Raw genomic sequence first — 99,114 nt, 5'->3', positions numbered from 1 at the left:
GTTCCTTTTTTTTACGTTGAATGTCAACCAGTACAGTTTGAATTTAAACATGCTTTTGGTATACTGGATAGGGTCAATTAACGCCGTTTTAGCTCAGCAGGTAGAGCACTTCCATGGTAAGGAAGAGGTCGGCAGTTCAAATCTGCTAAACGGCTTGCTGTTAGAAGATGATTGGCGTGGAATGCTTGTTTAACTGTTTTTTCTGCAACTAATCATCACATTAGGGTCCATGTTTAAGATTAAGACTTGAACGAACCAAACTTAATATGAAAAGAGGTCCACACGCTCGCATTAGATTAGCTAAGCGAGCGTGTGGACCTCTTTTGCTATCAAGAACTGGGAGGGCGAGCTTCAACCAGTATATACCCCCTGTGATTGAGCGTAACACTTCATTTTGCAGTTTTAGACCGAACGGCTTAATTATGTTAGCTGCTAGGACGTGGAAGTATGCTTGAGATTGGCTGGCCACGCGGCTTCAAATTGCTTGAATAGGGGCATTAATGATTGTCGATTGCTAACAAGATAATTGACATAGATTGGCATGTGAGCACGAGTATCGCTAATCGGGATAGCGACTCGATTGTCATCATCGGCTTGGCTATCCAGCTGGTGAGGCGCCAATGCGGTAAAGTTAGTACTGAAGTACGGAAAATCAGAGTATTTAGTGATTTCTGTAAAGGCCGTGCGTTGGGGTTGGTATAAGAATTTAGCATCTGGGATGGCCTGCTGAATAATATCTTTCCAAATACCGATTGCGCTTAGAACCACGAAGCTAATTCCCTTAAGTTCGGCGAACGTGATGCTAGGTTGGTTCGCACGGTACATGAATCGCTGTAAATGGACCACGAGATTTTCAGTACCGATGAAGCGAGATTCAATGCCGGCCGTCAGAATTTCCTGATTAGAGAAAATGAAACTTGCCTGGCGGTTAATGAGATGCTCAGTGATTTGGTCGTCGGCAATCAATGGTTGCCTTACTCGCAGCGAATTAGGTAATACCGTTTTGAGATGGGTGAGTAAGGCAAGTGGACCAGGTAGGGTGGTTTCGACGGTACGTGTGACTAAGCTTTGCTCGTAGTTTTGTATTTTGGTTACAAAAGTCCGTTGTTGTGTCAATAATTGTTCAGCTTCCTGAGCGGCTAACTGGCCAGTGGGCGTCAGTGTAATTCGATTGGGTTGACGATCAAATAAGCGAACAGCGAGCATCGTTTCCAATTTCTGCATGCCGCGAGTGATAGTTGGTTGCGTCACGTTTAATGCGGCCGCGGTCTTAGCCAGCGTGTGCTCGTGGGCGAATGTGATCAGCTCTTCTAGTAAATAATTTTCAATCATCAGGAACCTCCGTTACTAGTATGCACTATATGTATACTAGTATGAATAAGTAGTAATTTTCAAGTATTAGGTTTGCGGGTATGCTTGTTATTGTAATCAAATAGTGAAAGGTTGATGCGTGATGGTTCCAACAACGAAATTAAACAATGGTGTGGTTATGCCCCAATTGGGATTCGGCGTGTTCCAAGTCCCTGACCTGAATGAATGTGAAGCAGCGGTGACCGCGGCCTTAAAGGCTGGTTACCGTTTAATTGATACGGCAACGGCATACCAAAATGAAACCGCAGTGGGGCGGGCAATTCAAAAGAGTGGTCTTAGACGTGATGAACTCTTTGTCACTTCCAAGCTGTGGGTCTCAGAATTCACCTATGAACGTGCAAAGCAAGGTATTGATGCGTCATTACAACGTTTAGGCGTAGACTACTTGGACTTGTATCTTTTGCACCAACCTTATGGCGATGTGATGGGTGCTTGGCGTGCTTTAGAAGAGGCTTACCATGCTGGTAAGATTCGCGCAATTGGTGTTTCCAATTTTTATGCGGATCAGCTAAAGAACTTGGAACTGACCATGTCCGTGCAACCAGCTGTCAATCAAATCGAGGTCAATCCATGGTACCAGCAAGCAGACGAGGTCCGCTTTAATCAAGATGAACACGTACGGGTTGAAGCTTGGGCACCGTTTGCAGAAGGTAAGCATGCGATTTTCAGTAATCCAAGTATTCAAACTATCGCACAGGCCCATGGTAAGACGACCGGACAAGTCATCTTACGTTGGCTGTTGCAACGCGGGATTACGGTGATTCCAAAATCAGTGCATCCTGAACGTATGGCTGAGAATATCGCTGTTTTTGATTTTGAATTAACAGCTGCAGAAATGTCAGCAATGGCCGAACTTGATCAGGGCGTCAGTCAGTTCTTTGATCATCGTGATCCTGTGACAATTGAACAGATTTTTGGCGCTAGTTTACGACAATTACATGAATAAGTTAAGGAGTGATTATTAATGACAAAAACACCAACTATTACGCTAAATGATGGCCGCGCGATTCCAGCAATTGGGTTTGGCACTTTCCAGATTCCAGACGACGGTTCCACTTATCAAGCAGTCAAAGAAGCATTGGCGATTGGTTATCGACACATTGACACAGCCGTGGCCTATTTTAACGAAGACGAAGTTGGTCAAGCTATTAAGGATAGTGGGATTCCACGGGACCAAATCTGGGTGACGAGTAAACTTTGGCTCCAAGACTACGGCTTTGACGCAGCCAGTCGCGCCATCGATCGTTCGTTAACTAAGTTGCGACTAGACTATATTGACTTGTACTTAATTCATCAACCTTATGGCGATGTTCCGGGTGCATGGCAAGCAATGGAAGCAGCCCAAAAGGCCGGGAAATTAAAGTCGATCGGTGTTTCCAATATGACACCAACGTTGTGGCAAAAATTTGTGCCACAATTTGAAACGATCCCTGCAGTCAATCAGGTTGAATTTAACCCGTACTTTCAGCAACAACCCTTGCGCCAATTACTCGCGGCACAAGATGTTAAATTAGAAGCTTGGGCGCCCTTGGGTCAGGGCAATCAAGCATTATTCAAAGAACCAATCATTCAACAATTGGCTATTAAGTATCATAAGGATGCTGGTCAAATCATTCTTAGATTTGAACATCAAGAAGGCGTGATCGTCTTTCCTAAATCAGTGCACAGTGCACGGATCAAGAGTAATCGGGATATCTTCGACTTTGAATTAACTTCGACTGAGATGGCCCAATTACGAGCTTTAGATACCGGTAAAGGTCACCACGACCCAGATGCGCCAGGGGTTTCAGAACAGTTGTTGCATGCCTTTGACGTGCATGCAGATGACTAGCGGCAGAGCCGGCCAAGTCGCGGACGAACGTACCGTAGTGTAAGCTGCTTTGATTGTAACTGAAAATTAACGACGCCATGGACGCTAGAATCACTAGCGTCCATGGCGCCGTTTTTTGATTAAGGCCTTTAAAAGCCGTAACTTGAAATGGCGACGAATAAAAATCAGCTTACTAAAATGGGGCACGTTACGACTAATGCCGAATGATGAAGCTGAGGATGGCTGGTTATTAATCGCTGGCGGGAACCTCATTATTGATAATTTGCTCGTTAAAGTCAGTGAAGATGCCTAGCAGGGTCTTCACCCGTTGCGGGCCCAATTGAGTCGTCCACTGGTGAACCGTTTTGTGCATGGTGGCCATTAGTTGCTGATCTAGGTGACGGCCGGTAGCCGTTAAGGAAAGTCCTTTTTGGCGGCGATCAGTGGCATTAGCCTGTTGCTCAATGTATCGATGTTTGAGGAGGACTCCGATTTGGCGTGAGATTGCGCTGCGTGAGACATGGTGCTGATGTGCGATCTCCATTAATAATAGTGGCTGGGGGCTTTGACCTATTTCATGCATGATTAAAAAAGCGTCAAAGGTAAGATGTTGCGTGGCCAGTAGTGAATTTAAGCGAGTATTCAGGTAACGAGAGATATTGGCATAATCGGTCAAAAACATGTCGAGAGCGTCGACGGTAGCCATAAATAAGAACCTCCTTGAAGAGCGACTGCTTGGTAAATTTGGATTGACTATATTCACTAAGCATCATACCGCTAAACGTGTAAAAAGTGTAAGATTGTGAGCCGCAAATTAGTGACTGAAATTCTATGTGAACACGCATGCCTACTAGCAACGGTTGGTAATATCAAAACCACCGCTGACAGTTTTTTGCGCTGTCAGCGGTGGCGAATAGATTATCGATCAACGTTACAAAAAAGTCAGTGAGTCCGCAGGCGTAGAGCGACGATGCGGGCGCAAAGATCGGTGACGCACTAAGCGGCTTTAGTGCGATGACGACGAGCAATCATCGGCAAAATCATCCCTAAGGCAACAAAGATAATTGGCGTTAGAATATTTAAAGTCAGTTGGAAGAGCCAACTGCTAGGATTGCTAGCGTAGGAAGTCTTTGGAACCATTCCGAGGATGCAAGCAAATGCTGTAAACAGGAAGCACCAAGCACCGACCAAACGGCCAGCGACTGGGTTTTTCAGGAACTTGTAATCACTCTTGAATTCCTTTAAGTGCTTGTTGAGTAGCATGTAAGCTAGAAAGACCCACAGGTAGCGCATCGGCATTACGACCGAATTTAAGTTCAATAACCAATTAAAGAGTTCATTCATGTTTCCAATCCCTAATGCAGGAATGATAATGAGAATGCTGACCAAAACCCCAGTTAAGATGTAACCGTTGACGGGCACATCCTTCTTGTTCATTTTACTTAATTTTTTGGGAATAAATTCAGGGTCGGCATCACCAAGCAAAATCTTCAATGGCGCATCGATTGAGAACGCTAAGGCGGAGATTTGGGCAAGCACATTGGCAATTGCGTAGAGGATCAAGAACAGATTGCCCACGTGGTAGAAGGCACCTAGTCGTTGAAACGCGTAGTAAGCACCGTTGGCCATCAAATCAGCGGGAATGTGCTTGGAGTTAAACAGAATCCCCATGGCAAATGAACCCAGCAGGGCACAGATTGCGACCATACCTGCGAGCACTAACATGCCTAACGGAAACTCACGTCCCGGATTCTTGGTTTTATTAACGTACGGCGAAATCTTTTCAGATCCCCCGACCGCGAAGACTAACATTGAAACGGTCGTAAAGTAGGTAAAGTCAAACTTAGGTAAGTAGGACTTGAGTGAAAACATGTTCGGTGTCTGAACAGTCGCCTTGGTCATAAACGGTGCTGATACGGCCAAGATGATGAATAAAATCGACATGATGAACATCCCCGTACCAGCAACACTCCCGATGCGTTTCAGTGTCGTTAGTCCCAATGAAGCAATCCAGAGGAAGAATAAGAATAGCACTAAACAAATGGCTTGAACGACTAACGCAGGTGTCGTGTTGACGAAGTTCCCATTACCGCGGAACAGCCAGCTGAATGCAATTAGAATCCCTTGGGGTTTTTGTGCTAAGTACGGAATGTGCACGATCCAATAAGTCCAGGCAGCATAGTAAGCTAGGCGCTTGGTACTCGTTGCTCGAATCCAAGATGAGACGCCCCCCTCAGCATCCTTAAAGGTCGAACCCAGTTGACCCACAATCAAGGTGTAGGGAATAAAATAAATAATCATGATTAAAATCCAAGAAGTGACGACTGAAAGCCCTTGTAACGCAAAGTTATTGACAACGTTACCTAGGCCCCAGACCGCCACGAATGCAATTAAAGCAATGTTGGACCATCGAAGTTGTTTTTCGTTTTCCATGTTGAACTCCTTTGTGAGCTAAAGTATGCTTAATTGTAAGGCCAAACTGAAAGCGATGCCAGTATTAACAAGTTAATATTAAAAGCGCTTTAAATTTTAAGTCAAAAAATGAATTTTGAGTGTCAAAACAGCGAAAATTTGCTATTGTTAAGAGGAGATAAAATTTAACGGCAACGGACGCGCATTGTTCGAATGAAAATGAAAGCAGGAATGGTCTTGAAAGAAGTTACAGTTGGGGAGTTAACGTTAGCGACAGGGATGCCTAAGATTGGTGTTGTTTTAGCGGGGGCCACACGGGAGGACCTCTTGCGTAAAGCGGGGCAGATTTTAACTTCGGTGGCACAAATTGTTGTTTGGCGGTTAGATCCTTATCAGGAATTGGATAACCGTGCGGAGTTAGTCAATACAGCGGCCCAATTGCAACAAGTTTTGGGGACGATTCCATTAATTGCCATGTTTGGGCTGGCAAACGATCCAGCTGAAGTGACCGAATATTATCAAACTTATCAAACATTAGTGAATAATCGAAGCGTGGCTGGCGTGGATATTGACTTAGCCATGGTCAATCAGCCAGATTTTATGACGTTGACCAAACAGATGCGTGCCAACGAAATTCGGTTAATTGCGAGCCAGACCGTCACGACAGCAACAACTGACGATTTATTGGCGACTTATCACGAATTAGCAGCAACTGGTGCTGATGTCGTGCGGGTGACAGTGGCTGGACATGATGCACAGACGGTGTTGGCATTAATGGCGGCAACTGAGCAAGCACGGCAGCAATTAGTTGTGCCAATCGTGGCAACGGCGATGGGCAAGTTTGGTCGTTATAACAGTGTCTGTAGTCAGTTGACGGGGTCGGCAGTTGCCTTTGGACACGTCGGCCGGGTCGGTGATCAAAGTCAATTAGCAGTGAGTCAGGTCAAACAGGCGTTACAAATGTTGGCACCACTTGAAGGGGCGTGAAATCAATGCAATGGCGATCGTTTTGGCGGCATACCCGGACGATTTTTGAAACGTTAGTCATCTATTTCTTACTGATTCAAGGGCCGTATGATTTGTGGATCGGCAAGGTGGGCTATCGACTTAGTTCGTATTTAATTGATATTGTGGGTATCACGGTGCTGTTTGTCATCGTTGAGCTAGTTTATAATGCGATTCGACAAATCGTTGTGAAACGACGATCCAAATGACTCGGGGCCGAGTGACAATTATCGTATCTACTAGCTCATGATTACGCGGGGGGAGTCTTTCGATTCAAATTAGGGAAATACGCTATTAGAATGGGTAAACCAGGTCTTGAGCAGTAATATTGCTCAAGGCTTTTTTGATGGCCGGGGATTACTGGAAGACACTGGTCAGTCGCCATGGTGACAGCTGACCGGTGCATGATGCAACTGTCAGTATGGTGAACGAATAGTGGTGGTCGAATACTAAAACGACCAGAATTAATGAATCACCACGATGAAAACGATTGCAGAAATAGGGAGTTGATAATTATATTTTTGCGATAAACAAGCGGATTAATCATAATGATAACAGGTTAATTAGAATTGTGATAATCAGTTGAGCATTATGAGGGTACCATGGTATATTTAAAAATCGTAAATGATGTACTAGTTAAACACGATAATCAAATATAGTAAGAACACTTTATTTAATGAGATTAATCGTTAGGTCAGTTAGGTTGTTTTTGAAGAAATGGGGAATTACTATCAATTACCGTGAATCAGAAGTGAAATGTTATAAAATGTATAAAAGTGGCAAGATGTGGTTGTTTGCGAGCGCTTCACTATTATTGTTGAATACTCAACTGTTAACCGCACATGCGGATGAACCAACATCTGCATCGACTAGCGAAACGAGTGTCGTAGCGACTAACGGTGTGTCAATTCAAAATCAAGGTAGCAGCAATCAAACACTGGCAAGTTCGGTTTCTAAAACGGATAACGTTGTCGTGGCTAATGATGAGAACGCTTCGATTACTAATCAGACGGTAATCGATGCACAGCCAGCTACTAATGACGAGCCGCAATCCGCTGCATCAACGGCTGCGTTGAACGGGACATCTGGCGCGCCCAATAGTGAGGTAGCCGCTGATTCGATGGCAGCAGTGAACGGACTAAACACGGTAGCGCCCGCGACGAACAGTTATGAAGCATCACGGACTGACGATCTGTTCAGTAATGCCGCAGAATCGACTGTTAGTGAACAACAGCCTGAAGCGAGTGAACAGTTATTACTCGATACTGCTGACGCGTCAGAACGTAAACCCGCCGCTGACTTGCAACATGTTGAGCAGCATCAGCTGGTAGATGACCTTAAGGTGGAGTCACAGCACGTTGATACTCGTGCTGTGACTAGGGCGGATGAGGATGAAATGTCTGGTAACTTTGGCGTTGATTGGCACTTTGATGCCAGTACAGGCACGCTAACGCTGAACGGGGGAACGTTAAATAACAGTTATGGGGATAATCCTTGGCGTCGCAAGTCTTGGGCGCCGATGATCAAGTGTATCGTGATTGCTGACAAAATTGTTGCCGGTACTAACATGAATAGTCTGTTTGCGAATCTTGACAGCGTGACGCGTTACGAAGGGTTAGAAAAGATTGATACCAGTGCTGTGACCAACATGCAGTCTCTGTTCAAAGAAAATACCTCGCTAGAGCGACTGGACTTGAGTGCTTGGCAAGTCGGCAATGTGACCACAATGGTGAACATGTTTATGGGGAACTTCATGGGTACTGAACTTAAATACCTTAATCTCAGTGGCTGGGATACTCATAATGTCGCCAACATGCAAAATATGTTCCAGTTCAACGGCCAACTTCGAACTATTGACGGTTTGACTGACTGGGATACGCGCAGTGTGACGACGATGGCTAACATGTTTGCGCGCACAGGCGTCCGTCACTTGAATCTGACGAGCTTTGATTCAGCCAGCCTGGTTGAAATCGATGGTGCCTTTGCGCAGATGTCCGATTTGGAGCGTATCGAATTCGGTACGCAGTTTACCGTCGCTAAAGTCACTCAAATCAATAGTTTGTTTAATGATGATGCCAAACTAAAGGTGCTCGACTTGTCCCATTTCAATATGCAGAGTGTTGAACAAAACTGGCAAATGCTAGCTGGTTTGACAAGTTTGCAAACGTTGACACTTGGTCCGGGACTTGATTTTAGTCAACACGGCACGCAACCCTTAGTTGATTTACCGGAAGTGCCTAAGAATAGCAAATATACCGGCAAATGGGTCAACGTAGCTGATAGCTCGCAAACGTTTACGAGTGCTGAACTCCTGGCGCAATATTCGGGAAACCACGCTGACACGGCGACGTTTGTCTGGGAAACCGTCTCTGCGGCCGCGATTACCGGTAAAGACAGCACGCTCTTCTTGAATCAAAAATGGGACTGGACACAAAATATTGCGCAACTAGTTGATCAAAATGGCCAGTTAGTTGATCCAGGAGTCTTGTTCAGTACAGACCCCCAAGCGGTGACAGTTAGCGGTGAGCCTGTTGACACCAGCCGGCCAGGGTCGTATCACGTGATACTAACTTATGCGGGTCGGCAAACAAACGTGGTTGTCACGGTTGTGGCTAATCAAAGTCAACTAAATTTGCATGCGCAAGAAGTTGCGGTTGAAATTGATCCCGCAACGGGAAGCGCTGTCTGGCGCCCACGGGATAATTTTGCGAGTGCAACGGATGCAGATGGCCGTTCAGTGGAATGGCAGAACGTGACGGTGCTTGGAGAACCAGACTTAACACGGCCGGGGACATATGAGGTCGTTTATCAGTTCACTGACTTGACCGGACAGTTAGTCACGGCGACAACGACCGTCACGGTGACTGAACAAGAGGCTGACGTTGAAGACCTGACAGAAATGGTTGTTCAAGATACAACGGTGACAGTTGGCGACCACTGGCAGGCGGCAGACAACTTCGTAAGTGCCAGTGATGCGACGGGACGGCCATTAACACTAGCGGACTTAGTTGTGATTGGTGACGTTGACACGACGCAACCCGGTACTTATGAAATCACGTATCAATACACGAACGCCAATGGCCTGCAGTGGACTCAAACAGCCACCATTACGGTAGTCGAAGGTGCTGGCAATGGTGAAACGCCGTTACCGGGAGAACCAGCTGAACCGGAGTTACCGGAAGAACCAGGAACACCCGAACAGCCTGAAACCCCTGAAACCCCTGAAACCCCCGAAACACCAGGGGAACCGTCAGCGCCAGGGACACCTGATCAACCAGAACTGCCGGAAGTTCCTGAACAATCAGAACAACCGGGAACTACTGAACACCCTGATACTAGTGATCCTAGCAGTGGTTTAACGGGCGCAAACGCTGGTTCCAGCAGTCAAAGGGAGCAAGCAGACACGATAGTGCGACCAGAATTTAACGGTGGTTTAGAGAAGCAAGTGACCACGGTGTTTCGTGATAACTTGAAACTGAATACGGCTGAACGCAATGAGGACGGAATTGATGCTAAACGTTATGCTAAGGCTGATACAGCTAAACCGGAAGTGACTATGGCCCCAGTCAGCCATCCAGCGTCAGTAGCTGGTGAGCTACCGCAAACTAGCGAACAAGTTAATCGCTTCGGGTTGCTGGGACTCATGATGTTAATGGTGACTGGTTTAGCCAGCATCGTCGGCATTAAACGTCGGCAAGGTTAATTAATAAAGGAGTGAGAAATTAATGGAACAAGTGAAGAAACGGTACAAGATGTACAAGAGTGGTAAGGCGTGGTTGTTCGCTGGAATCACGCTCGTTACGTTGAACATGAATGTGGTGACGGGACGAGCAGATGAATCAACACACGTAGAAGCATTGACTGAACCGGCAGTGGCAACTTTGTCTGAAGGTAACGCTGAGCAGCAATCCCCAGTAACGGACGCCATGGATGAATCCGCAATGAGTGAACTGGTAACTGAAGCTCAACCAATTAAAGTGCAGGCCGCTGAAGAACAGTATACTGATGAGATTGTCAATCAATCTGATGATGAGCATGCGAATTCTGATCAGGTCAGTGTACCGGTCACGGATCAAGTTGACAGTGAGACCCCCGTTCCGTCAGACGAACATACTGCAACACTTGATACGCATCCGAACCAATCGACAACTGATGATTCTGAACAGCCGGTTAGTGCCGACGAGCAGTCGCAAGATATTGACACGGATAGTACTGCAAAAGTCTTGTCGTCGCAGCATAAAACGGAAACCATCAATGAGCGGGGAAGCGGTGATTTGGCTGGCGTGATTCGAAATCCAGAACGCCCACATCTCACGGATGGTTATCGCAACGATGATATGGAAGACGATGACTCGATGGCCGGCATCTGGGGTGCTGGTTACAACGCCGATGGCATTAAATGGCATTTTGACGCGGATTCTGGTGTGTTAGTGTTGGACGGTGGCGATATTTACGATTGCTATGGGGATAGTCCGTGGCAATCAAAATCGTGGGTGTTACAAATAGTTAAAGTTGTGATTTCAAAGCCAATTCGCATTATAGGTGATAGTGGGGGCTTCTTTGAAAATTTGACGAATGTTGAACACTATGAAGGGTTTGAAAAAATTGATGTTAGTTCTGCGACGGATTTAAGATATTTCTTTTCAGAAAATACGCATGTTAAGGAGCTAGATTTGAGCAGCTGGCAGGTGGGAAATGTGACTGATATGTCTTACCTGTTTTTCAATTCTCCAGGGACTAGCCAACTAACGACAATCAATATTTCAGGGTGGGACACTCGTCGAGTAAGTGAAGCGGACTACATGTTTGGTCCCAATGAAAAGTTAACTCGTATTATTGGTATCGAGAATTTGAACTTTGAAAGCCTAAAAGAAGCAGGCGGTTTGTTTATCAAAACGGGGTTGTCGGAGCTAGACTTATCCAAATGGAAGACTGATAGCCTTGACAATATGGCTGCTTGGTTTATGGACATGCACAACTTAACCAGTGTTAAATTCGGGTCTCAGTTCAAAACAGATCAGGTTACTTGGATTCATTTGCTATTTTCAGGATGTTCCAATTTAACTGAGGTGGATCTATCTGGTTTTAATTTGCATCGCGTTGAACAAAATCTCGACATGTTTGCGGGATGTGAGCGTCTACAAAAAATTACACTTGGTCCGGATACTGATTTGACGCCAGCCAAAATCGAGTCGGTTGGGCTAATGGACATTGAAGCTAATGACCAATATACCGGTTACTGGATAAATGTAGCCAATCCCCAGCAACGGTTAACTAGTGCTGAACTGATGAATCTGTATTCAGGAAAAAATACGCCGATTGGAACCTACATCTGGGAAGCAAACCAAGCAGTTATCGATGCCAACGACATTACCCTGGAAGTTGGCGATGATTGGAACTGGACGGACAGTATCGAGAGTTTAACCGACCAATTTGGTCAAAAAGTCGATGTTCAGGCCCTCTATGTGGCTAATCCCCAGGCTGTGAAACTATCGGGTGACCGAGTAAATACAAGTCAGCCGGGTACTTACCAGGTCACTTTCAAGTATGCAGGTAAGACGGTCACTGCTTTGGTGATCGTGAAAGCTGACCAGACAAGTTTGACTGTCCATGATACAGAGTTACACGCTGGTGGCACTTGGCATGCGCAGGACGGTTTTGACGGGGCGACGGATAAAGACGGTCACGCCATCGACTTTAACGATGTGACGATAACAGGTGAAGTGAACACCATGGTTCCGGGTGATTACCAGATTACTTACACGTATGGTAGTCAGACGCAGACGATTACTGTAACTGTTAAGGAAAACCAAGCCAGTTTGAACTTATATCAAAACCACGCAACGGTGCATACGGATGGGCAGGGAACCAGTACTTGGCAGCCCCAAAGCAATTTTCAGAATGCCACTGATAGTGATGGTCAAACGTTAGACTGGTCGGCCATTGAGGTCGTTGGAACGCCAGATTGGACTACAGCCGGGGACTATCGGTTGACGTATCAATTTACTGACAAGACTGGTCAGTTGGTGACGGCAACGATGACGGTAACGGTGGTTATCGAGGAGGCCGACGAACAGGCGGAATCCCAAAGCGATTTACAGATTCATGATTCAACTATTACTGTCGGTGAGTCGTGGCAACCAAGCGATAATTTAGTCTTGGCTACGGATGTTAATGGCGGTGAATTGTCGCTTGCTGACCTAGTCGTAACTGGCACGGTCGATACTAATCAAGCCGGTGTTTACCAGGTGACTTATCAGTATACGGATGCGAGTGGTCAAGTTTTCACTCGCGTGGCAACAGTCACGGTCGTTGCGGCGAGCGATGGCGATACGAATACTGAACAGCCAGGCGCTACCAATACCAATGACGATGTGAACGGCGGCTCGACTGGAAGTATCGATGGTGATGATCAAGCAGAAATACCTACGGATGATGCTGACCAGATGGAGGGTGATGCGGCTGACGTTGATGCAAATGCAGTTATTGATGACGCAACACCCGCGGTTGGCACGAATCATGGAAAGGGTGCGGATCGTAATTCTGGCATGCAAACGACGGCTAATGGGGCTAAATCAGTAGTCACTTCATGGCCACATCGGAGCCAGATGACCAACACAGCTAGTCTGCAACACGCGCAAACTATCGTTGGCGGTCATCATCAAGAATCATGGCCGACTGAATCAGCTTCGGTAGCTGTTCAGCCTGTAACGGTCAAACTCGGCACATCGGCTTTACCGCAAACTGGTGAAGCGCCAAGTCGTGCAAATGTGATGGGAACAGTGCTATTGGGGTTGACCATGTTCGGTAGTTGGCTCGGATTTCGGCGTGTGAAACGCCATTAAACAACGTGCTCGAAATCGTAAGGACTGAATAAAAGTGATTACGGTGATTGTGATTTTCGGTATCAGCGTCAGGATGATGTGTCGATAGCAGTTAATAAAAGAAACGCTTCAAGAATTAGTCATGAATTCTTGAAGCGTTTCTTTGCTATTCACTCAATCAAACTAGTCAGGTTACTGAACTTTAGCAACGAGTTGTTCAGTAAATGAATCCAGGGCTTTTACATCATCAGCTTCTGGTGCAAGGTTAACGAACACGTCCTTGGCACCCTGAGTAGCCCCAGCCTTCTTCAACGCGTTACTGAAATCGGTGACGGCGCGGCAATAATCATCATCATAGAAAGTATCGCCAGAGCCGGCACAGCCGTAAATCTTACCGGTTAAATCCAAATCCTGTAAGTCCTCGTAGAAGTCGAGTCCCTCTTCAGGGAGGGCGCCCTCATCGTAGGTGTAAGGGACGACAACACAAATATCAACATCGTTGAATTCAGTTGCGTCGGCTTGCGAGATTTCTTCTTTGGCAACATCGACCCCAAGCTTTTCAAATTTTTCAGTAATAATATCGGCAACGTCTTCGTTGTTACCGGTAATGGTAGCAAAAATAACTTTCGCAGTAGCCATATGAACTCCTCGCTTTCAAATATCTTGATAAGCCGATTATAGCAGAGTTTTAACCTTAATTTAAGGTATTGGGCAGTTATTCACAAATCCGCTTGACCAGTGGTTTCTCAGTAACCAATTCCATGCTATAATTTAACTATTAATGGTTATTTTACCGAAATTGATAAAAATTTTTGGTCGGCGCTTAACCAGGAATCTAATGTAAATTATAAATTGGCGAGGAGCGTTGGTTTTGTCTAGAAAAAATAAAAAAGAAGGATTGGGTAGACGGCTCTGGAATTCGATTACTGAGCCAATTCCCGACGATGATAGTACTGAACAAGATAATGAACAGATCCCTTTGGCCTATGATCTGAAAGACTCGGCCGCATCAAAGGCGGACGAAGCCGAAACAAAATCAACGGTCAATATTCCCCGCTCGACGGCGAATAACAGTGCCGAAAAGCAACCTGTTGACGCAGTAATTGAACCAGAAAAGGTGGCTAAAAAAGCGCGCCATTCCGGAGACAATCGCCAGGCTGTAAAACAATCGGCGGCACCCGTCAAGCATGGGGCGACTAGTGCGGTTAAGCAAAAAGGCTCGGCTGGTTCTCAGTCGTCGTCAAAGGCGGAATCCGCGCAAATAACTAAAAAGTCCGCCGCAACTAAACCGGCCTCAACAGCAAGTCAGGCGGCGCCAAAGACGGCCAGCGCGGTCTCATCACAGGCAGTAAGTGACCAGCGTTCCAAGCACGCAGCTTCGACGACAGCTAGTGCGGCTCAATCGGCACCAGCGCGGGCCGCTAAGGAAGCGTCACAAGCAACCAGCACCGCAGTGTCTGATCAGAAGCGTGTGGCTAAAACAACAGCAAGTACCAAGGTTCATCAGTCGGCGGCAACGTCGGAAGTTCCAATGACGCGGATGGCCCGGCGTGCTAGTCAGGAAGCTGCCAGTCAGGCCAAGACGCACAGTCAACAGTCTAGTGCTTCGACATCGAGTGCCGCGGCCGCCGCATCTGCGGTAGCACAATCCACGGCCCCGAAGTCCACAGCCCCCAAGTCAGCGACATCAAAGGCTGCGGTATCTCAGGCCACGGCCACAACCGCTAAGGATCCGCAAGCGACTGCTGCTAAACAGCCGAAGGTCGAAAGGCGCATCCCAGCTGATCATATTCCACCGGTTGCTCGTAAACAGCAACCGCGGATTGCGGTCAAGGGGACGGAACAAGCGGATGATGACACGCAGCCTGAGTTACCATTATCACGTGAAGAGTTGTATGGTGATCAGCAGCCCAACGGTGGCAAGCAGCCCAATAAGCCAACCATGTCACGGGTCGCTCGGCACGAAGAACAGCGGCTACCACATGATGATCAGCCGGATGACGACCGTGACTTTTCTGAGTTAGAAACGGATGAAAAGAATCCACATCTTAAGAAGCCAGCTCGGCGCTATAACTGGAAGTTGATGTTGGCTGGTGTTGCGATTCTGGTTGTTGCTGCTGGTGGAGCTTTCTTCATGTGGAACCATGGGCAAGCCACTCAAGCTGCGGCACGAACCAATGCGGAAAAGATCGTGGACCAAGTTTATACATCATCAGCCCAACGGGACTTGCGGGCGAGTGCCTCAAGCTCGACTTTGACCAAGTTGCAAAATAATATTGATAATATGAAGGATTCAAGTGAAAAGACCCGTTTGCAGAAACAGCATGATACGGCTGCTAAGATGTTGACGGTCCGGACTAGTTACCAAGATTTACGCAACGCTAAGGGGTTACTTAAGACCGACGTGACCATGGACACCATTACTAAGGGTCAGCAGCGGTTGACGACTGCTGGCTTAACGAGTAGTAAGCCGTACTTTGCTAAGAAGTATGACAAGTTGTTTACGACAACGGGAAAAACGGTTAAGAAAGTGGTCAGCTATGATGCTGATTTTCAAAAATTATATAACAAGAAAAATAAACTCAAGGCTTCGACCCCGTCAACGACAGTCGATAAAGTACTTGCAAACCTGAAAGCTTATCGCAAAAAGTCGCAGTTAGCGGCCGATGATTACCAGAAGTTGATTACGGATCGCAAGAAGTTGGCGAAAGCGAATAACGCATCGTCTTCAACCTCAAGTTCGAGCACGTATAGCTATAGTGAACCAGAATCATCGTCGAGTTCATCATATTCGACTTATAGTGAAAGTAGTGACAACAGTAGTTCGGCTTCAACGCATAGTTATAGCAACGATACGGACACGAGCTCGGCAACGTCAAGCTCAAGTACGCCTAGCTACAGTTATAGTGCAAACACCGATAGTAGCTCAACGACGAATTATGGAGATACGTCTTCAACAACGACCGGTGGCACTGCTTCTTCTACAGATGGTTATAGTACGGCAACGGGCAATAATTAATTTTTGGGGGTAACAGACCAGTAAACTTGATGATCGACTGAAAATTTAAAAACCGGCCAGCTTAATTAATTCATAATTAAGTTGGTCGGTTTTTGGTCGTTAGTGACTGATCGACTCGTGTCAATAACCTGGGAAGCGTGCAGGCAGGTGAATATCCGAGCTGATTAGCCATTAGTTCCACTAATTGTCGTCATTCAAGGAGCGACTACTAGCTAGGGCGATTGACGACCGGTTTGCGGTAACTGTCAGACATAAAAGTGATGTAAATGGGACATCAATGTTAGAATGTAAATATAAAATTAATTATAAAGTGAAAGAGGCGTGTTTTGATATGGAAATCACAATTTTTGGTAAGGGCAACATGGGGCAATCAATTGGTCATAATTTTGAAATCGCTGGGCACGAGGTCACTTATTATGGTTCCAAGGACCAAGCCACAACGCTCGGTGAAATCGTGATCATGGCGGTACCTTATCCCGCTTTAGCTGCGCTGGCTAAACAGTACGCGACTCAGTTGAAGGGCAAAATCGTCGTTGATATCACGAACCCCTTGAATTTTGACACGTGGGATGACTTGGTTGTTCCAGCTGATAGTTCGGCTGCCCAAGAATTACAGCAGCAACTACCAGATAGTCAGGTGCTCAAGGCTTTCAATACGACTTTTGCGGCGACGCTTCAGAGTGGGCAGGTCAATGGTAAGGAACCAACAACCGTGTTAGTTGCTGGTAATGACGATAGCGCCAAGCAACGCTTCACCCGCGCCTTGGCTGACAGTCCGTTAGAAGTGAAGGATGTAGGTAAGTTAAAGCGGGCCCGTGAGCTTGAAGCGATGGGGTTTATGTAAATGACATTAGCAGCCAGTGAACAAATCGGCTGGACCGGTGGCTTTGCGGTTGTTAAATAATTGGTCAACGATTAAACCCAATTAGGTTAGTTACCGATTGGCGATGCTCGGGAGTGCGACTTTCGAACATCGCTTTTTTGTTGGTATTTTGCGAGCCGTTTGTCAGCAGTAGCGTCAAACATTGTGATTTAAACCAAACTGTGGGCTAAAAAAGGGTCAGCCTAACTTACTGGCCAATCTTAGCTAATATCCGGTTGTGGATCATTACGGTTCAAGTGAATGATAGTGGTATGATAAAAGTATTGATCAAGAAATTAGAAATGGGGTAATAAGTTATGCCAATGGTATTGATGGCTCAAGCAACCAAACCTGAACAGCTGCAACAGTTACAAACCACTTATCCGGACTGGACGTTCAAGGATGCGGCGGCGGTCACGGCGGCCGATTACGACCAAATTGAAGTCATGTATGGTAATCATCCGTTATTAAAGACGATCCTAGCGCGGCCAACCAATCAGTTAAAGTTTGTACAGGTCATTTCAGCTGGCGTCGATTATTTGCCATTAAAGGCATTGCAAGCGGCCGGGGTGGTGGTTGCGAACACGAGTGGTATTCACGCCGATGCGATTAGTGAATCGGTCTTAGCCGCGATGTTAAGCGTAGTCCGGGGGTACCATGCGGCCTGGCTGAATCAGCGCGGGGCACGGCAATGGGCCTTGCCAATGACGACATCTACCTTGACCGGGCAACAGTTGTTGATATATGGCACGGGCCAAATTGGGCAATCGTTAGCGGCTAAGGCTAGTGCGTTAGGCATGCACGTGATTGGGGTCAATACGACCGGTCACCCCGCTGATCATTTTCATGAAACAGTGGCATTTACCGCGACGGCTGACGCGTTAGCAACGGCTAACTTTATTGTCAACGCTTTGCCATTAACGCCAACAACGCATCATTTGTTTAGTACTGAATTATTTCAGCAGACCAAACAGCAACCGATGTTGATTAATATTGGGCGTGGCCCGGCGGTTGATACTACAGCGTTAATGACCGCCCTGGATCATCATCAACTCAGTATGGCAGCGTTGGACGTTACTGAACCAGAGCCATTACCGACGGACCACCCGTTGTGGCAACGAGATGACGTGCTGATTACGCCACATATTTCAGGTCAAATTGCCCACTTTCGGGCGACCGTTTTTCCAATCTTTGCGGCGAACTTTGCACAGTTTGTCAAAGATGGCACGCTGGTACGTAACCAAGTGGATCTGAATCGTGGTTATTAATTGAATATATGTAACGGTAGCGGCAATGTAAAAGCCGGTTGTGACTAGGACTTAGTCACAACCGGCTTTTACTGGTTTCATAATTATGAGTCATCGTTTATGGTTGCTTGAAATTCTCTGCCGTGCGATCATTGGGACCCTGCCCAATAGCCAAAATAAAGACGGTACTAATAATCAGGACACTGCCCAGAATGTCGAGCCAACCGAAGCTGACACCGAGTAGAACCACCGCAATGATGGTTGCGGATAAAGGTTCAAAAGCGTCTAGTAGACTGACAACGGTTGGCCGGATATATTGCAAACTTTGCAAGAAGAATAGGAAAGCTAACAATGTTCCAAACAGCACAACAAAGGTCAACTTGCTGATATTAAGCATAGTCAGTGGAATATGGATTGACCAGACTGGCTGAACGATGTTAAACAAGATACCCCCTAACAACATTGACCAGGTGTTGACGGTCATTGGGTCGTACTTAGTAAGTAGTTTGGTTGGTAGCAAGGTATTCGTAGCGGACGAGACCCCCGATAAGAGTCCCCAGATCAACGCCCAGACGGAGATGACTAGGGTCTGAGGGTTGCCGTGAGTCACGAGCAAGAATGAGCCCAGTAGTGCACAAATAATTGCAAGGCCTTCTGCACGGGTCGGCAATTGCCGATGAGCGACTAGCATCCACAGAGCAATGAACACGGGTCCCATGAATTGTAGAATTGTTCCGGTCGCCGCGTTACTAGCTTCAACTGCTAAAAAGTAGGTGAACTGAACCGGCATTAGACCCAATAGTGTGTAGGCCACGATCTGTAGGAGATCGCGGGGTTGACGCCAAATCGACCACAAATCAACATGGGTCAGCAAACTGACCAGTAATAGTGCGATTCCGGCACCCAGCATGCGAATTCCCGTTAACCAAATAGAATTAATATCGGTCGTATCAAAAAGTGTTTGTGCGACGGCTCCGGAAATCCCCCAGAAGGTCGCACTGATACTAGCAAGAAAGATACCTTTGAATTCCCGACTGACTTGCACAGCAAACCGCCTCCTCAGTAAAATCAACTTAACCTCCATTGTACATGATTTTGCTGAGAAAAGGGGAATCGGTTATGCACTTGCTTGTTGACTAGCCTGTTCGGTCGCGTTCTGAGCATTTTGTTCAGTAGTGTGTTCAGTTGTGGCACTGGTTTGGCGGGTGGTTTCGGCTAAGTGAACCAGATGGGTCAGAAACGCGTGCGTTTTTGCTTGGTAATGGTACTTTTGGCCGAGCTTGACGAGGTAGCCATTGATATAGTCGACTTCAGTTGGCCGATTATGAGACATATCTTGATACATCGATGGGTAGTGGAGGGGATTAGCCACTTTGCTGACGTAGTTGACAGAGGCGAGCTCTTCCGCGCGGGTATTCAACATGGTGACACCATCACGCTCACAGACATCATAGGCTTCATCGATCAATTGACGACTCAGCTCATCAGCCCCTGGATAGGCCGCGAATTCGCCCATCGTAATTTCAAAGAGGGTACAGAGGGTGTTGACCACTGAGTTGAAGACGACTTTAGCCAGCAAGGTGCCGCGGAAGTTCGTTGTTAAATTAGGGTGGAATTGGCATTTATCTAATTCTGTCACGATTCGGTGGGTCATTTCGTCAGGGTGTTCCGTATAATTGGCGAGATTCATGGTGCCGGCGCCGCGAGCTCCAATGAAGTCGACATCACCAGGGCCGTTTAAGACCGTAGCGACTAGTGCGGTCCCAGCTAATAATTTTTCGGGTTTGAAGTAGTGTAATAATTTTTCAACGTGACCCATCCCATTCATGCAAGTGAGCACGTACTGGCGACCATTAAAAGCGTGGGCCGTCCGAGTCAAAAAATCAGCAAGTTGCATCTGTTTAGTAAATACGACCCACACGTCGGGATCATCGTGATAATCTTCGGGAGTTGAGACTTTGACGGGAACTAAGTGTCGATTCTGGTGATCGCGCGACACGTAGACGCCACCTTGACGATGAATTTGATCAACATTTGCTTGCCAAGTATCCACAAAATCAACTTGATTGCCTGCTTCTTGTAATAACACACCGTAACGTAATCCCATGGCGCCTGCGCCGAGTACTGTAAAATGCATATGTATGACCATCCTTTAAAATGATTTATTAATAAATGAAAATAAAAACGTCCGACAGACGAAGTCGTCTGCCGGACGCGAGCGCGGGTTACCACCGGTATTCATCAGCAATTTACATTACTGACCTTAAGCACATCATGAAAGATGTACCACACGTTAGTGGGTGTTAACCAGTACGGGTTACTTGATTTCACCCATACAACTCACAGTCGATATTCGTGATACCGGATTAGGTCTGCTCACACCATCTCAGACTCGCTAAGGCTAACGACCGGCAACTACTGAACTGTTCAATGCTTTTTATCATCATTTATTAATTGTTCTCTAATTTATCGGCTAGACTGGTGAATGTCAAGTAGTGAGATTGAATTCTTTGGTATATAAAGCTGATGAGGGCAAATAATGCTCTAAATAGCTTCTAAACTTAAGATTGTTTAGCCTTACGTGGTGAAAATGCGGTGGCTAGTTCGGTTTTGAAAGCGATTTCCATTATAGGAGGGAATAGCGTACAATTGGGAGTGTAAATAAGCCTTGTGCTAATTATGATTGCTAAAAAAGGCGGCGGTGCGTCATCTTTTTAATTTAAGCCCATTCAAGTCCGGCCAACCGGCTTACTCATCAGTGCGGATACGCCAATTTGCGTATTTACTGACGATGGCAGGATGGTACCGACTGATTGGCAAACCCAGCAAAAGCAGTCAAGCTGAATGTCACAGATGATCAGTTAGCTAGCACAACATATAGGTAAATACGTAGGAGGAGTTCAACTATGCCAAAATATTTAGTCTTTATGGACATTGACGGAACATTATTAACGGATCACCAATATGTCTCGGAGCGAACTCGAGCGACGATTGAACGGTTTCAGAAGCAGGACGTGTTATTTTACATCGCTACGGGGCGCATGTACGAGCTGGCGAAGATCGTTCGAGACAAAGTAAACGCTGACGTTCGTTTGGTGACGTCTAACGGGGCGGTGTTCGATGGTGCCCAGGGCCGTGAGCTAACCAAACTCGGGGGTGCTGCGGTTGAGCTTGCCTATCTGATTGCACGTCGTGATAACTTACCAATGATGTTGTTCACGCCAGACATGGCCTACTATACGGAACAAATCCCACGGTTCGTTGCTCGTAATGCGGCTAACTTTGATGCGGATGAAGTCTCGATTGGCTATGAAGAAGTGAAGAGCTTTACGCAATTAGCCACGATTGAGGACCAGATTACGAACGGCGTCATTCTCAGTCGTGAAGACATGTCACGGCTGGATTCTGCCCGCGAAAAGCTCACTAATAGTAAATTGTTGCGACTTTCATCATCGAACCCGAATAATATTGAGATGATTCCTCTGAATACGGATAAGGGGACGGCGGTCAAACAAATTCAACGTGAGCAACATGTCGATGCCGCCCACACGTTTGTCTTTGGGGATGGTTTGAATGACGTTGGGATGATGGCAGAAGCTGACTTATCGGTGGCAATGGGCAACGCCTTGCCACAAGTTAAGAAAGTTGCGAACTATGTAACTGATATGAATTATAATGATGGTTTGGCACTATTCTTAGAAAAATACTTCGCGGCCCACCCATTATCAACGACTAAGTAAGGTCAGCTTACAAGCGTATCGGTGTATCGACGAGGACAATAAGGCCATTAAAAAAGCGATTCTCACGTGTGTGGGAATCGCTTTTGTGGTATTATTAAAATTTCGCTATGACTTAAGTGGTGGTAATTGACTTTTACGTCAAATTTGGCACACTTAGTATTGAAGTGTTTTTAGGAAGTGATAACTGTTGAAAATTGAAATTTTACCGACGACTACCACGGAAATTCCATTAGCAATTTTGTCGATGAGCAATCTTGATAACCGTGAGTTGAATCCAGCAATTGAAAAACAATTAGCTGCACAAGGGCTTGCCGTTGCTCAGCCGCAGAATGCTTTGGCAGACTTGCTTCAAGTGATTCACGCGCGCCATCCAGTGCAGATCAATGCGTGGGATATGAATACGCTTGGCACTGAGCAGGTTCAGCTTCATTTAACGGCACAGGGGGCCAGTCTTTCAGCGGATGCTACCACCCCAATCAGGCCTAATTTGGATAGTAAAAGCAGTCGCATTTTAATTGTAGTTGGCGATCCAGATGCAAGTGAAGCTTCAGTGCATGCAACTGGTCAAGAATTACAACGCAAAATCAAAGCCTTTTTTGGTATTCAGGCGCGCTTGCAATTTCCGAGTTGTACCACGCAACCTGTTAGCATCGAGACAACTAGGCCCGCTTCTTAGGGGTGATATTAATGTCGATCAACTTGAATTGCCGATTTTGGTAGTCCACGCGACTAACACTTGTATTTTTCAGGAGTCGGGTGGGAAGCTCACGGGGGCTGATTTGGTATAGGAATGCACTGAGAACCAGCCCGTGAGAAACGATAAGAATATTCTTGTCATGCTGACTATCCTGAGATTCATACAAACAGATTCGTCGTAGCGCGCTACTGATTCGATCCGTGACACCGACCAAAGTCTCGGCGCCACGAGTCTGGTCGAGGGAGTTAAAGACCCATAGTAGGGTGGCGAAGCGTTCACGACTCAACATCAACTTAACAAACGTTCCAATACCCAATTGTTTTTGGACTTGCTTGACGATCCACATGTTTCTGGTATCTTCAAGCCCACCGAAGTTAAATTCGCGTAAGCCGACGTCAATCGTCGGCTTTTTTATTTCAGGATGGAGTGCGGTGATAATGCGACTCGTTTGTTGTGCTCGGCCCAAGTCACTGACGTAAGCAGCGTCGAAATGAACATCTGCTAGCATGCGGGCTAACCGTTGAGCGGAGCGCACACCGGTATGTGTGAGTTCCGAATCATAGATGCCTTGTAAACGGCCGGCCGCGTTGAGCTTGGTTTGTCCATGACGGACTAAGTATAAGTGAATCGTAGCCATCGCTAACCCTCCCATCAAATTAATTAATATAGTCCAATTGTAAAGCGTTACTCGTCATTCAACAAGTCTTTAATTGTTAATTGCCACTTTATTTTGTCGCTGATATCAAAAAGAGCTTGAGCAGCTAGCTTGTTTCGCGCCACGGTCGGTTTAATCGGCGGCGAAAGCGCATTTGAGGCTGCGAGTGGATGGCTACTAGCCTCGAATAATTGCGCATCTTCTGGTCATCGTAGCCGATTATGCTAGGTATCAAAAAATCCCCTAAAGGGTGATAGCTATTTCAGCTACCGACCTTTAGAGGCGATGGCAACGTAACGTTGCTACTGATTATTCCAATCTTCGTTCAAAACTTGCTTGTTTTCCTGCTTGAGAATCTTCATCATCTTACGACGAGCGGTGAAGAATGGAATTCCAATGTGAGCAAGGTTGCTTCGAAAACGCCAACGGTAATGGTAAGTCCGGTCCGGTACGTATTCGGAGGACTGTACGTAGTTAGCGTAACGAAAGGCAAACAACTGGTCTTCAAGAAAATCAATATCTTCGTTGAACTTGAGGTGATGCGTGGTAATAATACTGCGAATGAATGCTTTATTCCACGAAAAACCGCCAACCGTGCCAAAGTTGATGTTGGCAATCAAGTCTTTTTGGTTGTATGTTTTGGCAGGACTCGGAACGGCTAAGTAACCGTAGTGACCGCATACAACGAGCTGGGTATCGGGTGCTGACCGGTAGGCGGCTAGGAAGGTTGCCAGAAAGTCTGGTTCGACCCAATCGTCGCCATCGACAAAGCAAAGGTACTTACCCTTAGCAGCAGCCATACCGGAGTTACGAGCTGCGGAGACGCCCCGGTTATGGGCGTGAGTGATCACGTGGAACCGGTCGTCGCCTTTGATTAACGCGGCAATCTGTTCACCAGTGTCATCAGTCGAACAATCATCAACCACGAAGACTTCAAAGTCTGTCAAGGTTTGGCGTTGTAGACTAGTCAAGCAGCTATCTATAAATTTGTGCTGGTTGTAAGCTGGTACAACCACTGAAAAAAGGGGTGCTGACACGCTAATTCCTCCATCGTAAATTTGGATACTGTTACTAGTATACCCATAAATTGTGATGAAATTATAGTGAATCGTCTTTTTTTAGCCATAAATTAATTATTTGCAAGATTTGTCGTATGAAAATACAATGCAAGGTCGGGATAAACAAAGATGGTGTGAGAAAAATCTAGTAAGCCATTATTCTTATAATAGTTACAAGAATCCAAGGCCAAGTGAGTTGCGCCCTGTGCCAAATTCATTAGTTCGGCCTCTTCCTTGTTAAGATTGGTGAGTGAAAGATAATCATCACTGTTAGCAATCCCGATGCCGTAAGCTTCGTTGATGAAGTCCCAAATTGACGTATTGACAGCTTCGGTCGATAGATAGGGGACGACAGAGCGTAAGTAGTAGGCCTTTTCCAAACAATACAGTTGGTCGTGCCAGTAGCGGAGGCGAATGATACGATACAGTTCTTCGTCGACGGGAATGTTGAGTTTGCGGCTCAGGGCACTATCGCCGTGGATCGTATCAAAAGTCAGAATCTTGGAAGTTAAAGTCCGTGGGTGGACATGACTATTGAAGAGTGAGCGTGCTGACAGATTCACTACCGTTTTATGTTGAAGCTGAATATTAGTAATATAATAGCCACTGCCTTGAACCCGACGCAGGAGCCCCTGCTGGTACACCAAGTCAATCGCTTTGCGAATGGTGTTGCGGCTGGCTTGGTAACGTTCCATTAACTGGGCTTCCGTGGGGAGTTTGACGGTAAAAATGCCGTCTTGAATGGCGGCAACGAGTTTGGTTGCAATGTCACGATACATGGTGTTCACTTCTTTCGAATATTAAGTTGTTATTTAATAATTTGTGGGTACAAATCAAATAAATTGCAGATATCTGATTAATAAGGCTTGTCAAATTTGTACCCATGACTTATAATTCTAATTGTAATGAAAGCGGTTTATTAAAGCAACCGCTGTAACATATAAATTTAAAACAATCTAGGAGCGTGTTTATTATGGCTGAAAGAACAATTATGTTGGTATGTGCCGCTGGGATGTCAACGTCATTATTAGTTTCAAAGATGCAAAAGGCTGCGGAAGCAGAAGGCATTGATGCAGATATTTTTGCAACCGCTGCCAGTGACGCTGATGTGAAGTTAGCTGAAAAGAATCCTGACATTTTAATGCTTGGACCACAAGTTCGTTATATGTTAAGTGATTTCCAAAAGCGCGTTGATATTCCAGTTGAAGTTATCAACATGCAAGACTACGGCATGATGAACGGCGAAAAAGTTTTAAAGGAAGCCGAAGCATCAATTGCAAAAGCAAACTAATCATTAAATTGTAAGTGCTACCAGCCTAAGGTAGATCAATCGCGGCCGGTGGCATTTTGATTGTGATGCACACGAATAAATGCTAAAAGGATGAGGGTAAATGGCAGAAGAACAAACAAAAGAAGTTGAAGCAAGTCTCGAAACCATTATGGGTTTGATCGTTAATGGTGGTAATGCAAAGAGTTCCGCTTTCGAAGCAATTAAAGCTGCTAAGGAAGGCGACTTTGAAACCGCTGATGCCAAGTTAAAGGAAGCAGATAACTTTCTAACCGAAGCACACAATTCACAAACCTCAATGTTAACGGCGGAAGCACAAGGGGAACATACCCACGTGTCATTGTTATTAGTACATTCACAAGATCACATCATGAATGCCATCACCTTCCGCGACTTAGCTGGTGAAGTTGTAGACGTTTATCGGCGTTTAGCTGCCGATGAGGCGAAGTAGTTAATTAATTTGAGCCTAGGCAAATACCTGCTGGTGTTGGTCTGGGCTTGTTTTTTCATTCATGCCGTGGTCGCTTATAATGGCAGACAGCTTAACAACGGTGACGTGGCGGTTACACGCTTTTCGTTAGTTAAGGTAACAAAGACTGTAACTCAGGGATAGCCTGAGCAGCATTAATGGAGGGAATTAGTTCATGACAAAAGGATACAAAATGCCCAAAGATTTTCTGTGGGGTGGCGCGGTCGCGGCCCATCAATTAGAAGGCGCTTGGGATGTTGATGGCAAGGGCGTTAGCATTGCCGATGTAATGACAGCCGGACGTAACGGGGTTCCCCGTAAAGTCACGGATGGCGTCAAAGATGGTGAAATCTATCCTAATCACTGGGGCAATGATTTTTATCATCGCTATTCAGAAGATGATCGATTATTTGAAGAAATGGGCTTTAAGTGTTTCCGGACGTCAATCGCGTGGACCCGGATTTTCCCGAATGGTGACGAGAGCGAGCCTAACGAAGCTGGTTTGAAGTTTTACGATGACTTATTCGATGATTTATTATCGCATGGCATCCAACCCGTTGTGACCCTGTCACACTTTGAAATTCCATACCACTTAGTGAAGGCTTATGGTGGTTTCAGCAACCGTAAGATGATCGACTTCTTTGTTCATTTTGCGAAGACTGTCTTCAAGCGCTATCAGGATAAGGTCAAGTATTGGATGACCTTCAACGAAATCAATAACCAAACAGCTTGGAGTGATCCGCACCCATTGTTACAAAATTCCGGCCTACAACTTAGCAAGGATGACAATTGGGAACAGGCGATGTATCAAGCAGCTCATTATGAATTAGTAGCGAGTGCCCTAGCTGTGCAAGCGGGCCACGCAATCAATCCTGATTTTCAAATCGGCTGTATGGTCGCGATGTGTCCAATCTATCCACTAACAGCTAAACCAGCGGATGTGATGATGGCGGAACGGGCCATGCAAAAACGGTATTGGTTCGGGGATGTCCACTGTCTCGGTGAATATCCAAAGTGGTTACCGAAGTACTTTGAACGCAAGGGCTTCGATATGGATATTACCGCTGCTGACTTGGCAACTTTAAAGGCTGGTACGGTGGATTACGTTGGTTTCAGTTATTACATGTCATTTGTTACAAAGGGTCGTGACGGTGACAGTGATTACGATTTCAAGGAACCCGATGACTTTGTTGAGAACCCCTACGTTGAGAAGTCTGATTGGGGCTGGCAAATTGATCCAACTGGGTTGCGCTATGCGATGAACTGGATGCAAGATCGGTGGCACTTACCACAATTCATTGTTGAAAATGGCTTTGGTGCTTACGATAAGAAGGAAGCCGACGGGAGTGTACATGACGACTACCGGATCAGTTACTTCCGTGATCACATCTTGGCGATGGAACAAGCGGTCGTATTAGATGGTGTTGATCTGATTGGCTATACACCGTGGGGCTGTATTGATTTGGTCTCAGCAAGTACTGGTGAAATGGCGAAACGGTATGGATTCATTTATGTTGACGCCGATGATAATGGTCAAGGCAGTTTTGACCGTTCTAAGAAAGACTCCTTTAACTGGTTCCAACAAGTTATTGCGAGTGATGGTAAAGATTTATAGTGAAAGGATGATAATGCATGGCAACAACGAGTGGTTTACGATCTGATTTCTTATGGGGTGGGGCGGTCGCAGCCCATCAACTAGAAGGCGGCTGGCAAGCTGGTGGCAAAGGGGTCAGTGTGGCTGATGTCATGACTGCCGGTGCCAACGGTGTTCCTCGTGAAATCACGGATGGTGTGATTGCGGGTAAGAATTACCCGAACCATGAAGGCATCGACTTTTATGGTCACTATAAGGAAGATATCAAGCTATTTGCTGAGATGGGCTTCAAGTGTTTTCGGACATCGATCGCCTGGACGCGGATTTTTCCAAATGGTGATGAAGAAGAACCCAATGAAGCGGGTTTGAAGTTCTATGATGATATGTTCGATACTTGCCGGCAATATGGTATCGAACCAGTGATCACGCTGGCCCACTTTGAAATGCCGTACCACTTAGTTAAGGAATATGGTGGCTGGCGTTCGCGGAAAGTCATTGACTTTTTCGTGCACTACGCTGAAACGGTCTTCAAACGCTATAAGAACAAGGTTAAGTACTGGATGACCTTCAACGAAATTAATAATCAGACGACTTATACGAACCAATTCCTGATGGCGACGGATTCTGGTTTAGTGTTGAAGCCCGATGATCCTGACGCTGAAGCTTTGATGTATCAAGCTGCTCATTATGAAGTCGTTGCCAGTGCGCTAGCCGTTAAGATTGGCCATGCCATTAATCCCGACTTCCAGATTGGCAATATGATCAACATGACACCGATTTATCCTGCAACTGCTAAGCCACAAGATATCATGCAAGCTGAAAAGGCTATGCAGCAGCGTTATTGGTTTGCAGACGTACAATCATGGGGCTATTATCCAAATAATATGGAAGCTTACTTCAAACAGACTGGTTTCCGCCCTGATATCACGGCCGAAGACCGCCAAGTCTTGAAGGAAGGCACCGTTGATTATATTGGCTTTAGTTACTATAATTCCAACACGGTCGCCGCTCAGGATGATAACCCAAGTTACCACTTTGTCGGGACCGAAGCCGTTGATAATCCATATTTGAAGACGAGCGAATGGGACTGGCCAATCGATCCAGAAGGTTTGCGGTATTCTTTGAATTGGTTACAAGACCGCTATCACAAGCCAATGATGATTGTTGAGAATGGGTTGGGTGCCCGCGACAAAGTCGAAGCCGATGGTAGTATTCATGATCCTTATCGGATTGACTATTTACGCGCTCATATCAGTGAAATGATCAAGGCCGTTACCGAAGATGGGGTCGACTTGATTGGCTATACGCCGTGGGGGTGTATCGATTTGGTCTCAGCTGGAACTGGTCAGATGTCGAAACGTTACGGTTTTATCTACGTCGACAAGGACGATGAAGGTAACGGGACACTAGAGCGCTCGAAGAAGGATTCGTTCTACTGGTATCAAAAAGTGATTCGGACGAATGGGGCCGATTTGAAGTAGGAAACTCGTTGTGCTAGAAGACTACTGAATGATTATGCAGTTCGAACGACGATTATTAGTCAATTAATAACCACTAATTGAAGACGACGTTCAAAGTGAGTGAACTTTGAACGTCGTTTTTCGATTGCCTTATTAGCTTGTTTGATTGGCTAATCAACAATTATTGTTAATCAGTGCCTAAAGATTGTTTCTAAGTATCAAATATGGTTAAATGATGGACGAAGGCGATGTCATATTATCTAACATGAGTTGTGATTAAAAATCGTTAGATTCAGAGAAAAGCCACTAACTTAGGTTCGGTTGAAAGGGTCGGGTTGGGGGAGGCTTGTTGGCTCAGTGCGTGTTATATCGACTTATCGGCATTTGTGCTGATCGTGGTGACGTTTCAGTATGTTACCTAGTCTCGGAAGGTCGGAATAGGCTGAACGCATGCAGACGGCCATCGAAAACTGATAATTTTAACTCACGATACGTAATATGATGCAATTAAATGAAAAGGACCTGAAAGTATGGATACAACGGTAATGATTGAAGAACACCCACAGATTAAGGAATTGATGGCAAAACGACCAATTGTTTGGCAGAACCCAGATTATGGGAAGCGGGCGGACCTGCCGTTAACGCGGGCCGATATTTTTGACGCGGTCGCACGTTGGGAACGTTTCGCACCATTTTTGGCCGTTGCTTTTCCAGAAACGGCAGCTATGAATGGGATTATTGAGTCACCATTGTTACCACTTGAGCAGATGAAACCAGCATGGGAGGTTCTCAACCACCAGTCATTGGCGGGGCAGCTTTATTTAAAAGCTGATAGTCAGTTGCCGATTTCGGGTTCGATCAAGTCACGTGGTGGGATTTACGAAGTGCTCAAGTTTGCTGAACAGGTAGCCATGGCCCATACGGATTTAACGTATATGGATGATTACAGTGTCTTGGCAACGGCTAAGTATCACGAGTTATTTGCACAATACGGCGTCATCGTTGCATCGACGGGAAACTTGGCACTCAGTGTGGGCATCATGGCCGCAACGTTTGGATTTAAGACGACCGTTTATATGTCTCACGATGCTCGTCAGTGGAAGAAGGATAAACTGCGGGCAAATGGCGTCACCGTTGAGGAACTAAATACCGACTTTTCAAGTGTGATTCCGGTGGCCCGTGCCGCCGCGGCCAAGGATGACCATACGCACTTTGTTGATGATGAAGGTTCACGTGACTTATTCCTCGGGTACGCTGTTGCTGGGGTACGGTTACAACATCAATTAAAAGTACAAGGCATCAAGATGGATGCTGCGCACCCGGTCGTCGTTTATTTACCGGCCGGGGTCGGTGGCAGTCCTAGTGGCGTCGCTTTTGGCCTCAAGATGATTATGGGAGCCAATATTTACCCCGTCTTTTGTGAACCGACCCACGTGCCGTCCGTGACCTTAGGGATGATGACCAAGCTGAATGAAAAAATTGCTGTTCAAGACATTGGTTTAGATGGCCTGACTGCCGCTGATGGGTTAGCCGTTAGCCGGCCATCACGGTTGGCAGGCAAGGTGATGCAAACGCTATTACTCGGAACAGCAACATTTGAAGATGATGATTTATATCGTTATTTGACGAAGCTCGTCGATACTGAAGATGTAATGGTCGAACCATCCGCTGCAGCCGGCTTTACCGCGATCGCCCCCATCATGGCCCAATTTCCCACGCTTGCTGGCAAAGACGCCACCCACATTGTCTGGGCAACTGGCGGCGACATGATGCCGGAATCGGAGCGTCAGTTGGATTATGAGCTAGGACAAAAATTGCTGACCAAGATTAACAATCGTTAAAACATTGCTAACGCTTATATCAGTGCTGATATTTAATTAAAATGCGACATCCCAACAACGGGGTGGCGCATTTTTGTTTGCAGTGCGGTGACAAATGGGCTGGAAATAAAATGAGTGAGTGACAACTCATTTTGCTGTTGACAAACCGAGATGTACTGATTATACTAAAGCCATTAAGTGAGTGAGTATACACTCACCTCGAGAAAGAGGGTTATTAAAATGGCAACGGATTATGTCATCGCCAAGCAGGTCAGCAAGCACTTTGGTCATCAGCAAGTGCTTAATCAGATTGATTTGACACTGCCGGCTGGAATGATTTATGGCTTGATTGGGCCATCGGGAGCTGGGAAGACCACCTTGATCAAGAGTATTTTAGGGATGGAAGCTGTGGATAGTGGCACTGTTAAAGTTATGGATACGGTGATGCCCAATAGGGCGGTAATGGCACAAGTAGGGTATATGGCCCAAAGTGACGCCTTGTATGAGACACTAACGGCCCGTGAAAACCTGACCTTTTTTGGGCAATTGATGAGTGTTCCAAAAATAAAGTTAGCACAGATGATTGATTATGCAGCCGGATTAGTTGACTTGACGTCCCAATTAGACAAGCGGGTCAGTGGCTATTCGGGTGGGATGAAACGGCGCTTGTCGTTGGCAATCGCCCTGATTCAGGATCCCCAATTATTGATTTTAGATGAACCGACCGTTGGGATTGATCCAGAATTACGGCAACAAATTTGGACCGAACTAAATAAGCTCAAGGATACCGGTAAGTCGATGCTCGTGACAACGCATGTCATGGACGAAGCAGAACGGTGTGATTATCTCATGTTGATTCGGCACGGGATTGCGCTTGCTGAGGGGACACCCGCGGCACTGAAACAACAGTATGCAGTAGATACGATCGAACAGGTCTTTTTGAAAGCGGGGCGGATGCAAGATGCGAACGATGGCAATCGTTAGACGAGTTTTTAAGCAAATGTTACGTGATAAGCGTACCTTGGCGCTGATGTTTTTGGCACCACTCTTAATTATGGCGTTGATGTATTTTTTGTTTCAAAATAACACGACTCAAGTGGCGACTTTAGGTGTTCACAATGTTGATCATCAGGTGGTCAAAGCCATTAATACGAAGCATGTCGATATTCACCATTACAGTAGTAACCAGGCAAAAGCGATGATTAAGCAGCATGATTTGGATGGATATTTGACGCAAAAAGATGGCAACTTAACGATCACGTATTCTAATAGTAATCCGACCAATACGTCATTGATCAAAGCTTCTTTGCAAAGCGGACTGGTCAAATTAAAAATTCAAACGTTGGTCACGGCTACTAAAGCACAAAAAAAGGTGTTGCAAACGCAACAGGTGGCACTACAAAAGTTGACCGCGGCGCAAAAACAGGCAACGGTTAGCAAGCTAAAGACGGCCTTGGCCCAAGCACAGGCAAGTGGGAATACTGCTGCGGCGGCTAAAATTCAAAAGCAATTGAGGCAGGCTACAGCGAGTGCTGCGGCGCCAACAAATAGTCAATCACAAACGACGACCTATACCACTAGCAGTCATTATATTTATGGTAGTAGTGATTCAACGTTCTTTGAAAACTTTTTGCCAATCTTTCTCGGTTTCTTTGTCTTCTTCTTTGTGTTCTTGATTTCTGGCGTTTCACTTTTGAATGAGCGCACTACTGGAACCCTAAGCCGGCTACTTGCAACCCCAATTCGACGGAGTGAAATTATTATGGGCTATCTAATTGGTTATGGGGGCTTTGCCATCATTCAGACTGTCCTGACCGTTGTTTTTGCAATTACGGTCTTCAAGATTCACTTAGTTGGTAGTATTTGGCTGGTCTTTCTGACTAACTTATTATTAGCGTTAGTGGCTTTGACCTTGGGTATCTTTATTTCCACCTTTGCTAACTCAGAATTTCAAATGATTCAGTTTATTCCACTGATTGTTGTACCACAAATCTTTTTTGCTGGGTTGATTCCAGTCGATGGCATGGCGAGTTGGTTGCAAGCAATTGCCCACATCATGCCGTTATACTATGGTGCTAATGCGTTGACGGCTGTTGTGACAAAGGGTGCTGGGCTTGGCGATATTGGTGTCAATTTGTTAATATTAGTAGGGTTTATGGTCGTACTAACAATGTTGAATATTGTTGGAATGAAACGTTATCGGAAGGTGTGAGGATATGGAACGACCACGGATACGGGATTATTTTCAACATGATCTAAGTCAGAATGAAACGATTACACCTAAGCAACGGGCCATCCTCCAGGCAAGTCTCGATTTGTTTGCTGAAAAGGGTTTTGACCAGACTAGTACTAGTGATATTGCACAACGGGCCGGCGTTGCGGAGGGGACGGTCTATCGGCGGTATAAGACTAAGGCTGCCTTACGGGATGCCATCTTAGCACCAATTGCCGCACACATTGTGCCAATTTTAGCGAGTGATTTTTCAGAGGATGAATTACGGCAGCGTTATCCCAGTCTACAGGCATTCGTCACAGCAATTTTTACGGACCGAGTTGCATTTGCTAAAGCTAACGTGAAAGAGTTAAAGGTCATTTTTGAAATGGCAGCTTTTGACGCCGAACGACGCGAACAGATTCTTAGCCAGATTGCGCCTAAGATGGTCAAGCAGATGGGAAGTGTCATAAATCAACTAAAAGCAGATCATTTGATTGTGGATTGGCCGAATGATTTGATACTGCAAAGTTTGTTATCGCAGCTATTCGGTTACCTAGCGCGGTTAATGCTGGAATTGCCGGGAACTGAAATTGAGCGCGAACAAGCGTATTTGATTACGGTGATGACCAAAATATTGACCCCGGGTGAACATGATCAAATTACTGGTCAGTGAGCTAACTGTTACTTGTTATAAACTAAAGCCACTTCTGTACTAAGCGGTCATTTGAACGCTGATCAGAAGTGGCTTTAGTCGTTGCTACGCGTGTTCGTTTGTTAATCTGCTAGTATCGTCATTTTATTCAACAAACTAGTTTGTAACTGGCTGAGTGTGGTTGTCATGTAGACCGGGTAAAGATCTGGGTTGACGAGCCGCTGGGTTGTTCGTGGGAGCTCGGCAAGTTTAGCCTGGGTCGTTGCCTGAATGGTTGTAACCGGAATTGACGTGGTGTTGGACAAATCTACCGGCGCGAGTAAGGGCCGGGCTTCAAAATGGGTGAGTCGCTGTTGGCGGTCGACACTGAGTGGGTCACTGTTGACGACGGTTAGGCTGGTCGCATCGACGATCGTCTCGGTAGCTAGTGCAATCAAGTCAGCAAAGGCCCGCTGAGTTCCTGGTTCGTACAGACGATAGACTTGCTTATCACCAGGAATCGTTAGTTTTTCGCGACTGGCACTGACCTTGATCTTGGGGGTGCTCTGACCATTGCTCTCAGTTGCCGCAAGCTTGTAGACGCCACTTAGAACCGGTGCGGACGCGCTAGTGATGAGCTTTTCACCGATACCAAAATTATCGATCGGTGCGCCTTCGTGCAACAGCGAGGTAATGATGTGTTCATCCAATGCGTTAGAAATAGTGATTTTGGCATTGGGAAAGCCAGCCGCGTCCAATTGTGTCCGGGCAGCTTGTGATAAAGTCGTGACGTCCCCCGAATCGATTCGAATACCGACGGGTTCATGCCCAGCTGCTCGTAGCTCCTTAAAGACCGTCACCGCGTTAGGGATCCCAGAGTTAAGCACATCATAAGTATCGACTAGTAGCGCACTATTGTCAGGATATTGTTCGGCCCACTTGCGAAACGCCGTTAGTTCATCCGGGAAGGCTTCAATCCAACTGTGGGCCATGGTACCAGCAACGGGAATATCAAACAGTTTCGCAGCGAGAACGTTTGAAGTACTATTGGCGCCACCAATAATGGATGCCCGGGTGCCGTAAAGTGCGCTGTCCGGGCCTTGCGCACGGCGCGCACCGAATTCCATAATTGGACGTCCTGCCGCAGCATAACTCAGTCGACGAGCTTTAGTGGCAATCAGTGATTGATGATTGACGATATTTAAGACGAGCGTTTCAAGTAATTGCGCTTGCTCAAGTGGTCCAGTGATTGTCAATAGTGGTTCACGAGGAAAGACCGGGGTTCCTTCTGGTAGTGCCTTAATTTGGCAAGTTAACTTAAAATTTGCCAGCATGGCTAAGAAGGATTCATCCCATAGGTTAAGTTGACGGAAGTAGTCGAGGTCACTGTTGGTAAAATGAAAATCTTGTAAAGCTTCGACAACTTGCTGGAGGCCGGCCGCAATGACAAAGCTACCATTGTCAGGAACCCGGCGATAAAAAAGGTCGAAGGTGGCGTTGGTCTGAGGTAAGTCGTGATGAAATCCATTTGCCATTGAGAGTTCGTATAAGTCGGTTAATAAAGATAAATTGCGCATTGCTAATCAATCCCGTTATTAAGATTTAGGTGTCTTGACACCTATGATAAATGAACTTAGTTTATCATAATTTAGTATTTGATGAAAGCTATTCTACTGGTTTTCTGGTAGAATGATTCTATTGAAAGAGTAAGAAGGGTGAGTCATGACAGGATCAGAACGGCGTGAACAAATTCGATCAAAATTATCGCAAACGCAGGTCCCCGTAAGTGCAACAACGCTAGCGAAGCAGTTTAACGTTAGTCGTCAGACCATTGTTGGGGATATTTCATTATTGAGGGCTCACGGAACGGCCATTGTTGCTACTCTTCAAGGGTATGAATTAGAAAAAGCGGATCAGCCAACTGCTGTCCTAGTTTGCCGTCATTTTCCAAATGAAGCGATGCAGGAAATGGCCTTGATCATTCACGCAGGGGGCATAATCAAGGATGTTGAAGTCGAACACCCATTGTATGGCCGGCTCCGGGGTGAATTAGAGATTCGCTCAGTTGGTGATGTTAATCTGTTTATGGGCCGGCTCAAGAAATTACAAGGCCATTTATTATCAGAATTAACAGATGGCGTCCATAGCCATACGGTTGCTTATCAGACCCCGGAACAATTAACAGCCATCAAGGCAGCTTTACGGGATGCGGGTTATTTGTATGAAAATTAATGTCAAGACATGGTTAATATTACATTGGTAATTAATTGATATTCGTTAGTTTTATTTACGCACGATGCTGGTGATTAACCAGGATAATGTCAGTAAAAAGATGTTTGGAGATCTAGTCGGATCTTCAAACATCTTTTTTGAATAGAATAACTATTTGCCGTTGCAAAAGCGCTAGTTGTTCATAACGATTGGTCGTGATGTTGATCGTAACATTGGCTGGTATAATTCCTAGGTATTATGTCGGTCGTTAATCAATAATTTGTTTATTGGCGGTTTTATGAGGGCTCGAAGTGATAGAAGCACGGTGGTGAGCCCGTTGAAAGTCGAAAGCAACGTTTTCCATCGCAATCGGGATTGTTAATTGCCTGATGATACGTGACTCATGGCTGTTCACTATGAATGGCCTGATTTAATGGCCGCAACAGCAGTAACGTATACCCAAGTAGTAGAATTCCGTTGATGATTAGTACGAGACCGCCATGAGTGGTACTTTGAAAGATTAAAGTGAACATAAGTGTTCCGATTGGCATGATTGAGCTATTGACTGTTGTTAATGTTGCAACGACTCGGCCTAGTAATTTAGTTGGCACGGTTTGCTGCAAGTAGACCTGAAAAGTTATATTAAGAATAACAAGCGCGAAAGCCAATATTCCCATGATAAAGCTACCAAGCAGGGCATATCCAGTTGGTGATTGGGACGTCATGAACAGAACACCTAATAGCAATATTTGGCTATCAAGAATAAGTACCGGAATAATTAATTTTAAAAAGAGACGTTTCTGACCGGTTGGCGGTAGCAAAGTTAAAAGTAGACTGCCAAGTAGCATACCAATTGCGCTCCCGGTTTCAAGCACGCCAATAGGACCATTACCTGTGTGAAGCTGATCTTTTAAGATGTATGGAATTCCAATCGTAACAGCAGTATATAAGAAGTTCAGAATAACACTCAACAGAATTGTAATTTTAATCATTGTTCGCGACCGCATGTAATTTAGACCAGAATGAAATTTTGCAAACTGACTGTGCAAAGTTACTGGGGCGTGTTGTGAATTAGCGAATTGATTAGTTGCGTGATAATGAAATTTCATTGTGAGCATAATGCCAAATGAGGCGAGTGTGGCAACAATCTCTAATATAACGAAGCCAGAAAAGCCGACTAAACTGTATAACCCAACGCCTAACGCTGGTGATAGAATCGAGGAAAGAGAAATTGCACTTTGGGTTAATGAACTTAGACGTTGAATGTTGTGAGCGTTAACAAGCTCATGGGTGGCGGCAGAATAACAGGTATCATTAATATTTGTCGAAATTGCATCGATAATTAGAAAAAGAACGATTGGAATGAGTTTTGCTGTTGCCGTAAATAAGTTGATACTAGCAGCGAATAAAATTAGTGCAAGCGTGCGGGCAGTCAGGCTACCAGTGAGAACGGTTTTGTGCGGATAAGTATCAATCAGATTGCCAATTGGGACAAGGCAAAGCAAGCCAACAATTGGACTGATAATCATGTTGATACCAAAGCTAATGGCAGAGTGTGTTTCATCGAGTAACATGAGTCCAAGGCCAAAAGTGAACATTTTACCGCTTAGTGAACTAATGAAATTACTTGCGGCAGCTTTGAAGATTTGCAAGCTAGATTGATGATTACTAATGTTGATGGTTAAATCAGGTTGTTTGATGGCCATGGCGAGTTCCTTTCGGTAGTATGAATTGATTAGAAATGAAAAACGGATAATCTAATATAATTTTAATGTTTTTAATTGAATTGTCAATTTTCGCTAGACAGCACCTAGTCATGATGAAACAGGTAGCCGGTAAGTATTTGTATAGTTGGTGAAGATTCTGAATATATCTGGAAGATTAAGCATGATTGCTCAAATGAAAAAGACAGATCTTTTTGGAAAAATAGTGGTTGCTGTCATATTTAAGCAGTCGCCCATTCGAATTTAATCACATCGGATTCGAATTATGGTTGATAGTTTGTAAGTCGATATTCAAATCCAGTGCCATTCAACAGTGTGCTTTTAAACTAGTTGCTGGTTTAATTTGATGGGCGACAAGGATAATCATGAAGGCTCGTCGGTTCAAGGTAAATGACAGTTGTTTTTTAGAGATTGCAGTGTGTTCAGCAAATTCGGTTTAGGTCACGTGGTAATAGGGCATAATTTGTTTAATGTATTAGTGGGAAATGTCGTTGGCGTTGCAGTGATAGCGACAGCATGATCATGATTAACGTGATTTATTCGAATAATGACCTCACTTTCTAATAGCAATTGAAGCCTACTGCGTTGGAATATTCCTGTCGAGTAAATAACCAACGTATTTGCTAAGGTAGCTTAAACATGGAGACTAATGAGGTCCGTGATTTGAGGGCAATTCATTATTATTAAGTTGATTTGCTCACGGCTCCAGCTTAATCGACTGGTGCTAGTATCTGTTGCCATCTGATTCGTAAATGACTTAATCTATGCAAATCTCAATACCAGTCAGCGTCTGAACAAAAAGTGGGCCGCCGGAATGATTATTCTGGCGGCCCACTTTGAGTCAGTCATGCTGCTTATCTAAATTAAGCACTTAGAAGTAGTCAATAAGTGCTGGTCGTTCTTTAACTAGACTAGTGTCAAGTCGGTTGATCGCATTCACATCACCGGTGATTAATCCGTGTTGGTACGCCCGGGCTAAGCTCTGGGTGCCAAAGCAAGCAGTGGTTAATTGCTGAATCGTTAACTGAATGTCAGCCGGTCCAGTTAATTGGTCGCTAACCCGATTGAGCGTTACTTGCCCGTTGTGCCGCGTCAATGACCAGATTCCTTGATTAGCAGGGAGGGTAGCGTCACTGACTGCTAGGCGAATTGGTTGGATGTCCGTGAGAAACGGATAGCGCTTGATAAAGTCATATAAATCAACAATGCGGGCCATCATGTACGGCTGGACAGTCACTTTTAAACGGTATGGGTCGGCTAGTAGGTCCAAGCCGTTGGTCGCACTTGGGCTATCATAACTAAACGTTTCAAAGGTGGTGCCATGCTTAGTGATAAAGTTAGCCAATCGTTCGAAAGCGGTCGGCGTGCTAGTCACCCATTCTTGAATCGCAAAGTTAGTGGCCTGCCGTTCATAGATCAAATAGCCCTCGATATTGGCAGCCGCATTGCGGTAAATTGCGACCGACCAATGATGTTTGAGAGTCAGGTAATGTTGCCACCAGGCTGGTCGAATCAGACCACCACGCTGATTTTGCGGTTGTCGTGCATAAAAATCGTTGATTTGGGCCAGCCCGTCATTGCCATAGCGGGTGATCGTACCAGACCAGTCCGTCGGTTTGACACGTGGTAGGTCTGGAGCGGCCATGACTTGGTGCGCGTGGTCGAAGACGTGTTCATAGCCAAAACGACGATAGTAACCGTACGCGAAGGGGGCAAGGTAGGACAGCGTCACGTGGTTGGCTGCCATTTCTGTCAGCGCCGTCGTTAACAGCTGTCCCGCGCCACCCTGACCGGCATATTCAGGCGCACTCATCACGTCGCCAATACCATTCATCCGGTAGGTGACACCATGAAAGTTGACTGCTAGTGGCAGACTGTATAGCCCACTGACCAGTTGACCATGATCGTGACGGCCGTAGATCCAGCCATGTTGGTAGCGATCCATGAAAAATCGCCGCCGCGCGGGGGTATCGTGATTATTGAACGCGTATTGATAAAGTTGGTAGAAAGCTTCGCGGTCAGCATCGCTAGTTAAACGGTAATCAGTTGTCATTAATGCGACCCCTCCATTCGTTGAGTACTATTTGGCAGCGACAAATTTAAAGTCGGCCCACGGTTGTAACAAGTTAAGGCAAGGTAAGTCACTCTTGGTAATATGACCAACCACATTGATTCGGCCAGTATTTTCAAGATTTTGGCGTGCAATCTGCAATTCACCTTTGTATTGCCCAAACTCATCGTTATCGATCAAGACATCACCGGTATGAATGGCATCTAGGTGATGAGCAGGAAAGGCTTCGTCTTTGTAGATGACCCGGGTCTGAGAAGAACGAATGACGTAATCTGAAAAATCACCGCGATAAGTCTGTGGTTGCGCAAAGAGTACTTTTTCTTCAACTGCCGATAGATCAGCAACGGTTTCGACGTGTAGCAGTGGGTAAGGACTAAAGAACACTTCAGCAGCCGCTTTTAGTTCGGCTTCACTCGCGTAGGCGTTACCAATTAAAACGTCGTCGATCAGCCCCGTCATTTTCAAATGTTGAACTTGTGCCGCAATCGGTAACCCCCGATGATCTTCAAGGGTACATAACCCGTCTTGCATGGGCCAAGGCCCATAAGTCGCATCATTTGATGAAACAAACGCGGCGGTGTTGATGCCATACTGACGGTATTGTTCAGAAGTCTGAACAAAATAATCATAACCAAGACCAGTGTATTGTTGTGGGTAGAAGTTATGTGAGCCTAGTAAGTTATCTTTTTCAGGTGAATAATCCATAATCGTGTCAACATAGTGAGTCCCTTTGGACATGTTGACTTCAATCTTAATGCCGAATTCGTTGTGCGTCATCCGGGCTTCTTCTTGACCAGTGAATCCTAGGTCGAGGCGGACACCCCAGGCACCGAGGTCGTGGAAGAATGACAAGTCGTCATAGGACACGCCAAGTTGTTTGAAGAGGTCAGGATTGACGTCGACCATTACTTGCAAGCCTAATTGCTTCGCGTAAGTGATCACTTTTTTAAAGTTGGCAACCACTGCGGCTTGGTCCCCTTTGATTTCAAGCAGTGAAGTGAATACCCGTTGATAGCCATATTTTGCGGCTAAATCGAGGTACGCCGCATCCTTTTCAAAGGTTGATCGTTCGGGATAAACGGAAACACCGAGTTTACTCATTTAAAATTCCTCCAAATAATAATTAGTTTCTGTATTCGCTTACATTATCGCACAAATAATTGGTCCGTACCAGTAAAATAGACAATTTGTTGGTACCAATTTTTGCCTGTCACTCCACGCGGGATTATGATACGATTTGGGTATTAATAATTGGAGGTATCATGATGACATTTGAAGCTATTTTACCTGAATTAAAAGCTGGTAAGCGCGCTGTTCGGACTGGTTGGGAAGGGACCGAATTGTTCGTCGAATTACAGACGGCAACCACTTTCAACGGCGACCCGCTGAACCCGTACTTTTTAATCAAAACGGCCGATGAAGCCTATAGTATGTGGTCACCAACAGATTGTGATATTTTAGCGACGGACTGGCAGTTGGTTGACTAATGCAATTTGATGAATATCGTGGACAGACTGTCTTGGTTACTGGAGCTGCCTCCGGGATTGGCTTAGCCCAGGTCCAGAGTTTCCTAGCCCAGGGGGCTGACGTGATTGCCATTGATCGGCAACCACAGCCATCAGCGCTAGTAACGACGTCAGCCCTGCGCTATGAAATTGCTGATGTGACCGACACTAATGCGCTCGTCGCGGCGATTAAATCAGGAGTTAACGTACTCGGCAAGCCAACCGTCGTGTGCAATACGGCCGGTAAGTTAGACGGCTATCAACCAACTTTAGCAACGGATCTGAAAACGTGGCAAGATATTTTGGCGACGGATCTGACAAGCCAGTTTATCGTGACTAATGCGGTGCTACCTGCAATGTTAGCCGCACAACACGGCGTTTTCGTGAATATGGCATCGATCGCTGGACTGGTGGGTGGCGGAGGCGGCGCAGCGTATACCGCAGCCAAACACGCCATCATTGGTTATACGAAACAACTTGACTTGGACTATGCGGCTCAGGGAATTCGCGCCAACTGCATTGCGCCGGGGGCTATCGATACCCCGATGAATGCCGCTGATTTTGCTGGCGATGGTAAGATGGCGAAATGGGTTGCCAGTGAGACGCCCGCAAAACGGTGGGCCCAACCGCAGGAAGTTGCAGATCTGACGCTATTCTTAGCGAGTCAGCACGCTGATTATATTCATGGGACGGTGGTTCCAATTGATGGTGGTTGGTTAGCAAAATAGGAAGGGGACTTTGGTATGGCTTGTATTTTTTGTCAGCCGTTGCCGTATATTTTGGAGAATGACCTAGCAGCGGCCTTCTTCGATAAAAAGCCGGTGAGTCCGGGGCATTTGTTGATTATTCCGAAAGCACATTATGCCACGTATTTTGATGTGCCCACGGCGACCAGGAATGCGATGCTCGCCTTACTGACCCAAGCAAAAGCGTACCTAGATGCGCACAATCATCCGGATGGCTATAATATTGGCATTAACGTTGATCCGGCTGCGGGCCAAACCGTAATGCATTGTCATCTCCATCTGATACCGCGATATCAAGGTGACGTGCCAGACCCCGCGGGTGGCATTCGTAAGATGCTGCCGGATGGTGTACCGGATTTGAGATAGATTAAGGAGTAGTGAATGTGTATGGCAGATTTATTTGAGAAAGTTGGCCGGCGCGGTAAGGTCCTATCAACGACACCGGTGTATCATGGGCCGATTTTTGATTTGGTCAAACAAACGATTGAAACACCTGATGGATTAGAAGTAAAACGCGATTTGATTCAGCATGGGAACGCCGTCACGATTTTAGCCATCACCGCGGATGACCAAGTCGTGCTAGGTTCAGAGTACCGGGTCGGTCGCAATGCCGAGACGATTAGTTTACCTGCTGGCCTCATTAATGCGGGGGAAGATCCGTTAACGGCCGCGGCCCGTGAATTACAAGAGGAGACGGGCTACATTGCCCATGAACCACAAATTATGACGCAAATTAGCTCGTCGGAAGGTTTCACGGACGAAACGGTCAGCTTGATTTTGACTCACATTGATCCGCAAGAACATGGCGAACGGCATTTTGACGCGGACGAATACGTGAATACGCAACTTGTCCCGCTCAGTAAAGTGATTGACCTATTAAAGAATGGCCAGATTCGTTCAGCACAAGGAATTTGCGCAATAACATGGTACTTGAATTTTATTCGATAGAAGTGGGGTGCGGAATGAATTTAGATGAGAAGTTTGCGTACATGGCGACTGGTCAGCCGTATCGAGATACGGATGCAGAACTAACGGCGTTGCGTGACCAAGCAACGTTGACAACGAACGCGGTCAATGCGACTGCTGATCCAGAGACTAAAGAAACTTTATTGCGACAATTGGTTGGTTCAGCTGGTCGCAAGCCATTTGTGAATCCTAATTTTCGCGTTGAATTTGGACGGAACATTCATCTAGGGGATAACTTTTATGCCAACTATGATTGTGTGATGTTAGATGGGGCGCCAATTACGATCGGCAGTCAGGTCTTGCTGGGGCCAAAAGTTGGTCTTTACACGAGCAACCACTTGTTTGATGCAACCGAACGAATTAGGGGCGGCTGCATCGCCCGACCAATCACAATTGGTGATGGTTGTTGGCTAGCCGCTAACGTCACCGTATTACCAGGAGTGACCATTGGTGCTAACACGATTATTGGTGGTGGGAGCGTGGTAACCCACGATATTCCAGCCAACGTGATCGCGGCTGGCAACCCTTGCCAAGTTATTCGACCAATCACGGCGACTGACCGCACTGGTTATACCGGGACGCAATTCGAATTGTCATGATGAACGACAAAATACCACCTTCGTCAGGTAACAACCTGCGAAGGTTGTATTTTGTGTTCAGCGCATAAAAGTATTCTGACAGATACGTGCAGTGTTATTAGAAGATTTACCAGTCAGCAGCTTAATCGTCCTTGGCATTGTGAGTTGGTCACTCATACGGTGACTGTTCCACCGGTATCAGGGTTTAACTTTGATGCCGTTTAAAGCAGCAGCCAAATAAGCAGCCTGATCAATATTGACGATCATACCGCGTGCTGCGGCAGTATCAAGTTCGAGACGCTCGAATTGACAGGTACTTAGGTCAATATTTTTGAGGGCGGTATCGTTGAAAGCGACTTGGTCAAGGTTGGTTTCGTTAAACTTGACGGTCGTTAGTCGATTGTTCATAAAGCTGGCCCCATTCAGCCGACAGTGATCAAAGGTCACGGTTTTGAACCGCATGTCGCACAGCATGGCTAAGTCGAGCTGACAGTGGTCAAAGGCGACGTTATTGAGGGCAGCCTCGTTCAAATCGACACCGACGAGCTTACAATCTTTGAATTGAACACGTAGCCAGCTGGCTTTTTCAAACTGGCAATTAGAAAAGTCACAATTGATAAAGACGGCATCGGTCAAGTCAAGCCGTTCGAATTGACTGGCCGTAAACCGGACATTTTCGAAGTGCACGTGATCCAGCATGGGGTGATCGATGTGCTGGTGACTCACGTCTTCTTCACTAACCTGAATATAACTTAAGCTGTGGTCCTCATCTGCTAAAATATCGAAAAAAGCGCCAGTCGTTAATTCTGCTGGGATAATGCGGGGATCTTGCATGGGACACCTCGTTAGTTTGATTTTGAGTTGTTGTGCTAAAAAAGAAGCCCGTTACAGGCTTCAGTTTGGGATCAGTTGAAGTAATTTTCTAGGAAAACGGCAACCCCGTCCTCGTCATTACTCAGGGTGGCATTGGTGGTTGCAGCCTTGACCGCAGGAATCGCATTCGCCATCGCTACGCCAACTTTGGCGGCGGTTAGCATTCCTAGGTCGTTTTCTTCGTCCCCAAAGGCCATCAAGTTGTCATAGTCTTCATTAAAGTGACCGAGGAGTTGTTTCAAACCACTGGCCTTATCAGTATGCGGTGGTAAGAATTCCAACAAAGTCCGCCGGGATGGGACCACGTGGAAGAAATCGGTAATTTGACTTGGTAATTTGGCCTGGACTGTTTTAGCATCTTGACCAGCACTAACGACTTTACCGAATAGATCATCAGCAGGCAGGTCGGCAAAACGAACATTCTTAAATGGCATTAAGCCTTGCAAGAATTCTTCGTACGGTGACTTGCCTAGATCCGTAATGGAGTAGACTTGCTTCAAATCAATCACGTCTAAGTAGAAATGATCGCGCTGGGCTTGCTCAAATAAGGGTTGTAAATCTTGTTTGGTCACACTAGTACGAGCAAGGACGTCACCAGTCGTGTTTTGCTGAACGAGCCCACCATTAAAGGTAATCGCGTAGTCAGTTGGTTGGTTGAGTTCAAGTTGTTGTAAGTATGGTTGAATCGCCTTAATTGGTCGCCCAGTACACAGTACGATCCGTTTGCCGGCCGAATGCAGCTGTTTGAGAACTGCTTCAGTTCGCGGAGAAATCGTCTTCTCAGAAGTTAGTAACGTATTATCTAGGTCTAACGCAATGGTCGTAATCATCTTGGTCACACTTTCTAGTTAAGATTTAAAATTGTTTTAATGGTCGTTCCCATATCATCAACATCCGCAACCCGCTTATGGCGCACGGGCGCAGTACGGAGGGCTGTGACCGTTGCTGGAATGGGCGTTTGAATCAACTCATGTAACTGATCAACTGCGGCTAGGCCATCTACCGCACTAAGCTCACCAGTAATTGCCGTTAGGACGGCCTGTGGGAATTTATACGGACTAGCGGTTGAAACAACCACCATGGGCCGCTGATCTCTGGTTGCGGCTTGATACTGTTTGGCAACCGCCGAGGCCACGGCCGTATGTGGATCGATTGTGTAGTGATGGGCATGGTTCAGGTGATGAATTTCAGCTTGATCTTGGCTTTCAGTCACGAAGCCGGCCCAAAAATCAGCTAAGTTGGCACGCATTGCCGGTGTAATCGTATAACGGCCGGTCGTTTGCAAATCAGTCATTAGTTTAGCAGTCGCCGTGGCGTCTGATCCTGTCAAGTAGAAGAGGAGCCGTTCCAAGTTACTTGAGACTAAGATGTCCATGGACGGTGAACTCGTCAAGAAGAATTCACGGTTTTTATCATAAGTCCCGGTATTAAAGAAATCGGTGAGAACGTTATTGCGATTGGAAGCACAGATCAGTTTATGAATGGGCGTGCCCAGTTGTTTGGCATAGTAGCCAGCTAAAATATCCCCAAAGTTCCCAGTTGGAACACTAAAGTTAATCTCATCACCGTTCTTGATTTGCCCCTGCTTGATAAGTTGAGCGTAGGTGTAGACATAATAGGCCACTTGTGGGAATAAACGACCAATATTGATGGAATTAGCGCTTGAGAATTGGAACTGGTGGGTGGCTAATTCCGCGTGTAATTGGTGGTCGTTTAACAGTTTTTTAACCGTTGTTTGGGCCTCATCGAAGTTACCGTTGATCGCAACAACACTAGTATTGGCTCCGGTTTGGGTCACCATCTGCTGTTTTTGGATTGCGCTGACACCATCTTTTGGATAGAAGACGATGATGCGAGTCTGATCAACATTGGCAAACCCGGCCATGGCAGCTTTACCAGTATCGCCCGAGGTGGCCGCTAAAATAACGACTTCGGCTTGTAAATGGTTCTTTTTAACTGCCGTTGTCATCAAATGCGGTAGGATTTGAAGGGCCAAGTCTTTGAATGCAATGGTCGGTCCATGAAAAAGTTCAAGGTAATACTGCTGACCATGCTTGGTGACCGGCGCAATTTGGGGGTCATCAAACTGATCACCATAAGCCGCGTCAATGCAGGCGTGTAATTCATCAGCGGTATAATCCGTGAAGAAGAGTTTAAGGACCTCGTAAGCAACTTCTTGGTAGCTCATCGTGGCGAGCTGGTCGAAGTCAAAATTAGCGGTCGGTAGCGTTACGGGCACAAAGAGACCACCATCCGGCGTCAGGCCTTGAAGTACGGCTTGTGATGACGTCATGGTGTGACTTGCAGTTTCGCGGGTACTGCGATAAAGTGTTTTCATGGATAACGTCCTTTCAACTGATTTTGACTAAATGATACACTAAAATCGAGGCGAACGGGGACGTTTTCACCAAAATCATGAGGATAATTGACGTAAATGGTCTAGTTAATAATGTAATCGTTTACATAAAAGGAGATCTTACAATGCAACTAGCTGGAATTAGGCACCGCCCTGAAAGTGAAGATACAGCCGTCTTAGCCGCACATCAACTACAGGTACGACTACAAACTGCGCGTGACGATGTTGCCCAAGTGGAGATTTTGTTTGCCGATTCTTACTTATGGCAAGAAGGAACAACAGCGCTAGAGCGGCGGATAATGCAGCCCGGATTAGCGACGCAGGGCAACCAGTACTGGCAGACGACGCTGACCGTACCGACTAACCGGGTGGTCTATGCCTTTCTGATCACGGATACGACCGGTGCGACGGTTGGCTATGGTGAGGGTGGCTTCTTTGACGACGTTGCCACTAACTGGCAAACAGTGGGCAACTATTTTCACATGCCATATATGCACGTCAGTGATGCGGAGCTGCCACCGGCATGGGTTAAGGAGACGGTCTGGTACCAGATCTTTCCCGAACGGTTTGCAAATGGTGTGCGGCAAAATGACCCGGCTAATGTTCAACCGTGGGGTGCTGGGCGTGTTCACCGTGATTCATTTTATGGTGGGGATTTGCCCGGAATTACAGCGCATTTAGATGATTTGGCTGCACTGGGGGTCAATGGCCTGTACTTGTGTCCCATTTTCACGTCACCATCTAATCATAAGTATGATACGATCGATCATTTTGAAATCGATCCCCACTTTGGTACGAAAGCCGATTTTCAGGCGCTAGTCGATGGCGCCCATGCGCGCGGTATGCGCGTGATGTTAGACGCCGTCTTTAATCATTTTGGCGAGCAGTCACCACAGTGGCAAGATGTGATTAAAAATGGCGAGCAGTCACGGTTTGTTGATTGGTTTCATATTCATGGCTGGCCGGTGGGACGTGATCCGAAGACGAAGCGGCTTAATTATGAAACCTTTGCGACGGGAGCAGCGATGCCGAAAGTTAACACCCAGAACCCCGCGGTACAAGCTTACTTGATTGATGTGACCAAATATTGGATCGAACAATTCGGGATTGACGCTTGGCGTTTTGATGTTGCTGATGAGGTCGACCATGGTTTCTGGCGAGCGTTATGTGGTGCCTTGCGGGCAATCAAACCTGATGTGTACCTATTAGGTGAGTCTTGGCATAGTAGTCAATCGTTAGTCGGTAACGGCCAGTTTAACGCGGTTATGAATTATCCACTGACACAACCAATTCTGGCGTTGTTTAATGGTCAACTCAACCTTGAAGATTACGTTGGTAAAACCAATCTGGAATTAATGATGTATCGTCAACCTAATCAACAGGCGATGTTCAACGCGTTGGATACGCATGATACGCCACGGCTACTGACCACGTTGCATGGTCAGTTAACTAAATTTAAATCTGCACTCACGCTACTGATGCTATTGCCGGGGAGCCCGTGTATTTATTATGGAACGGAAGTGGCCATAGCCGGTGGCGCCGACCCTGACAATCGTCGGTGCATGAACTGGCAACCAGACGAGCAAGAACAACAAGTTCGACAATTTGTCACGCGTTTGATCAAGTTTCGCCGGCAACAGGCCGACTTTTTAGCAACTAGCCAATTGACATGGACGATTGATGGTCACTGCTTAATCTTAACGCGGACGGATGTTGAACAGACGATTCAAGGCCGCTTTAATTTAGGTGCACAGGCAGTCTCAACAGTAAGTGGCGTATCGCCAATCTTAACAGCGGGTATTACCGCAAATGAGATGGCACCGGGAGGCTTTGAATTAACCGTGGCTTAGTTGTGAAGTAGTGTCACAAGTCGACTGGTGGAGCGTTCTGTGTGTTTCCCAGTTGAAAGCTTCAAGACCGATAGCCGCCATTAGGACAGTCGCTTATAAAAAAACGATTCTCAATGTCTTTGAGAATCGTTTTTTTTATTAATCATGATGAAGCATGCAGCATGACAAATCAAATGTTATCACCGTAACAAACACTGAAGAGCAAGATTGTTGCCGCATTTGACAATAAAAAACGCCTAGCAACTTGCTTGGCGTTTAAAATAATCATTATTTAGCTGTCTCAGGCTTGATGCCCCGGCCTTGGATGAATTCGATGACAATCAAGACAACGTAGCAGATTAGGACGATGCCTAAGAGGTTGGTTGTCTTAACGGTGCTGGATAACCAGTAGTACTGCCAGTCTTGATTGTTGAAGACCCACCATACTAAGAGGCCGGCCAAGGCACCTAATGTATTCATAATTGCAATAAAGAAAATGTTGCCGTTTTGTTTTTGGCTGGCCCAATATGCGGAAAGGATGGCCATCCAAACACCCCAAACAATCAAGCCAACAACGACGACCCAATAAATTAGTGACGCGATCATGTGTACTCCTTCTTTCTACAAGTTAATAACTTTATTTTACCATGAATTCGATTACATTGGCACCGTTTCAGTGATTATTTTCACAATCTGCTTCTGAATGATTGTGTTGAATTTGCTGGATTACTTGTTATTTAAGGTTGGATTATTTACAATTAGAACATAATAATGTAATTGAGAAAGGGTTGGCAATCAATGACTTCTGCATGGAATTGGATTGGGATCATTGCGTGGATCATTGTTTTGGCGTTAGTCGTGTGGGTATTTCATCATATTCGCGTACGACGCATCAAGATGATCGTGGAACGTAAGCATACGTTTGAGTGGGGAAATCTTATCATTACCACCGTTGAATTAATCGTTAGTCTCGGATTACTAGTTGGCATGGGATACGTGACTTTCAATCACCAGGTCGACCTGTCAGATGCTAAGGACGTTAAGGTAACGTATCAAGTTGAACCACTGGTTTTGCGAGTTGGGACTAATGGTTCCTACTATGTCGCGGTGGATCGGGGCACGACCCAAAAACCCGTGCATATTTATAATTACTGGGTTAATGGTGCGAAATATACTGTTTCAAGTAACAAGGCGACCGTGGTGACTAATCTTTCGCAAGTTAAAGTGGCGGATGCTGGTATTCCGTGGTCACAAAAGCAGCTGGTTAAAGAAGACCGGCAGCACGAAAAAGCCTACGCAGTGAAGCTGACAGCCACTTATCAGCCGTCATTCTGGAATGGCTTAGGTGTCCATGTGGGGCATCAAGCCATGACGCGGTGGTTAATTCGTGTGCCAGCCCAGTCATTTATTAATACGACCGATGTGCAATCTAACTAAATAACAAAAAAAGTAATCGAACCTTGTGCGTTTTAGTAGCCAAGATTCGGTTTTTTTCATAGAATTATTAAAAGTTGTTAAATATTCATATTCGCATGCTTTTTTTAGGAACCTTATCATAATTCTAAGGTAAAATGTAACTGTTATATTTTTATAGGCTAATTAATTTATCTATTTAATCGTATGACTGAGAGAAGGAAAAGATTGATGATTAACGAACCAGCAATTAGTCCACTATTTGTTTGTGGTATCATTGGTGATTCGACGGCCATGGTCCTTAATAAATCCTTAACCGGGCCGTTCAAGAACCGTTATGATTTAGTAACCGCACCAGTGACGACACGGGCCACGTTGAGTGAGGCCGTTAGTCAGATTGCACAACTTCAAACAGGACTACAAACTGTTATTTCAAAGCAACTTGGGACCGTCCAGCTTACGATTCCAGCCTTAACAACATTAGAATTGCCAGCAACGTTAATTAATATTTATTATTTACTGGAACCGGTGGGGGGCCATTTGTTGCTCAAACGACCGCATTACACCGAATCAATGTCGGCGGGGGCCGCTCGAGTGCCACTTGATCAATTAAATTGGTCGAATAGTTCGCCGCGGGTCATGCAGGCCAAGCGTTTCTTACAGACCGGGGCGTTTCCTACCGCTGACCAACGAATCGATGGCTACCAGGTTTTAGAGCAAGCGCAATTTTAAAGACGTTGTTGACTTTTTAATCTTCACGTTGTAACTTAGAAGCAACGTGAAGATTAAATGTTGATGAGAAGAGTAACAATAAGTTGATGCCTAGCGAGTCAAAGTAGTGGTGTAATTTGACCATCAGCTTATTGTGAAGATGAACTCGGAGTTGGCTAATGGTTGATGCTATTAGCCCGGATTGACCACCGATAATTGGGTTGAACGTAACGAGTACGTTGCGTGAGCGACAGCAAGACTGTAATAATAGGTGGTACCGCGGAGTATAAACTTCGTCCTTAGTAAGTTAAGGACGAAGTTTTTTTGTTGAGAAAGAAGGCCTTTAAGATGGAACAAGCAGCATTTATTAAGAAGTACGCAACAACGCGCCAGCATACGGATTCATTGAAGTGGGACGCACTACAAGCTCGGTATGGCAATCCTGATTTGTTGGCAATGTGGGTCGCTGACATGGAATTCAAAGTGCCAGAACAAGTTACGCAAGCACTACAAGAACGAGTGGCGCATGGCATTTATGGTTATTCCATTACGCCTGATCGTTATTATCAAGCCTTTATCGATTGGGAACAGGCACGCCATGGTCTGACATTGAAACGCGATTGGATTCGATTTGGTAGTGGCGTGGTCAATTCGTTGTACGCGCTCGTTAATATTTTAACGCAACCAGGTGATGGCGTTTTGATTCTGACGCCCGTGTACTATCCATTTTTCAACGCGGTGCGGGATAATCATCGTCAGCTGGTCACATCTGAGTTACGCAATGATCGTGGTCACTATACGATTGACTTTGAAGATGTGGAACAGCAAATTAAGGCGAACGAGGTGCGGTTGTTCATTCAATGTTCGCCACATAATCCTGTGGGGCGGATCTGGTCTGAAGATGAAGAGACGCGGCTGTTAGCATTATGTGAACAGTATCATGTGCTTGTTATTTCAGATGAAATTCACCAGGATTTAGAAATTGATCGGACCAACCATCCGTTCAAATCGGCGTTAACGGTAGCCAATGGGCGGTTTAGTGACCGGGTGATTGTCGTCAATGCACCGTCTAAGACGTTTAATCTGGCGGCGCTTTTGAACTCACATCTAGTAATTCCTAATCCAAAATTACGGCAACGCTATGATGCACAAATCGGGCGCTTCAGCCAGACTGAGATCAGCGTCTTAGGCCAGGTTGCCGGCCAAACGGCTTATGAATCGGGTGCGGCCTGGTTAGACCAGATTTTGGCAATCGTCCGTGATAATTATCATTATTTATGCACCACCTTTGCCGCCCACGCGCCTAAGTTGGTTTTAGCCGATTTGCAGGGGACGTATTTGACGTGGCTAGATTTACGCGCGTACGTTCAGCCAGCTGCAACGAAAGCGTTTATTCAAGATCAATGTCAGCTCGCAGTTGACTTTGGTGAGTGGTTTAGTCCTGATGATCAGGGGTTTGTTCGCTTGAACCTAGCGACTAATCCGCAAAATGTGCGTGAGGCGGCTCAGCGGATCGTCACTTGTTTATCACAAATGCAAAAATAACCAAAAAATTCCGACACCGGCGTGTTGGAATTTTTTTAACGACTTTTATTGGTAACCGTGCGTCGCTTGAGCAAACGTCGTCGAGTAATCTCTCGGCGAATGAAGGAGTAAGCAATCAAGCTCAGTGCCAGTATACCAATGATGACGGCGGTTTTAACGTAACCGAATATCCAGAAAAAGACCGCAATAGCGAACGTACAGTAAACAATTAAGAACATGGAAGCCCTCCTTCAGTCAAGTGGTTGTATGAGTTGATAAAACCATTGTACCGAGAAAAAGTAGCTAACTCGTGATTGAAATTTGAATTTTCTGTTAAGGATTGCGAAATAGTTTTGAATCTCCTGGTAAATATGCTGATGTTGTAAAAGTTAATCGCGGTATCGGCGATTCAGCCGGCGTTCATTAGCGTGTGCAAGTTGGTCGGCAGTTAGCTGATAGGTGGTGGCAACTTGAAGTTTCTTCAAACCAGTTTGAATGACCCCTAGCTGAGTTTGGTCACGGGCTTGTCCCTGGAGTTTAGCAGTGATTTGCGTGAGCATGTTCAGTTCGGGTTGGAGCGTTTCGTGTACTTGTTGGTTATATTGGTGTTGACTCAGACTGTGCGTCTGCCAGCGCGTGACGCGGCTTAGTAGGGCCATTAACTGGTTGGTTAGTAGGTTCATAAGATAGTCAGTTTCTTGATTTGTAAATGTCATCAAAACGGGACCTCCGATCAATAAAGTTGGTTAACTCAAATATTAGCATGAGTAAGGATAATTTAATTACTATTTTAATAAAAAATGGTAAAAACGACTGATTATGGGTTTTAAACACAACTATGCTTGTGAAGCGTGATACATTATCAATAACTAAGTGAAGGGAGTGAATCGTCATGATTGGGCATATTACGGTAATGCAACCAGATTACGACCAAGGCATCCTGACTGATTTTCATGGCCGGCATTTTAAATTTCGGCTAACCGCAGTTTGGCCGTCAAGTGCGTTGCATATTGGCGCGGAGTTTTATTTTAGACCGCAGCTAACCGCGGCCGGTTTAGTTGCGGTAGAGTTACGGTATCAGCACCATGATGGGACTTGTTTGTCAGTTCGACCGCCGAATGAGGTCAGTCAACAAGTCATGATACGAATTGGAGAGTTAGCTTTAAATACGGATGACATTCAATACTATGCATTGACGACGGATCAGGCCGAAGTTCGCAATGGTTATGCTTCATCAGCACGTCATTTGGTGATTAAGATGCGCTGTGGTCGCCAATATATTTTTTATAATTGGGATGGGGTCAATATTGATGATGTGGTCACAAAGTTAGCGACGTTACATACGGTGCAACGCCAGTTTGGGTGAAAAATATGGTTGCTAAAATAGTAGCTAAGTTAAGTATCAGAAAAAAAGATGGGTCGGTAATTATTATGAATAAAATAAGCGTCGCAGGAATTTTCGGACATTCCTACGACGCTTGTTTTGATGTTTAAGTTGGTTCGCTTTAATGACCACGGTCCTTGAAAATAAATAGTTTACTGAAGAACCAATTGAGTAATACCACAATAATTTGATCAATTAATTTGACGATAAGGTTGTTTCCGTGCAGAACCGAAATACCGACAATCATAATCCCCTGGTCAATAAAGTAACTGAGTAGGCGGAATCCGAAGAATGATGTCATTTCAATTAAAACAGCACGGAAAGTAGGTGTTTGTGAGTCAAATACCCAAATTTTATTCGTGATATAGGCGAATAGCACTGAGATGAGCCAGGCAATCGTATTGGCTATCCAGTAGGGCCAGAATTGGTTGAAAATTCCAAAAACAATAATATTAATTAGGGTGGTTAAGCCCCCAAAGATTAAATAGGAAAGGACGCTTTGATAGCGCTGCCAGAGTTGTTTGATAAGTTGTCCCACAGATGAATACCCTCACTTTAGCTGATTATTACTAGGTACCATCCTATCATAATTAAATGGCTGCGTGTTGGATATTTTTAGTGCGATTCAAGTTGGTGGCGCTGATGATTAAAGGCTTGCTGGGCCGTGGCAAAGTTATGGTAATGTGCGTGGGACACGGTCAAGCGGCCCAGTGTAGTGGTTGCACGGATGTCTAGCCGATAGACATCGGGTCCGAGACGCAATTTGCTTAACCGGATTTGATATGAAAGGGCATCGTTGATTACAATTGTATGGCTGGCGATTAGGCCTGGTCGAATACCTAAAGAAAGCATACTATTCACCCCCAAGTGGATTAACTCCAATTGTAAGGGGTAACTGTAAATATCAGATGTCGTTGTTGTAAATATTATGTAAACCCGACACTGCTAGCCGGCGAGCTGCTGTGCATAACTGGTAGTTAGTTTATATAAATGATAACGCAACCAACGCTGATAAATGGTAAAATAGAATTAACAGATGGAAAGGGCGTGACGTCAATGGTACAAGAATATTCGAATATTTTAGTTCCCCTCGATGGCTCACAACAAGCTGAGATTGCGCTTGATAAAGCAGTTGCAGTCGCTAAACGTAATGAGGCACATATCGATGTGTTAGCAGTCATTGATCCCGGTCAGTTTGGGTATAATTTAGCTGGTTTGGCGGATGGTGATATTACGTATCAATTGGTTCAGGATTCTGAAGCTTATTTAAAAGAAACGGTTGATCAAGTCAAAAAGGATGGCTTTACGGACATTGCCTTCCACATTCGAATGGGAAGTCCGAAACCAATTATTTCACAGGACTTCGTCAAGGATCATCATAATGACTTGATCATGATGGGGGCAACCGGGTTAAATGCCGTTGAACGCGTGCTGGAAGGCTCGGTTACAACGTATGTGCAGCGTAATGCGTTGACTGATGTAATCGTGGTTAAGACGGATTTGCAAAATACGCAGGTTGAAAAGTAGCGTTAGTGGGAAAACCACTTCTCGAATGGTGTGACGTTTGTATTAACCATTAAAAAATGAAGCAGGTCGTGAAGTCAATAACTTCACGACCTGCTTCATTTTTTAGATTATCAGCTTAATTTCTGATTCTTAACTTACGGTTGAACAGATAGGCGAGACCACCGATGATACCGCAACCTACCAGCATTGTGATGAATGGCATGGTTGGGTTAAAGTAACCAGTTGTCGCTTCACCGTGGCTGGGATAACCAATAATAAATTTCAAGAAGTTTTCAAGCCCCGTGTAATTATAGTTCGATTGATTGCGAGTCATAATAATGACCATTATCCAAATAATAAGCATGCCAATGATGGGAGTGCCAATGATTAAAATCGTTTTGGCCCATTTACCAAATAACGCGAGTAAGGTCCCACAAGCGATGCCGGTAAGGCCAACGCCAATGTAGAAAATCCAGTTAAAGCATAAGCTAGCTAAAATGTTTAGCCAGACCTGATTTCCCAGCGCATGGCTATACAGCGAATAGCCCGTTCTCATCAACGCGGTGTTGGTGCTCCAGTGTAAATACGGAGCATGAATACCGTAGTAATAAATGGCATTGATGATGACAAGCAAACCACTAAGCATGAGTAATGCGAATACTCGAGCTTGAAAGTAGGTTTGTCGGGAAATCCCATTTTGGATTAAGAGCTTAAAGTTGTCATAAGTGAGTGACCCCACAATAAAGATAAGCATGAAGAAGAGTGGCCCGAGGCTTAGGCTAGCAAAATTACCAAGTGGAGAATACTGCCGAATATTACCCGTAATAACTGCAAATAGTAGCGGTAGTATTCCGAATACGACGAATAAAGCGAGTACCGACCACCCCGTCATTTTCAATTGTTCCGTTAATAAATAACGGGTGGTGTTGCGAACCTTAATTGACATGAGCGGCGGCCTCCTCCTTGGTATTAGTCAGGTTAACAAATAGTTTTTGTAGGTCCAGATGCTCGACCGTGACCGTATCAGGAATTGGTCGGTCGTTATCTAATGGCCCGTAAACGTAGTGGGCCGTAATTCCGCCAAGATGATCCTTGCCGATAATATTTAAACCATCCGTATAAGTGCTGACATCAGTTTGTGGACCAGTTACCGCGTAAGATTGCCCTAGGATGTCGGTGACATCACCATCAACAATAATATGATGATGGTCCAGCACAAAGACATGTTCAATCAAGTTCGTAATTTCTTCAATGAGATGAGTCGAAATCACGAATGTGCGGGGATGGTCACTATAGGTTTCAATCAGTTCTTGATAGAAAATTTCGCGGTGATTAGCATCCAGACCGAGGACTGGTTCATCTAAAAAGATGTATTCAGCCGGTACACATAACGCAATAATCAGTTTAAAAATTGTTCGGTAACCCGTCGATAATTTGCCAAATCGCGCGTTTAAATCGAGGCCAAAGGTTTGTGCTAGTTTTTTAGCATAAGTGTCATTAAAATCACCATAGAGTAGTGCGGTGGTTTTAAACAGTTGTTTGACCCGGGAACGCTCAGAATAGAGGTTAACTTCACTCATCAAGTAAACCTTTCCTAACGTGCGGTCGTTATCACACATGGATTCGTTGTCCATGGTGACCGTTCCGCTGTCAGCAAAGATACGATTGCTGATAATGTTCAGCAAGGTACTTTTACCAGCACCATTGCGGCCTAGCAAACCGTAAATCGTGTTTGGTTTGATCGTTAGGTTAAGATTATCCAGGACGGTTTGACCGCGAAAGGCCTGCTGGACAGCCTGAACTTGAATACTCATGATTCGGAAAACCCCCGTTCAATTAATTTAGCTAATTCATCTTGCGTAATGTGGAGCTTTTGTGCTTCAGCGACTAGTTTTTTAACGTAGTCGGTGTAGAACTGATCCCGGCGCTTTTCAACGATTCGTTGTTGTGCACCGGCGATGACAAACATCCCGACCCCACGCCGTTTTTCAATCAGTTGGGCATCAACTAGAATATTCATGCCCTTAAGCACGGTCGCAGGATTAATATGAAATTCTTTAGAAATCTCGGTTGTCGAAGGAATTTGTTCACCTTCAGCGAAGGTTTCCGTAAAGATAGCTTCTTCAATTTGGTCGGCAACCTGCAAGTAGATTGGTTCCGTGCTATTAAAGTTGAACTGCATTTTATTCACCTCATTGCAGTGATTGCCCTATTTCGTTGTGGCCTTTTGTTGCGGCTGGTGCAGTTGTCGTTCGGTACGATCGATCCGGGCAGCAATCCAACTAGAGAGTAGGAGGAGGGTGCCCAGTACGGCCAGTAGAATGTCTTGATGTTCAAAGATAATCTGGGTGGCTAAACCGAAGTTAACGCTCAGCCACAGAAGCGGCATGAGCGCCCCTAACCAGAATTGACGACGACTTGCGAGCACGTAACGGTGTAATGGTGTAATAACGATTAATAAAGCGACTAATCCAAAGTATACCATGATTTTTCCCTCCTCCGAAAGGTTATTGTAAAACGATTCGCCGATAGATGGTGATCGTAATGAGATAGTAAAGTAGGTAGAGACCGGCAAAAATCAAGAATGGTAACCAAATTCCGGTATATGGTGAGGTAACCATTATGATTTTGAACATTTGTAACCCAAACAAGACGTGTACAATACCAACGATTCCAGGAAGAATAAAGAGCACAGCAATTTCTTTGTTAATGGCACCGTTGAGCTGGCGTCTAGTGGTTCCAACTTTATCGAGCATCTTGTAACGGTGTTGATCAGCATCGGCACCAGACAGAATCTTGAACATCAGGCAACTAGCTAGCATTGCAAGAAAGGCGATTCCGAGGAACATACCCATAAATTCCAGCCCGGAGTACATGCCGTTAACCATTAGATACATCGCATAGCGACCTCCAAATTGTTCAGGGCTGGTAGTGTGAAAGTGATGTTTGGCCAGTTTGTTCAATGCAACGCGATGTTCGATAACGTTGTTGGTAGTAAACACAGTTAGTCGCTGTTCAGGCTGGGCAAGTTTCGCGTACGCCGTTTTTGATAAAAATACGGGTGTTGCGGTTGCCATGACACCACTCTGAAGCTGCATCAGTTGATAATTATCTTCTGATTTTTGTAATTTAGCCGCATTATTATGAACGGTATTAAAAGTCAGTTGATTCTTATTGCGAGTATGAATAGTCGTGAATGGTTGCCGATTGAATTCAGCAGCTTGGAAATAAACGACTTTCTTGGTTGCTTTGAAATGATAGGTCGCCGTTGTCTTGGGCTTCATCGCTGCAATTTGTGCTTTTTCAGCGGTACTAGCGTTGACCAGTCCCATATCATAAGCGTTATTAATATTAGCCATTGATGGAATTTGACTGTGAAAGCCCATTCCAACTGTAATTGCGCCGAGAGCTAGTGCGAATAGCATTGCGACAATTGACAGCATCTTAGTGTAATTACGAATTCTAAAGCTTAGCTGTGATAAGGTGAAGCCATTCAAACCACGTTGGGCAAATGAGAATCGTTTGAGTGCGACCATTAACCAGACAAAAATAGCGTTAAACAGCAGATAAGTTCCAAGAACAATTGTGACGAGCGCAATTCCAATTCCCATCAGTTGCAAAATTTTCAGGTTAGCCATTGACCAGTAACCAATTGCAATTGAAATGACACCGACGACAATTTCGATGAGTTGACGGGCTGGTTTTAGTTGTGGCCGGTTAGGTTGATCATTACTGTGTAGTAATTTCAAGGCTGGTGTCTTGGTCAGGGATAGCAGGTTGAATAAACCGGCAATTAAGAACAATCCAACGTAGAGTAACAGTGTCGCAATGGCAGCTGGCGTGTACCAGGCTGTAAAATGGTGAAGCGTCAGGCCTAGACTGTTAATCAGAATCTGGCTTACGCCGACAGTTAAGGCTGTTCCCACAAGAATGCCGACAATGGTTGCAGTGATACCGACAAGTAGTGTTTCCAGCCAAATTAATTGACCAATCTTACTTTTGCGTGCACCAACGAGCATGAAGAGCCCGTAGTCTCGCTTACGCATACTTAATAAGAATGAGTTAGCATAGCCAATGTAGACTAATGTGATGATTGTGAGTAGTACGGAACCAAATTGGAAGATGAGGCCGACCATACTAATACTCGTATTTTGTTTTAAGAAATCTTGGTTAGTGGCCAGTGCTTCAAACATATAGAAGATTGCGCTAGACATGATCAGTCCTGAAAAGAGAACGAGGTAGTCGCGCCAACGGTGTTTGAAGCCGGTCATGGCAAGTTTAGTTAACATAGTTTAAAGGACTCCTTTTACTGTTTCGGCTTACTGTTCAAATGTCCCTAGGTTGTCGAGGACTTGTTGATAAAAATCACTGCGGCTTAAATCCCCACGTTTAAGTTCTTGCCCAATCCGGCCATCTTTGATGAATAAGATTCGTTGACAGAAGCTAGCTGAAAATGGATCATGGGTCACCAGCAAGATAGAGACAGCCCGTTCTTGGTTGATTTTGGTGAACAGGTCGAGTAATTCACGCGCTGACTTAGAATCAAGGGCACCAGTTGGTTCATCACCAAATAGAATAGCGGGGTCATTGATTAAGGCTCGTGCGGCTGCCACACGTTGCTTTTGACCACCAGATAATTCATTAGGATAGTTTGATAGGAATTCTTCAATTCCCAATTGGTGTGCGACTTTTTCGACAGCTGGCTTGATCTTTTTGACTGGCGTATTTTGCAGCGACAATGGTAGGGCGATATTCTCGTAAGCAGTCATAGTTTCTAATAAGTTGAAATCTTGGAAGATAAACCCAATCTCTTTGGCCCGGAAATCAGCAAGTTGATTGCCTTTCAGATGTGTAATCGGTTGTTGATGAATAGTCACTTCACCGCTAGTTGGTTGGTCCAGTGTGGCCAGCATATTGAGCAAGGTGGTTTTCCCTGAACCAGATGCGCCCATGATTCCGACAAATTCCCCTGGTTGCACATTGAAATTAATGCCTTTTAACGCTTCGTATTGTTTGCTGCCCGCCTTACCATACGTTTTGTGCAGGTCGCTGACGGTCATGATTGGTGTGGTTGTCATTTTAAATACCTCTCTTAAGTTAGTTGGTTTGTTATTTGGTTAATTGCTTATGTAACTAACTATAAAGGCAACTAACGCGAGTGTCAATCATTATTTTCTCGCTTGATAGTCATTGGGACGTCAAACGCTGATTTATCAACGTCTAGCGAGTAGTCAATCGGTTAGCCCTGAGACTGAAATTGAGTAATAAGGTGCACTGAGGTTAGTGACTTCGTCCTGAAGGGGTAACTAACCGACGAACCGATTAACGAACTAGTTGATAAGTGAACTAATTGAGTGACTAGCACTATGTAGGCTAATAAAACGTACTGATCTGGTTGCTAGGTTTTGTAAATTGTTTGAATGGTTGATAGTTTTTTTAGTTGATATCACTTGTATGAGAATCTAAGGAAGTTGTCATGAAGAACCAGTGAGGGTGGATTGCAATTAGGCGATGGCAAGCCTAAAATAATTTTACTGTTAGATGTGCGTAGGCACGTGAAAAGATGAGGAGGAGTATTCTTGAAGAAGATTTTGGTATTACACACTGGTGGCACCATTGCGATGTCGGCTGATGAATCCGGCAATGTGACCCCCGGAGATGAAAATCCTTTAGACAATTATCAGAGTTCATTTGGCACGGATATTGAGTTAGAGACTGAGGACGTCTTTAACGTGCCGTCGCCGCACATCACCCCGGCACGGATGTTGCAGTTAAAGCAACGGATCGATAAGGCCGCACACGAAGGGGTCGATGGGGTGGTTGTGACTCACGGTACGGATACGCTAGAAGAAACGGCGTATTTTCTAGATCTTACTTTACCGAATGAGCTCCCCGTTGTGATTACCGGCGCAATGCGGTCCGCCAATGAGATTGGGTCGGATGGTCTGCATAATCTCGAAACGGCGATTCAAACGGCTAGTACACCGGATGCGGCCGAAAAAGGTGTTTTAGTGGTTATGAATGATGAAATCCACTCGGCCCGCTACGTCACTAAGACGCATACGACCAACGTGGCCACTTTTAGAACACCGACTTTTGGCCCGATTGGGTTAGTCGCTAATAAAGGCATTGTCTTTTTTGAATCATTACTACGGTCAACGGTTTGCCCGATTCAAACGGTCACAGATAATGTTTTTCTGATCAAAGCATATGCCGGGATGGGACCAGAACTATTTGACGCCATTGCGCAACCCACGACTCATGGCGTAGTCATTGAAGCGTTGGGAGCGGGGAATTTGCCGCCGGCGACGTTACCAGCTGTGCAAAAATTATTAGACATGCAGATTCCGGTTGTACTGGTTTCCCGGTGCTTCAACGGTATCGCTCAGGATGTCTATGCTTATGAAGGTGGCGGTGTTCAATTAAAACAAATGGGTGTGATTTTTTGTCAGGGATTGAATGGACAAAAAGCCCGGATTAAGTTACTGGTGGGTGTCAGTGCCGGTATGTCGACCGATGAGCTAGCTCGATTTGTAGCGACTGCCAATTCATAATCGACGTGGCGCCCCTTTGAGCCCTGCGCAACCCGTGTATGGGCTACTCGTGACACAAAATTGTTGGATAGTTTGATCGTCAGTAGTCATAGCGGACGATCAATCATAAAAAAACTGAGCCATCACTTCATCATTATGAAGGGTGGCTCAGTTTTTTATCAGCTAAAGCTAAAGATACTATTGATTGATCAGATTTTGACGAATGAGCCGGGCAACATATGCTTCGTGAAGCAGGTCACCGTGACTAATTGATTTTTGGTTAACAGTCATGGCGGTATAGCGGGTAACATTGTTCATAAATAAGTTGCCACCAGCGTTCACACTGCTGAGCGGTACGATATCGTCGTTACCCTCGCCAGTGTCACCGGCAATGTTGATGACCGCATGCAATTTCTTGAATTGGTTCTTGTGATCAAGAAGTGGTGTATAGAGCGTTTTATCAGGATGTGCAGCATCAGTACCCAAGAATGGGGTGCCAATCAACATCAAATCGTGGACTGCTAATGGTTTGGACGAGCTCAAACCTGCTAGATAGCGACTCCAGATCAGGCCACCATTTGAATAACCGAGTGCGTTGGCCGTGGTGAGATGTTGGTGACGTTGCAAATAACGAATAGCTTTGGCTAAGCCGTTCGTTTGGGTCATAATGTTCTCTGTTGAGTCCGTGCTATCTTCGAAAAAGATCACGATGAGGGCATCGTTAAGGTTGGTGTTCTCGACGCGTTTTTCTTTAAACGCCAATTTTTGGTTCGCCTTAACAGTCAGGGTGATGAGCGGATGGTGCTGTTGCTCATTAAGTGAACGGACGATGTCATCAAAGTCAGTCCGCGTGCTGCTACTACCTCCAATCATGATCAATGGCCGTTTTTGCGCAGTAATCACGTGACTGACTTTATCTTGATGGATTTGTGTTGTCAGTCCGAGACCGACGATCAATAAAAGAAATAGGCCACTTGCAATCAAGCCCCAGATTACTTTCTTAGGCATCAGCTCACCCCATTAAAATTATTTAGAAACGTTCGGCAATGATTGGCCGATCGTTTAACGGTTGAATCTTGCGGTTATTAGCGGCAAATAATTGCTGATAAGCAGCTAATTGTTGTTCACCAATCATGACAGTATCGGCACAGACATACCATTCAACGGTTTCACTTAGTGGCGGCGTCGTCAATGAGCCCAAGTAGTGATAGACAGTCCCGGTATCTGGGAGGAGCTCAGTTAAGTTGACCGGTGTTGTCAGTTCATGGCTCGTTTGGGCTGTGAACTGGTCAAGTAAGCCTTGTAAACTAGAATTAGGCTTGCCAATCCGTCCAAAAACGGCGACGACGGCGAGCTGGCCGGTAGCACTTTGATGAACGAGATGCCATTCGATTGGTGCGGCTTGCCCATCGATTAAGTGTTCTGCCGGCGTATGAAAGTGAATCTGTTGAAAGGCAAAGTCGCGGTCGTTCAAATAAGCGGCACCAATTCCACTAGCCTTCAAAGTTGTCGCTTCGCCCGTAATCGTTTTGGCTTGGTACAAGCCTCGCCAGCTGATGGCGGATAGCTGTGAAGACTGAACGTGTTGTGTTTGAATATCGATTGGTGACTGATGTTGACCACTAGTCATGGGCCAATCAGTTTGGTGTGCATAATCAAATGTCATCGAAAGATCCTCCGTTATATTATTCAGTGAATATTTTTTATTTAGTGCCAGTATGGAAATTTATGGCTAATCGGTCCAAGGTTGTGATGCTGTTTGTCAGCAAACGTGTTCTGGATTCGACGGGCCGTCGCTGGCTATGTAACTTACATTATAGCACGCGTTGATGTCGGTTGGTGTCGATGGTGCTAACGAATTATCTTGGAAATAAAGCGACTGATTCGGTGATTGGGGCACCGTTAAACTGACCGATAATGTTAGAATAGAAAATGAAAAGTTAACAGATAGGTGGTTTCAAAAATGACAAATCAACGTGTATTAACTGTACCAGGTGGCATTAATTTCCGTGAACTCGGTGGTTACTCGACTAAAGACGGTCGAAAAATCAAGTGGCATAAGGTCATTCGGACTGGTGGACTTGATCAATTAACGCCAGCCGGCCAAGCTTTGCTGGATGATTATGGCGTCCGCTACGATATTGACTTTCGTTCACCACAAGAAGTCTTAGATGCGCCAGATCGAATTCCTGCCAATGCTAAGTACGTGTACGCACCAGTGTTCAATGTGGACGAAACGCGGAATTCTGACGGTACTGACAAGATGACGGCTAACTTGGAGAAGCATCCAGATAGTGGATTCAAGCACATGCTAAAGGTCTATCAGATGGTGGCCGACGAGCAACATGCCAAGGACGAGTATCGCCGGTTCTTTGATAATCTACTTGCAAATGATCAACCCGATTCGACGTTACTATTTCACTGCACTGCGGGAAAAGATCGGACCGGAATGGGGGCGGTATACCTGTTAACCGCACTCGGAGTCGATTTTGAAACGATCAAGCAGGATTATCTCTTAACTAATCAGGCTTCGATTGGCCGGATCAATGGTGCGATGGCCGAAGCACGTGCTCAGGGCGCATCAGATGCAACGGTCGAAAGTATTCGGGCCCTCTGGTCAGTTGATGCGGCTTATTTGGACGCCGCTATGACCGAAATTAAACGACAATCGGGTAATTTAAACCACTATTTACACACTGAGCTTAAATTAACTAACAATGAAATCAATGATTTGCAACGGATTTATTTAGAATAGGAAGTGTGACGATGCGCTATCTTGCAAGCTCCAGCCATGATATTCGCACGAATCTTGCCATTGAGACTTACTTGATGGAACATGCCGATTTGACGGAACCGATTCTATACTTTTACATTAACGCCCCCTGCATCATTGTTGGCCGTTACCAAAATGTCAAGGCAGAGATTAACCAGGACTATGTTGACGCACACCACATTACATTGACGCGGCGAACTTCTGGTGGTGGAGCGGTTTATGATGACCTTGGAAATGTCAGTTTTAGTTTTATTACTAAGGACGACGGGGACGGTTTTGGTAACTTTAAGCGGTTCACAGCACCAGTTCTAAAGGCTTTACACGCGATGGGGGCCACTGGTGCGACGATGAGTGGCCGCAATGATTTATTGATTGATGGCAAGAAGTTCTCAGGAAATGCCATGCACGTTGAGAATGGCCGGATGTTCTCCCATGGAACGCTGATGTATGATGTCGACCAGACGCAAATTGCGAAAGCTCTTACGGTGCCGACCGATAAGTTGGCCTCTAAGGGTATCAAGTCGGTCCGAAGTCGAGTCACGAACTTGAAACCGTACATGGCGCCGGCTTATCAGCACTTGACGATTGAGGAATTTCGCGATACGTTGGCCCGTGAAATCCTGGGCGTGGCTGATTTGAGTCAAGCTAAGACGTATCAGTTAGATGAAACGGCACTGGCAGGGGTAGCAGCACTGAACCAACAATATTTTACCAACTGGGATTGGATTTACGGTCAGTCACCAGCGTTTACAGTTAAGCAGCGCCGGCATTTTGATGCTGGGACCGTCGAGTTTCAGTTAAACGTGGTGGCAGGGCGCATCGAAGCAGTTACGATTTATGGCGATTTCTTCGGTGCAGAACCGATTGCTCCCGTCGTTGCACGGTTGACTGGTGTGAAATATGAACGGCAGGCGATTATGACGGCGCTAGCACCGTTGGACTTAACCCATTACTTTGGTCGAATTTCCCCGGCGGATTTGATTGATTTGATCGTAGCGTCGTAGCTTTGTGAAAAAATTTGTTAAGCAGATATAATTGCGGCAACGTTGCGCGGATACTGAATTTACTTGATTGCACGGATAAGCCTAATATCAGTGAGTTCAGTTGTTTGCATAGTAAAACTGAAAGCGCTTAAAATTGTTTTGCTTTCTTTAGTGAAATCCACTACAATATAGTTATTGACTAAGAAATTATATAATATTTGACTATTTGATCATAGAAGGAGTTGTTCTCAATGCACAAATTTATCGCGATGGTTGGAACTAATTCAGATGAGTCGACCAACCGTAAGTTGTTGCAATATATGCAGTCCCACTATGCGGATCAAGCAGAGATTGAATTAATGGAAATCAAGGGTCTACCAATCTTCAATAAGCCCGAAAATCATGAAATTCCGGCACAGGCGCAAGCAATGGCGGATAAGATCGAACAAGCTGATGGTGTGATTATTAGTACACCAGAGTATGATCATTCGGCTCCCGCGGCATTACTGAATGCTCTCGAATGGTTATCATTCCATATCCAGCCCTTCGTGGACAAACCCGTCATGATTATTGGGGCCTCATACGGGGCACTCGGCACATCACGGGCTCAAGCACATCTGCGGCAAGTTTTGGATTCACCAGAATTACGGGCGCGGATCATGCCAAGTTCAGAATTTATGCTTGGTCATTCATTGCAAGCCTTTGATGACCAGGGGAATTTAACGGACCAACAGAAAGCGACGAAGCTCGATGGGTTGTTCAAGGATTTCCAAGTCTTTGTCGAAATCACGAAAAAATTAAAGAATGCCAACGCGACGACGTATGAAGAAGTTCGTGAAATGGATTGGGAAAAATTATAGAGAGGGCGACGACGATGAAATTAGTTGGAATTGCGGGTTCAATTGAAGATAAGTCTTATAATCGGTTACTGTTAAAGTTTATTGCTAATCATTTTAGTGACATGGTTGATATTGAAATTTTGGATATTCAAGATGTACCAATGTTTAATCAGAGTGATGATCAAACAGAAGGTGAAGCTGTTCAATATTTGAAACGAAAGATCATGCAGGCGGACGGGGTCATTATTGCGACACCTGAACATAATCATACAATTACTGCTGCACTTAAAAGCGTGATCGAATGGTTGTCGTTTAAAATTCACCCGATGTCAGGGAAACCCGTATTGATCGTTGGCGCTTCTTACTATGATCAAGGTTCGTCGCGGGCACAGTTGAATCTACGCCAGATTTTAGAGTCACCGGGTGTTGATGCTGTGGTCATGCCTGGTAATGAATTTTTGCTCGGCGAAGTTAAGCAGGCTTTCGATGACCAAAACAATCTGAAGGATGCTCGGACTGTCTCGTTCTTACAAGAAACGTTAGGCAAGTTTCTGAAGTTTGTCAAGATGGTCAACGCGATGGATGCGGAAGCACACGCTGATGATTGGAAGAATGAAGACCTTGAGGCTAAGGGCGAAGTTGAAACGACAATCAAGGGCGTCAACATGCATGCGGCTGATTGGGTCGAACAAGCGGCTGCCAAGACCCATGCGGCTGAGGGTGACGACTACGTTAAGCTCGATCGGGGTGTGCTGACCGTCAACCAATTAAATTGGTTCCTCAACTCGATGCCAATGGAATTGACGTATGCCGATGCCAACAACCAATTTTTATACTATAACCATCAAATGGATGGCGACAAGATGTTAGCTTCACGGACACCTGCTCAAGCCGGTAATCCACTAGCTGACTGTCATCCAAAGCGGGCCGTACCTGGTGTTAAGCGAGCGGTACACATGCTACGAACCGGTGAGACTGATCTCTTCAAGTTACCGGTACCTGGTATCCCTAATAAGTATGTGATGCACTATTATCAAGCTTTGCATGACGATAAGGGTGAGTACAAAGGTATCAACGAGTTTGTGCTCGACCTCTTACCAATCGTGAAGTATTACCTGAAGCAGACGGGCCAGATGTTAGCACCTGATCCAGATGCTAAGACGGACGCCGTTTCAGGAGCTTCATCGAAGGCGAAGGAAACGAAGCCTGATGCTGCCCCAGCGGTGGATGATGTCTCTGGCGCTTCAGCCGATACGGAAGCCGCACCAGAAGCACCAACCAAGCCTGAAGCACCTGATGTCGATAGTGTTTCCGGCGCTTCAGCAAAATAATTAGTACCTTAAAAAGTCTCGAGGAATCACTTCCTTGAGACTTTTTTTGCGTTATTTTGGTCACTTCAATCCGATCCTTTAGGAAAGCGTTCGCAAATTAAGTTGTTGATTGTTTTTAAGTTCAGCGGCAGTCAGTTTAGCCCCGCTATAAATAATCTGAGTTAGCATAAACATGCTTAGTTGCTCGTCCTACGCCGATTCCCAGTCATTGCTGTTAATTGTTGGCGCGCACCGACAAAAGTTAATGGCCCGTTTCAACGGATAGTTGTTGATAATGGTAGCAGTAAGTTTGTTATGGTGAAATTTAGATGATGACGGATTGTTCGGAAATTTCAATATTAATAATATTATCAAAATAGTCGCTTGAAATCAGTTGATAACTTTTTCCAGACACCGGAAACCTGCAAACAGTGAGGTAATTCGTACATGTTGAGGTAGCATTAATCTAATTATCAATTTCATTAACACGAACATTAAAACGTTAATTAATAGATAAAGTTAAGAAATTCGTTGACAGCGTCCCGCCTGATTGCTAAACTAATGGTGAAAACAGGGAAAGAGGGATCATGATGGCGAAAGTTGGTTTGATTATGGGGTCAATTTCTGATTGGCCAACCATGCAATTAGCGGCAGAACAGTTAACGGCACTGGGAGTCTCTTATGAGCGTCACGTTATTTCGGCCCACCGAATGCCCCAGACATTACAATCCTATGGTGAAGAAGCAGCGTCACGGGGAATTCAAGTTATTATTGCGGGTGCGGGGGGCGCTGCCCATTTACCCGGGATGCTAGCTGCCAATACACTACTCCCGGTAATTGGGGTGCCCATTAAGACCCATACGTTGAACGGAGTTGATTCGTTATTGTCAATCGTACAGATGCCAGCTGGCGTACCCGTGGCGACGATGGCGATTGGTGATGCGGGGGCTAAGAATGGTGCGCTAATGGCCGCCCAAATTATCGGTTTACGGGAACCACAAGTACAACATGCAATTGGAGAATTTCGTGCTCGTCAACGTCAGGAGGCTGAACAAAGTGAACGCCAATTTTAAGGAAGCACTCTTACCACCCGCAACGATCGGAATCGTTGGTGGCGGTCAACTCGGTCAGATGATGACGCTTAGCGCGAAGGCGATGGGCTATCGGGTAGGTGTCCTTGACCCGACACCCAAAGCACCGGCAGCCCAGGTCGCAGATTTTCAGATTGTTGCGGCTTATGATGATCAGGCGGCTTTACTTGATCTAGCGCGCCGTAGTGATGTCTTGACCTACGAGTTTGAAAACGTTGATGAGAATGCTTTGATTGCTGCGCAAGCCTATGCAAAGTTACCGCAGGGCACTGCACTCCTGCATATTACTGGAGATCGTCTTAATGAGAAGCAATTTCTTCATGATCATGGCATCCCAGTCACATCTTTCGCACCGGTGGCGGATTTACAGTCATTAAATTACGCCCTCAACCGTGTTGGTACGCCGGCAATTCTCAAAACGGCGGCAGGTGGCTACGATGGTCACGGACAAACGGATCTAGACACAGCAGTGGTGACAAAAGCCGCTAGTGCCTTATTGACACAGCCGTGCATTCTAGAGGCGCGGCAGAAATTTCGAACAGAAGTTTCCATGATGGTGACGCGTAGTGCTGCTGGTGTTGTTACGACTTTTCCGTTAGTTGAAAATCAGCATCAACATCATATCTTACACACAACGATTGCCCCAGCTAATGTTCAGCCCAGTGTTCATAGTGCGGCCCGCAAAATTGCGGTTTCGATTGCTGAATCCCTGAAACTACGCGGCGTGCTAGGAATCGAATTCTTTGTTTTACCGGATGATACTTTATTAGTCAATGAACTGGCACCACGCCCACATAATTCTGGTCACTATACGATTGAGGCCTGCAACATCTCGCAGTTTGAGGCCCATATTCGAAGTATCTGTGGCTTACCGATTCCGGCCATTACGCAGACCAGTCCGGCAGTGATGCGTAATCTGCTAGGTGATGACTTAACAGTGGCACGTCAACAGTTGGTTGAACACCCAGAATGGCATTTTCACGACTACGGTAAGGCGGCCATTAAGCCCCAGCGCAAGATGGGTCATGTCACCGTATTAAATCACGATATTGACGCAGCATTAGCGTCGGTGGCAAATTTGAAAGGGGAACAATAATAATGACGGCAGCGATTGAGAAACAAGCTTTGCTTTACACGGGTAAAGCGAAAGCGATGTATGCCACTAATGATCCTGAAATTCTATGGGTCGAATACTTAGATCAAGCAACAGCGCTAAATGGTAAGCGGAAGGTTCCCATTGACCAGAAAGGCCGATTGAATAATCGCATCGCGAGTTTGATTTTCAAAGACTTAGCCAATCACGGCATTGCCAACCATTTTATTGAGCAACCTTCAGACTATGTGCAACTTGTCCGTCGCGTGACCATGATTCCCTTGGAGACAGTTGTTCGGAATGCGGCTTCGGGTAGTTTTGAGCGTAAATTTGCCGTGCCACACTTAACCAAATTTGCAGAACCAGTACTGGAATTTTTCTATAAGAGTGATCAGCTGGATGATCCATTTATCAATGATTCACAAATCCACGCGCTAAATGTTGCAACACCGGCAATCGTGGCGGAAATTAAACGGCAGGCCTTACAGGTTAACCAGCGTTTGATGGCAATTTTTGCGGCGATGGGGGTACAGCTCGTTGATTTTAAAATCGAATTTGGGTTGACGACCACCGGTAAAGTCTTGCTGGCTGATGAAATCTCACCAGATAGTTGTCGGTTAGTCGACCTAAAGACCGGTGCATCGCTTGATAAGGATGTCTTCCGCAAGGATCTAGGCGACTTGACTAGTGTTTATCAGGAAGTATTGACGCGGCTAGCAACCGTTGAGGAGGCCTAACATGTACTTAGTTAAAATCTATGTGACTTATAAGCAATCAATTCTAGACCCCAAGGGTGAGGCGATTCATGATGCCTTACACCGACTTGGATATACGAATGTCGATGCCGTTGAATTAGGTAAGTATTTTGAGGTGAAAATTCACGCGGATGATCGGCCAGTTGCCGCTGAAATCGACGAGATGTGTGATCGCTTGTTAGCCAACGTTAATATGGAAACTTATCGTTACGAAATTACTGAGATGGAGGCTTTGTAATGATGAAATTTGCCGTACCAGTCTTTCCTGGTTCTAATTGTGATCATGACATGGTGAATGCCTTGCGCGATATTTTACACGTTACGGCTGATTTGATTCCGGCGACAGCGACCTCATTAGCAGGTTATGACGCGGTGGTGTTACCTGGTGGCTTTTCGTACGGTGATTATTTACGGAGTGGTGCGATTGCCCGCTTTGCGCCCATCATGCCGGCCGTTATTGCATTTGCTAACGCTGGTAAACCAGTCATCGGAATCTGCAATGGCTTTCAAGTCTTGACCGAAGCCGGATTATTACCTGGTGCATTGCAGGCCAATCGCTCAGCGAAGTTTATTTGTCAGGACAGCCCATTACGAATTGCCAATCATGAGACGATTTTTACCACCGCATACGGATCGACAGATCAAATTAGTTTACCGATTGCCCACGGCGAAGGCAATTATTATTGTGATGAGGCCACCTTGGCGCAATTACGTGCTAATCATCAAATCATCTTCGAATACGTCGAGAATCCAAATGGCAGCACGGCTAATATTGCTGGCATTACAAATGAAGCGGGAAATGTGCTTGGGATGATGCCCCATCCGGAACGGGCCGTGGAGATGATCTTAGGTTCCACGGACGGTCTCGGAATTTTTCAATCGGTCATTGCGAGTCAAGAGGAGGTCACCCATGCTTAAAAAGCAACCATTATCACCTACAGATGTTCGCGATTCTAAGGTCTATCGGGATTGGGGCTTAACCGATGCTGAGTATCAATTATTAACGGATAAGGTCCTTCAACGCTTACCTAACGAGACTGAAACCGGGTTGTTTTCCGGCATGTGGAGCGAACATTGCTCCTACAAGAATTCAAAACCAGTCTTGAAAAAATTTTGGACGCAGGGTGAACAGGTACTTGAAGGGCCTGGTGAAGGCGCCGGTATTATCGACATCGGTGATGGTCAGGCCGTGGTCTTTAAAGCTGAAAGTCATAATCATCCGTCTGCAGTTGAACCTTATGAGGGTGCGGCAACGGGTGTGGGTGGTATCATTCGGGACATCTTTTCGATGGGGGCCCGGCCGATTGCGCTGCTGGACAGTCTTCGCTTTGGGGAACCGACTGATGCTCATACGAAATACTTGATTTCGCAAGTAGTCGCCGGCATTGGCGGTTATGGCAACTGTATTGGAATTCCGACAATCGGTGGTGATACGGTATTTGATGCGAGTTATCAGAAGAACCCGTTGGTGAACGCCATGTGTGTTGGAATCTTGGATCAAGCTGATATTCAGAAGGGCCAAGCAACAGGAATTGGCAACGCCGTTATTTATGTCGGCGCAAAAACGGGGCGTGACGGCATTAACGGTGCGTCCTTCGCCTCTGCTGAATTTAATGACGCCAATGAAACCCAGCGTTCCGCGGTTCAAGTTGGTGATCCCTTTATGGAAAAATTATTGATGGAGGCGTGTCTCGAGGTTATTCATGATCATCGTGATGTTTTAATCGGGATTCAAGATATGGGCGCGGCGGGCCTAGTTTCCTCCTCAGCCGAAATGGCGTCCAAAGCAGGCAGTGGGTTGTCACTGAATCTTGACTTGGTACCACAACGTGAAACTGGCATGACGCCGTTTGAACTGATGCTCTCTGAATCACAGGAGCGGATGTTACTATGTGTCAAAGCTGGTGCCGAAGCAGAAATTTATCAAGTCTTTGAAAAGTACGGTCTTGATGCTGTCACAATTGGTAAAGTGACAGCCGGCCACCAGTATCAATTATTCCATCATGGTAAGTTAGTTGCAGATGTTCCCGTCGATGCACTTGCGACCAAAGCGCCGGTCTATGAACGCGAAAAGAAACGACCAACGCGCTTGAACCATCAGAGCCATCATCAATTTATGCCACGACTAGTTGATGCAACTGGCACATTGAAGAAGATGCTCCAACAGCCAACGATTGCTTCCAAAGCGTCGTTATATGGAACGTATGACTCGCAGGTCCAAACGAATACGGTCGTCAAGCCGGGTTCCGATGCGGGGGTCATACGGATTCGACATACGGATAAGGCGTTGGCGGTCACCACCGATGTTAACGGGCGATACTTATACTTAAACCCCCGTGTCGGTGGAGAAATCGCCGTTGCGGAAGCTGCTCGAAACATTGTCGCTTCCGGTGGGCAACCTTTAGGCATCACTGATTGCTTGAACTATGGTAATCCAGAGAAACCTGAACAATTTTACGATTTGGACGAATCGGCGATGGGCATCGCTCGTGCCTGCCAATTATTCAATACGCCCGTGATTTCTGGCAATGTCTCGTTGAACAATGAATCGAACGGGGAAGCCATCTATCCCACCCCAATGATTGGGATGGTCGGGTTAATTAAGCATCAGAAAGATATTACGACTAGCGATTTTAAACACGCTGGCGATGCAGTCTACGTGTTAGGTACCACAGAAGCCGATTTCAATGGTAGTGAGCTGCAAAAGATGTTGACGGGAACAATCAGTGGCGAGCTGTTTGATTTTGACCTTGTGACTGAAAATCGTAATCAGCGTCTATTGTTAACTGCGATTCAAAAAGGACTAGTTGCTAGTGCCCACGACGTTTCTGAAGGTGGCTTGATTACGACGATTGCCGAATCATGTTTTCCACAAAATATCGGGGTGGAACTGGCCAGTGACTTGCCCGCTGCCAACTTCTTTGCGGAAACGCAGTCACGATTTGTTATCTCGGTGACACCAGCACAGCAAGCCGCGTTTGAAAGTTTAATGGAACCATATGTGACCTATTTAGGACGAACAACTGCAACGGATCGGCTACACGTTCAAACTGCTGATCAGGCGTTTGATATTAAGGTTAGTTTCGCCAAACAGTTGTGGGAAGGGGCCTTACCATGCCTACTGAAGTAAGAAGTCTGAATGAAGAATGTGGCGTCTTTGGGGTTTGGGGCTCGCCGGACGCCGCCCAATTAACGTACTTTGGGCTCCATGCGTTACAACACCGGGGGCAAGAAGGAGCCGGTATCACGGCGAATGATCACGGCAAACTGCAGACGGAACACGGACTAGGGTTGTTGGCTGATGTCTTTCGGGACCCACGGCGGTTGGCACGTTTGACGGGTCAAGCTGCAGTCGGCCATGTACGTTATGCCACGGCTGGTAATCATGGATTGGAAAACATTCAACCCTTGAGTTTTAATTTTAGCGACTCACAGTTTGCACTCGCACATAACGGCAATTTGACGAACGCGGTGACACTGCGGCGACGGTTGGAACAGCATGGTGCCATTTTTCATGCTAGTTCTGATAGTGAGATTTTAATGCATCTGATTCGACGCAGCCCCGCAGCAACGTTAACGGAACAGGTTAAGGATGCTTTACGTCAAGTCCACGGAGGCTTTGCTTACTTACTACTAACGAATGATTGTTTGATTGCCGCTTTGGATCCTAACGGGTTACGACCATTAGTCGTCGGTCAGTTACCCACGGGCGGGTACGTCGTTTGTAGTGAAACTTGCGCGCTTGATACGATTGGTGCGACGTTTGTTCAAGATGTTCAGCCGGGAGAATTGTTAACGATCGATGATCATGGTTTGACGATCGACCATTATACGACTGATACACAGTTGGCGATTTGTTCAATGGAGTTTATCTACTTTGCACGTCCAGATTCTGATATTCACGGCGTCAACGTCCATTCTGCACGTAAACGAATGGGTGCTCAGCTCGCTGTTGAACAGCCCGTGGACGCCGACATTGTTGTCGGGGTACCCAATTCATCTTTATCAGCGGCGACCGGCTATGCGGAAGCGAGTGGCCTGCCTTACGAGATGGGATTAATTAAAAATCAATATTCGTCACGGACCTTTATTCAGCCGACCCAAGCATTGCGAGAACAGGGGGTTCGGATGAAGCTTTCAGCGGTCAAAGGTGTTGTCGCTGGTAAACGAGTCGTCTTAATCGATGATTCGATTGTACGTGGTACCACCAGTCGGCGGATCGTCAAATTATTGAAAGATGCGGGTGCAAAGTCAGTTCATTTACGAATTGCATCGCCACCATTACGCTATCCATGTTTTTACGGTATCGATATTCAATCGACTAATGAATTGATTGCGGCTCAGCAAACGATTCGGGAGATGTGTCAGACGTTTGGTGCGGACTCACTTGGTTTTCTCAGTGAACAGGGCGTCGTTGATGCAGTTGGCTTGTCGACCACCGAACCGTATGGTGGACTATGCATGGCCTATTTTAATGGGGATTATCCAACGGCCCTGTATGATTACCAAGCCGAGTATGATGCGGAAATTGCGCAATTACAAGCCAATCATGAAGGGGTGATCAAGTGAGCGATGCGTATAAGCGGGCTGGCGTTGATATCAACGCTGGTTACGACGTCTTAAAGACGGTCAAACAAATGAGTGGCAATCAGCAATTAGGCGCGTTTGGGGGGGCGTTTCCACTTAGTTCGGATGCAACTGCCAACGATCCCGTGTTAGTAGCGGGGACGGATGGTGTGGGGACTAAGCTCTTAGTCGCAATCGCTGCTGATCAACATACCACGATTGGAATTGACTTGGTCGCAATGTGTGTGAATGATATTTTGGCACAAGGCGCGACCCCCCAGTTCTTTTTAGATTACTTAGGTCTTGGACATACGGATCAGAAGCGGGTCAAAGCCATTTTGACTGGCGTCGTCACGGGCTGTCAGCAGGCCCATACAGCGTTGATTGGTGGCGAGACTGCGGAGATGCCCGATATGTATGGTCAGGACCATTACGACCTCGCTGGTTTTGCGGTCGGAATTGCGAACCGCGCGGACCTGTTATCACCGGCAAATGTTCGGGCTGGGGACGTCTTGATTGGGTTGCCGTCTAATGGCCTCCACTCGAATGGGTTTAGTCTAGTTCGTGATATTTTATTCAAACAACACGACTACCAATTGACCACGGTTTTTGACGAACTTGGTCATGATTTACAAACGGAACTTTTACGACCAACGACCATTTACGTTGATGCAGTTCAACCATTATTACAGCAGAAATTAGTGACGAGTATCGCCCACATTACCGGGGGCGGCTTGATTGAGAACGTCGCCAGAGCGTTACCGGCGGGCTTGAGTGCGCACCTTGAATTGGGTCAATGGCCGGCACCGCCGATTATGACGTTATTGGCCGAACTCGGTGGGCTGACTGCTATGGATCTTCGGTCGACCTTTAACTTGGGCTTGGGAATGGTTCTGATCGTTCACTCCGACCAAGTGGCAGCTGTGACGGCTAATTTGACGGCCAACGCTCAGTCCTATTATCGAGTTGGAACAGTCCAAACTGGTACGACACCCGTTGTTTTTGAGGAGGCTGAGCATGCCTAATAAAATTGCAGTATTTGCTTCGGGTAACGGCACCAACTTTGTTGCACTCCACCAAGCGATTATTGAACGACAATTACCGGTAGTGATTGGGTTACTTGTGTGTGATCAGCCGACAGCGCCGGTAATTGACAAGGCCCGGGCAGCTAACGTACCGATATTAATTGTTGATTTTCATGATTATGCGAATAAAGCGGCCGCGGAAGCAATCATTTTGACGGCCTTGCAAGCACGGCAAATTGAACTGGTATTATTGGCCGGGTACATGCGCATTATTGGTCCGACCCTCTTGAATGCGTATGCTCATAAAATCATCAATATTCACCCAGCATTGTTACCAAAGTTTCCTGGTCGTCACGGCATCGAGGATGCTTTTGCCGCTGGTGTGACTGAGACGGGCGTTACCATTCACTATATCGATGCCGGAATCGATACCGGGCAAATTATTGCCCAGCGGGTCGTTCCGGTTGCACCAGACGATACGCTAGCCAGCCTGGCGACCCGGATTCATGATTGTGAACACCAATTTTATCCAGATGTATTACAGACACTCATTAATGAAGGAGCAATTTAAGATGACAAAACGTGCGTTGTTAAGTGTTTCTGATAAGCAGGGATTAACTGATTTTGCGAAGGGCCTCGTTGCCCTTGACTATGAATTGATTTCAACGGGTGGGACCAAAAAGGCATTGGAAGCAGCTGATATTCCAGTCATCGGAATCGAAGAAGTGACCGGTTTTCCTGAAATGCTTGACGGTCGGGTCAAAACGCTCCATCCTAAGGTTCACGCCGGACTATTAGCACGACGTGACCTGCCAGCGCACATGGCGCAACTAAAAGAAGCTGGTATTCAACCGATTGACATGGTCGTGGTTAACTTGTACCCATTCAAAGCGACCATTCAACAACCAGACGTCACACAAGCTGAAGCTATTGAACAAATCGATATTGGTGGTCCGTCGATGCTGCGTTCCGCAGCTAAGAACTTTGCCGCGGTACTGCCAATTGTTGATCCTGCTGATTATGAGCAGATTCTGGCTGATTTGCAGACGGACGCGGTCACACCGGCACTCCGTCAACGGTTAGCGGCCAAAGTTTTTCAACATACTGCGGCCTATGATGCCTTGATTGCCCAATATTTAACGACTGAAGAATTTCCAGAAAAGTTGACCCTTACTTATGATAAGAAGCAGGCCCTGCGTTATGGTGAGAACAGCCATCAAAAGGCTGCCTTTTACGAAAATGCCTTACCGACGCACTTCTCGATTACGGGTGCCAAGCAAATTCATGGGAAAGAGCTTTCTTACAATAACATCAAGGATGCGGATGCCGCCTTGCGGATGGTCAGTGAATATCAACAGCCGGCCGTAGTTGCAATGAAGCACATGAATCCGTGTGGGGTTGGCTTGGGTACGACGATTGAAGCTGCTTGGGATAAAGCCTATGAAGCCGATTCGATTTCAATCTTTGGGGGAATCATTGCCTTAAATCGACCAGTCGATCTCGCAACGGCTGAGAAGATGCACGCACTCTTCTTGGAAATTATTATTGCCCCGAGTTTTGATGACGATGCCTTTGCTATTTTGGCCAAGAAGAAGAATCTGCGCTTGATGACGGTTGACTTTGAGCAAACGCACACGGCCGATAAGTTTGAAACGATTTCAGTCGGTGGGGGCTTACTACGTCAGGAGGTCGACGCGGCCTTCGAAACGCCAGCTGATTTTACCGTAGTCACCGCAACCCAACCGACACCTGCGCAGCTAAAAGCACTCGCTTTCGGCCAACAAGTTGTGAAGCACGTTAAGAGCAATGCGGTCGTTGTAACCACCGCAGATCGGACATTGGGAATCGGTTCTGGTCAGATGAATCGAATCGATTCAACTAAGATTGCCATCGGTAAGGCGATGCAACAAGCTGGCTACGAAAATGCTATCCTAGCTTCGGATGCGTTCTTCCCAATGGATGATTGCGTCGAATATGCTGCGCAGCACGGCATTCGTGCAATCGTGCAACCAGGTGGTAGTATTCGTGATAAGGATTCGATTGCCATGGCCGACCGTTATGGTATTGCGATGGTCACCACTGGTGTTCGACACTTCCGGCATTAATGAAAGGATGGGTGCGTGCATGGCAAACGTATTAGTAGTTGGTGGTGGTGGTCGCGAACATGCCATTGCCAAGGCAATGATGGCAAGTCCGCAAGTCAGTACCGTCTATTGTGCACCCGGTAATCCAGGCATGATCCGGGATGGTATTCGGACACTAGCGATTGACGAAATGGACTTTGCAGGGTTGGTCAACTTTGCACGGGCCAATACGGTTACCCTGACCTTCGTCGGACCCGAAGTACCGCTAGCCGCAGGCATTGTTGATTACTTTCAAGCAGCTGGCCTGGCTATCTTTGGCCCCAACCAAGCTGCGGCACAGTTGGAAAGTTCTAAGGTATTTGCGAAGGCCTTCATGAGTCGCCATCACATTCCGACGGCCGACTACCGGCAATTTCATGAATTGGATTCGGCACTAGCTTATAGTCATGAACAAGCGGTGCCACAAGTTATCAAAGTCGATGGGCTGGCAGCTGGTAAAGGGGTGACGGTTGCGACGAGTTATGAACAAGCCGCGGCAGCGATTAAGACGGCCTTTAAAACTAGTTCGACGGTCTTGATCGAGGACTACGTTGCTGGCTTTGAGTTTTCCCAAATGGTTTTGGTTGGTGGTGAGCACTATGCGTTATTACCGACCGCCCAAGATCATAAACGGTTACAGGACCATGACCGGGGACCGAACACGGGTGGCATGGGGGCCTATTCACCAGTACCGCAAATCACGCCCGCGGTTATCGATCAAACGATTGCGACAATTATTGAACCGACGATTGCAGGTCTCAAAGCCGATGGGTTAAGCTTTGAAGGGGTTATCTATGTTGGGGGAATCCTGACTGCGACCGGTGTTCAAGTTATTGAATATAATTTGCGACTGGGTGATCCTGAAACGCAGATCTTATTACCACAACTACAGAGTGATTTTTATCAAGTCATCGTCGACTTACTGCAACATCGGCAACCACACGCGCAGTGGCAAACGACGGCAACTTATCTTGGCGTCGTACTAGCTGCTCCCGGTTATCCGGGACCAACTGAAGCCGGTGTACCGGTTCCGACGGTTGCTGGTGCGGATTATGCTAGCGTTGCGGGTACCCCGGATCAATTGGTCAGTGCGGGTGGCCGGGTGATGATGGTTACCGCAAGTGCCCCGAGCTTGGTCGCAGCACAGCGGGCTGTTTATCAACAAATCGACCAACTCAGAGTCGGTGATCTAGTGTACCGAACTGATATTGGCGTTAAGGGGATGACAGCGTCCCACGATTAGCGCTTGACATTCGGTGAGCACCATTCTATGCTGGAAACATTACTTAAATTCGTCATAAAAGAATAATGGTTGGTGTTGGCAGTTAAAGGCTGACCCAAACGTTGAAATCGTCCTTTTTAAGCAGTAGGGGACGATTTTTATATTGGCAGAATGCAATTAATTTGGAGGCTAAACGGGCATGGAATTTGGCACATTGATGATGATGGTTAGGCACCGTGTACATGGTTGGCAAATGGCAATGCGGTCTCAAAAAGGGTTGCATCGGGGCACAACAACGCTGAATATTAATGCGGCGGGACTTAAACGGATGGAGGACGTTGCTTTTATGCATCATATTCGGAAACCGGTTGATAAGCCGCATAATCTAAATTGGTGGCACTTTAACTTTTTCTGGGGGCTACAAGGCATCACCCAATCCGGGATAGGTTCGGTACCGGCGCTCGCGTTGACCGGTAAAATCAGTGGCTTCAACCATCCTGCCGTTGCGCATTTTGAATTCATGCGCAATCAAATCAGTGGTGGAACTGTGGATAAACAAATCTTGCCCGCTCCCGAGCTGTGCTTGGCAGAACTCAAACGGCCCGATAATGCGCGCGCACTTAATCGAGTCTATCAATCAGATACGGAAATGGTGCATGACTTGGCCGCAGCCTACCACCAGATCATGAGTGACTTGTATCGAGTTGGTGCGCGGACGATTCAGCTGAATCGCCAGGGCCTCGGCAGTCAGCAAGGGCGATCAATTACTGAACTTGGCACACAGGTAAGTCGTGAGGCCGTTCGTGATTTACCTGCCGATCTCTGCGTTCAGTGGCACGTGACACATGGGACCTGTTACTCAGCGTAGTCTGGGCAGCTCCATTTGCATAGCTAAGAAAACGATCAAAAGGGATTAATATTAAAACGTGCACTTACCTGAGTCAGTTATCACTCAGGTAAGTGCACGTTTTTAGTTGGGCTGGTTGCAAGTTCTCGCACCAGTAGACCCGTTATCGATTATTGAAAGCGTTAATAGCGACACCGTTTTACTTTTTACCCTGCAATGACTGTCGCTTCGGGCTGACCCACGTTCCGGAGCCAAAGCCCAGAATGGTTTTGAGTGCAGGAATAAACGTTGCAACGACGGTGATAGGATTGATCATCCAGTAAAATAACATGTAGAGTGGGGCGAAGAACCAGTACTTTAGTTTCGCACCATGATGGTCCAACAGGAGTGCCGCTAACAGTTGCATGAACCCGGCCAATAGTTCAAAACTAACAAAGACAAATGACAACATCAAGCCGTGGTAGACTCGTTCAAAATTGCCGGTTATCAGGAAGGAACCCATCAGAATCAAAAACATCAAGGAAGTGATGACGAAGAAAAAGGACCAGATGATTGACAACGTCGAATCGACGAACATTGATAGTTGATAGCGATGAACGATTGGGTGGAAAATGAATTTCTTAATGTTCGTTAACCACACTTCCGTGCCACCCTGTGCCCAACGTTTGCGTTGATGATAAAGGTCTCGGATTGTGGTGGGGACGTTCATATGGAAGACGATGTTAGGGGCAAACCGCGGGACGGCGCCCACCATTTGGTGATCCCAGGCAATACTGATATCTTCCGTCGCGCGATTTTGTCGAAAGCCACCAACGTCAATTAGAAATTGTTTGCGGTAGAGGGTATTTGCCCCGCTATACGCGTACATAGAGTCGTTGATGGAAGTTTGACTCCGCTTGATAACACCGACGATACTAGAGAATTCAACGGTTTGAGATTTACCTAAAAGCGACGTTCGATTTTGAACATCCATATTGGCGGTGACGGCGGATGTATTCATATCGCGGTCATGGATGAAGAAATTCATATACTTTATCAGGGCGTCCTTTTCTGGAATCGTATCAGCGTCGTTGCTGAGAATATACTCACCCTGGGCAAAGTACATGCCAATATTGAAGGCGTGGGCTTTGCCCTTGTTTTTCTCAATTTCAACGGTTCGTAGCCGTGGATAGACGGACTGCAACCGTTGAATAATGGCGGCCGTCTTGTCGGTCGAACCATCGTTCATGACTAGGACCTCGTAGTTCGTATAATTGAGCTGGGTAAATAAGTATGTGATGGTTTCTTCAATCATGACTTCTTCGTTGTGCGCCGGGATCATGATGGTAATCATTGGTTGCTGTTCAGCCGGAATGTACTGCCAGTCATCATCACGCTTATTGGTCTTGATAAAGCGGTAGGATAGCGCGCCGGCGAACCAGAAAAAAGAGCCAACGATGGGGTAGAGGCATAAAATCAGGAGTGCGATGTTGATTACCGATTTAAATAAGGTTGCGGCGAATATGTGGTCAATAAAAATATTTGTCATGGCGCCCCCTGGTTAATCGTTAATATCGTCTAAATTATTTTGTTGATAAAGTTGCTGAATCTGATTAGTATCGAGATTTTGTTCTGGCTTGACCCGGTAGTGGCGGGTATGTTCACGAAATTCGGCATTGCCGAAACGGTCCGCCATGAACTGAGCGAGCAGTTGCTGCCGTTTTTTCTGATTAATGGGATTAAAGGTTGGCCACTGTTCAACGACACGTTCACGCTTACGATTCTGTATAATGGTCATGGTCACTGCAAAAAGGGATGCGAGTGCAAAGCAAAAGGCCAGTAAGATACCGATGAACTTAAATTCGAAAAGACCTTCATGGTAGTGCCAGAAACGCGGAATGTGTGGATTATAACTTGACCAAATGGAAAGGACTGTCACGGTGATGGGCACAATCACTGCGAGCCAACCCACGATACCAACGATCGTTTGGCGAATCTTGAGTCCCCAATGGCCAGTGTCAAAGTACGCATCAGAGTATAGTTGTTGCCGATTAACATCATCAGTGGTTGGTTTAGGCATCGTGGTTCTCCTTTGTGGTTGATTGCTGGGGATTGATTGGATGGCCGAATAAGTAGCCTTGGCGAATGCTGATTTGCAGTTGCTCGGCGAGCTGTTCATCGGCCTCATTTTCGATTCCCATTAGAATTAGATCAATATTGTTTTCCTTAGAGAGCTGATTCCAGAATTGGAGGTTCAGGTCCAGCCAGACGGATGGGTCTTCCTTGCGAAATGAGCGCATTGAGCATTTGAGCGTGTCGATATCTTTTAAAAGCCACTGAATGTTTTTAAGATTGGCTAGACTTGCACCGACGTTATCGATTCCAAACTGCATGCCGTAACCGCGGGCTTCACGAATTCGCCGCCGAAATAGGCGTTTATTGATACGACGTGGTTGGTATTGAGGTGTGTACTCAATTGCCAAGTGCATCGGTTCGATGTTCGCAATTGCCCAGCGAACAAAATAACGGAATTCGGGACTGATGATTTGTTCGTATTCTAAATTGATTGATAACGTAATCGCTTCATCAGGTAGCGCCTTAAAGGTATCTTCAAGCAGGAAGATCACCCGCTGAAGTGGAAGTGAGTCAAGTTGTGGTGGTAATGACCACGAACCATCAGTATTTTGTTGACGCAGGAGACATTCATAGCCGGTAGTGCGGCCACGAAAATCGACTTGTTTTTGAATAAAGTAGCGTAGATTAAAATCATCATTTTCAAGGTAATTGTTGGAACGTTTGCGGGAGTACCAATAATAAGTACCAATCGTCAGGATGAAGATGACCGCAATTGAGCCTGTCAACCACAGTAATCCTATTTCTAATTGTGCTAGACTCATCTAATATAATCTCCGTAAGAAAAACTTATGGTAACAGGAAAGACGACTAACCGTCGTAGTTGACAGTGTCAAACATTTTGACATTATAGGCCTAATTTTGCACAGTTTCAACAAAAATTATCTCTTGATAAATAGAAATGATTTTTGATTAACGTTAATCAGTCCTGTCTTATGAACGAATCACGCAACCGCACATCAACACTGTTTAGCCAACTAAACCACCAGTGATTGACGGGGTTTTAGTGGTCGCTTATAATCGATAATGACTTTGACGGATAATTTAATAAGTATAGAAGAGGGTTATCATAAAATGAAAATTGTTTTAACGGGTTCAATCGGTCGTATTAACCAGACCTTGGTACCTAAGCTGACCCATGCTGGTCATGAAGTGACGGTCATCAGTCATCAAGCAACTCGCAGTAGTTTGATAAAGGTTTTTCGCGCAACCCCTGCCATTGGTCGACTTGATGACGAAGCGTTTTTGACCAAGACGTTCATGGGCGCTGACGTGGTATACCTCATGGTAACTGGTATAGCGGCGAGTGATGATCTTTATACCGCTGCCAAACGACAAGCGGACATCTATGCCGCCGCGATCAAGGCAGCCGGCGTAAAACGAGTGGTGAATCTGAGTAGCGTGGGGGCCGACTTGGGACCAGAAGTCGGTGCACTTTACATGTATCATATTATCGAACAAACGTTAACAACCGCTTTACCAGACGTGGACTTAACGTTTATCCGCCCAACGGCAATGTACTATAATTTACTGAGCAGTGTGCCAACCGTTAAAAAGAGTCATCGAATCTACACAAATGCCAATTTGGCTGTTAAGAACGTGTGGGTTGCGCCGGTCGACGTTACAACTGTACTGATTAAGGCGCTGACCGAACCGACACCGGGGCAAACGGTGACATATGTTGCGAGTGATGAGAAAACTTATTTGGAAGTTGCTTCCGCACTGTCACAGGCTCTTAAAATGCCGGATTTGCGCGTTTCACAAGTGCCTGATGAGGTCATGCAAGATCATTTAGTGACTGCCGGAACCCCGGTCGCATTTGCACGGGAATATGTTAAAACGGTCGCTTACCAGCGTGACCACGATTTTTACGCGGATTATCGAGCACATCAACCTCGATTAGGCGATGTTAAACTTGCTGACTTTGCCCAAGTCTACGCTGAAGATTACCATAATCAACAAGTTCTTAAACACTAGTAGGCGTTAGATGCAGCCGTGCCTACTAAAAAACACCCCTGAGTTAAAGACTCAGGGGTGTTTTAGACTGCCATCATTGCTTAGCGAACCATCAGTTCTAAGCGACAAATGCAAAGTAGAGAATGAAGACGACCATCATCGTCCACATGAGGGCGTTTACTTCACGCCAACGGCCTTTGACCGTCATGGTGATTGGGTAGAAGATAAAGCCAACGGCCAAACCTTCTGAGATACTGTAAGTTAGTAGCATCATAATCATGGTGAAAAAGGCTGGGACGGCGATTTCAAACTTGGTCCAATCAATATATTGAACGTTTGATAACATTAAAATACCAACGATAATCAGGGCTGAAGCGGTCACCGCGGACGTAATCACCGTCAAAATTGGAGAGAAAAAGGCGGCGATGGCAAACAAGAGGGCAACGAAGACGGAAGATAACCCAGTACGGGCCCCCACGGCAACGCCGGAAGTCGATTCAACATAAGCCGTTGTCGGTGACGTGCCAAAGACTGCTCCTAAAGTTGTGGCGAGTGCACCACTAAAGAGCGCTTTACCAACGCCTTTGACTTCGCCGGATTCTTTGTCCACCATGCCGGCTTCGGTTGCCACCCCAACCAAGGTTCCCGACGTATCGAAAAGGCCAATGATGAAGAACGTCAGGATGACAATGATCATTTGAAACGAATTAATATTACCAAGGTGTGTCACGGCTTGACCAAAAATCGGTTGAACGCTCGGAACCCCACTGATAATCCCAGTTGGTAGGGGAATAATCCCGAAGATCATTCCGACTGCGGCGGTGATGAACATGCCCCAGAAAATACCACCAGTTACATTAGCGGTGACTAGCATGATGCCGACGATAATCCCGAAAATCGCCAACAAAACGGTGGGACTGTGCAAGTTACCCAGGGCGACCGCGTTGGACTTATTCGCAACGATAATCCCAGAGGTTTGTAGTCCTGAAAAAGCAATGAACAAGCCAATTCCGGCAGATACGGCGTATTTTAGCGCACTTGGAATCAAGTTGATCAGTTTATCGCGTAACTTGGAGAGCGTTAGTAGGATGAAAAGAATTCCGGCAACAAAGACTCCCGCCAAAGCGGTTTGCCAAGGAATGTGCCATTCCTGGACAACTGTATAAGTAAAGAAGGCATTCAGCCCCATCCCCGGTGCTAATGCTACGGGAAAGTTGGCAACTAGCCCCATCAAGAGACAACCAACGATGGCCGCTAAAATCGTTGCGGTGAAGACGGCGGTCTTACTCATACCAGTACTTCCCAATAGTTCGGGATTTACGGCTAAAATATATGACATGGCTAAAAAGGTCGTCAGACCACCAATCAACTCGCGGCGGACTGAAGTGCGGTTTTCACGCAAATGAAATAATTGTTCTAGAATAATGACCCACTCCTAAAATTAATAAAAAACTAACAATTCAACAATTGTCTAGTATAACATACTGATTTTTAGGGTAACAGGGGATTAATCAGTTTATTGCCTCACGATGGCTTGTTTTTGGAATGGACCAGGTTTAGATGACTCTTCGGCAGCATGGGCAAGTTTTATGCCAAGTCGAAAGAAAGTTACTTTAAAAAAAGTCTTCATCGGTACGACGCTTGACATTCAGCAAAAAATGGCAGTATAAAGCAATCAATAGAATGAGAGCGGCTATTAAGTAGCAGAACAAAAAAAACAGCGGTTCACTGCCAGATTAGGACTGTGAACCGCTGCTTTTAAGCGTCATAATTAAGGTTGTTCTGTTTCATTGAGACCGACTGATTCATCATCAACCGTGTTTTCGGCTGCGTGGCGGTTGAAGAGTAAGTTAAGGCCAACTGCGGCTACACTACCAACGACCACCCCGTTGCTCAACATGATTTGAAGTGCACCAGGTAAGAATTGGAAGATATTGGTTTGCACCGTGACGCCCAAACCAAGACCAATCGAAACGGCTGCCACGAGTAAATTATTGTTATTGCGGAAATCGACTTGAGCTAACATTCGAATCCCTTGAATGCCAACGATCCCGAACATGACGACCATGGCGCCACCAAGTACTGGGTCGGGGATAATCGTCGCTAGCGCACCAATCTTAGGCAGTAGGCCCAATACAACTAAGAACGCAGCGGAAAAGTAAATTGGCTTTCGCGTCTTGACACCAGATAATTGAACGACGCCGACATTTTCAGAAAACGTTGAATAGGGGAAGGTACTGAACAAGCCACCGAGGATGACGGCAATTCCTTCTGCCCGGTAACCACGTTTTAAATCGTCGCCTTCAATTTTACGACCGGTAATGTCGCCAAGGGCAAAGAAGACCCCGGTCGATTCAACCATCGTTGTTAAGGAGACGAGGATCATGGTCAAAATGGATGACCATTCAAAGTGCGGGGTCCCAAAGTAAAAGAGGGTCGGTAAATGGAACCAGCTAGCTTCAGCGACGGGTTTTAAAGAAACCATCCCCATTGCCCCGGCAATCAAAGTCCCAACTAAAATACCAATCAGAATCGAAACGGATTTCATGAAGCCACGTGCAAACACGCTAATTAATAAAATAATTGCGATGGTGAGAAAACCAATGCCAAGTGCTTGCAAGTTACCGAAATCCTTGGCACTGGTGTCGCCGCCACCAAGATTTTGGAAGGCGACCGGAATCAGCGTGAATCCAATAATCGTGATTAGCGATCCCGTAACGACTGGTGGAAAGAGGTTCTTGATCTTTGAAAATAAGCCGGCAATCAGAAAAATAAAAATACCAGCACCAATGATTGAGCCATACATGGTCCCCAGCCCATATGTTTTACCGATTTGAATCAACGGATTGACGGCTTGAACGGCACAGCCAAGCACGACGGGAAGCCCGATTCCTGTTAGTGGTGTACGTTTTAATTGTAGGAACGTTGCGATCCCACACATGAAAATGTCGATTGAGACTAGGTAAGTTAATTGTTCTTGGCTGAAATGCAAGGCCGCGCCAATCAATAATGGCACGAGCACATCACCCGAATACATAGCTAACAGATGTTGAAACCCTAAAATGGCCGCCTTAACATTGGTAATTTTAGGTGCTGCGGATACTTCCTTCAAATCAATCTTCCTCTCTCGATTAAGCTGATTTGCCTATAAAAAAAGTCACCCCGGCAAACGGGATGACCTCGTTTGCTTATAGTCCAACCTTTACGGGGTTGGGTAGAAACTCGTCAACCATATCATGACATTATATAGGCAATTACCACTTATTTGAATGAGACTTATTCTAGCACAGATGAAAACCGAATACAAATGTAGCCGAATAAATTAATGTTCGTGAAAACGATATTTTTTTGGAAGATGAAAATGAAAGCGTTCACTTTTGTGATTGTTGATTATGCCAAAGTAGCACTGCCATTTCTAGTGTTTGGGTCTGTTCAGGATCGTCCAAGTTCAACGTTAGCATTTTTTCGATCTTTTTAAGGCGGTAAATCACCGTATTGCGGTGAATATCTAGGTGGCCGGCCACTTCGGCAATGTTTTGATGGTAATAAAAATAGCCATACAGGGTCGTGAGTAGATTAAGTTGTTCATTCGCACTGACACCACTGACGAGTCCACCTAAGACCCGTTCGACAAACGATCGCGCTTCATTTTGTGGAATCAGTGAAATTAGTTCCTTGACGTACTTGGGCCGATAGATCGTGACTGCGTGGGGACTGTTTTTGCTGAGTGCCAAGGCTTCTGCCGCTTCATTATAGGTTGTTGCGAGTTCGGTTAGTGGTAGAGTCGAATAACTGTAACCAGCAATCAAACGCGCCTGTCTGTCCAACTTTGGCTGAATAAATTGAACGAGGGCGGTCAGGAAGTGCTGGGCATTTTGCTGGTCATTGATTAATAAGACCAATTGCTGCTTTAATGAAAAAACAATGACGGATGCTTGGTATTCTTTAATAAACCACAGTGTCAGTTGCTGAACCTGTTCCAAGAGATGGTTACTTAAGAGGGCCTGGTGATTAGTCGTGACTAAAATGGTGGCGCAGTGGAACTTCGTACTCGGATCAATATTGCGGGCTTTCAGAGTCTTATTCACGAGGTCGTTTGAAATACCGCCATCCATTACGTTTAAGTAGAAACCACTTTGGTTGCGGAATGCGGATTCGTTTAACATGTCCACCCGACCATTGACGAAACTCAAGGTGTTTAAGACGACTTGCGTCAGCATCTGATCAGTTGAGTTGGCCGGGTCCAAGTCGACGACGCCTACAAAGGCCTTATTTTCCTTATAAGCCGAAAATAGTGGCATGATGGTCAGGTCATTTGCTTGGTAAGGGAGAATGACGCGGGTATTGAGGTTGAAATAGTCGATATCGGTTTGATTGCGTAAAAAATCAGTCAAGGTATTGCGGGTCATCGGTAAATCTTGGGAAGCACTGACCACCCGAAAATGACTATCCATTAAGAAGAGAGGATGATGAATTAGCTCGCTACATTTATTCAAGACCGTGGTGTTCGTTGGGTCTTTGAGCAACAAATCCGCTAGTGTTTGGTTTGCCTTGACGATGCGACTGAGCTCATTAGTTTGTGACTTTAAGATGATGCTCAGCATTTTGCGCATGGTTTCAGAAATCAACTCATCACCGGGCGTAATAATGATTGGAAAAGCGAGTTCGTTCGCTAATTCAATCACTTTTTTTGGTAAATGGTCAACGTAACGATGATCCTTAAATCCGAGACCAGCACAGTTGGCATTGTGCATCGCCTTGATCAAAGTTAGTGGGTCGGTGGTTGTATTGACGAAGGGATAGCCGTTCGTAATCAAAAACTGACCATTAGCAAGGTAGTCAGCAATGTCAGGTGACTCGATCATTCCGATATTACTAATTTCGCGTTTGAGACCGCGTTCACCCGCAATTACCCGCATATGTTGCATTGATGGTGTTTGTAATAGTGTTTGTAAACGCATGGTAAGTCCCCCTAAAATTAGTTATCTTTAACAAGTAGTATACCGATAATTTGGCAGTTTGACTATAATTAAATGAAAAATAGATTAAAAACAAATGAAGTGCCGAACCAGTGTTATGGGTTAAGGAATTTAAGTGTTGGAAAGGTTTATCCTCATTTGAGCGCAGGAGTAGCCGGCGCAGGACTGCTGAAGAAAGTTTTGTTTAGTGTAAATTCACCTGGTTAGGGCGTTGGATGCCGATATACAGAAACGGGATTCGCTCGGGTTGAGACTTCCAGCTAGCTAAGTGAAAGTTCACCCCTCAACGTCGCCGTTGAGATAATCTTCAGTTTCAACCCGTCTGAACTTCACCGGCTTCCAGTGCTGAGTATTGTCAGCAACGCCTTCCAGTCGAGGTGATGTTCAAGTGACGGGTGGACTTAACTTTTGCTGAGTTTGTTGTTGCTCATAAAGGGGAGATTTCGCATATAATGATATTTTGATAGACCATTTGTTGCTAAATTAGCACGTTAAGATTAAAACAGTCATTAAAGTGAATTGATGGTCCCCCAGCTTTAATTGAAGTTCTAATATCAACGGATTCAACGACCAATGGTACTAATATTAGGCGACCGCTCATCATTTATTCTTAGAGGCCGGAATAAGACGATTACGTGTCACGATTGGAAATCTATTGAACTCGCCAGGTTTCTCAATGATGCTTGTCAACATAAAGGGCAAATGGCCAAAGTCGTCAGATAATTAACGCGACTTAAGTTGATTAGTCCTTGACAGTTGTGGTGGAGTTCGTTACACTTAGTCCAATTAAACAAGCACCTTTAACTTAGTCCTGTGAGGCTAACAAGGGGAACGGTCATGTAGGGTCTCCCACGCTTTTCGCAGGAAAACAGGGTGACTCTTTTTTTACCCCGTGGATTAAGGTGAAATTACAGAAATGGAGCTGACAAACTAATGGCACGAGAAGTCGTTGATGCAATGACCATGCGCCGCGCGCTGACGCGGATCACTTATGAGATTATTGAGCAGAATAAGGGTGTTGGTAACCTGGTATTTATCGGTATCAAGACTCGTGGGATTTTTTTGGCCCAACGGTTAGCGCAACGATTGAAACAGTTGGAAGGCGTTGACGTGCCAGTTGGTTCGTTAGATATCACGTTATATCGGGATGATCATCATGCGGTTGATGTTGCCGGTCAAGCGAAGCTAAATGGTGCTGATATTCCGGTTGATATCAATGGCAAACACGTTATCTTGGTCGATGATGTCTTATTTACAGGCCGGACAGTTCGGGCTGCGCTAGATGCCTTGATGGACCATGGACGTCCCGCAAAGATTTCGTTAGCGGTCTTAGTCGATCGTGGACATCGTGAATTACCGATCCGGCCTGATTTTATTGGTAAAAATATTCCAACGGCCTTGGATGAACAAGTCAGTGTCGCCCTTGAAGAACACGACGGACATGATGGAATTAGTATTGAAAAATTAGAAGAATGATTTAATTGAATAAAACCATTTAATTGTTTCCAGAGAGGAACGAAACGGTTTGGTCATGCGTGACCACTTAATCGGAGTCTAGCCTCTTTGCAAACATTTTTGCGGAAGCTAGACTTTTTTTATATACAAAGGAGACGGCAATAGCCATGAAAACGAGTCAAAACCTAGTTAGTGTTGAACAATTTAGTAATCAGGACGTGATGGCCTACTTGAAGTTGGCCCAAGCTTTCAAGAATGGGAAAACGGTACAACTGTCACAGCCAACGTTTGCGATGAACTTATTTTTTGAGAATAGCACCCGCACACATACAAGTTTTGAGATGGCCGAACGACGATTAGGATTACAGGTGATTCCGTTTGACCCAAAGACTAGTTCCGTGACTAAGGGCGAAAGCTTGCTGGATACTTTGAAAACGATTGAAGCCATTGGCGTCAACTTGGCAGTGGTTCGGCATCCACGCGATCGTTATTATCAACCACTTCTCGACGCCGGGTTTGACATGAGTTTGATCAATGCTGGTGATGGTAGTGGGCAACATCCGTCACAATCGTTGTTGGATATGCTAACTATTTATGAAGAATTTGGTCATTTTGATGGTTTAAAGATAGCTATTGTGGGTGACTTGGCCCATTCACGTGTGGCCCGTTCCAATATGGCGTTACTGACGCAACTAGGAGCCCAGGTTTACTTTGGCGGCCCCAAAGAATGGTATGGCCGTGACTTTGAAGCATACGGCGAATATCAGACGATGGACCAGTTAGTCGCAACGATGGACGTCATGATGTTATTACGTGTCCAACACGAACGATTATCGCAAGTGAACAATCAGACCTTCGATGCGTCTGCCTACCATCAACAGTATGGTTTAACAGCTGGACGCGCCGCACGAATGCCCAAGCATGCGATTATCATGCATCCGGCCCCCGTTAATCGAGGTGTTGAGCTAGCGAGTGACTTAGTTGAAGCGCCGCAATCACGAATTTTTCAGCAGATGACGAATGGTGTTTATATTCGGATGGCAATGGTGGCGAGCGTCCTCGCTCATCAAGGATTAATTTCAGCAACTCAAGTGGAGGTTTAACGCATGACAACATTAATTAAGAATGCTCAAGTGTGGCAAGCAGGGCAGTTACAAACAACGGATATCCTGATTGCCGAGGGCCGAATTAAGGCGATCGGGCATCAACTGCACGATCAGTTTGGACCGGCGGATCACGTCATTTGTGCCGATCAGCACTTTGTTAGTCCGGGCTTTGTCGACGTACACGTCCATTTACGCGATCCTGGTCAAACAGCGAAGGAAACGATTGCGACCGGAACGTTAGCCGCGGCGCATGGCGGTTTCACAACGGTCGGAGCAATGCCTAATGTGGATCCGGTACCCGATACACCTGAGCGGGTCGCGACGATGGTGGCGCGTAATCAGCAGGAAGCACATGTTCACGTCGCACAATATGCCAGCATTACGACTGGGCGGACTAGTGAACAGCTCGTTGACTTTGCCGGCATCAAAGCTGCGGGGGCCTTTGCCGTCAGTAACGATGGTTCCGGTGTTCAAACGGCCGGAACCATGTTTGCAGCCATGCAAGGTGCTGCTAAAGTTGGGTTGCCATTAGCGGCACACGTTGAGGATGATTCGCTTTATCATCATGGCGTGATGAACGCGGGGCCCGTTGCTGATCGGCTAGGATTGCCTGGTATCAATAATGTTTCAGAAGCGGCCCAAGTGGCTCGTGATGTCATGTTGGCGGAAGCGAGTGGGGTTCACTACCATGTTTGTCACGTCTCAACGGCGGAAAGTTTACGCGTGATTCGCAATGCGAAAGCAGCTGGCATCAACGTGACTTGTGAAGTATCGCCCCATCATTTACTCCTTTGTGATGAAGATATTACGATGGATAACCCGATGTTAAAGATGAATCCACCGTTGCGTTCAGCCAAGGATCGCGCAGCGTTAGTTGCGGGATTGTTGGATGGCACGATCGACATGATTGCGACGGACCATGCGCCGCATACTGATGACGAAAAACAGGGCAGCATGAAGACGGCAGCCTTCGGGATTACTGGGATTGAGACTGCCTTTGCCACGCTATATACGGCGCTGGTCAAGACCCGGTTACTGACGCTCGGTCGTTTAATTGAACTGATGAGCACGCGTCCGGCTGAACTATTTGGCTTAAATACAGCCGGCCGGTTGGTAGTGGGGGCACCGGCTGATCTAACCATTATTGATTTAGATCATCAATATGAAATCGAAGCGGCCACCATGTTATCGAAGGGGCACAATTCCCCGTTTATCGGTTGGCCCGTTTATGGCAACGTCTTAATGACACTAGTTGACGGTAAGTTGGCATATGGAAAGGAAACGCAAGCATGAAACGATACTTAGTACTTGAAGATGGTACGATTTACCCCGGCACGGGGTTTGGTGCGACAACGGCCACGGTTGGTGAATTAGTCTTTAATACCGGCATGAGTGGTTATCAAGAGTCGATCACAGACCAGTCTTATAATGGCGAAATCTTGATGTTTACGTATCCTTTGATTGGAAATTACGGCATTAATCGGGATGACCATGAGTCAATCAAGCCAACTTGTAAGGGCGTTGTTGTTCACGAAGTTGCCCGACGAGCCAGTAATTGGCGTAATGCTCAGTCGTTGGACGATTATCTAAAACAGAATGCGATTCCTGGCATTATGGATATTGATACGCGGGCGGTTACTAAACATATCCGAACGAAGGGCGCGATGAAGGCCACCATCGTCGATAACGTCTTACCAGATACGGTTGACCGGCTCAAAGTCACGGAATTAAATCGGGCCGTTGTTGCCCAGAGCTCAACGAATAACGCCTATCCCAACCCAGCGACAGGCCCCAACGTGGTCGTCGTCGACTTTGGGTTGAAGCATTCGATTTTACGCGAATTAGCAAAGCGTCAATGCAACTTGACGGTGTTGCCGTACAATACCACGGCGAGTGAAATCATGGCTTTGAATCCGGATGGTGTGATGTTGACGAACGGCCCTGGTGATCCCAAAGATATTCCGGGAGCCTTAGAGATGATCAGAGAAGTGGAAAAACATGTGCCGCTATTTGGAATTTGTCTCGGACATCAACTTTTTGCGCTAGCAAACGGTGCGGACACGTTCAAGATGAAGTTCGGACATCGTGGGTTTAACCATCCCGTTCGTGAGATTGCAACTGGGCGGATTGATTTTACGTCGCAAAACCATGGTTACGCGGTGGATCGGGATTCATTAGCGCAGACTGACTTGTTAATCACCCATGAGGAGATTAATGATGGTACCGTGGAAGGCTTGCGGCATCGCGACTACGCGGCCTTTTCCGTGCAATATCATCCGGACGCAGCGCCGGGTCCTCACGATGCTGATCATATTTTTGACGAATTTATTGATTTGATGGCGGCTAATCAAGCAACCCAGAAAGGAAGCCAATTCAATGCCTAAACGGACAGATATTCATAAAATTATGGTAATTGGTTCAGGACCAATTATTATTGGTCAGGCCGCAGAATTTGATTATTCTGGGACACAAGCTTGCCTGGCATTAAAAGAACTCGATTATGAAGTGGTCTTGGTCAATTCTAACCCCGCAACGATTATGACGGACAAAGAAATTGCGGACCAGGTCTACTTGGAACCAATTACACTTGAATTTGTTTCACAGATTCTCCGCAAAGAACATCCGGATGCGATTTTGCCAACTTTAGGCGGCCAGCAGGGCTTGAATATGGCGATGGAATTATCTAAATCGGGTATTCTCGATGAGTTGCACATTGAACTGTTAGGAACGAAGCTCAGCGCAATTGATCAGGCGGAAGACCGGGAACAGTTTAAGGCACTGATGGAAGAATTGGGCGAACCCGTGCCAGCTTCTGGTATTGCGCGGACGGTTGACGAAGCGTTGGCTTTCGCTGAGCAAGCTGGTTATCCGGTCATCGTGCGACCAGCCTTTACGATGGGGGGGACTGGCGGTGGCATCGCCGAGACGCCCCAACAGTTACACGACATTACCGAAAATGGGTTGGCGTTATCACCAGTGACCCAAGTTCTGATCGAACAAAGTATTGCCGGGTACAAAGAAATTGAGTTTGAAGTTATGCGTGATGCTGCGGATAATGCGATGGTCGTCTGCAATATGGAAAATTTTGACCCCGTGGGGATTCATACCGGTGATTCAATCGTCTATGCACCTGTTCAAACGTTAGCAGATCGCGAAGTGCAATTATTACGGGATGCTGCTTTGAAGATTATTCGGGCGTTGAAGATTGAGGGGGGCTGTAACGTTCAGTTGGCCCTCGATCCTAATAGTTTTAATTACTATATTATTGAAGTAAATCCGCGGGTCAGTCGCTCATCAGCGTTAGCCTCCAAAGCGACTGGTTACCCAATTGCTAAGATGGCTGCCAAGATTGCAGTCGGCTTGCATTTGGATGAAATTAAAAATCCGGTGACGGGAACCACTTACGCTGAATTCGAGCCAGCGTTGGACTACGTGGTTTGCAAGATTCCTCGCTGGCCGTTTGATAAGTTCACCCATGCTGATCGTCGTTTGGGCACTCAGATGAAGGCGACCGGCGAAGTCATGGCGATTGGGCGCAATATTGAAGAAGCCACACTAAAGGCGGTCCGATCACTAGAAATTGGGGTGCACCACGTTGAAGAACCCGCTTTGCGTAGTGTTGACGATGATGTACTCAGCGATAAGCTCATTCATGCGCAGGATGATCGGTTATTCTACTTAACGGAAGCAATTCGCCGCGGTTACCCGATTGATGAATTAGCCGAACTCACCAAGATCAACGTGTTCTTCCTGGATAAACTATTACACATTATTGAAATCGAACAAGCCTTGCGTACCCATACGGATGACATAGAGACACTAACTGTCGCTAAACGCAATGGCTTCGCCGATCAAACGGTAGCTGACTATTGGCACGAAACAATCGATCAGGTTCGCGACTTCCGCTTAGCGCACAAACTAGCGCCCGTTTATAAGATGGTCGATACTTGTGCCGGTGAGTTTGCTTCGGAGACACCTTATTACTACGGCACTTATGAGTTTGAAAATGAGAGTATTGTCACGAAACGCCCATCCGTTTTAGTGTTAGGGTCAGGGCCGATTCGCATTGGGCAAGGGGTGGAATTCGACTATGCTACCGTTCACTCCGTTAAAGCCATCCAAAAAGCTGGCTATGAAGCGATTATCATGAATAGTAATCCGGAAACCGTCTCGACTGATTTCTCAGTATCAGACAAATTGTACTTCGAGCCACTGACGATTGAAGATGTCTTAAACGTGATCGAACTTGAAAAACCAGTGGGCGTGATTGTGCAATTTGGTGGTCAAACAGCGATTAACTTAGCGAAACCATTGGCTGACCATGGTATCAAAATCTTAGGGACGAGTGTGGCGGATGTCAACCGCGCGGAAGACCGTGACGAATTTGATAAGGTCATCAAAGCTTTAGCTATTCCACAACCGGCTGGTGATACGGCAAGTGATGAAGCAACCGCGCTAGCTATTGCGGATAAGTTGGGCTATCCCGTCCTTGTCCGGCCCAGTTATGTCCTTGGTGGCCGGGCGATGGAAATTGTCAAGAAGCGGACCGACTTAGACTATTACATGCATAACGCGGTCAAGGTGTCGCACGACCACCCCGTTTTAGTGGACAGTTATTTGGTCGGGAAGGAATGTGAAGTTGATGCCATTTGTGACGGTCAAACAGTCTTGATTCCGGGAATTATGGAACACATCGAACGGGCGGGTGTCCATTCTGGCGATTCGATGGCCGTTTATCCGCCACAGTCACTTTCGGCGGCGGTCCAAGCACAAATTGTGGATTATACTGAAAAATTAGCCATTGCGCTCAACTGTGTCGGGATGATGAACATTCAATTCGTAATCCACGACGACCAAGTTTATGTGATTGAAGTCAATCCGCGCGCGAGCCGGACGGTGCCATTCTTAAGCAAGGTCACGAACATTCCGATGGCTCAAGTTGCGACTCGGGCAATCCTTGGCCAGTCATTGGCTGAACAAGGTTATCAGACTGGCTTGGTCACACCGGGTCCCTTAGTACACGTCAAAGCGCCGGTCTTTTCATTTTCAAAGTTGAATCGTGTGGATAGTTTGTTGGGACCAGAAATGAAGTCAACGGGTGAAGTCATGGGCAGCGATGTCACGATGGCAAAGGCGCTTTACAAAGCCTTTGAAGCGGCTAAGCTACACGTGCCGAGCCATGGTAACGTACTTTTGACTGTCCGGGATGAAGACAAGCCAGAAACAGTGGCGTTAGCCAAGCGGTTCCATGCGTTGGGTTACCAATTGCTAGCGACTCGGGGAACGGCGACTGCTCTGACCACACACGGGTTACCCGTTACGACCGTCGACAAGATCGATAGTGGCGAGCATGATTTACTGCATCGCATGGAAGCTGGCGAAATTCAAGTCGTCATTAATACGGTTTCGGATGAAGAACAGGCTGAAAATGATGGTACCCTGATTCGAAACACGTCAATTATGCACGGTATTCCGTTGTTTACGGCCTTAGATACGGTCGCGGCAATTTTGCAAGTACGAGAATCACAATCATTTGTAACGCAGGCGCTCTAAATCAGGACACCCGCCGATAAGCTTGATCATAGGAGGAAAACGATGGGACGATTAACAGTAAATTTAGCCGGTGTCACGTTCAAAAATCCGGTTATGCCGGCTAGTGGTACGGCGGCATATGGTCAACAGATGGCTCAACAGTTAGACCTGAGTGCGCTGGGGGGCTTGGTCATCAAGTCGACCACCGCCGAACCGAAAGCGGGCAACCCACGACCAACGACCGCGGAAACAACCGCGGGGTGGCTCAATGCAATTGGACTCAAGAATCCCGGAATTGACAATGTGCTGGCCGATAAATTACCGTGGTTAGCGACTCATTATCCAGATTTACCGATTATTGGGAGTGTCGCGGGGGCGAGCTTTGATGAATACGTGGCAGTCGCACGAAAACTGGCGTCGGCACCTAACGTCAAATTATTGGAAATCAATATTTCATGTCCAAACGTCGACCATGGCGGCCTAGCATTTGGAACTGATCCAGCGACGGTAACGGCGTTGACTAAGGCGATTGTTGCCGCGGTCGATAAACCAGTTTTCATGAAGCTGACCCCGAATGTCACTGATATTGTCCCAATTGCACTCGCTGCCGAAGCTGGTGGAGCGGCTGGACTGACGATGATTAACACGTTAACGGGTATGGGCATCGATTTAGCCACGCGCCAACCGATCTTAGCGCATGGTACGGGCGGTTTATCTGGAAAAGCCATTCATCCACTTGCTGTTCGGATGATCCATGACGTGCGTCAACATACCAAGTTGCCGATTATTGGCGTTGGTGGCGTGTTCACGCCGGCTGATGTGTTGGAATTTTACCTGGCTGGTGCAAATGCTGTTCAAGTTGGGGCCGCAACGTATGGTCACCCGACTGCTTGTACAGACATTATTGCTGGATTACCGGCGGCGATGGATCAGTACGGGATCACCAGCTTGCAAGCGTTGATCCAGGAGGTTCAAGGATGAAGCGACCAATTATCATTGCGTTAGATTTTCCCACCGCCGAACGGGCCTTAGCTTTTTTAGACCAATTTCCGGCTGATTTACATGTCACTGTCAAAATCGGCATGGAGTTATTTTATGCAGCGGGACCGAGTATTGTGACGGACGTGCAAGCTCGCGGCCATGCGGTTTTCTTAGATTTGAAACTACATGATATTCCCAATACCGTCGAATCCGCAATGCGGGTGATCGGGCGGTTAGGGGTAACCTATACAACGGTTCA

At 46.1% G+C, this 99,114-nt stretch carries 91 protein-coding genes, 1 tRNA gene and 1 riboswitch (1 of these 93 cut by a window edge); of the genes, 57 read left to right on the top strand and 35 right to left on the bottom strand.

Annotated features, from left to right (window positions below; all coding sequences use genetic code 11):
- The first annotated feature begins 82 nt into the window (after nucleotides 1-82).
- A tRNA-Thr gene (locus ACWQAU_RS10070) sits at nucleotides 83-155 on the top strand.
- 277 nt (nucleotides 156-432) lie between these two features.
- On the opposite strand, the gene ACWQAU_RS10065 is transcribed toward ACWQAU_RS10070, so the two are convergent.
- Complete coding sequence (locus ACWQAU_RS10065) at nucleotides 433-1,332, bottom strand: LysR family transcriptional regulator (RefSeq protein ID WP_003642521.1); 900 nt, start codon at nucleotides 1,330-1,332, stop codon at nucleotides 433-435.
- A gap of 121 nt (nucleotides 1,333-1,453) precedes the next feature.
- Here ACWQAU_RS10065 and ACWQAU_RS10060 point away from each other — a divergent pair, with 121 nt between their 5' ends.
- Complete coding sequence (locus ACWQAU_RS10060) at nucleotides 1,454-2,317, top strand: aldo/keto reductase (protein WP_003642522.1); 864 nt, start codon at nucleotides 1,454-1,456, stop codon at nucleotides 2,315-2,317.
- 18 nt (nucleotides 2,318-2,335) lie between these two features.
- Nucleotides 2,336-3,202: an aldo/keto reductase gene (locus tag ACWQAU_RS10055; RefSeq protein WP_003642523.1), complete on the top strand. Its 867-nt coding sequence runs from the start codon at nucleotides 2,336-2,338 to the stop codon at nucleotides 3,200-3,202.
- Nucleotides 3,203-3,431: 229 nt separating this feature from the next.
- On the opposite strand, the gene ACWQAU_RS10050 is transcribed toward ACWQAU_RS10055, so the two are convergent.
- Nucleotides 3,432-3,887: a MarR family winged helix-turn-helix transcriptional regulator gene (locus tag ACWQAU_RS10050; protein ID WP_015380772.1), complete on the bottom strand. Its 456-nt coding sequence runs from the start codon at nucleotides 3,885-3,887 to the stop codon at nucleotides 3,432-3,434.
- Between the two features lie 290 nt (nucleotides 3,888-4,177).
- Complete coding sequence (locus ACWQAU_RS10045) at nucleotides 4,178-5,614, bottom strand: APC family permease (protein WP_024002705.1); 1,437 nt, start codon at nucleotides 5,612-5,614, stop codon at nucleotides 4,178-4,180.
- A 192-nt stretch (nucleotides 5,615-5,806) separates the two neighbouring features.
- On the opposite strand from ACWQAU_RS10045, the gene ACWQAU_RS10040 reads away from it, so the two are divergent.
- From ACWQAU_RS10040 to ACWQAU_RS10025, 4 genes are all read left to right on the top strand, one after another.
- Nucleotides 5,807-6,580: a type I 3-dehydroquinate dehydratase gene (locus ACWQAU_RS10040; RefSeq protein ID WP_003645829.1), complete on the top strand. Its 774-nt coding sequence runs from the start codon at nucleotides 5,807-5,809 to the stop codon at nucleotides 6,578-6,580.
- Between the two features lie 5 nt (nucleotides 6,581-6,585).
- The gene (locus ACWQAU_RS10035; RefSeq protein WP_003642528.1) at nucleotides 6,586-6,807 is read left to right on the top strand and encodes a hypothetical protein; all 222 of its coding nucleotides are present in this window, start codon (nucleotides 6,586-6,588) and stop codon (nucleotides 6,805-6,807) included.
- Between the two features lie 467 nt (nucleotides 6,808-7,274).
- Complete coding sequence (locus ACWQAU_RS10030; protein WP_079111835.1) at nucleotides 7,275-10,301, top strand: BspA family leucine-rich repeat surface protein; 3,027 nt, start codon at nucleotides 7,275-7,277, stop codon at nucleotides 10,299-10,301.
- A gap of 22 nt (nucleotides 10,302-10,323) precedes the next feature.
- Complete coding sequence (locus ACWQAU_RS10025) at nucleotides 10,324-13,443, top strand: bacterial Ig-like domain-containing protein (protein WP_027821829.1); 3,120 nt, start codon at nucleotides 10,324-10,326, stop codon at nucleotides 13,441-13,443.
- A gap of 171 nt (nucleotides 13,444-13,614) precedes the next feature.
- Here ACWQAU_RS10025 and ACWQAU_RS10020 read toward each other — a convergent pair whose 3' ends face one another.
- A complete protein-coding gene (locus ACWQAU_RS10020) occupies nucleotides 13,615-14,061 on the bottom strand; it encodes a flavodoxin (RefSeq protein WP_027821830.1) in 447 nt (148 codons plus the stop codon).
- Between the two features lie 226 nt (nucleotides 14,062-14,287).
- Here ACWQAU_RS10020 and ACWQAU_RS10015 point away from each other — a divergent pair, with 226 nt between their 5' ends.
- The 3 genes from ACWQAU_RS10015 (at nucleotide 14,288) to ACWQAU_RS10005 (ending at nucleotide 18,571) form a co-directional block, all read left to right on the top strand.
- Nucleotides 14,288-16,441 (top strand): hypothetical protein, encoded by a 2,154-nt coding sequence (locus ACWQAU_RS10015; RefSeq protein ID WP_027821831.1) that lies wholly within the window; start codon nucleotides 14,288-14,290, stop codon nucleotides 16,439-16,441.
- 331 nt (nucleotides 16,442-16,772) lie between these two features.
- A complete protein-coding gene (locus ACWQAU_RS10010; protein WP_050482351.1) occupies nucleotides 16,773-17,285 on the top strand; it encodes an NADPH-dependent F420 reductase in 513 nt (170 codons plus the stop codon).
- A gap of 335 nt (nucleotides 17,286-17,620) precedes the next feature.
- Nucleotides 17,621-18,571, top strand: coding sequence for a phosphoglycerate dehydrogenase (locus ACWQAU_RS10005; RefSeq protein WP_003642534.1), 951 nt, complete (start codon nucleotides 17,621-17,623; stop codon nucleotides 18,569-18,571).
- A gap of 97 nt (nucleotides 18,572-18,668) precedes the next feature.
- Here the strand turns inward: ACWQAU_RS10005 and ACWQAU_RS10000 are convergent, their stop codons facing one another.
- Nucleotides 18,669-19,595 (bottom strand): DMT family transporter, encoded by a 927-nt coding sequence (locus ACWQAU_RS10000; protein ID WP_011101916.1) that lies wholly within the window; start codon nucleotides 19,593-19,595, stop codon nucleotides 18,669-18,671.
- 72 nt (nucleotides 19,596-19,667) lie between these two features.
- The gene (locus ACWQAU_RS09995; protein WP_003644739.1) at nucleotides 19,668-20,687 is read right to left on the bottom strand and encodes a ketopantoate reductase family protein; all 1,020 of its coding nucleotides are present in this window, start codon (nucleotides 20,685-20,687) and stop codon (nucleotides 19,668-19,670) included.
- A 769-nt stretch (nucleotides 20,688-21,456) separates the two neighbouring features.
- On the opposite strand from ACWQAU_RS09995, the gene ACWQAU_RS09990 reads away from it, so the two are divergent.
- A complete protein-coding gene (locus ACWQAU_RS09990) occupies nucleotides 21,457-22,290 on the top strand; it encodes an HAD family hydrolase (protein WP_003642537.1) in 834 nt (277 codons plus the stop codon).
- Between the two features lie 187 nt (nucleotides 22,291-22,477).
- Entirely contained in the window at nucleotides 22,478-22,966 is a 489-nt protein-coding gene (locus tag ACWQAU_RS09985; RefSeq protein ID WP_003642538.1) for a hypothetical protein, read from the top strand.
- Here ACWQAU_RS09985 and ACWQAU_RS09980 read toward each other — a convergent pair.
- The 3 genes from ACWQAU_RS09980 to ACWQAU_RS09970 form a co-directional block, all read right to left on the bottom strand.
- A complete protein-coding gene (locus tag ACWQAU_RS09980; protein ID WP_027821832.1) occupies nucleotides 22,950-23,624 on the bottom strand; it encodes a histidine phosphatase family protein in 675 nt (224 codons plus the stop codon). The genes ACWQAU_RS09985 and ACWQAU_RS09980 overlap by 17 nt on opposite strands.
- Nucleotides 23,625-23,944: 320 nt before the next feature.
- Complete coding sequence (locus tag ACWQAU_RS09975) at nucleotides 23,945-24,679, bottom strand: glycosyltransferase family 2 protein (protein WP_003642540.1); 735 nt, start codon at nucleotides 24,677-24,679, stop codon at nucleotides 23,945-23,947.
- 92 nt (nucleotides 24,680-24,771) lie between these two features.
- Nucleotides 24,772-25,479 carry a GntR family transcriptional regulator gene (locus ACWQAU_RS09970; RefSeq protein ID WP_003642541.1) on the bottom strand — a complete coding sequence of 236 codons (708 nt, stop codon included), beginning with the start codon at nucleotides 25,477-25,479 and terminating at the stop codon, nucleotides 24,772-24,774.
- A 194-nt stretch (nucleotides 25,480-25,673) separates the two neighbouring features.
- On the opposite strand from ACWQAU_RS09970, the gene ACWQAU_RS09965 reads away from it, so the two are divergent.
- The 8 genes from ACWQAU_RS09965 to ACWQAU_RS09930 all read left to right on the top strand — a co-directional run bounded on the left by ACWQAU_RS09965 (nucleotide 25,674) and on the right by ACWQAU_RS09930 (nucleotide 34,219).
- Nucleotides 25,674-25,991 carry a PTS sugar transporter subunit IIB gene (locus tag ACWQAU_RS09965; RefSeq protein ID WP_027821833.1) on the top strand — a complete coding sequence of 106 codons (318 nt, stop codon included), beginning with the start codon at nucleotides 25,674-25,676 and terminating at the stop codon, nucleotides 25,989-25,991.
- Nucleotides 25,992-26,091: 100 nt separating this feature from the next.
- Nucleotides 26,092-26,439, top strand: a complete 348-nt coding sequence (locus ACWQAU_RS09960; protein ID WP_003639489.1) for a PTS lactose/cellobiose transporter subunit IIA — start codon at nucleotides 26,092-26,094, stop codon at nucleotides 26,437-26,439.
- Nucleotides 26,440-26,632: 193 nt separating this feature from the next.
- Nucleotides 26,633-28,072, top strand: a complete 1,440-nt coding sequence (locus tag ACWQAU_RS09955; RefSeq protein WP_027821834.1) for a 6-phospho-beta-glucosidase — start codon at nucleotides 26,633-26,635, stop codon at nucleotides 28,070-28,072.
- A 17-nt stretch (nucleotides 28,073-28,089) separates the two neighbouring features.
- Nucleotides 28,090-29,532: a 6-phospho-beta-glucosidase gene (locus ACWQAU_RS09950; protein WP_079111834.1), complete on the top strand. Its 1,443-nt coding sequence runs from the start codon at nucleotides 28,090-28,092 to the stop codon at nucleotides 29,530-29,532.
- 509 nt (nucleotides 29,533-30,041) lie between these two features.
- A complete protein-coding gene (locus ACWQAU_RS09945; protein ID WP_027821836.1) occupies nucleotides 30,042-31,352 on the top strand; it encodes a D-serine ammonia-lyase in 1,311 nt (436 codons plus the stop codon).
- Between the two features lie 219 nt (nucleotides 31,353-31,571).
- The gene (locus tag ACWQAU_RS09940; RefSeq protein WP_003642546.1) at nucleotides 31,572-32,315 is read left to right on the top strand and encodes an ABC transporter ATP-binding protein; all 744 of its coding nucleotides are present in this window, start codon (nucleotides 31,572-31,574) and stop codon (nucleotides 32,313-32,315) included.
- Nucleotides 32,293-33,543 (top strand): ABC transporter permease, encoded by a 1,251-nt coding sequence (locus ACWQAU_RS09935; RefSeq protein ID WP_016511800.1) that lies wholly within the window; start codon nucleotides 32,293-32,295, stop codon nucleotides 33,541-33,543. The genes ACWQAU_RS09940 and ACWQAU_RS09935 overlap by 23 nt, the downstream gene beginning before the upstream one ends.
- Nucleotides 33,544-33,547: 4 nt before the next feature.
- Nucleotides 33,548-34,219: a TetR/AcrR family transcriptional regulator gene (locus ACWQAU_RS09930; RefSeq protein ID WP_003642548.1), complete on the top strand. Its 672-nt coding sequence runs from the start codon at nucleotides 33,548-33,550 to the stop codon at nucleotides 34,217-34,219.
- A 101-nt stretch (nucleotides 34,220-34,320) separates the two neighbouring features.
- Here ACWQAU_RS09930 and ACWQAU_RS09925 read toward each other — a convergent pair whose 3' ends face one another.
- Nucleotides 34,321-35,754: a nicotinate phosphoribosyltransferase gene (locus tag ACWQAU_RS09925; RefSeq protein WP_027821837.1), complete on the bottom strand. Its 1,434-nt coding sequence runs from the start codon at nucleotides 35,752-35,754 to the stop codon at nucleotides 34,321-34,323.
- Nucleotides 35,755-35,899: 145 nt separating this feature from the next.
- Between ACWQAU_RS09925 and ACWQAU_RS09920 the strand changes: the two genes are divergently transcribed.
- Complete coding sequence (locus tag ACWQAU_RS09920) at nucleotides 35,900-36,409, top strand: transcription repressor NadR (RefSeq protein WP_003642550.1); 510 nt, start codon at nucleotides 35,900-35,902, stop codon at nucleotides 36,407-36,409.
- Nucleotides 36,410-36,789: 380 nt separating this feature from the next.
- Here ACWQAU_RS09920 and ACWQAU_RS09915 read toward each other — a convergent pair whose 3' ends face one another.
- From ACWQAU_RS09915 to ACWQAU_RS09905, 3 genes are all read right to left on the bottom strand, one after another.
- On the bottom strand, nucleotides 36,790-38,094 hold the full coding sequence (locus tag ACWQAU_RS09915; protein ID WP_079111833.1) for an MFS transporter: 1,305 nt from the start codon (nucleotides 38,092-38,094) through the stop codon (nucleotides 36,790-36,792).
- A gap of 889 nt (nucleotides 38,095-38,983) precedes the next feature.
- Nucleotides 38,984-40,165 (bottom strand): GNAT family N-acetyltransferase, encoded by a 1,182-nt coding sequence (locus tag ACWQAU_RS09910; protein ID WP_003642551.1) that lies wholly within the window; start codon nucleotides 40,163-40,165, stop codon nucleotides 38,984-38,986.
- A gap of 27 nt (nucleotides 40,166-40,192) precedes the next feature.
- The gene (locus ACWQAU_RS09905; RefSeq protein ID WP_013355844.1) at nucleotides 40,193-41,284 is read right to left on the bottom strand and encodes a DUF871 domain-containing protein; all 1,092 of its coding nucleotides are present in this window, start codon (nucleotides 41,282-41,284) and stop codon (nucleotides 40,193-40,195) included.
- Nucleotides 41,285-41,448: 164 nt separating this feature from the next.
- Here ACWQAU_RS09905 and ACWQAU_RS09900 point away from each other — a divergent pair, with 164 nt between their 5' ends.
- The 5 genes from ACWQAU_RS09900 to ACWQAU_RS09880 are packed head-to-tail and all read left to right on the top strand — an operon-like array spanning nucleotide 41,449 to nucleotide 43,999.
- Nucleotides 41,449-41,670 carry a DUF2829 domain-containing protein gene (locus ACWQAU_RS09900; RefSeq protein ID WP_003642553.1) on the top strand — a complete coding sequence of 74 codons (222 nt, stop codon included), beginning with the start codon at nucleotides 41,449-41,451 and terminating at the stop codon, nucleotides 41,668-41,670.
- Nucleotides 41,670-42,416 (top strand): 3-oxoacyl-ACP reductase, encoded by a 747-nt coding sequence (locus tag ACWQAU_RS09895; protein WP_003642554.1) that lies wholly within the window; start codon nucleotides 41,670-41,672, stop codon nucleotides 42,414-42,416. Before ACWQAU_RS09900 ends, ACWQAU_RS09895 begins: the two co-directional genes overlap by 1 nt.
- 15 nt (nucleotides 42,417-42,431) lie before the next feature.
- Nucleotides 42,432-42,800, top strand: a complete 369-nt coding sequence (locus tag ACWQAU_RS09890) for an HIT family protein (protein ID WP_003642555.1) — start codon at nucleotides 42,432-42,434, stop codon at nucleotides 42,798-42,800.
- 15 nt (nucleotides 42,801-42,815) lie between these two features.
- Complete coding sequence (locus ACWQAU_RS09885; RefSeq protein ID WP_013355842.1) at nucleotides 42,816-43,382, top strand: NUDIX hydrolase; 567 nt, start codon at nucleotides 42,816-42,818, stop codon at nucleotides 43,380-43,382.
- Nucleotides 43,383-43,396: 14 nt separating this feature from the next.
- The gene (locus ACWQAU_RS09880) at nucleotides 43,397-43,999 is read left to right on the top strand and encodes a sugar O-acetyltransferase (protein WP_027821839.1); all 603 of its coding nucleotides are present in this window, start codon (nucleotides 43,397-43,399) and stop codon (nucleotides 43,997-43,999) included.
- Nucleotides 44,000-44,176: 177 nt separating this feature from the next.
- Here ACWQAU_RS09880 and ACWQAU_RS09875 read toward each other — a convergent pair whose 3' ends face one another.
- The 3 genes from ACWQAU_RS09875 to thrC form a co-directional block, all read right to left on the bottom strand.
- Nucleotides 44,177-44,812: a pentapeptide repeat-containing protein gene (locus tag ACWQAU_RS09875; protein WP_011101906.1), complete on the bottom strand. Its 636-nt coding sequence runs from the start codon at nucleotides 44,810-44,812 to the stop codon at nucleotides 44,177-44,179.
- Between the two features lie 71 nt (nucleotides 44,813-44,883).
- Nucleotides 44,884-45,681 (bottom strand): Cof-type HAD-IIB family hydrolase, encoded by a 798-nt coding sequence (locus ACWQAU_RS09870; protein ID WP_003645847.1) that lies wholly within the window; start codon nucleotides 45,679-45,681, stop codon nucleotides 44,884-44,886.
- Nucleotides 45,682-45,695: 14 nt separating this feature from the next.
- Complete coding sequence (gene thrC, locus ACWQAU_RS09865) at nucleotides 45,696-47,189, bottom strand: threonine synthase (RefSeq protein ID WP_011101905.1); 1,494 nt, start codon at nucleotides 47,187-47,189, stop codon at nucleotides 45,696-45,698.
- A 143-nt stretch (nucleotides 47,190-47,332) separates the two neighbouring features.
- Here thrC and ACWQAU_RS09860 point away from each other — a divergent pair, with 143 nt between their 5' ends.
- Nucleotides 47,333-49,057 carry a glycoside hydrolase family 13 protein gene (locus ACWQAU_RS09860; protein WP_027821840.1) on the top strand — a complete coding sequence of 575 codons (1,725 nt, stop codon included), beginning with the start codon at nucleotides 47,333-47,335 and terminating at the stop codon, nucleotides 49,055-49,057.
- A 267-nt stretch (nucleotides 49,058-49,324) separates the two neighbouring features.
- Here the strand turns inward: ACWQAU_RS09860 and ACWQAU_RS09855 are convergent, their stop codons facing one another.
- Nucleotides 49,325-49,642, bottom strand: a complete 318-nt coding sequence (locus ACWQAU_RS09855; RefSeq protein ID WP_003642562.1) for a hypothetical protein — start codon at nucleotides 49,640-49,642, stop codon at nucleotides 49,325-49,327.
- Between the two features lie 192 nt (nucleotides 49,643-49,834).
- On the opposite strand from ACWQAU_RS09855, the gene ACWQAU_RS09850 reads away from it, so the two are divergent.
- From ACWQAU_RS09850 to ACWQAU_RS09840, 3 genes are all read left to right on the top strand, one after another.
- On the top strand, nucleotides 49,835-50,473 hold the full coding sequence (locus ACWQAU_RS09850; RefSeq protein WP_003642563.1) for an LVIS_2131 family protein: 639 nt from the start codon (nucleotides 49,835-49,837) through the stop codon (nucleotides 50,471-50,473).
- 207 nt (nucleotides 50,474-50,680) lie between these two features.
- Complete coding sequence (locus tag ACWQAU_RS09845; protein WP_003645850.1) at nucleotides 50,681-51,181, top strand: hypothetical protein; 501 nt, start codon at nucleotides 50,681-50,683, stop codon at nucleotides 51,179-51,181.
- Nucleotides 51,182-51,508: 327 nt separating this feature from the next.
- Nucleotides 51,509-52,705, top strand: a complete 1,197-nt coding sequence (locus ACWQAU_RS09840; RefSeq protein ID WP_046040155.1) for a MalY/PatB family protein — start codon at nucleotides 51,509-51,511, stop codon at nucleotides 52,703-52,705.
- A 35-nt stretch (nucleotides 52,706-52,740) separates the two neighbouring features.
- On the opposite strand, the gene ACWQAU_RS09835 is transcribed toward ACWQAU_RS09840, so the two are convergent.
- Together ACWQAU_RS09835 and ACWQAU_RS09830 are read right to left on the bottom strand one after the other, a co-directional pair.
- Nucleotides 52,741-52,923: a hypothetical protein gene (locus tag ACWQAU_RS09835; RefSeq protein ID WP_003645852.1), complete on the bottom strand. Its 183-nt coding sequence runs from the start codon at nucleotides 52,921-52,923 to the stop codon at nucleotides 52,741-52,743.
- Between the two features lie 150 nt (nucleotides 52,924-53,073).
- Nucleotides 53,074-53,400: a hypothetical protein gene (locus ACWQAU_RS09830; protein WP_027821842.1), complete on the bottom strand. Its 327-nt coding sequence runs from the start codon at nucleotides 53,398-53,400 to the stop codon at nucleotides 53,074-53,076.
- 176 nt (nucleotides 53,401-53,576) lie between these two features.
- Between ACWQAU_RS09830 and ACWQAU_RS09825 the strand changes: the two genes are divergently transcribed.
- A complete protein-coding gene (locus ACWQAU_RS09825; RefSeq protein WP_021356322.1) occupies nucleotides 53,577-54,050 on the top strand; it encodes a hypothetical protein in 474 nt (157 codons plus the stop codon).
- 139 nt (nucleotides 54,051-54,189) lie between these two features.
- On the opposite strand, the gene ACWQAU_RS09820 is transcribed toward ACWQAU_RS09825, so the two are convergent.
- Together ACWQAU_RS09820 and ACWQAU_RS09815 are read right to left on the bottom strand one after the other, a co-directional pair.
- The gene (locus tag ACWQAU_RS09820) at nucleotides 54,190-54,606 is read right to left on the bottom strand and encodes a GtrA family protein (RefSeq protein WP_027821843.1); all 417 of its coding nucleotides are present in this window, start codon (nucleotides 54,604-54,606) and stop codon (nucleotides 54,190-54,192) included.
- A 77-nt stretch (nucleotides 54,607-54,683) separates the two neighbouring features.
- Nucleotides 54,684-54,920, bottom strand: a complete 237-nt coding sequence (locus ACWQAU_RS09815; protein ID WP_003642570.1) for a hypothetical protein — start codon at nucleotides 54,918-54,920, stop codon at nucleotides 54,684-54,686.
- A gap of 204 nt (nucleotides 54,921-55,124) precedes the next feature.
- On the opposite strand from ACWQAU_RS09815, the gene ACWQAU_RS09810 reads away from it, so the two are divergent.
- Nucleotides 55,125-55,595 carry a universal stress protein gene (locus ACWQAU_RS09810; RefSeq protein ID WP_003644733.1) on the top strand — a complete coding sequence of 157 codons (471 nt, stop codon included), beginning with the start codon at nucleotides 55,125-55,127 and terminating at the stop codon, nucleotides 55,593-55,595.
- A gap of 115 nt (nucleotides 55,596-55,710) precedes the next feature.
- Here the strand turns inward: ACWQAU_RS09810 and ACWQAU_RS09805 are convergent, their stop codons facing one another.
- Genes ACWQAU_RS09805 through ACWQAU_RS09780 form a run of 6 tightly spaced genes read right to left on the bottom strand, consistent with a single transcriptional unit; the run spans nucleotide 55,711 to nucleotide 60,652 of the window.
- Nucleotides 55,711-56,520 (bottom strand): ABC transporter permease, encoded by an 810-nt coding sequence (locus ACWQAU_RS09805; protein WP_011101902.1) that lies wholly within the window; start codon nucleotides 56,518-56,520, stop codon nucleotides 55,711-55,713.
- The gene (locus ACWQAU_RS09800) at nucleotides 56,510-57,388 is read right to left on the bottom strand and encodes an ATP-binding cassette domain-containing protein (protein ID WP_003642573.1); all 879 of its coding nucleotides are present in this window, start codon (nucleotides 57,386-57,388) and stop codon (nucleotides 56,510-56,512) included. The genes ACWQAU_RS09805 and ACWQAU_RS09800 overlap by 11 nt, the downstream gene beginning before the upstream one ends.
- Nucleotides 57,385-57,756, bottom strand: coding sequence for a GntR family transcriptional regulator (locus tag ACWQAU_RS09795; RefSeq protein WP_003642574.1), 372 nt, complete (start codon nucleotides 57,754-57,756; stop codon nucleotides 57,385-57,387). Before ACWQAU_RS09795 ends, ACWQAU_RS09800 begins: the two co-directional genes overlap by 4 nt.
- Before the next feature lie 27 nt (nucleotides 57,757-57,783).
- Nucleotides 57,784-58,059: a hypothetical protein gene (locus ACWQAU_RS09790; RefSeq protein WP_003642575.1), complete on the bottom strand. Its 276-nt coding sequence runs from the start codon at nucleotides 58,057-58,059 to the stop codon at nucleotides 57,784-57,786.
- Nucleotides 58,060-58,081: 22 nt separating this feature from the next.
- Nucleotides 58,082-59,863, bottom strand: a complete 1,782-nt coding sequence (locus tag ACWQAU_RS09785) for an FtsX-like permease family protein (protein ID WP_003645858.1) — start codon at nucleotides 59,861-59,863, stop codon at nucleotides 58,082-58,084.
- Between the two features lie 30 nt (nucleotides 59,864-59,893).
- The gene (locus ACWQAU_RS09780; RefSeq protein ID WP_003642577.1) at nucleotides 59,894-60,652 is read right to left on the bottom strand and encodes an ABC transporter ATP-binding protein; all 759 of its coding nucleotides are present in this window, start codon (nucleotides 60,650-60,652) and stop codon (nucleotides 59,894-59,896) included.
- Nucleotides 60,653-61,153: 501 nt separating this feature from the next.
- Between ACWQAU_RS09780 and ACWQAU_RS09775 the strand changes: the two genes are divergently transcribed.
- Nucleotides 61,154-62,128, top strand: coding sequence for an asparaginase (locus ACWQAU_RS09775; protein ID WP_003642578.1), 975 nt, complete (start codon nucleotides 61,154-61,156; stop codon nucleotides 62,126-62,128).
- Nucleotides 62,129-62,305: 177 nt separating this feature from the next.
- Here the strand turns inward: ACWQAU_RS09775 and ACWQAU_RS09770 are convergent, their stop codons facing one another.
- Together ACWQAU_RS09770 and ACWQAU_RS09765 are read right to left on the bottom strand one after the other, a co-directional pair.
- Entirely contained in the window at nucleotides 62,306-63,115 is an 810-nt protein-coding gene (locus tag ACWQAU_RS09770; protein WP_011101900.1) for an alpha/beta hydrolase, read from the bottom strand.
- Nucleotides 63,116-63,137: 22 nt separating this feature from the next.
- Nucleotides 63,138-63,773 (bottom strand): carbonic anhydrase family protein, encoded by a 636-nt coding sequence (locus ACWQAU_RS09765; RefSeq protein WP_015380741.1) that lies wholly within the window; start codon nucleotides 63,771-63,773, stop codon nucleotides 63,138-63,140.
- Nucleotides 63,774-64,070: 297 nt separating this feature from the next.
- Between ACWQAU_RS09765 and ACWQAU_RS09760 the strand changes: the two genes are divergently transcribed.
- The 16 genes from ACWQAU_RS09760 to ACWQAU_RS09685 all read left to right on the top strand — a co-directional run bounded on the left by ACWQAU_RS09760 (nucleotide 64,071) and on the right by ACWQAU_RS09685 (nucleotide 80,755).
- A complete protein-coding gene (locus ACWQAU_RS09760; protein WP_015380740.1) occupies nucleotides 64,071-64,862 on the top strand; it encodes a tyrosine-protein phosphatase in 792 nt (263 codons plus the stop codon).
- 11 nt (nucleotides 64,863-64,873) lie between these two features.
- On the top strand, nucleotides 64,874-65,884 hold the full coding sequence (locus tag ACWQAU_RS09755; RefSeq protein ID WP_021356106.1) for a lipoate--protein ligase: 1,011 nt from the start codon (nucleotides 64,874-64,876) through the stop codon (nucleotides 65,882-65,884).
- Nucleotides 65,885-66,114: 230 nt separating this feature from the next.
- A complete protein-coding gene (locus tag ACWQAU_RS09750; RefSeq protein WP_003642583.1) occupies nucleotides 66,115-66,723 on the top strand; it encodes an NADPH-dependent FMN reductase in 609 nt (202 codons plus the stop codon).
- Nucleotides 66,724-66,737: 14 nt separating this feature from the next.
- Entirely contained in the window at nucleotides 66,738-68,033 is a 1,296-nt protein-coding gene (locus ACWQAU_RS09745; RefSeq protein ID WP_003644728.1) for an NADPH-dependent oxidoreductase, read from the top strand.
- A gap of 569 nt (nucleotides 68,034-68,602) precedes the next feature.
- Nucleotides 68,603-69,085, top strand: coding sequence for a 5-(carboxyamino)imidazole ribonucleotide mutase (gene purE / locus ACWQAU_RS09740; protein ID WP_003645861.1), 483 nt, complete (start codon nucleotides 68,603-68,605; stop codon nucleotides 69,083-69,085).
- Entirely contained in the window at nucleotides 69,069-70,199 is a 1,131-nt protein-coding gene (gene purK / locus ACWQAU_RS09735) for a 5-(carboxyamino)imidazole ribonucleotide synthase (RefSeq protein WP_024521791.1), read from the top strand. Before purE ends, purK begins: the two co-directional genes overlap by 17 nt.
- A 2-nt stretch (nucleotides 70,200-70,201) precedes the next feature.
- On the top strand, nucleotides 70,202-70,933 hold the full coding sequence (gene purC, locus ACWQAU_RS09730) for a phosphoribosylaminoimidazolesuccinocarboxamide synthase (RefSeq protein ID WP_021356104.1): 732 nt from the start codon (nucleotides 70,202-70,204) through the stop codon (nucleotides 70,931-70,933).
- Nucleotide 70,934: 1 nt separating this feature from the next.
- Nucleotides 70,935-71,189, top strand: coding sequence for a phosphoribosylformylglycinamidine synthase subunit PurS (purS, locus tag ACWQAU_RS09725; RefSeq protein ID WP_003642588.1), 255 nt, complete (start codon nucleotides 70,935-70,937; stop codon nucleotides 71,187-71,189).
- Entirely contained in the window at nucleotides 71,189-71,869 is a 681-nt protein-coding gene (purQ, locus tag ACWQAU_RS09720) for a phosphoribosylformylglycinamidine synthase subunit PurQ (RefSeq protein ID WP_011101895.1), read from the top strand. The genes purS and purQ overlap by 1 nt, the downstream gene beginning before the upstream one ends.
- A complete protein-coding gene (gene purL / locus ACWQAU_RS09715; RefSeq protein WP_021356102.1) occupies nucleotides 71,862-74,081 on the top strand; it encodes a phosphoribosylformylglycinamidine synthase subunit PurL in 2,220 nt (739 codons plus the stop codon). The genes purQ and purL overlap by 8 nt, the downstream gene beginning before the upstream one ends.
- Nucleotides 74,066-75,520, top strand: a complete 1,455-nt coding sequence (purF, locus tag ACWQAU_RS09710; RefSeq protein ID WP_027821844.1) for an amidophosphoribosyltransferase — start codon at nucleotides 74,066-74,068, stop codon at nucleotides 75,518-75,520. The genes purL and purF overlap by 16 nt, the downstream gene beginning before the upstream one ends.
- Complete coding sequence (purM, locus tag ACWQAU_RS09705) at nucleotides 75,517-76,542, top strand: phosphoribosylformylglycinamidine cyclo-ligase (RefSeq protein ID WP_027821845.1); 1,026 nt, start codon at nucleotides 75,517-75,519, stop codon at nucleotides 76,540-76,542. The genes purF and purM overlap by 4 nt, the downstream gene beginning before the upstream one ends.
- Nucleotides 76,535-77,113, top strand: coding sequence for a phosphoribosylglycinamide formyltransferase (gene purN, locus ACWQAU_RS09700; RefSeq protein WP_003645867.1), 579 nt, complete (start codon nucleotides 76,535-76,537; stop codon nucleotides 77,111-77,113). Before purM ends, purN begins: the two co-directional genes overlap by 8 nt.
- A 1-nt stretch (nucleotide 77,114) precedes the next feature.
- Nucleotides 77,115-78,647: a bifunctional phosphoribosylaminoimidazolecarboxamide formyltransferase/IMP cyclohydrolase gene (purH, locus tag ACWQAU_RS09695; RefSeq protein WP_027821846.1), complete on the top strand. Its 1,533-nt coding sequence runs from the start codon at nucleotides 77,115-77,117 to the stop codon at nucleotides 78,645-78,647.
- 19 nt (nucleotides 78,648-78,666) lie between these two features.
- Nucleotides 78,667-79,908, top strand: a complete 1,242-nt coding sequence (gene purD / locus ACWQAU_RS09690; protein WP_003644724.1) for a phosphoribosylamine--glycine ligase — start codon at nucleotides 78,667-78,669, stop codon at nucleotides 79,906-79,908.
- A gap of 178 nt (nucleotides 79,909-80,086) precedes the next feature.
- A complete protein-coding gene (locus ACWQAU_RS09685; RefSeq protein WP_027821847.1) occupies nucleotides 80,087-80,755 on the top strand; it encodes a uroporphyrinogen decarboxylase/cobalamine-independent methonine synthase family protein in 669 nt (222 codons plus the stop codon).
- Between the two features lie 178 nt (nucleotides 80,756-80,933).
- Here ACWQAU_RS09685 and ACWQAU_RS09680 read toward each other — a convergent pair whose 3' ends face one another.
- The 3 genes from ACWQAU_RS09680 to ACWQAU_RS09670 are packed head-to-tail and all read right to left on the bottom strand — an operon-like array spanning nucleotide 80,934 to nucleotide 83,610.
- On the bottom strand, nucleotides 80,934-82,262 hold the full coding sequence (locus ACWQAU_RS09680) for a glycosyltransferase family 2 protein (RefSeq protein WP_027821848.1): 1,329 nt from the start codon (nucleotides 82,260-82,262) through the stop codon (nucleotides 80,934-80,936).
- 12 nt (nucleotides 82,263-82,274) lie between these two features.
- Nucleotides 82,275-82,793, bottom strand: coding sequence for a hypothetical protein (locus ACWQAU_RS09675; protein WP_015380728.1), 519 nt, complete (start codon nucleotides 82,791-82,793; stop codon nucleotides 82,275-82,277).
- Nucleotides 82,786-83,610 carry an EAL domain-containing protein gene (locus tag ACWQAU_RS09670; protein ID WP_003642599.1) on the bottom strand — a complete coding sequence of 275 codons (825 nt, stop codon included), beginning with the start codon at nucleotides 83,608-83,610 and terminating at the stop codon, nucleotides 82,786-82,788. Before ACWQAU_RS09670 ends, ACWQAU_RS09675 begins: the two co-directional genes overlap by 8 nt.
- 310 nt (nucleotides 83,611-83,920) lie before the next feature.
- Between ACWQAU_RS09670 and ACWQAU_RS09665 the strand changes: the two genes are divergently transcribed.
- A complete protein-coding gene (locus ACWQAU_RS09665; RefSeq protein WP_003644723.1) occupies nucleotides 83,921-84,823 on the top strand; it encodes an NmrA family NAD(P)-binding protein in 903 nt (300 codons plus the stop codon).
- Nucleotides 84,824-84,920: 97 nt separating this feature from the next.
- Here ACWQAU_RS09665 and ACWQAU_RS09660 read toward each other — a convergent pair whose 3' ends face one another.
- The 3 genes from ACWQAU_RS09660 to ACWQAU_RS09650 form a co-directional block, all read right to left on the bottom strand.
- Nucleotides 84,921-86,228, bottom strand: coding sequence for an NCS2 family permease (locus ACWQAU_RS09660; RefSeq protein WP_003644722.1), 1,308 nt, complete (start codon nucleotides 86,226-86,228; stop codon nucleotides 84,921-84,923).
- A 345-nt stretch (nucleotides 86,229-86,573) separates the two neighbouring features.
- Nucleotides 86,574-87,914 (bottom strand): nucleobase:cation symporter-2 family protein, encoded by a 1,341-nt coding sequence (locus ACWQAU_RS09655; protein ID WP_003645874.1) that lies wholly within the window; start codon nucleotides 87,912-87,914, stop codon nucleotides 86,574-86,576.
- Nucleotides 87,915-87,973: 59 nt separating this feature from the next.
- Nucleotides 87,974-88,072, bottom strand: a riboswitch (purine riboswitch).
- 101 nt (nucleotides 88,073-88,173) lie between these two features.
- On the bottom strand, nucleotides 88,174-89,763 hold the full coding sequence (locus tag ACWQAU_RS09650; RefSeq protein WP_003645875.1) for a PucR family transcriptional regulator: 1,590 nt from the start codon (nucleotides 89,761-89,763) through the stop codon (nucleotides 88,174-88,176).
- Nucleotides 89,764-90,714: 951 nt separating this feature from the next.
- Between ACWQAU_RS09650 and pyrR the strand changes: the two genes are divergently transcribed.
- From pyrR to pyrF, 7 genes are all read left to right on the top strand, one after another.
- On the top strand, nucleotides 90,715-91,257 hold the full coding sequence (gene pyrR, locus ACWQAU_RS09645; protein WP_003639428.1) for a bifunctional pyr operon transcriptional regulator/uracil phosphoribosyltransferase PyrR: 543 nt from the start codon (nucleotides 90,715-90,717) through the stop codon (nucleotides 91,255-91,257).
- Between the two features lie 146 nt (nucleotides 91,258-91,403).
- Nucleotides 91,404-92,339, top strand: a complete 936-nt coding sequence (locus ACWQAU_RS09640) for an aspartate carbamoyltransferase catalytic subunit (protein WP_027821849.1) — start codon at nucleotides 91,404-91,406, stop codon at nucleotides 92,337-92,339.
- Between the two features lie 3 nt (nucleotides 92,340-92,342).
- Nucleotides 92,343-93,635, top strand: coding sequence for a dihydroorotase (locus ACWQAU_RS09635; RefSeq protein ID WP_027821850.1), 1,293 nt, complete (start codon nucleotides 92,343-92,345; stop codon nucleotides 93,633-93,635).
- Nucleotides 93,632-94,726, top strand: a complete 1,095-nt coding sequence (locus tag ACWQAU_RS09630) for a carbamoyl phosphate synthase small subunit (protein WP_003642607.1) — start codon at nucleotides 93,632-93,634, stop codon at nucleotides 94,724-94,726. The genes ACWQAU_RS09635 and ACWQAU_RS09630 overlap by 4 nt, the downstream gene beginning before the upstream one ends.
- Entirely contained in the window at nucleotides 94,719-97,895 is a 3,177-nt protein-coding gene (carB, locus tag ACWQAU_RS09625; protein WP_003642608.1) for a carbamoyl-phosphate synthase large subunit, read from the top strand. The genes ACWQAU_RS09630 and carB overlap by 8 nt, the downstream gene beginning before the upstream one ends.
- A 42-nt stretch (nucleotides 97,896-97,937) precedes the next feature.
- A complete protein-coding gene (locus ACWQAU_RS09620; RefSeq protein ID WP_027821851.1) occupies nucleotides 97,938-98,855 on the top strand; it encodes a dihydroorotate dehydrogenase in 918 nt (305 codons plus the stop codon).
- Nucleotides 98,852-99,114, top strand: partial view of an orotidine-5'-phosphate decarboxylase gene (gene pyrF / locus ACWQAU_RS09615; protein WP_003642610.1) — the 5' portion only. It continues 451 nt past the right edge of the window; the window shows 263 of its 714 coding nt (coding positions 1-263); its start codon is at nucleotides 98,852-98,854; its stop codon lies beyond the right edge, outside the window. The genes ACWQAU_RS09620 and pyrF overlap by 4 nt, the downstream gene beginning before the upstream one ends.

The sequence above is a fragment of the Lactiplantibacillus sp. 3062 genome, from assembly GCF_055413545.1.
Note: the sequence above shows the minus strand (reverse complement) of the source record. Positions and strands in the feature narration are given on the sequence as shown.

What these genes read in the sequence shown, in the direction of transcription:
- ACWQAU_RS09760 (WP_015380740.1), top strand. Translation starts at nt 64,071, where the DNA reads ATGACAAATCAACGTGTATTAACTGTACCAGGTGGCATTAATTTCCGT.
- ACWQAU_RS09835 (WP_003645852.1), bottom strand. Translation starts at nt 52,923, where the DNA reads ATGTTCTTAATTGTTTACTGTACGTTCGCTATTGCGGTCTTTTTCTGG.
- purF (WP_027821844.1), top strand. Translation starts at nt 74,066, where the DNA reads ATGCCTACTGAAGTAAGAAGTCTGAATGAAGAATGTGGCGTCTTTGGG.
- ACWQAU_RS09780 (WP_003642577.1), bottom strand. Translation starts at nt 60,652, where the DNA reads ATGACAACCACACCAATCATGACCGTCAGCGACCTGCACAAAACGTAT.
- ACWQAU_RS09950 (WP_079111834.1), top strand. Translation starts at nt 28,090, where the DNA reads ATGGCAACAACGAGTGGTTTACGATCTGATTTCTTATGGGGTGGGGCG.
- ACWQAU_RS10010 (WP_050482351.1), top strand. Translation starts at nt 16,773, where the DNA reads ATGGAAATCACAATTTTTGGTAAGGGCAACATGGGGCAATCAATTGGT.
- ACWQAU_RS09945 (WP_027821836.1), top strand. Translation starts at nt 30,042, where the DNA reads ATGGATACAACGGTAATGATTGAAGAACACCCACAGATTAAGGAATTG.
- ACWQAU_RS09920 (WP_003642550.1), top strand. Translation starts at nt 35,900, where the DNA reads ATGACAGGATCAGAACGGCGTGAACAAATTCGATCAAAATTATCGCAA.
- ACWQAU_RS10060 (WP_003642522.1), top strand. Translation starts at nt 1,454, where the DNA reads ATGGTTCCAACAACGAAATTAAACAATGGTGTGGTTATGCCCCAATTG.
- ACWQAU_RS09635 (WP_027821850.1), top strand. Translation starts at nt 92,343, where the DNA reads ATGACAACATTAATTAAGAATGCTCAAGTGTGGCAAGCAGGGCAGTTA.
- ACWQAU_RS10035 (WP_003642528.1), top strand. Translation starts at nt 6,586, where the DNA reads ATGCAATGGCGATCGTTTTGGCGGCATACCCGGACGATTTTTGAAACG.
- ACWQAU_RS10065 (WP_003642521.1), bottom strand. Translation starts at nt 1,332, where the DNA reads ATGATTGAAAATTATTTACTAGAAGAGCTGATCACATTCGCCCACGAG.
- ACWQAU_RS09815 (WP_003642570.1), bottom strand. Translation starts at nt 54,920, where the DNA reads ATGCTTTCTTTAGGTATTCGACCAGGCCTAATCGCCAGCCATACAATT.
- ACWQAU_RS09915 (WP_079111833.1), bottom strand. Translation starts at nt 38,094, where the DNA reads ATGGCCATCAAACAACCTGATTTAACCATCAACATTAGTAATCATCAA.
- ACWQAU_RS09995 (WP_003644739.1), bottom strand. Translation starts at nt 20,687, where the DNA reads ATGCATTTTACAGTACTCGGCGCAGGCGCCATGGGATTACGTTACGGT.
- ACWQAU_RS10020 (WP_027821830.1), bottom strand. Translation starts at nt 14,061, where the DNA reads ATGGCTACTGCGAAAGTTATTTTTGCTACCATTACCGGTAACAACGAA.
- ACWQAU_RS09935 (WP_016511800.1), top strand. Translation starts at nt 32,293, where the DNA reads ATGCGAACGATGGCAATCGTTAGACGAGTTTTTAAGCAAATGTTACGT.
- ACWQAU_RS09745 (WP_003644728.1), top strand. Translation starts at nt 66,738, where the DNA reads ATGAAATTAGTTGGAATTGCGGGTTCAATTGAAGATAAGTCTTATAAT.
- purN (WP_003645867.1), top strand. Translation starts at nt 76,535, where the DNA reads ATGCCTAATAAAATTGCAGTATTTGCTTCGGGTAACGGCACCAACTTT.
- purL (WP_021356102.1), top strand. Translation starts at nt 71,862, where the DNA reads ATGCTTAAAAAGCAACCATTATCACCTACAGATGTTCGCGATTCTAAG.
- thrC (WP_011101905.1), bottom strand. Translation starts at nt 47,189, where the DNA reads ATGAAAACACTTTATCGCAGTACCCGCGAAACTGCAAGTCACACCATG.
- ACWQAU_RS09630 (WP_003642607.1), top strand. Translation starts at nt 93,632, where the DNA reads ATGAAACGATACTTAGTACTTGAAGATGGTACGATTTACCCCGGCACG.
- ACWQAU_RS09850 (WP_003642563.1), top strand. Translation starts at nt 49,835, where the DNA reads ATGACTTCTGCATGGAATTGGATTGGGATCATTGCGTGGATCATTGTT.
- ACWQAU_RS09870 (WP_003645847.1), bottom strand. Translation starts at nt 45,681, where the DNA reads ATGATTACGACCATTGCGTTAGACCTAGATAATACGTTACTAACTTCT.
- purE (WP_003645861.1), top strand. Translation starts at nt 68,603, where the DNA reads ATGGCGAAAGTTGGTTTGATTATGGGGTCAATTTCTGATTGGCCAACC.
- ACWQAU_RS09665 (WP_003644723.1), top strand. Translation starts at nt 83,921, where the DNA reads ATGAAAATTGTTTTAACGGGTTCAATCGGTCGTATTAACCAGACCTTG.
- purS (WP_003642588.1), top strand. Translation starts at nt 70,935, where the DNA reads ATGTACTTAGTTAAAATCTATGTGACTTATAAGCAATCAATTCTAGAC.
- ACWQAU_RS09885 (WP_013355842.1), top strand. Translation starts at nt 42,816, where the DNA reads ATGTGTATGGCAGATTTATTTGAGAAAGTTGGCCGGCGCGGTAAGGTC.
- ACWQAU_RS09900 (WP_003642553.1), top strand. Translation starts at nt 41,449, where the DNA reads ATGACATTTGAAGCTATTTTACCTGAATTAAAAGCTGGTAAGCGCGCT.
- ACWQAU_RS09980 (WP_027821832.1), bottom strand. Translation starts at nt 23,624, where the DNA reads ATGGCTACGATTCACTTATACTTAGTCCGTCATGGACAAACCAAGCTC.
- ACWQAU_RS09790 (WP_003642575.1), bottom strand. Translation starts at nt 58,059, where the DNA reads ATGGTATACTTTGGATTAGTCGCTTTATTAATCGTTATTACACCATTA.
- ACWQAU_RS09970 (WP_003642541.1), bottom strand. Translation starts at nt 25,479, where the DNA reads ATGTATCGTGACATTGCAACCAAACTCGTTGCCGCCATTCAAGACGGC.
- ACWQAU_RS09750 (WP_003642583.1), top strand. Translation starts at nt 66,115, where the DNA reads ATGCACAAATTTATCGCGATGGTTGGAACTAATTCAGATGAGTCGACC.
- ACWQAU_RS09930 (WP_003642548.1), top strand. Translation starts at nt 33,548, where the DNA reads ATGGAACGACCACGGATACGGGATTATTTTCAACATGATCTAAGTCAG.
- ACWQAU_RS10030 (WP_079111835.1), top strand. Translation starts at nt 7,275, where the DNA reads ATGAGATTAATCGTTAGGTCAGTTAGGTTGTTTTTGAAGAAATGGGGA.
- ACWQAU_RS09800 (WP_003642573.1), bottom strand. Translation starts at nt 57,388, where the DNA reads ATGAGTATTCAAGTTCAGGCTGTCCAGCAGGCCTTTCGCGGTCAAACC.
- purC (WP_021356104.1), top strand. Translation starts at nt 70,202, where the DNA reads ATGACGGCAGCGATTGAGAAACAAGCTTTGCTTTACACGGGTAAAGCG.
- ACWQAU_RS09765 (WP_015380741.1), bottom strand. Translation starts at nt 63,773, where the DNA reads ATGACATTTGATTATGCACACCAAACTGATTGGCCCATGACTAGTGGT.
- ACWQAU_RS09640 (WP_027821849.1), top strand. Translation starts at nt 91,404, where the DNA reads ATGAAAACGAGTCAAAACCTAGTTAGTGTTGAACAATTTAGTAATCAG.
- ACWQAU_RS09770 (WP_011101900.1), bottom strand. Translation starts at nt 63,115, where the DNA reads ATGCCTAAGAAAGTAATCTGGGGCTTGATTGCAAGTGGCCTATTTCTT.
- ACWQAU_RS09860 (WP_027821840.1), top strand. Translation starts at nt 47,333, where the DNA reads ATGCAACTAGCTGGAATTAGGCACCGCCCTGAAAGTGAAGATACAGCC.
- ACWQAU_RS09670 (WP_003642599.1), bottom strand. Translation starts at nt 83,610, where the DNA reads ATGAGTCTAGCACAATTAGAAATAGGATTACTGTGGTTGACAGGCTCA.
- ACWQAU_RS09785 (WP_003645858.1), bottom strand. Translation starts at nt 59,863, where the DNA reads ATGTTAACTAAACTTGCCATGACCGGCTTCAAACACCGTTGGCGCGAC.
- pyrR (WP_003639428.1), top strand. Translation starts at nt 90,715, where the DNA reads ATGGCACGAGAAGTCGTTGATGCAATGACCATGCGCCGCGCGCTGACG.
- purQ (WP_011101895.1), top strand. Translation starts at nt 71,189, where the DNA reads ATGATGAAATTTGCCGTACCAGTCTTTCCTGGTTCTAATTGTGATCAT.
- ACWQAU_RS09880 (WP_027821839.1), top strand. Translation starts at nt 43,397, where the DNA reads ATGAATTTAGATGAGAAGTTTGCGTACATGGCGACTGGTCAGCCGTAT.
- ACWQAU_RS09965 (WP_027821833.1), top strand. Translation starts at nt 25,674, where the DNA reads ATGGCTGAAAGAACAATTATGTTGGTATGTGCCGCTGGGATGTCAACG.
- ACWQAU_RS09890 (WP_003642555.1), top strand. Translation starts at nt 42,432, where the DNA reads ATGGCTTGTATTTTTTGTCAGCCGTTGCCGTATATTTTGGAGAATGAC.
- ACWQAU_RS10050 (WP_015380772.1), bottom strand. Translation starts at nt 3,887, where the DNA reads ATGGCTACCGTCGACGCTCTCGACATGTTTTTGACCGATTATGCCAAT.
- ACWQAU_RS09960 (WP_003639489.1), top strand. Translation starts at nt 26,092, where the DNA reads ATGGCAGAAGAACAAACAAAAGAAGTTGAAGCAAGTCTCGAAACCATT.
- ACWQAU_RS09910 (WP_003642551.1), bottom strand. Translation starts at nt 40,165, where the DNA reads ATGACAACTGATTACCGTTTAACTAGCGATGCTGACCGCGAAGCTTTC.
- ACWQAU_RS09620 (WP_027821851.1), top strand. Translation starts at nt 97,938, where the DNA reads ATGGGACGATTAACAGTAAATTTAGCCGGTGTCACGTTCAAAAATCCG.
- ACWQAU_RS09650 (WP_003645875.1), bottom strand. Translation starts at nt 89,763, where the DNA reads ATGCGTTTACAAACACTATTACAAACACCATCAATGCAACATATGCGG.
- ACWQAU_RS09805 (WP_011101902.1), bottom strand. Translation starts at nt 56,520, where the DNA reads ATGTCAATTAAGGTTCGCAACACCACCCGTTATTTATTAACGGAACAA.
- ACWQAU_RS09955 (WP_027821834.1), top strand. Translation starts at nt 26,633, where the DNA reads ATGACAAAAGGATACAAAATGCCCAAAGATTTTCTGTGGGGTGGCGCG.
- ACWQAU_RS09875 (WP_011101906.1), bottom strand. Translation starts at nt 44,812, where the DNA reads ATGCAAGATCCCCGCATTATCCCAGCAGAATTAACGACTGGCGCTTTT.
- ACWQAU_RS09680 (WP_027821848.1), bottom strand. Translation starts at nt 82,262, where the DNA reads ATGACAAATATTTTTATTGACCACATATTCGCCGCAACCTTATTTAAA.
- ACWQAU_RS09795 (WP_003642574.1), bottom strand. Translation starts at nt 57,756, where the DNA reads ATGCAGTTCAACTTTAATAGCACGGAACCAATCTACTTGCAGGTTGCC.
- carB (WP_003642608.1), top strand. Translation starts at nt 94,719, where the DNA reads ATGCCTAAACGGACAGATATTCATAAAATTATGGTAATTGGTTCAGGA.
- ACWQAU_RS10025 (WP_027821829.1), top strand. Translation starts at nt 10,324, where the DNA reads ATGGAACAAGTGAAGAAACGGTACAAGATGTACAAGAGTGGTAAGGCG.
- ACWQAU_RS10045 (WP_024002705.1), bottom strand. Translation starts at nt 5,614, where the DNA reads ATGGAAAACGAAAAACAACTTCGATGGTCCAACATTGCTTTAATTGCA.
- ACWQAU_RS10040 (WP_003645829.1), top strand. Translation starts at nt 5,807, where the DNA reads ATGAAAATGAAAGCAGGAATGGTCTTGAAAGAAGTTACAGTTGGGGAG.
- ACWQAU_RS09685 (WP_027821847.1), top strand. Translation starts at nt 80,087, where the DNA reads ATGGAATTTGGCACATTGATGATGATGGTTAGGCACCGTGTACATGGT.
- ACWQAU_RS09895 (WP_003642554.1), top strand. Translation starts at nt 41,670, where the DNA reads ATGCAATTTGATGAATATCGTGGACAGACTGTCTTGGTTACTGGAGCT.
- ACWQAU_RS09990 (WP_003642537.1), top strand. Translation starts at nt 21,457, where the DNA reads ATGCCAAAATATTTAGTCTTTATGGACATTGACGGAACATTATTAACG.
- ACWQAU_RS09755 (WP_021356106.1), top strand. Translation starts at nt 64,874, where the DNA reads ATGCGCTATCTTGCAAGCTCCAGCCATGATATTCGCACGAATCTTGCC.
- purD (WP_003644724.1), top strand. Translation starts at nt 78,667, where the DNA reads ATGGCAAACGTATTAGTAGTTGGTGGTGGTGGTCGCGAACATGCCATT.
- ACWQAU_RS10005 (WP_003642534.1), top strand. Translation starts at nt 17,621, where the DNA reads ATGCCAATGGTATTGATGGCTCAAGCAACCAAACCTGAACAGCTGCAA.
- ACWQAU_RS10055 (WP_003642523.1), top strand. Translation starts at nt 2,336, where the DNA reads ATGACAAAAACACCAACTATTACGCTAAATGATGGCCGCGCGATTCCA.
- ACWQAU_RS09840 (WP_046040155.1), top strand. Translation starts at nt 51,509, where the DNA reads ATGGAACAAGCAGCATTTATTAAGAAGTACGCAACAACGCGCCAGCAT.
- ACWQAU_RS09830 (WP_027821842.1), bottom strand. Translation starts at nt 53,400, where the DNA reads ATGACATTTACAAATCAAGAAACTGACTATCTTATGAACCTACTAACC.
- ACWQAU_RS09940 (WP_003642546.1), top strand. Translation starts at nt 31,572, where the DNA reads ATGGCAACGGATTATGTCATCGCCAAGCAGGTCAGCAAGCACTTTGGT.
- ACWQAU_RS09905 (WP_013355844.1), bottom strand. Translation starts at nt 41,284, where the DNA reads ATGAGTAAACTCGGTGTTTCCGTTTATCCCGAACGATCAACCTTTGAA.
- purH (WP_027821846.1), top strand. Translation starts at nt 77,115, where the DNA reads ATGACAAAACGTGCGTTGTTAAGTGTTTCTGATAAGCAGGGATTAACT.
- ACWQAU_RS09845 (WP_003645850.1), top strand. Translation starts at nt 50,681, where the DNA reads ATGATTAACGAACCAGCAATTAGTCCACTATTTGTTTGTGGTATCATT.
- ACWQAU_RS09810 (WP_003644733.1), top strand. Translation starts at nt 55,125, where the DNA reads ATGGTACAAGAATATTCGAATATTTTAGTTCCCCTCGATGGCTCACAA.
- ACWQAU_RS09825 (WP_021356322.1), top strand. Translation starts at nt 53,577, where the DNA reads ATGATTGGGCATATTACGGTAATGCAACCAGATTACGACCAAGGCATC.
- ACWQAU_RS09855 (WP_003642562.1), bottom strand. Translation starts at nt 49,642, where the DNA reads ATGATCGCGTCACTAATTTATTGGGTCGTCGTTGTTGGCTTGATTGTT.
- ACWQAU_RS09675 (WP_015380728.1), bottom strand. Translation starts at nt 82,793, where the DNA reads ATGCCTAAACCAACCACTGATGATGTTAATCGGCAACAACTATACTCT.
- ACWQAU_RS09925 (WP_027821837.1), bottom strand. Translation starts at nt 35,754, where the DNA reads ATGCGCAATTTATCTTTATTAACCGACTTATACGAACTCTCAATGGCA.